Origin of the sequence: Paraburkholderia sp. CNPSo 3076, assembly GCF_026343935.1 — a bacterium.
Taxonomy (GTDB): Bacteria; Pseudomonadota; Gammaproteobacteria; order Burkholderiales; family Burkholderiaceae; genus Paraburkholderia; species Paraburkholderia nodosa.
Genome location: NZ_JAPMAL010000001.1, coordinates 342,314 through 455,280, shown reverse-complemented (window position 1 = coordinate 455,280; position 112,967 = coordinate 342,314). Strand labels below are relative to the sequence as shown.

The 112,967-nt window shown below is 65.5% G+C and carries 99 protein-coding genes and 1 pseudogene (2 of these 100 running past the window's edge); 51 read left to right on the top strand and 49 right to left on the bottom strand.

Translation table 11 applies throughout. The features are described from left to right. The 3 genes from M3A49_RS02015 to M3A49_RS02005 all read right to left on the bottom strand — a co-directional run. A protein-coding gene (locus M3A49_RS02015; protein ID WP_323182925.1) for an FAD-dependent oxidoreductase crosses the window boundary here: on the bottom strand, window positions 1-33 show its 5' portion. 1,128 nt of this gene lie to the left of the window's left edge; only the first 33 of its 1,161 coding nucleotides appear in the window; its start codon is at window positions 31-33; its stop codon lies off the left edge, out of view. Then, entirely contained in the window at window positions 30-989 is a 960-nt protein-coding gene (locus M3A49_RS02010) for a 4-hydroxyproline epimerase (RefSeq protein WP_323182932.1), read from the bottom strand. Before M3A49_RS02010 ends, M3A49_RS02015 begins: the two co-directional genes overlap by 4 nt. A gap of 118 nt (window positions 990-1,107) precedes the next feature. Then, entirely contained in the window at window positions 1,108-1,824 is a 717-nt protein-coding gene (locus M3A49_RS02005; RefSeq protein WP_266227282.1) for a TetR/AcrR family transcriptional regulator, read from the bottom strand. 64 nt (window positions 1,825-1,888) lie between these two features. Here M3A49_RS02005 and shc point away from each other — a divergent pair, with 64 nt between their 5' ends. Further along, the gene (shc, locus tag M3A49_RS02000) at window positions 1,889-3,925 is read left to right on the top strand and encodes a squalene--hopene cyclase (RefSeq protein ID WP_266227281.1); all 2,037 of its coding nucleotides are present in this window, start codon (window positions 1,889-1,891) and stop codon (window positions 3,923-3,925) included. A gap of 36 nt (window positions 3,926-3,961) precedes the next feature. Here the strand turns inward: shc and M3A49_RS01995 are convergent, their stop codons facing one another. The 10 genes from M3A49_RS01995 to M3A49_RS01950 all read right to left on the bottom strand — a co-directional run bounded on the left by M3A49_RS01995 (window position 3,962) and on the right by M3A49_RS01950 (window position 13,359). Beyond that, a complete protein-coding gene (locus M3A49_RS01995; protein WP_266227280.1) occupies window positions 3,962-5,641 on the bottom strand; it encodes a purple acid phosphatase family protein in 1,680 nt (559 codons plus the stop codon). A gap of 225 nt (window positions 5,642-5,866) precedes the next feature. After that, window positions 5,867-7,039 (bottom strand): porin, encoded by a 1,173-nt coding sequence (locus M3A49_RS01990; protein ID WP_266227279.1) that lies wholly within the window; start codon window positions 7,037-7,039, stop codon window positions 5,867-5,869. A 257-nt stretch (window positions 7,040-7,296) separates the two neighbouring features. Then, window positions 7,297-7,473, bottom strand: coding sequence for a DUF1328 family protein (locus M3A49_RS01985; RefSeq protein ID WP_028203043.1), 177 nt, complete (start codon window positions 7,471-7,473; stop codon window positions 7,297-7,299). 238 nt (window positions 7,474-7,711) lie between these two features. Beyond that, entirely contained in the window at window positions 7,712-8,008 is a 297-nt protein-coding gene (locus M3A49_RS01980) for a YciI family protein (protein ID WP_266227278.1), read from the bottom strand. A gap of 12 nt (window positions 8,009-8,020) precedes the next feature. After that, complete coding sequence (gene catC, locus M3A49_RS01975; RefSeq protein WP_069266126.1) at window positions 8,021-8,305, bottom strand: muconolactone Delta-isomerase; 285 nt, start codon at window positions 8,303-8,305, stop codon at window positions 8,021-8,023. Window positions 8,306-8,357: 52 nt separating this feature from the next. After that, window positions 8,358-9,689, bottom strand: coding sequence for a short-chain fatty acid transporter (locus tag M3A49_RS01970; RefSeq protein ID WP_266227277.1), 1,332 nt, complete (start codon window positions 9,687-9,689; stop codon window positions 8,358-8,360). Window positions 9,690-9,759: 70 nt separating this feature from the next. Continuing rightward, on the bottom strand, window positions 9,760-10,740 hold the full coding sequence (locus M3A49_RS01965) for a 3-hydroxyacyl-CoA dehydrogenase (protein ID WP_266227276.1): 981 nt from the start codon (window positions 10,738-10,740) through the stop codon (window positions 9,760-9,762). A 2-nt stretch (window positions 10,741-10,742) separates the two neighbouring features. After that, window positions 10,743-11,444: an SDR family oxidoreductase gene (locus M3A49_RS01960; protein ID WP_266227275.1), complete on the bottom strand. Its 702-nt coding sequence runs from the start codon at window positions 11,442-11,444 to the stop codon at window positions 10,743-10,745. Between the two features lie 45 nt (window positions 11,445-11,489). Then, window positions 11,490-12,542, bottom strand: a complete 1,053-nt coding sequence (locus M3A49_RS01955) for a cyclase family protein (protein WP_266227274.1) — start codon at window positions 12,540-12,542, stop codon at window positions 11,490-11,492. 73 nt (window positions 12,543-12,615) lie between these two features. After that, complete coding sequence (locus M3A49_RS01950) at window positions 12,616-13,359, bottom strand: IclR family transcriptional regulator (protein ID WP_266227273.1); 744 nt, start codon at window positions 13,357-13,359, stop codon at window positions 12,616-12,618. Window positions 13,360-13,455: 96 nt separating this feature from the next. Between M3A49_RS01950 and M3A49_RS01945 the strand changes: the two are divergent. Continuing rightward, a pseudogene (locus tag M3A49_RS01945) lies at window positions 13,456-13,734 on the top strand (DinB family protein); the annotation flags it as partial. Here M3A49_RS01945 and M3A49_RS01940 read toward each other — a convergent pair. After that, the gene (locus M3A49_RS01940; protein ID WP_254354019.1) at window positions 13,731-14,696 is read right to left on the bottom strand and encodes a LysR family transcriptional regulator; all 966 of its coding nucleotides are present in this window, start codon (window positions 14,694-14,696) and stop codon (window positions 13,731-13,733) included. The pseudogene M3A49_RS01945 and the gene M3A49_RS01940 overlap by 4 nt on opposite strands. 140 nt (window positions 14,697-14,836) lie before the next feature. On the opposite strand from M3A49_RS01940, the gene M3A49_RS01935 reads away from it, so the two are divergent. After that, window positions 14,837-17,122: an NADP-dependent malic enzyme gene (locus M3A49_RS01935; RefSeq protein ID WP_266227272.1), complete on the top strand. Its 2,286-nt coding sequence runs from the start codon at window positions 14,837-14,839 to the stop codon at window positions 17,120-17,122. 81 nt (window positions 17,123-17,203) lie between these two features. Here the strand turns inward: M3A49_RS01935 and M3A49_RS01930 are convergent, their stop codons facing one another. Further along, window positions 17,204-17,473: a hypothetical protein gene (locus tag M3A49_RS01930; RefSeq protein ID WP_266227271.1), complete on the bottom strand. Its 270-nt coding sequence runs from the start codon at window positions 17,471-17,473 to the stop codon at window positions 17,204-17,206. 353 nt (window positions 17,474-17,826) lie between these two features. Here M3A49_RS01930 and M3A49_RS01925 point away from each other — a divergent pair, with 353 nt between their 5' ends. Further along, window positions 17,827-18,180: a hypothetical protein gene (locus M3A49_RS01925; protein WP_266227270.1), complete on the top strand. Its 354-nt coding sequence runs from the start codon at window positions 17,827-17,829 to the stop codon at window positions 18,178-18,180. A 19-nt stretch (window positions 18,181-18,199) separates the two neighbouring features. Here the strand turns inward: M3A49_RS01925 and M3A49_RS01920 are convergent, their stop codons facing one another. The 3 genes from M3A49_RS01920 to M3A49_RS01910 all read right to left on the bottom strand — a co-directional run bounded on the left by M3A49_RS01920 (window position 18,200) and on the right by M3A49_RS01910 (window position 20,883). Continuing rightward, entirely contained in the window at window positions 18,200-18,748 is a 549-nt protein-coding gene (locus M3A49_RS01920) for a GNAT family N-acetyltransferase (protein WP_266227269.1), read from the bottom strand. 51 nt (window positions 18,749-18,799) lie between these two features. After that, on the bottom strand, window positions 18,800-19,390 hold the full coding sequence (locus tag M3A49_RS01915) for a helix-turn-helix domain-containing protein (protein WP_266227268.1): 591 nt from the start codon (window positions 19,388-19,390) through the stop codon (window positions 18,800-18,802). Between the two features lie 101 nt (window positions 19,391-19,491). Further along, window positions 19,492-20,883: a uracil-xanthine permease family protein gene (locus M3A49_RS01910; protein WP_266227267.1), complete on the bottom strand. Its 1,392-nt coding sequence runs from the start codon at window positions 20,881-20,883 to the stop codon at window positions 19,492-19,494. Window positions 20,884-21,055: 172 nt separating this feature from the next. Between M3A49_RS01910 and M3A49_RS01905 the strand changes: the two genes are divergently transcribed. The 9 genes from M3A49_RS01905 to M3A49_RS01865 all read left to right on the top strand — a co-directional run bounded on the left by M3A49_RS01905 (window position 21,056) and on the right by M3A49_RS01865 (window position 31,457). Beyond that, a complete protein-coding gene (locus M3A49_RS01905; RefSeq protein WP_254354014.1) occupies window positions 21,056-21,835 on the top strand; it encodes a DeoR/GlpR family DNA-binding transcription regulator in 780 nt (259 codons plus the stop codon). 298 nt (window positions 21,836-22,133) lie between these two features. Beyond that, complete coding sequence (gene glpD / locus M3A49_RS01900; protein WP_266227266.1) at window positions 22,134-23,684, top strand: glycerol-3-phosphate dehydrogenase; 1,551 nt, start codon at window positions 22,134-22,136, stop codon at window positions 23,682-23,684. Between the two features lie 92 nt (window positions 23,685-23,776). Further along, on the top strand, window positions 23,777-25,279 hold the full coding sequence (gene glpK / locus M3A49_RS01895) for a glycerol kinase GlpK (RefSeq protein ID WP_266227265.1): 1,503 nt from the start codon (window positions 23,777-23,779) through the stop codon (window positions 25,277-25,279). Between the two features lie 113 nt (window positions 25,280-25,392). After that, complete coding sequence (locus M3A49_RS01890; RefSeq protein WP_028203061.1) at window positions 25,393-26,109, top strand: MIP/aquaporin family protein; 717 nt, start codon at window positions 25,393-25,395, stop codon at window positions 26,107-26,109. Between the two features lie 228 nt (window positions 26,110-26,337). Further along, complete coding sequence (locus tag M3A49_RS01885) at window positions 26,338-27,201, top strand: fumarylacetoacetate hydrolase family protein (RefSeq protein WP_266227264.1); 864 nt, start codon at window positions 26,338-26,340, stop codon at window positions 27,199-27,201. After that, a complete protein-coding gene (locus M3A49_RS01880) occupies window positions 27,198-27,950 on the top strand; it encodes an SDR family NAD(P)-dependent oxidoreductase (RefSeq protein ID WP_266227263.1) in 753 nt (250 codons plus the stop codon). Before M3A49_RS01885 ends, M3A49_RS01880 begins: the two co-directional genes overlap by 4 nt. Before the next feature lie 96 nt (window positions 27,951-28,046). Next, window positions 28,047-29,417 (top strand): MFS transporter, encoded by a 1,371-nt coding sequence (locus M3A49_RS01875; RefSeq protein ID WP_416338899.1) that lies wholly within the window; start codon window positions 28,047-28,049, stop codon window positions 29,415-29,417. A 24-nt stretch (window positions 29,418-29,441) separates the two neighbouring features. Further along, window positions 29,442-30,620 carry an L-rhamnonate dehydratase gene (gene rhmD, locus M3A49_RS01870; RefSeq protein ID WP_266227262.1) on the top strand — a complete coding sequence of 393 codons (1,179 nt, stop codon included), beginning with the start codon at window positions 29,442-29,444 and terminating at the stop codon, window positions 30,618-30,620. A 54-nt stretch (window positions 30,621-30,674) separates the two neighbouring features. Next, window positions 30,675-31,457: an SDR family NAD(P)-dependent oxidoreductase gene (locus M3A49_RS01865; protein ID WP_266227261.1), complete on the top strand. Its 783-nt coding sequence runs from the start codon at window positions 30,675-30,677 to the stop codon at window positions 31,455-31,457. A 17-nt stretch (window positions 31,458-31,474) separates the two neighbouring features. Here the strand turns inward: M3A49_RS01865 and M3A49_RS01860 are convergent, their stop codons facing one another. Continuing rightward, window positions 31,475-32,467 (bottom strand): LysR family transcriptional regulator, encoded by a 993-nt coding sequence (locus M3A49_RS01860; RefSeq protein ID WP_266227260.1) that lies wholly within the window; start codon window positions 32,465-32,467, stop codon window positions 31,475-31,477. Between the two features lie 220 nt (window positions 32,468-32,687). Here M3A49_RS01860 and rhaM point away from each other — a divergent pair, with 220 nt between their 5' ends. From rhaM to rhaS, 6 genes are all read left to right on the top strand, one after another. Then, the gene (gene rhaM / locus M3A49_RS01855) at window positions 32,688-33,002 is read left to right on the top strand and encodes an L-rhamnose mutarotase (protein WP_266227259.1); all 315 of its coding nucleotides are present in this window, start codon (window positions 32,688-32,690) and stop codon (window positions 33,000-33,002) included. 20 nt (window positions 33,003-33,022) lie between these two features. Then, entirely contained in the window at window positions 33,023-33,928 is a 906-nt protein-coding gene (locus M3A49_RS01850; protein ID WP_266227258.1) for an amidohydrolase family protein, read from the top strand. A gap of 28 nt (window positions 33,929-33,956) precedes the next feature. Beyond that, window positions 33,957-35,498, top strand: coding sequence for a sugar ABC transporter ATP-binding protein (locus tag M3A49_RS01845; RefSeq protein WP_416338898.1), 1,542 nt, complete (start codon window positions 33,957-33,959; stop codon window positions 35,496-35,498). Continuing rightward, window positions 35,495-36,550, top strand: a complete 1,056-nt coding sequence (locus M3A49_RS01840; RefSeq protein ID WP_266227256.1) for an ABC transporter permease — start codon at window positions 35,495-35,497, stop codon at window positions 36,548-36,550. The genes M3A49_RS01845 and M3A49_RS01840 overlap by 4 nt, the downstream gene beginning before the upstream one ends. Next, window positions 36,543-37,562, top strand: coding sequence for an ABC transporter permease (locus tag M3A49_RS01835; RefSeq protein ID WP_266227255.1), 1,020 nt, complete (start codon window positions 36,543-36,545; stop codon window positions 37,560-37,562). The genes M3A49_RS01840 and M3A49_RS01835 overlap by 8 nt, the downstream gene beginning before the upstream one ends. 80 nt (window positions 37,563-37,642) lie before the next feature. Next, the gene (gene rhaS, locus M3A49_RS01830) at window positions 37,643-38,650 is read left to right on the top strand and encodes a rhamnose ABC transporter substrate-binding protein (protein WP_254353994.1); all 1,008 of its coding nucleotides are present in this window, start codon (window positions 37,643-37,645) and stop codon (window positions 38,648-38,650) included. A 61-nt stretch (window positions 38,651-38,711) separates the two neighbouring features. On the opposite strand, the gene M3A49_RS01825 is transcribed toward rhaS, so the two are convergent. Further along, on the bottom strand, window positions 38,712-39,407 hold the full coding sequence (locus tag M3A49_RS01825; RefSeq protein WP_266227254.1) for an SOS response-associated peptidase: 696 nt from the start codon (window positions 39,405-39,407) through the stop codon (window positions 38,712-38,714). Window positions 39,408-39,487: 80 nt separating this feature from the next. Here M3A49_RS01825 and M3A49_RS01820 point away from each other — a divergent pair, with 80 nt between their 5' ends. The 3 genes from M3A49_RS01820 to M3A49_RS01810 all read left to right on the top strand — a co-directional run bounded on the left by M3A49_RS01820 (window position 39,488) and on the right by M3A49_RS01810 (window position 41,285). Continuing rightward, window positions 39,488-39,814 carry a hypothetical protein gene (locus M3A49_RS01820; RefSeq protein ID WP_254353990.1) on the top strand — a complete coding sequence of 109 codons (327 nt, stop codon included), beginning with the start codon at window positions 39,488-39,490 and terminating at the stop codon, window positions 39,812-39,814. 215 nt (window positions 39,815-40,029) lie between these two features. Continuing rightward, window positions 40,030-40,875 (top strand): alpha/beta hydrolase, encoded by an 846-nt coding sequence (locus tag M3A49_RS01815; RefSeq protein WP_254353988.1) that lies wholly within the window; start codon window positions 40,030-40,032, stop codon window positions 40,873-40,875. A gap of 245 nt (window positions 40,876-41,120) precedes the next feature. Next, window positions 41,121-41,285 carry a DUF1328 family protein gene (locus M3A49_RS01810; protein ID WP_028203076.1) on the top strand — a complete coding sequence of 55 codons (165 nt, stop codon included), beginning with the start codon at window positions 41,121-41,123 and terminating at the stop codon, window positions 41,283-41,285. 125 nt (window positions 41,286-41,410) lie between these two features. Here the strand turns inward: M3A49_RS01810 and M3A49_RS01805 are convergent, their stop codons facing one another. From M3A49_RS01805 to M3A49_RS01775, 7 genes are all read right to left on the bottom strand, one after another. Further along, window positions 41,411-42,205 (bottom strand): SDR family NAD(P)-dependent oxidoreductase, encoded by a 795-nt coding sequence (locus tag M3A49_RS01805; RefSeq protein ID WP_266227253.1) that lies wholly within the window; start codon window positions 42,203-42,205, stop codon window positions 41,411-41,413. A 145-nt stretch (window positions 42,206-42,350) separates the two neighbouring features. Further along, complete coding sequence (locus tag M3A49_RS01800) at window positions 42,351-44,483, bottom strand: phosphocholine-specific phospholipase C (protein ID WP_266227252.1); 2,133 nt, start codon at window positions 44,481-44,483, stop codon at window positions 42,351-42,353. Window positions 44,484-44,585: 102 nt separating this feature from the next. After that, window positions 44,586-45,107: a PRC-barrel domain-containing protein gene (locus M3A49_RS01795; RefSeq protein WP_266227251.1), complete on the bottom strand. Its 522-nt coding sequence runs from the start codon at window positions 45,105-45,107 to the stop codon at window positions 44,586-44,588. 135 nt (window positions 45,108-45,242) lie between these two features. Beyond that, window positions 45,243-45,449, bottom strand: a complete 207-nt coding sequence (locus M3A49_RS01790; protein WP_028203080.1) for a hypothetical protein — start codon at window positions 45,447-45,449, stop codon at window positions 45,243-45,245. A 268-nt stretch (window positions 45,450-45,717) separates the two neighbouring features. Continuing rightward, window positions 45,718-46,068 carry a response regulator gene (locus M3A49_RS01785; RefSeq protein ID WP_254353980.1) on the bottom strand — a complete coding sequence of 117 codons (351 nt, stop codon included), beginning with the start codon at window positions 46,066-46,068 and terminating at the stop codon, window positions 45,718-45,720. Window positions 46,069-46,235: 167 nt separating this feature from the next. Beyond that, window positions 46,236-46,538 (bottom strand): DUF2795 domain-containing protein, encoded by a 303-nt coding sequence (locus tag M3A49_RS01780; protein WP_266227250.1) that lies wholly within the window; start codon window positions 46,536-46,538, stop codon window positions 46,236-46,238. Between the two features lie 132 nt (window positions 46,539-46,670). Continuing rightward, entirely contained in the window at window positions 46,671-46,973 is a 303-nt protein-coding gene (locus M3A49_RS01775) for a putative quinol monooxygenase (protein ID WP_028203082.1), read from the bottom strand. Window positions 46,974-47,263: 290 nt separating this feature from the next. Here M3A49_RS01775 and M3A49_RS01770 point away from each other — a divergent pair, with 290 nt between their 5' ends. Together M3A49_RS01770 and cqsA are read left to right on the top strand one after the other, a co-directional pair. Next, entirely contained in the window at window positions 47,264-48,433 is a 1,170-nt protein-coding gene (locus tag M3A49_RS01770; RefSeq protein WP_254356657.1) for a GGDEF domain-containing protein, read from the top strand. A 602-nt stretch (window positions 48,434-49,035) separates the two neighbouring features. Then, complete coding sequence (gene cqsA / locus M3A49_RS01765; protein WP_254356658.1) at window positions 49,036-50,337, top strand: alpha-hydroxyketone-type quorum-sensing autoinducer synthase; 1,302 nt, start codon at window positions 49,036-49,038, stop codon at window positions 50,335-50,337. Window positions 50,338-50,393: 56 nt separating this feature from the next. Here the strand turns inward: cqsA and M3A49_RS01760 are convergent, their stop codons facing one another. The 4 genes from M3A49_RS01760 to M3A49_RS01745 all read right to left on the bottom strand — a co-directional run bounded on the left by M3A49_RS01760 (window position 50,394) and on the right by M3A49_RS01745 (window position 55,511). Then, a complete protein-coding gene (locus M3A49_RS01760; RefSeq protein ID WP_028203084.1) occupies window positions 50,394-51,419 on the bottom strand; it encodes a response regulator in 1,026 nt (341 codons plus the stop codon). Next, window positions 51,416-52,777: a sensor histidine kinase gene (locus tag M3A49_RS01755; RefSeq protein ID WP_266227249.1), complete on the bottom strand. Its 1,362-nt coding sequence runs from the start codon at window positions 52,775-52,777 to the stop codon at window positions 51,416-51,418. The genes M3A49_RS01760 and M3A49_RS01755 overlap by 4 nt, the downstream gene beginning before the upstream one ends. 296 nt (window positions 52,778-53,073) lie before the next feature. Beyond that, window positions 53,074-53,895, bottom strand: coding sequence for an alpha/beta fold hydrolase (locus M3A49_RS01750; protein WP_266227248.1), 822 nt, complete (start codon window positions 53,893-53,895; stop codon window positions 53,074-53,076). A gap of 14 nt (window positions 53,896-53,909) precedes the next feature. After that, window positions 53,910-55,511: a benzoate-CoA ligase family protein gene (locus M3A49_RS01745; protein ID WP_266227247.1), complete on the bottom strand. Its 1,602-nt coding sequence runs from the start codon at window positions 55,509-55,511 to the stop codon at window positions 53,910-53,912. 129 nt (window positions 55,512-55,640) lie between these two features. Between M3A49_RS01745 and M3A49_RS01740 the strand changes: the two genes are divergently transcribed. From M3A49_RS01740 to M3A49_RS01720, 5 genes are all read left to right on the top strand, one after another. Further along, a complete protein-coding gene (locus M3A49_RS01740) occupies window positions 55,641-56,597 on the top strand; it encodes a helix-turn-helix transcriptional regulator (protein ID WP_266227246.1) in 957 nt (318 codons plus the stop codon). Window positions 56,598-56,723: 126 nt separating this feature from the next. After that, entirely contained in the window at window positions 56,724-58,400 is a 1,677-nt protein-coding gene (gene boxC, locus M3A49_RS01735) for a 2,3-epoxybenzoyl-CoA dihydrolase (protein ID WP_266227245.1), read from the top strand. 38 nt (window positions 58,401-58,438) lie between these two features. After that, window positions 58,439-59,878: a benzoyl-CoA 2,3-epoxidase subunit BoxB gene (boxB, locus tag M3A49_RS01730; RefSeq protein ID WP_266227244.1), complete on the top strand. Its 1,440-nt coding sequence runs from the start codon at window positions 58,439-58,441 to the stop codon at window positions 59,876-59,878. A gap of 52 nt (window positions 59,879-59,930) precedes the next feature. After that, window positions 59,931-61,190 carry a benzoyl-CoA 2,3-epoxidase subunit BoxA gene (gene boxA, locus M3A49_RS01725; RefSeq protein ID WP_266227243.1) on the top strand — a complete coding sequence of 420 codons (1,260 nt, stop codon included), beginning with the start codon at window positions 59,931-59,933 and terminating at the stop codon, window positions 61,188-61,190. 161 nt (window positions 61,191-61,351) lie between these two features. Then, window positions 61,352-61,801, top strand: coding sequence for a PaaI family thioesterase (locus tag M3A49_RS01720; protein WP_266227242.1), 450 nt, complete (start codon window positions 61,352-61,354; stop codon window positions 61,799-61,801). 20 nt (window positions 61,802-61,821) lie between these two features. Here M3A49_RS01720 and M3A49_RS01715 read toward each other — a convergent pair whose 3' ends face one another. Together M3A49_RS01715 and M3A49_RS01710 are read right to left on the bottom strand one after the other, a co-directional pair. Beyond that, window positions 61,822-62,733 carry a ketopantoate reductase family protein gene (locus tag M3A49_RS01715; protein WP_266227241.1) on the bottom strand — a complete coding sequence of 304 codons (912 nt, stop codon included), beginning with the start codon at window positions 62,731-62,733 and terminating at the stop codon, window positions 61,822-61,824. Window positions 62,734-62,798: 65 nt separating this feature from the next. Beyond that, entirely contained in the window at window positions 62,799-63,656 is an 858-nt protein-coding gene (locus M3A49_RS01710) for an NADPH-dependent oxidoreductase (protein ID WP_266227240.1), read from the bottom strand. Between the two features lie 281 nt (window positions 63,657-63,937). On the opposite strand from M3A49_RS01710, the gene M3A49_RS01705 reads away from it, so the two are divergent. Further along, window positions 63,938-64,798, top strand: a complete 861-nt coding sequence (locus M3A49_RS01705) for an oxidoreductase (RefSeq protein WP_266227239.1) — start codon at window positions 63,938-63,940, stop codon at window positions 64,796-64,798. 9 nt (window positions 64,799-64,807) lie between these two features. On the opposite strand, the gene M3A49_RS01700 is transcribed toward M3A49_RS01705, so the two are convergent. After that, window positions 64,808-65,449, bottom strand: a complete 642-nt coding sequence (locus M3A49_RS01700) for a hypothetical protein (RefSeq protein WP_266227238.1) — start codon at window positions 65,447-65,449, stop codon at window positions 64,808-64,810. A 14-nt stretch (window positions 65,450-65,463) separates the two neighbouring features. Then, window positions 65,464-66,858: a selenium-binding family protein gene (locus M3A49_RS01695; RefSeq protein WP_266227237.1), complete on the bottom strand. Its 1,395-nt coding sequence runs from the start codon at window positions 66,856-66,858 to the stop codon at window positions 65,464-65,466. Window positions 66,859-67,111: 253 nt separating this feature from the next. Between M3A49_RS01695 and M3A49_RS01690 the strand changes: the two genes are divergently transcribed. The 3 genes from M3A49_RS01690 to pbpC all read left to right on the top strand — a co-directional run bounded on the left by M3A49_RS01690 (window position 67,112) and on the right by pbpC (window position 76,311). Continuing rightward, a complete protein-coding gene (locus M3A49_RS01690) occupies window positions 67,112-67,447 on the top strand; it encodes a DUF4148 domain-containing protein (protein WP_266227236.1) in 336 nt (111 codons plus the stop codon). Window positions 67,448-67,999: 552 nt separating this feature from the next. Then, complete coding sequence (locus tag M3A49_RS01685) at window positions 68,000-74,038, top strand: alpha-2-macroglobulin family protein (protein ID WP_266227235.1); 6,039 nt, start codon at window positions 68,000-68,002, stop codon at window positions 74,036-74,038. Next, entirely contained in the window at window positions 74,035-76,311 is a 2,277-nt protein-coding gene (pbpC, locus tag M3A49_RS01680) for a penicillin-binding protein 1C (protein WP_266227234.1), read from the top strand. The genes M3A49_RS01685 and pbpC overlap by 4 nt, the downstream gene beginning before the upstream one ends. Window positions 76,312-76,328: 17 nt before the next feature. Here the strand turns inward: pbpC and M3A49_RS01675 are convergent, their stop codons facing one another. From M3A49_RS01675 to M3A49_RS01650, 6 genes are all read right to left on the bottom strand, one after another. Beyond that, on the bottom strand, window positions 76,329-77,870 hold the full coding sequence (locus M3A49_RS01675) for an efflux transporter outer membrane subunit (protein WP_266227233.1): 1,542 nt from the start codon (window positions 77,868-77,870) through the stop codon (window positions 76,329-76,331). Then, complete coding sequence (locus tag M3A49_RS01670) at window positions 77,867-78,847, bottom strand: HlyD family secretion protein (RefSeq protein ID WP_266227339.1); 981 nt, start codon at window positions 78,845-78,847, stop codon at window positions 77,867-77,869. The genes M3A49_RS01675 and M3A49_RS01670 overlap by 4 nt, the downstream gene beginning before the upstream one ends. A gap of 7 nt (window positions 78,848-78,854) precedes the next feature. Continuing rightward, entirely contained in the window at window positions 78,855-79,064 is a 210-nt protein-coding gene (locus M3A49_RS01665) for a DUF1656 domain-containing protein (protein WP_027818583.1), read from the bottom strand. Between the two features lie 37 nt (window positions 79,065-79,101). Next, window positions 79,102-81,240: an FUSC family protein gene (locus M3A49_RS01660; RefSeq protein ID WP_266227232.1), complete on the bottom strand. Its 2,139-nt coding sequence runs from the start codon at window positions 81,238-81,240 to the stop codon at window positions 79,102-79,104. A gap of 17 nt (window positions 81,241-81,257) precedes the next feature. After that, window positions 81,258-81,722, bottom strand: a complete 465-nt coding sequence (locus tag M3A49_RS01655) for a MarR family winged helix-turn-helix transcriptional regulator (protein WP_028203102.1) — start codon at window positions 81,720-81,722, stop codon at window positions 81,258-81,260. Window positions 81,723-81,887: 165 nt separating this feature from the next. Further along, window positions 81,888-82,574, bottom strand: a complete 687-nt coding sequence (locus M3A49_RS01650) for an HAD family hydrolase (protein WP_266227231.1) — start codon at window positions 82,572-82,574, stop codon at window positions 81,888-81,890. 209 nt (window positions 82,575-82,783) lie between these two features. On the opposite strand from M3A49_RS01650, the gene M3A49_RS01645 reads away from it, so the two are divergent. Beyond that, entirely contained in the window at window positions 82,784-83,542 is a 759-nt protein-coding gene (locus M3A49_RS01645; protein WP_266227230.1) for a class I SAM-dependent methyltransferase, read from the top strand. 32 nt (window positions 83,543-83,574) lie between these two features. On the opposite strand, the gene M3A49_RS01640 is transcribed toward M3A49_RS01645, so the two are convergent. Continuing rightward, window positions 83,575-84,720, bottom strand: a complete 1,146-nt coding sequence (locus M3A49_RS01640; RefSeq protein ID WP_266227338.1) for a pyridoxal-phosphate-dependent aminotransferase family protein — start codon at window positions 84,718-84,720, stop codon at window positions 83,575-83,577. A 344-nt stretch (window positions 84,721-85,064) separates the two neighbouring features. Between M3A49_RS01640 and M3A49_RS01635 the strand changes: the two genes are divergently transcribed. Beyond that, window positions 85,065-85,466 (top strand): PaaI family thioesterase, encoded by a 402-nt coding sequence (locus tag M3A49_RS01635; RefSeq protein WP_069266065.1) that lies wholly within the window; start codon window positions 85,065-85,067, stop codon window positions 85,464-85,466. A gap of 105 nt (window positions 85,467-85,571) precedes the next feature. Here M3A49_RS01635 and M3A49_RS01630 read toward each other — a convergent pair whose 3' ends face one another. The 3 genes from M3A49_RS01630 to M3A49_RS01620 form a co-directional block, all read right to left on the bottom strand. After that, window positions 85,572-86,366 carry an ABC transporter ATP-binding protein gene (locus M3A49_RS01630; protein WP_266227229.1) on the bottom strand — a complete coding sequence of 265 codons (795 nt, stop codon included), beginning with the start codon at window positions 86,364-86,366 and terminating at the stop codon, window positions 85,572-85,574. A gap of 1 nt (window position 86,367) precedes the next feature. Continuing rightward, complete coding sequence (locus tag M3A49_RS01625) at window positions 86,368-87,264, bottom strand: ABC transporter permease (protein WP_266227228.1); 897 nt, start codon at window positions 87,262-87,264, stop codon at window positions 86,368-86,370. A 149-nt stretch (window positions 87,265-87,413) separates the two neighbouring features. Next, window positions 87,414-88,403, bottom strand: a complete 990-nt coding sequence (locus M3A49_RS01620) for an ABC transporter substrate-binding protein (RefSeq protein ID WP_266227227.1) — start codon at window positions 88,401-88,403, stop codon at window positions 87,414-87,416. A gap of 1,009 nt (window positions 88,404-89,412) precedes the next feature. Between M3A49_RS01620 and M3A49_RS01615 the strand changes: the two genes are divergently transcribed. From M3A49_RS01615 to M3A49_RS01595, 5 genes are all read left to right on the top strand, one after another. Continuing rightward, window positions 89,413-90,528 carry a branched-chain amino acid ABC transporter substrate-binding protein gene (locus M3A49_RS01615; RefSeq protein ID WP_266227226.1) on the top strand — a complete coding sequence of 372 codons (1,116 nt, stop codon included), beginning with the start codon at window positions 89,413-89,415 and terminating at the stop codon, window positions 90,526-90,528. A gap of 135 nt (window positions 90,529-90,663) precedes the next feature. Then, window positions 90,664-91,590: a high-affinity branched-chain amino acid ABC transporter permease LivH gene (gene livH / locus M3A49_RS01610; RefSeq protein WP_266227225.1), complete on the top strand. Its 927-nt coding sequence runs from the start codon at window positions 90,664-90,666 to the stop codon at window positions 91,588-91,590. A 7-nt stretch (window positions 91,591-91,597) separates the two neighbouring features. Continuing rightward, window positions 91,598-92,869 (top strand): high-affinity branched-chain amino acid ABC transporter permease LivM, encoded by a 1,272-nt coding sequence (locus M3A49_RS01605; protein WP_266227224.1) that lies wholly within the window; start codon window positions 91,598-91,600, stop codon window positions 92,867-92,869. Next, a complete protein-coding gene (livG, locus tag M3A49_RS01600) occupies window positions 92,866-93,636 on the top strand; it encodes a high-affinity branched-chain amino acid ABC transporter ATP-binding protein LivG (RefSeq protein WP_266227223.1) in 771 nt (256 codons plus the stop codon). The genes M3A49_RS01605 and livG overlap by 4 nt, the downstream gene beginning before the upstream one ends. Then, window positions 93,636-94,337, top strand: coding sequence for an ABC transporter ATP-binding protein (locus M3A49_RS01595; protein ID WP_266227222.1), 702 nt, complete (start codon window positions 93,636-93,638; stop codon window positions 94,335-94,337). The genes livG and M3A49_RS01595 overlap by 1 nt, the downstream gene beginning before the upstream one ends. A 95-nt stretch (window positions 94,338-94,432) precedes the next feature. Here the strand turns inward: M3A49_RS01595 and M3A49_RS01590 are convergent, their stop codons facing one another. Then, window positions 94,433-95,644 carry a helix-turn-helix transcriptional regulator gene (locus M3A49_RS01590; protein ID WP_266227221.1) on the bottom strand — a complete coding sequence of 404 codons (1,212 nt, stop codon included), beginning with the start codon at window positions 95,642-95,644 and terminating at the stop codon, window positions 94,433-94,435. A gap of 366 nt (window positions 95,645-96,010) precedes the next feature. Between M3A49_RS01590 and M3A49_RS01585 the strand changes: the two genes are divergently transcribed. Continuing rightward, the gene (locus M3A49_RS01585) at window positions 96,011-96,613 is read left to right on the top strand and encodes a DUF4337 domain-containing protein (protein WP_266227220.1); all 603 of its coding nucleotides are present in this window, start codon (window positions 96,011-96,013) and stop codon (window positions 96,611-96,613) included. Between the two features lie 4 nt (window positions 96,614-96,617). On the opposite strand, the gene M3A49_RS01580 is transcribed toward M3A49_RS01585, so the two are convergent. Continuing rightward, window positions 96,618-97,103, bottom strand: a complete 486-nt coding sequence (locus M3A49_RS01580) for a hypothetical protein (RefSeq protein WP_266227219.1) — start codon at window positions 97,101-97,103, stop codon at window positions 96,618-96,620. A 135-nt stretch (window positions 97,104-97,238) separates the two neighbouring features. Continuing rightward, entirely contained in the window at window positions 97,239-97,736 is a 498-nt protein-coding gene (locus tag M3A49_RS01575) for a DUF2501 domain-containing protein (protein ID WP_051481309.1), read from the bottom strand. 657 nt (window positions 97,737-98,393) lie between these two features. Between M3A49_RS01575 and M3A49_RS01570 the strand changes: the two genes are divergently transcribed. Further along, window positions 98,394-99,617, top strand: coding sequence for a transposase (locus M3A49_RS01570; protein ID WP_266227218.1), 1,224 nt, complete (start codon window positions 98,394-98,396; stop codon window positions 99,615-99,617). 59 nt (window positions 99,618-99,676) lie between these two features. Here the strand turns inward: M3A49_RS01570 and M3A49_RS01565 are convergent, their stop codons facing one another. After that, window positions 99,677-101,197, bottom strand: coding sequence for a mannose-1-phosphate guanylyltransferase/mannose-6-phosphate isomerase (locus M3A49_RS01565; RefSeq protein WP_416338897.1), 1,521 nt, complete (start codon window positions 101,195-101,197; stop codon window positions 99,677-99,679). A 499-nt stretch (window positions 101,198-101,696) separates the two neighbouring features. Here M3A49_RS01565 and M3A49_RS01560 point away from each other — a divergent pair, with 499 nt between their 5' ends. The 9 genes from M3A49_RS01560 to M3A49_RS01520 all read left to right on the top strand — a co-directional run. Beyond that, on the top strand, window positions 101,697-103,076 hold the full coding sequence (locus tag M3A49_RS01560) for an undecaprenyl-phosphate glucose phosphotransferase (protein ID WP_254356700.1): 1,380 nt from the start codon (window positions 101,697-101,699) through the stop codon (window positions 103,074-103,076). A 77-nt stretch (window positions 103,077-103,153) separates the two neighbouring features. Then, complete coding sequence (locus M3A49_RS01555; protein ID WP_266227216.1) at window positions 103,154-104,569, top strand: UDP-glucose dehydrogenase family protein; 1,416 nt, start codon at window positions 103,154-103,156, stop codon at window positions 104,567-104,569. Window positions 104,570-104,622: 53 nt separating this feature from the next. After that, a complete protein-coding gene (locus M3A49_RS01550; protein ID WP_028203124.1) occupies window positions 104,623-105,072 on the top strand; it encodes an exopolysaccharide biosynthesis protein in 450 nt (149 codons plus the stop codon). After that, complete coding sequence (locus tag M3A49_RS01545; protein ID WP_266227215.1) at window positions 105,069-106,244, top strand: polysaccharide biosynthesis/export family protein; 1,176 nt, start codon at window positions 105,069-105,071, stop codon at window positions 106,242-106,244. The genes M3A49_RS01550 and M3A49_RS01545 overlap by 4 nt, the downstream gene beginning before the upstream one ends. 60 nt (window positions 106,245-106,304) lie before the next feature. Beyond that, complete coding sequence (locus M3A49_RS01540; RefSeq protein ID WP_266227337.1) at window positions 106,305-108,551, top strand: polysaccharide biosynthesis tyrosine autokinase; 2,247 nt, start codon at window positions 106,305-106,307, stop codon at window positions 108,549-108,551. Window positions 108,552-108,592: 41 nt separating this feature from the next. Beyond that, window positions 108,593-109,519, top strand: coding sequence for a glycosyltransferase family 2 protein (locus tag M3A49_RS01535; protein WP_266227214.1), 927 nt, complete (start codon window positions 108,593-108,595; stop codon window positions 109,517-109,519). Between the two features lie 34 nt (window positions 109,520-109,553). Further along, entirely contained in the window at window positions 109,554-110,699 is a 1,146-nt protein-coding gene (locus M3A49_RS01530) for a glycosyltransferase (RefSeq protein WP_254356704.1), read from the top strand. A 2-nt stretch (window positions 110,700-110,701) separates the two neighbouring features. Then, complete coding sequence (locus M3A49_RS01525) at window positions 110,702-112,183, top strand: glucose-6-phosphate isomerase (protein ID WP_266227213.1); 1,482 nt, start codon at window positions 110,702-110,704, stop codon at window positions 112,181-112,183. Then, on the top strand, window positions 112,180-112,967 hold the 5' portion of the coding sequence (locus M3A49_RS01520) for a glycosyltransferase family 4 protein (protein WP_266227212.1). Its footprint extends 469 nt past the window's final position; the window shows 788 of its 1,257 coding nt (coding positions 1-788); it begins with the start codon at window positions 112,180-112,182; the stop codon falls past the right edge of the window. The genes M3A49_RS01525 and M3A49_RS01520 overlap by 4 nt, the downstream gene beginning before the upstream one ends.

Below are 112,967 nucleotides of genomic sequence, written 5' to 3'. Positions count from 1 at the left end.
GACATCGTGTTGACCGCTCGAACTTTGGATCACGCGGGAATGCCCCACGCGAACGGATCGTCGTCGGCGAAAATCAATTTGGACTCCGCGCTAATATGCGCGCTGCCGCGTATGCTCGGTCGCACGTGGCCCGCGGGGAGTTCGGGCGTGGTTTCATAGCAGGCTTCGAACACGCTGCCGATGATGCTTTCCTGGCGCCACTGCGCGCCGGGTGCGAGCGTGCCGTCCGCGGCGAGGCACGCGACCTTCGCACTCGTGCCGGTGCCGCACGGCGAACGGTCGTAGGCCTTGCCGGGACACAGCACGAAATTGCGGCTGTCGATGCCCGCGACGTCCGAATGCGCGAACAATTCAATATGGTCGATCAGCGCCCCGTCCGCGCCGGTGATGCCGTTCGCCTCGAGCGCCTGGCGCATGGCCCACGTGGCTTCGGTGAGCGCTTCGACGTTGCTCGCTTCGAGCGTCAGGTTGTGATCGGCGACGAGGAAGAACCAGTTGCCGCCCCAGGCGATGTCACCGTGCACGCGGCCGTAACCGGGCACGTCGAGCGGCACGGCCTGACGGTAGCGATACGCGGGCACGTTGCGCACGGTGACGCTGCGGTCGGCGTGCAGTTCGGCTTCGACATTGCCCACCGGCGTTTCAATGCGATGCACACCTGGCGCGATGCGCCCGAGATGCGCGAGCGATCCGATGAGGCCGATGGTGCCGTGCCCGCACATGCCGAGAAAGCCGACGTTGTTGAAGAAGATCACGCCGGCGGAGCAGGACGGATCATGCGGCTCGCAAAGCAGCGCGCCGACCATCACGTCCGAGCCGCGCGGCTCGTTGACGACGCCCGCGCGCACGCGGTCGAAGTCGCGACGGAAAACGGCGAGGCGTTCGGCGAGCGGGCCGTGGCCCAACTCGGGGCCGCCGGCGATCACGAGGCGCGTGGGTTCGCCACCCGTGTGGGAGTCGATAACGGTCAGGGTTTTCATGCCGACAATCGTAGGTCGCGCCATTTTGGCCGTCTTGCTCGAACGGCCCATGCGCGGTGACGATTTCGGCATAGTGCGCCGGGCGTGAAAGCGCGGCGGCCAGGGGGAACCCTGGCGCGTGCTTTCTTTAGTCTTTCACGAGCGCCAGTTGCTCCAGCTGGCGGACCACTTCGGCGCGCAGGCGCGGCGGCATGTTCTGGTAGCCGAGCAGGTCGGAGATCCACAGGCCGTCCGCCGCGAGCCGGCAGATCATGAGGCGGGCGGCGGCTTCGAGCGCAAGCGGGTCGGGGCGCGTCCACTTGCGCATGGGCGCGGCGTAGCGCTCGCGAATCGCGGGATCGGTCATCATCGCCGCCACCAGTACGCGCAGCACGTTGGTGCTGGCGGCGGGGCTCGTTTCGTCGACCGTCGTGTGCAGGTAGGCGCGTGCGGCCGCGCTGTGTTTCGGCGCGCCTTGCGCCACGCCTTCGTCGATGCGCGTGTGCATCTGCTGCTCGAAGCGCGTCAGCGTCTGCTCGAAGAGGGCATCGAGCAAGCCCTGCTTGTTGGCAAAGTGATATTGCAGTGCGCCCTTGGTCACGCCCGCGCGTTCGGCCACGGCGTCGAGCGTCACGGCGGGCACGCCTTGATCGGTGGCGATGTCGGAAGCCGCTTGCAGCAACTGCGCGCGCACCTGGGCCGGGGCTTTCTTGCGTCGCGTGCCGGCGGCAGGCGCAGCGTCCTTGCGTGGGGAAGGGGGCTTCGGGGCCGAGGAGGCCGGTGGAGCCGAGGGGGCCGCTGCGTCAGCCGCCTTCGCGCTGCGCCTTGTCGCGCGCGCGGGCGCCTTGACGGAGGAGTCTTTCATGGCGGCGATCATACCATTGCAGGCGTCGCTGCCAAACATTCCGTACGGATGGTATGATCCGCCGATGCAAAATTCCAACCCGCCTTTTACCGCCTCTGCAGCCGCCATGGCGACGCTCGACGCCTCGATCGTTCGCGGCCGCGAGGCGCTCGTGCGACAGCAGGAAGCCGATGGAAGCTGGTGCTTCGAACTCGAATCGGACGCCACGATCACCGCCGAATACATCCTCATGATGCATTTCATGGGCAAGATCGACGCGGTGCGTCAGGAGAAGATGGCGCGCTATCTGCGCGCCATTCAGCGTTTGCAAACGCACGGCGCATGGGACCTGTACGTGGATGGCGCGCCCGATGTCTCGTGCAGCGTGAAGGCGTACTTCGCGCTGAAGGCGGCGGGCGACTCCGGGCAGGCGCCGCATATGGTGCGTGCGCGGGAGACCATTCTGAAGCTCGGCGGGGCCGCGAAGTCCAACGTGTTCACGCGCATTCTGCTCGCCACCTTCGGTCAGGTGCCGTGGCGCGCCACGCCGTTCATGCCGGTTGAATTCGTGCTGTTCCCGAAGTGGGTGCCGATTTCGATGTACAAGGTCGCCTACTGGGCGCGCACGACCATGGTGCCGCTGCTCGCGCTCTGTTCGCTGAAGGCACGCGCGGCCAATCCACATGACGTATCGATTGCCGAACTGTTCGTGACGCCCCCCGAAGAGGAGCGCGAATACTTTGCGCGCGGCAAGGGCGTCCGCCGGCTCTTTCTCGCGGCTGACCGGGCGCTGCGCCGTATCGAGCCGCTGCTGCCGCGCGCGCTGCGCCAACGCGCCATGAAATACGCGGAGGCCTGGTGCGCCGAGCGCATGAACGGCGAGGACGGCATGGGCGGCATTTTTCCGCCTATCGTGTACAGCTACCAGATGATGCAGGTGCTTGGGTATCCTGAGGATCATCCGTTGCGCCGCGATTGCGAGAATGCACTGGAAAAGCTGCTGGTCGAGCGCCCGGACGGCAGCGTGTATTGCCAGCCATGTCTCTCGCCGGTGTGGGACACGGCGTGGAGCACGATGGCGCTCGAGCAGGCGCGCACGGTCGTGCCCGCCGATCCGGCGTCGGCCGCGATCAGCGACCAGGAACTGCAGCAGCGCATTGCGCGTGCGTACGACTGGCTCGCCGAGCGTCAAGTGGACGACGTGCGCGGCGACTGGATCGAGAACGCGCAGCCCGATACGCCGGTTGGCGGCTGGGCCTTTCAATATGAGAACCCGTACTATCCCGACATCGACGACACGGCCGTGGTCGCCGCCATGCTCCATCGGCGGGGCCGCGGGGAGGCGCGCAAGACGGGCGTGGACCCGTATGCGGCGCGTGTCGCGCGCTCGCTCGACTGGATGCGCGGCCTGCAATCGCGCAACGGCGGCTTCGGGGCCTTCGACGCCGATTGCGACCGCCTCTATCTGAACGCGATCCCGTTCGCGGATCACGGCGCCTTGCTCGACCCGCCAACCGAAGACGTATCGGGCCGCGTACTCCTGTGCTTCGGCGTAACGGGCCGCGCCGAGGACAAGGCGGCGCTTGCGCGCGCCATCGCGTACGTGAAGGCCACGCAGCGAGCCGACGGCAGCTGGTGGGGCCGCTGGGGCACCAACTATATCTACGGCACGTGGAGCGTGCTGGCAGGTCTCGCGCTCGCGGGCGAGGACCCGAGGCAGCCGTACATCGCGCGCGCGCTCACGTGGCTGCGTGCACGCCAGCACGCCGATGGCGGCTGGGGCGAGACCAACGACAGCTATATCGACCCGCGCCTTGCCGGCACCAACGGCGGCGAAAGCGCGTCGAACTTCACCGCGTGGGCGCTGCTCGCGCAAATGGCGTTCGGTGACTGGGAATCCGAATCGGTACGGCGCGGTGTGGCGTATCTGCTATCCGTGCAGCAGGAAGACGGATTCTGGTGGCATCGCTCGCATAATGCGCCGGGGTTCCCGCGTATTTACTACCTCAAGTATCACGGATACACGGCCTATTTTCCGCTGTGGGCGCTGTCGCGCTACCGGCGGCTGGCGGGCGGTGCGGTCGTGGTGCGGGAAGTGGAAGAAGCCGCGCTCGCGGACTGAATTCGAAGCGGGGCGCAAGCGCCCCGCGTGGTTCGCTTAGCGTGACTTCGCCAGCGTAATCGTTTCGAACAACTCATAATTGCCGGTCGGCGTTTGATCCGCACCGGGCGCGTGATAGTAGTTCATCGTGATCGTCGTCTTGCCGCCGTGCGTGCCCGGATCGACGTCGAACACCGCAATGCCATAGCCCGTACCCGTATCGCGCTGTGCCGACCAGATCGCGTCTTCGAGCGCATCCGCCGTGGGGCGCGCGAAGGTGCCCGCGGTCGTGCCCGCGACCGGGTGATTGGGCTTCGTGAACACCTGGGCCTGCGGATTGCCATTGCCGGCGTCCACGCCATACACGTCGAGCGGCGCGCTCGTGCCGCCGCCGCCAAGGATCAGATGGATCGTGCCGTGGCTCGTGTCGAAGGTGTTGCCCGCGCCCTCGGCGTGCGTGACGGGGCGCGGCTGAAGCGTGTCGACGCTCGCGCCGGTCTTCGCATCGACGCCCGCGTGATGATTGCAGCCGCGCACCGGGTAGCTGCGCTCGTAGTCGTGATCGTGGCCGCACACCACGAGGTCCACGCCATAGCGGTCGAAGAGGGGCAGCCACGCTTCGCGAATGCCCTTGTCCGAGCCGTTGCCCGTTTTCGACGAGCTGAGCGCGTCCTGGTGCATCTGCACCACGATCCAGTCGATATCGTCGTCATCCTTCGCCTGCTTCAGGGTTTGCTCGAGCCAGCGCGTCTGCACGCCGTTGCTGTAGCCGCGCACATAGAATGACGTGCCCGGCTGAACCGGCGCGTTGCCCGTGCTCGCGGCAGGCACGAGCGGCGAGGGGCCGGCCACGAACGCGGCGGCGTCCTGGTAGACCACGTCGTCGGCGTCGAGCGAGACGAACAGCACGTTGCTCACGCGGAAGCTGTACCAGCGGCCCGAAAACTGCGTGCCGTTATGCGGCAGCGTATAGCGCGTGAGATACGAATTCAGACCCTGCGGGCCGTTGTAGAACTCGATCTCGTGATTGCCGGGGCACGGCATCCACGGACGATTCGCCGACGACGTCTGATTGTTGTTGCCGAAGTCGCGCCACACATCGGTCTGGTGCGCGGGATTCAGGTTCGCGTAGCAGAGGTCGCCATTGAGCAGATGAAAGAGCGGCTGGAAGCGCTCTACGGCCTCGACGGCGAAGCGGCTTTGCGGCGACGACAGCACCCAGCCCGTGTTCGGCGTGGCGAGGTCGCCGTAGCTCGTGAAGCGGAACTTTGCACGCCCGCGCGGCGCCGTGGCGAAGCTCGACGAAAACGGGCTGCTCGCGTGGCTGTCGTTATCGGCGGTGACTTCGTAGCGGTAGGTCGTCGCCGGGTCCAGACCGCGCAGCCGCGCGTGATACGTGAACACGACGACGCCGGTGAGTCCGTCGGTATAGGTGCGTTGCACGGCGTGCACCGTTTCGCGTTTGCCGCGATCGGCGCTGTAGATCACGCGCGGATTCGTGGAGGAGGCGAGCGATGCCCACGAAACGACGACTTCGCGTGTCGGGTCTTCGCCCCAGGTGAGGTGGATCTGCTCGGGCGTGCCGTCCGATGTGGCGGCGTCGGCTTTCGCGCTGCCCGCGAAAGCGCTGGCCGCGCTCGCGAAGCCGGACGCGCCGGCGAGCTTGAGGAAGCCGCGGCGCGAGACACTGGCGCCGCTTTCGGTGGATGCATTCTCGGGGATGTCTTTTTTCGTCATGTCGTCTCGCCTCGGGAGCAGAGGGCGAAGCCTGCGCTGGCGGACTTGCATGACTGACGCGCGCGGGCGCAAGCATCGCAGGGTGAGTGTCTGCGCAACGATGGCGCGCTTGCATGACCCGGCGATGACATTGCCCTTATTTTACGCAGCACGACGGGCCGCGCTCATTTCGCGCGCCCCGCTGTTACGCCGCTGTTACTGCGCGCCTACCCCTTAAGCATCGGCTTAGAACTTCAGGCGCATGCCTGCCGCGACGACCGCCTGCGCATTGCTGGACGAAGCCGCGAGGTTGTGGATCGACGCATTGCCAAGCACCGGAATGCCCTGCGCGCCAGAAACGCGCTGATAGACGCCTTCCAGATACACGTCGGTGCGGCGGCTCAGCGCGTAGTCGGCCTGCAGCACGAACTGGTTCCAGTGCGGCGACGCGTTGCCTTGCGCGCGGCTCACCGAGCCGTCCGTATAGGTATAGGCGCCGCCCAGACTCAGTTGCGGCGTGAGCGCATAACGGCCGTTCACTTCGAAGTTATTGAACGTCAGGTAGTCGGCGTCGAACGTATTGAGCGAGCCGCCCTGGGCGATTTGCGTGGGCTCGGCGACCATCGTGCGCGTGAACACGAGGCCCACTTTCGCCGGCCCGATCGCATAGCTGCCGCCCGCGCCGAGCGTGCGTGTGCGTGCAGCCACGAACATCGGATCGTTGTCGGTGCCGCTGCCGGCGCTCAGTGCGCCGTTCGTGGTCGAGCCGGGCTCGTTGCCCTGGAAGTACGCCACAGCCAGGTTGACCGGGCCCCCGTTCCATGAAGCGCCCATCGTGTAGGCGTTATTGTTCGCGAAGCCACCGGCCTGGTTGCTGAACGCGTAGGCGCCTTCCACCTGGAAGCCCGCGTAGGTCGCGCTGCGCAACTTGACGGCGTTGTTCATGCGCACGTCGTTGTTGAGGTTGTCGTTGTCGAACGGGTGCATCGCGATGTTGCCGCCGAAGCCGGAGCCCGTGGCCGACATGGGCGCGATCATGTCCACGAGCGCGTCGTACTGGCGCCCGAGCGTGAGCGTGCCGTACTGGTCGCTGGAGAGGCCCAGCCATGCCTGCCGGCCGAATAGATAGCCGCCGTTGGAGCCCTTGCCGTTGACGACCGAGAAACCGTTCTCGAGGTCGAAGATCGCCTTGAGTCCGCCGCCCAGGTCTTCCGTGCCGCGCAGGCCCCAGCGGCTCGTGCTCACGTTGCCGGACTGCATGCCCCACGTCGTGCCATGACCCGTGGACGACTTCTGGTTGCTGACGTAGTCGAGGCCCGCATCGACCGTGCCGTAGAGCGTAACGCTGCTTTGTGCGTGAGCGCTCGTGCAAGCGGTGGCCGCCGCGAGCGCGAGGAGGTTCAACAACGCTTTTTTCATTTCGGTTCCGCAGAGAAGGAGGATTCTTCGTGTGTGGCGGAACCGGAAATTTAGGCGAGGCCGATTACGCAAACGTGTCGAAAATGGCCCGTAAAATGAAACTTCGTTTAGGTTCTCGATACGTTCGGTTCATGAGAAAAGCCGCTTGTGATATGTGGTTGAGAAGTCAACCATAGGCGTCGCGCCTTTCAGTACGCGGGCGCGGCCCGATGGGGCCCGGGGCGGCGCCGGCGCCCCGGGCGTCGTTCGCGCTTCGGTCAATCGACGATCTTCTTCGTGACCACGAGGGCGATCACGAGGAATACCACGCACAGCACCACAAAGATAAAGAACAGGATCTTCGCAATCGCGGCCGCGCCGGCCGCAATACCCGTGAAGCCAAACAGAGCCGCGATCACGGCGATCACGGCAAAGAACAGGGCCATTTTTAGCATGATCGGTTTCCTCCTCGCGTGAAGGCGCCGCCACATGGGCCGCGCTGCTTGATGGACTGACGGCGTACCTGCTCAGCAATCGATGTGCCCAGCACGGGGTGCGCAGCAGGGGCGCCTAACCGCGCGGGAATGAAAAACGGCCCGGCGTGCGCAGGCACACGCCGGGCCAACACGGCGCGCACAGGGGAGCGCGGCGCCGTCGAGGGTCGAAGGTCGCGGGACTGCAGGCGCGTTGCGCTTACAGGTAGGAGGTTCCGTCGATATAGGCCTTGCGCCAGCGAACGATCTTCACGCTCTCGAACAGCCCGACATGCGTGAACGGATCCTGCGCGATGAAGCGCTCGGCCTCCTCACGGGTTTCGAGGTCGACGATATAGATGCCGCCGCCTGCGCCGCTGCCGTCGTCGTTGAGCTTCGCGCCGCAGGCCAGCAACAGCGCCTTGTTGTGCGCGAGAAACTCGAGATGTGCATCGCGCTCGCGTGCCCGCACCCCGGCGTGACCGGGCTTGTCGAACGTCTCGATGAGAAAAGGCATGGCGCGTTCCTCTCAGTTGGGCACGATGGCCGACGGATGCTGGGCGAGCGGCGTCACGCTGATCTTCAGGAACGGGAAAAGCGGCAGCGCGGTAAGCAGCGTATGGAGTTCGTCGTTCGATTCGACATCGAACACGCTGTAGTTCGCGTATTCGCCGGCCACGCGCCACAGGTGGCGCCACTTGCCTTCTCGTTGCAGTTTCTGCGAAAACGCTTTCTCCTCGGCCTTCAGGGCGTCGGCGAAGGCGGCGTCGGTGCCGTGCGGAATCTGCACCTGCATGTGCACGAGAAACAGCATGAATAGTCTCCGGTGAGGGTGGGGTTCAGAAAGGGGCGCCGATAAGAGCCAATCAGCCCCAGGCGAGAATCGCAACCGAATAAACGATGCCGATCCAGAACATCATGATGACTGTGTAGCCCATGATGTCCTTGAGTTTGAGCTTCGAAAGCGCGAGGGCGGGCAAGATCCAGAAAGGCTGCACGAGGTCGTTCCAGGCGTTGCCGAGCATCACGGCCGTCGAGGTATGGCCCACGGAGGCGCCGATGGTCTTTGCCGCTTCGATCATGAACGGTCCCTGGATGACCCAGTGGCCGCCGCCCGAAGGCGCGAAGAAGTTGATGACGAACGAACTGATCAAGCCCCAGAACGGCAGTGTGGCCGGCGTCGCGATCTTCACGAACGCTTCGGAAAACGTATTGACGAGACCCGAAGACGCCATGATCGCCATGATGCCCGCGTAGAACGGGTACTGCAGAATGATGCCGCTGATCGTGCGAATGCCTTCGTTGAGCTTCTCGACATAGCGGATCGGCGTGCCGAGCAGCAGGATGCCGAGGAACAGAATGAAGAAGTTGATGAGGTTCAGGTCAATCGAGCCGCCCTGCACGAAGTGCAGCGCGACATAGCCCATGCCGATCAGGCCGATCACGTAGCTCAGAAGACGGCTGTTGTTCAGGCGGTTGGCGAGCGTGTTGCCTTCGTCGAGATCCACGCCGAGCGCGGCGGCCTTCTGCTGCTTTTCTTCCTGGGCGCGATCGATTTCCTTGATCGGCTGACCCGGCCTGGGGTGCAGCCATGCGTTCAGGAGCGGCAGCGTGATGATGGTCACGAGGCTCGTGATGAGCATGGTGGGCGAGAAAATCGTTTCGGAGAGCGGAATGACGCCCATCTGCGCTTCGAGCGGATGTCCCTTCGTGGAAATCAGCACGGGAATGCTGGCCGAAAGCCCGAGGCCGTAAAGCGTAAAGCCGCTATACGCCGAAGCGATGATGAGCGGGTAGTGCACGCCTTTCACGCGCAGCGCGAGCTTGCGCGCAACGATACCGCCCACCACGAGGCCGAAGCCCCAGTTCAGGTAGCTGCCGATGCCGCCCACCAGCGTCGCGACGATGATCGCCATGCGCGGATCGTTCACGCGCGCCACCACGCGGTTCAGAAAGCGGTCGGTCAGCGGCGCGGTCGCCAGCACGTAGCCCATCGCGAGAATCACCGCCATTTGCGTGGTGAACGCGAGCAGCGCCCAGAAGCCCTTGCCCCAGCTCGTGGTGAGGGCCGTGACGGCTTGCCCTTGCACAATCACGGCAAGGGCCATCGTCAGCAAAGTGAGGCCGATCGCGAACACGAACGGATCGGGCAAATACCGGCGCATCAGCTCGGTAAAGAAAGCGGTGACTTTCTGCATGGAAGTGTCTCTGATTGAATCGTAATAATTGTCGGGTCTCTTCGGCTCTCAGCGCGTGCGTTCGAAGCGCTTATGAGTCGTCGTGGCTTTGGGTCTTGCGATGGCGGGCGAGATGCATGAGCTGGCGGTCGCGCCAGCCCACACGCTCGTCCCATTGATCGAGCGGCAGCGCCGCGCGTCTCGCCGCTTCGACCTGGGCGACGAGTTCGGGTGTCCACGGGTCGTGCTGGCCGCGTTCGGCGCCCATGCGTGCGTACGAGGGACCCATCTTCTGCGCATGCGAGGCGATGCCGCCGCGCGTGTTCAGATCGACGGTCTCGAACGGGCCGATCACCGACCAGCGCGGACCGAGGCCTTCGCGCATCACGGTGTCGATGTCTTCCACCGACGCCACGCCGTCGCGCACGAGGCAATACGCTTCGCGCAGCACGGCGCCTTGCAGGCGGTTGAAGATGAAGCCTTCCACTTCGTGCTTCACGCGCACGGGCTTCATGCCCGCTTCGGTGTAGAGCGCGATCGCGCGCGTGGCCGCCACATCGGACGTGAAGGGTGCGGGCACGACTTCGATCACGGGCACGAGGTAGGGCGGGTTGCCGGGATGAGCGACGAGGCAGCGCGCGCGGCCGGGCAGCGTAGTGTCGACGAATTTCGAAGCGGCGAGAAACGACGAAGCGCTTGCGAGGATCGCTTCGCGCGGCGCGGCACGGTCGAGCTGCGCGAAGATCTCGCGCTTGAGTTCGGCGCGCTCGGGGGCGCATTCCTGCACGAGATCGGCTTGCGCCACCGCGGCTTCGAGCGTCTCGACGATCGCGACGCGCGCGGCGATTGCCTGCGCGCTTTCGTCGAGCAGGGCGAATTGCGTGAGCGCGTCGAGGCGCAACGCAATCTCGTCAGGCGCGGCGGCGCGACGTGCAGCGTCGGGATCGTAGAGGCGCACGCGCCAGCCGGCCCGCGCAAAGCAGATCGCGAACGCCACGCCGATGCTGCCCGCGCCGACGATGCCGGCGCGTCGCGGGTTGCAGGCTTGTGCAGGCGTTTCGGGGGCCGCCATCTTCAAACCCCCGCGACGCCAACGGTCATGCCGCCGCACACATAGAGCACCTGGCCGGTGACGAAGCCGCTGCGCGCGTCGAGCAGATACGAGGCCGCGTGCGCGACATCGTCGGGCGTGCCTACGCGCTTGACCGGCACGGCATTGATGATTGCTTCGGTGCGCGGCGCGCCAGGCGGATTGGCACGGTCGAACAGTTCGGTGCGGATCGGTCCCGGGCCAATGGCGTTCGCGGTCACGCCGAATGCGCCGAGTTCGAGCGCCCATACACGCGTCATGCCGATCAACGCGGCCTTGGTGGCCGAATAGGCCGTGCGCAGCTCTTTGCCGAGCGCGGCGCGCGACGACATGTTGACAATGCGCCCGAAGCCCGCGGCCTTCATGCCGGGCAACAGCGCCTGCATACACTGCTGCGCGCAGCGCACGTTGAGGGCCCACGCGCGTTCGAGTTCTTCGAGCGACTGGTGCTCGGCGTCGTTGGGCACGACCACGCCCACGTTGTTGATGAGGCGCGTGATGGGGCCACCTTCCAGCGCGCGGACGAGCGCCGCTGCCGTTGCCACGGTGTCGGAGAGATCGGCGATGATGCCGTCGCCCACGCGGTCGATCACGACGGCCTCGTAACCGTCGGCCTCGCAGCGCGCGGCGCACGCGGCGCCGATGCCGGCGGCGCCGCCGGTAATCAGGACTCTTTCTTTAGCCATGTTCATCAGGAATGCGGATAAAACAAAGGATTGCGAATTCGTTCGTCAAACCGTCGCGACGGGCGTGACAGGCGAGCCCATGGCGCCCGGCAGCCGCAGCGGCGGCGCGGTGAGCATGAAGCGCGAGCGCTGGTGCTCGCGCAGCCACTGGGCGAGATCGCGCAAATACCAGAGCTCGCCCAGCGGCAGGCCGAGCTTGAAGAGGCAGTGGTGATGCAGCGGCATGAGCGGGTGGTCGCCGGGTGTGGAGGCCGCACGCGCGGGGTAACGTTCAACGGCGTAGTTGTCGGCGGCGAGCGCCGCGATGCCCGAATCGGTGATCCATTGCAGCAGGCGCTCATCGCGCCCGTCGAGTGCGCTGCAGTGGCTCGACAACACGGCTTCGTCGGGCTGGCGGTTCATTTCGAGCACCATCTCCGCGAAGCCGGTGCGCAGCACGAGCATGTCGCCGCGCTCGACTTCCACGCCGTCGGCCTCGATCACGCGCATCAGGTCGTCGTAGCCCACGGTGCGAAACTCGCGGCCAAAATGCGCGGCGAAATCGATCAGCACGCCGCGGCCCTGCATGCCCTTGACGGCAAGGTGCTCGATGCCGAGCACGTCGGCATGGCTATGCTCGCCGCCGCACGCGTGAGGCGCGAAGTTGTCTTCCGCGCGATATTCCATCGGGCCGACCACGTCCACGTTCGCGCGATAGCCGTTGTAGTAGACGCTCTCGGCCACGCCGTCGCCGTTGGCGTCGAAGCGCGCGCCCACGTGCGCAAGCGAATCCCACTGCGTGGAGTATTGAAGCGAGAGCAGCACCTGATCGTCGCTCACCACGTCGGTCGCGCCCGCAACGTTCCGCGCGAACGGGAAGTTCACATAGGGCAAGCCGTCGCGGAAGGTGGGACGCAGCACCGGCGGATGGCGGCGCACGTTGAGCTTGCTGTCGCCGGGAAAGTCGAGCGGCAGCGAAAGCGTGAACGTGAGACCCGCGCGTATCTCCTGCGCGCCCTTGAGCACCTGCTCGGCGCCGATGAGGTTGGGGCGGCCCAATTGATCGTCGGGACCGAAGTCGCCCCAGTTCGAGCCTTCCGGCCGGTTCTTCCAACGCATGCTTAACCCTCCACTTCAGGAATTCCGCGTTTCGCGCCTCGCTGCATTCAGCGCCCGGGGCGCTTGATGTGCCTTACGCGGCAAGCAGCGTTGGCGGGATTTGCGCGTACACCTCGAGCAGCGCCTTCACGGCGTTCTGCTCGTTCTTGAGAAGACGCGCCTTGGGCGCGCCGATGACGAGCGCAAACGCCTCGCCATGAATCAGGAAACCGCGCGCGAGGCCGGCTACGTCCTCCACGCTCTCGCCCGTCGAGCGATGCCAGCCGTCCGACACGCCCTGCTCGACGTCGCGCTCGAACGTGCCGCGGTCGATCTCCGCGCCGTTGGCCGAGTGCAGCTGCGGCTCGCAGCTGTCGAGCAGTTTGCGGCGCGCGGCCGGAGCGAGCGCGCCGAGCAGCGCCTTGCCCGCGGCGCTCGCAATGGTCATGAAGCCGCCCGGTTCGTCGCTGTAGCGGATCTTCTGGCGCGACTCCATCACGTCGAGATAGACCACGCGGTTGCCCGCAAGCGTGGCGAGCGCGGCGGTTTCGCCGGTCGCGTCGCGCAACGCGGAAAGCAGCGGCTGGAACATCAGCGTGAGCGGGTCCTCGCTGCAAATGTCGCGCGCCACGTGCAGCAGACGCTGCGTGGGGTAATAGCCCGCTTTCACGCCCGGCGCGTACAGATAGCCTTTGGCCACCATCGTGTGCAACAGCGCGTGGCAGCTCGACAGCGGGATCTCGGTTCGACGCGCAATCTCGCTGTAGATCATCGGTTGCCGGACTTCGGCAAAGAGGTTGATCACGTCGAAGACGCGCACTGCAGTTTTCACATCCATGAGAGTATTATCAGCATACCGATAACCAGCTGACAATACGATTACGGGTAAACACCTAAATCGTCGCAGTGATTGAGTTTGCCCCCGTCTGCATTTCTCGCGGCGCTCGTCAAGCGCGTGCCCATGAACCTATGGGCGCGCCGGCCCTGCGGCACGGGCTTCTCGTTGCTCGAACACGCATGCCATTTGCGCGATCTCGACGCCGTTTTCGCCTCGCTCAAACGCCTCACGCCCGAGCAGCGTTTGCGCTGCGGGCTGCGCGACGGTGTACGCCGCATGACGCTGGAAGAACTCGTGCGCGAACTGCTCGACCACGACCGTACGCACGGCCTGGAGCTGGAGGAGCTGGAAAGCGAGCTGCAGGAAACGGCTTAGCCCCGCGCCTTCTCCGCCTCCTGATAGAACTCGCGCAGCGACTGCCCGAAGGTGGCGTCGACATCGCGCAGCACGCCCGCGCGCGTGAACATCGCAACGGGAGGCAGCGTCCAGTCGAGCGTGTACGGCACGATCGCCACGCCCGCGAAGTGCACGAGTTCCTCGGCAATATCGGCGGGCACGATCGACACGGCGTTCTCGTTCGTGCTGATCATCTCGCCGATCAGCCGCGACGTATAGCTCTCCACGATCGGCACGGGCGGCGCCACGCCCGCATGCAGGAAGAGGTCGGAAATCTGCTCGCGGATGGGCGTATGCGGCGCGCCGAGGATCCAGTCCAGTTCGACCAGCTTTTCCCAGTCGAGCTTGCCGCGCGCGAGGCGCGCCGCGAGCCGGCGGCTGGCGATGAGCCGCGGCTTTTGCTGATGCAGCACCTCGAAGCGCAGCTGCGAGACATCGACCGCCGAAGACGCGCGCCCGATCACGATATCGAGCGTATGGTCGCGCAGCTGCGGCAGGAGCGCGTCGCTCGTGCCTTCGTGAATCGTCATGGTGACGCGTTGCGGCAGCCGCGACTGCGTGAGGCGAATGGCGGCGGCGAGCGTGCGCCCCGAGATGAACGGAATCACGCCCACGTGCACGCGCGTGGCGTGGCCGGCCACCACGGCTTCGATGTCGCGCGCGAGGTGGTCGAGGTCGTGCAGCATGGCCTGGGCGCGCGCGAGCACCACGTTGCCGAGCGCCGTGGGCGTCATGCCGCGCGGCGTACGGTCGAAGAGCGGCGCGCCGAACATGCTCTCCATTTCAGCCAGCGCGTTGGTGATGGCCGGCTGGCTCGTCGCCATGTGTTCCGCCACGCGCGTGAGCGAGCCGTGCTGGCGGATCTGCAGGAGCAGGACCAGATGGCGCATTTTCAGGCGCGTATTCAACCGCCTCGTCACGTCGTCAATGCTGAAAGACACGATTCCCCAGGGTATTACCAAAAAATGATGGCCCCATACTAAATCAAAATGAGCAGGTTATGAGGGCTCTCTAGAATCGCTTCATTCGAACATGACCGCCGCGCCTTCCGTGCGTGGGGCACACCATCAGAGTGAGGAACATGAACAAGACCGATCGTCAGGCCGCCCTCGAATATCACGAATTTCCCACGCCGGGCAAGATTTCGGTGACGGCCAGCAAGCCGCTCGTCACCCAGCGCGACCTCGCGCTCGCCTATACGCCGGGCGTGGCCGTGGCCTGCGAGGAGATCGTCGACAATCCGCAGAACTCGTTCCGCTACACGGCGCGCGGCAATCTGGTGGGCGTGATCACGAACGGCACGGCCGTGCTGGGGCTCGGCAACATCGGCGCGCTGGCCTCCAAGCCGGTCATGGAAGGCAAGGCAGTGCTCTTCAAGAAGTTCGCCGGCATCGACGTGTTCGACATCGAAATCACCGAAAGCGACCCGGACAAGCTCGTGGACATCATCGCGAGCCTCGAAGCCACCTTCGGCGGCATCAATCTGGAAGACATCAAGGCCCCCGACTGCTTCACGGTCGAGCGCAAGCTGCGCGAGCGCATGAAGATTCCGGTCTTCCACGACGATCAGCACGGCACCGCCATCACCGTTTCGGCCGCGTTCATGAACGGCCTGAAAGTGATCGGCAAGGACATTTCGAAGGTCAAGGTCGTGACCTCGGGCGCGGGCGCGGCGGCGCTGGCCTGTCTGGACCTCATGGTGGATCTGGGCCTGCCGCTCAAGAACATCTGGGTGACCGACATCGACGGCGTGGTCTACCAGGGCCGCACGACGCTCATGGACCCGGACAAGGAGCGCTTCGCGCAGGACACCTCGGCGCGCTCGCTTTCCGACGTGATCGAAGGCGCTGATGTGTTCCTCGGCCTGTCGGCTGGCGGCGTGCTCAAGGCCGAGATGGTCAAGAAGATGGCGGACCAGCCGCTGATTCTCGCGCTCGCCAACCCCACGCCGGAAATCTTCCCCGAGGTCGCGCTCGAAGCGCGCCCGGACGCGGTGATCGCCACGGGCCGTTCGGACTTCCCGAACCAGGTCAACAACGTGCTGTGCTTCCCGTACATCTTCCGCGGCGCACTCGATGTGGGTGCAACGACCATCACGCGCAACATGGAAATCGCAGCGGTGCACGCGATCGCCACGCTCGCGGAAGAAGAGCTGAACGATTCGGTGGCGGCCGCATACGGTGCCTATGATCTGCGCTTCGGCCCGAAGTACCTGATTCCGAAGCCGTTCGACTCGCGTCTGATCGTGCGTATCGCGCCGGCCGTTGCGAAGGCGGCGATGGAAGACGGCGTGGCCACGCGCCCCATCGACGACTTCGGCGCCTACACGAACGAGCTTCAGCAGTTCGTGTATCACTCGGGCGCGTTCATGAAGCCGATTTTCGCGGCCGCGAAGCAGTTCGTGCGTGACGGCAGCAAGTCGCGCATCGTGTTCGCCGAAGGCGAGGAAGAGCGCGTGCTGCGCGCGGTGCAGGTGATCGTCGACGAGAAGCTCGCGCGTCCGATCCTGATCGGCCGCCCCGAAGTGCTGCTCGCCCGCATCGAGAAGTTCGGCCTGCGCCTGAAGCTCGGCGAAGACGTGGAAGTCACGAACCCCGAGTACGACGAGCGCTTCCACCAGTACTGGACGACCTATTGGGAACTGCGTTGCCGCGACGGCATTTCGAAGGAAATGGCGCGCGTGGAAATGCGCCGCCGCCTCACGCTGATCGGCGCGATGATGGTGCGCCTGGGCGATGCGGACGGCATGGTGTGCGGCACGGTGGGCGCGTATCACGACCACCTGCGCTTCGTCGACGAGGTGATCGGCAAGCAGCGCAACGCGAATACGTATGCGGCGATGAACATTCTGCTGCTCGACAAGCGTACGGTCGCGATCGTCGACACGCACGTGAACGACAACCCGAACGCCGAGCAGATCGCCGAATTCACGCTGGCTGCAGCAGGCCAGATGGAATGGCTGAATCTGCAGCCGAAGGTCGCGCTGCTCTCGCGTGCGAACTTCGGCTCGGGCAGTTCGGCTTCGGGCACGAAGATGCGCGAAGTGCTCAAGCTCGTGACGGAAAAGAATCCCGATCTGGAAATCGACGGGGAAATGCACGGCGACTGCGCGCTGGACGAAGCCCTGCGCCTGCGTATCCTGCCGCATTCGAAGCTCAAGGGCGCGGCGAACCTGCTCGTGTGTCCGAACGTGGACTCGGGCAACATCGCCTACAACCTGCTCAAGACGGGGGCGGGCAGCAATGTGGCGGTCGGGCCGTTCCTGCTGGGCGTGAATGCGCCGGTGAACGTGCTGACGTCGAGCTCGACGGTGCGACGCATTATCAACATGGCCGCCTTGACCGTGTTGCAGGCGAACCGCGACTGAGTGCAGGCACCGGACGCACGCAGTGCGTCCCGATGAAAAACGCGCGATGGCTTCTGGCCGTCGCGCGTTTTTTCTTTTGGATCAGGCCGGCGTATCGGCGAGCTGTTCGTCGATCAGGCGGCAGGCCGCGCTGTAGCCGCCCATCAAGGCGTCGATATCGGAGTGGAAGGGCAGCCCGGCGGCGTTGTCGATTTTCAGGGGCGAGGGCGAGGCGCGCTCGTCGATCGCCGCGATGCTCACCACCGCTGCATAGCGAGGCCGTTCGATTTCCAGGCGCTCGAGCGGGATCGTGCCATTCGCTTCGACGCCAACGCGGATTGCGTAGCCGCGATATTCATAAGTGCGATTCATGACTGCATTGCCGTACGGATTACAACCTGCAAGCGTACGGCGCGCGAGCTTAAGTCAACCTTACGTAAGCACGGTATGAACTGGAAGAGACCTTGTCATATTGCGCACGAATCGAGGCAAGACGAAAGGTGCTGAAAGGCGTTGGTTGGTAAGGTGCGCAAAGGATTATCGTCCGACGAAAATAGCGTGTTCGCAGGCGCCTTCCCTTAAGGTTCTCTTCAGCTTGGAGCAGGCACGATCTCATACCTCTGCCCAGCGTCGCGCATTGCCATGCGCTTGACATTCTCGAGGCGTAGGGTGGACCCAGCCAGACTGGATATCGTTGTCCGCGCAACTTTCTGGAGTGCAGCCCCATGAAGCCGCCGACCGATCGCCTGCACGCCTACCTGTTCGTCGCTTCGCTTTCGGCGATCCTCATTCAGGTCGCCGTGTTCATTTCGATTCTCCTGCTGCACGTGCCGGAACGCGCCTTCGAGTCGTCGCCGTTTCGCGTGGCCGTGGTCGCGGCAATAGGCTGCGTGCTGCTCGTCGTGCGCAGGCAGGCGCGGCGCGCCTCGCGCGAGGCCGCGTCCCGCAACCGCAGTCAGGCGAAGCTGCGCGCGACGCGCGCGGCGTGCACCTCGAAGCGTGCGGCCCGCGCGCCGCTGCGGGCGCGCCATATCCGCAGTGCCATGACGGCGGCTGCGGCCCGTTCGAGCGCACGTTGAGGCGCCGGGCGCGTGCGCCTCAGCCGTCCACCGGCGGGGCGGGCATCGCCAGATTGAGCTGGTAAAACGCGGCGTCGAGCCAGCGTCCGAACTTGAATCCCGCTTCCTTGATCGTGCCCGAGTGCGTGAAGCCCAGCTTGGCGTGCAGCGCGATGCTGCCGGCATTGGTGGCGTCGATGCAGCCCACGAGCACGTGAATCTGTTCCGCATGGGCGCGCCGGATCAACTCGAGCAGCAGGCGCTCGCCGAGGCCACGGCCGCGCTGGTCGCGGTGCACGTAGACGCTGTGCTCGACCGTGTACTTGTTGGCGGGAAACGCGCGAAACGTGCCCCAGCTCGCGAAGCCGAGCAGCGTGCCGGCCTCGTCTACGGCGCCCACGACCGGAAAACCGTTCGTGCGCTTGGTGCCGAACCACGTGACCATGGCCTCGGGCGGACGCGGCTTGTAGTCGTAGAGCGCCGTTGAATTGACGATCGCGTCGTTGAGGATCTCGAGAATCGCCAACGCATGGTCCGCTTCGTTGCAATCGATGAAGCGCACGCCATCGCTCTGTGAGTTCGAATTCATAGGGAATCCTCTTTAAATGAATAAGGTGGAAGATCGGCGAATGACGCGGGTTCAGATACCGCTGACGTCGCAAATGGCGACGACGTAGTGCGCGGGCTGCGAGCCTGGATTGCTGAAGATCAGCGGCTGATCGAGCCGCATGGCGAGGCAATCGCCTGCATGAAGCGAATGTCGTTGATTGCCCAGCTCCACGTCGATCCGTCCTTCCATCACCCAGACCTGCTGGTGAATCACAGTCTCGCGGCTGCCCGTTTCGTAGGCTACGCGCGCGCCGGCCGGGAAATCCACTTCGACCAGCTGGATCGACGAAGGCCAGTTGGGCGGCGACACGCTCCGGCGCGTATAGCCCGACTGCGGGTCGCGCCACTGTGCCTGCTGCGCGCGGCGCACCAGCGGCTCGGCGGGCGCGCTCTCGCCGCTTGCGCCGAACAGGCTCGCCATCGAAACCGACAGCCCCGCCGCGAGCTTTTCGAGCACCACGGCCGTGGGGCTGGCGGCGCCGCGCTCGATCATCGAGATCATCGAACGGCTCACGCCGCTGCGCGTGGCCAGCGCGTCGAGCGTCAGGCCGCGCGTGGCGCGCAGGTCGCGCACACAGCGGGCAATGCGCTCGTTGATGCCGGCGTCGGTCGGGGTATCCATTGGGTTTGTTTCCAAGATGATGGAGTCATTATCCAGTAAATTGGAAATTACGGTCAACAAAAAGCGTGCGGTCCGGTATCGGGGCCACACGCTCGGCAGGGTTACGGCTTTTCCGGCAGGAACCAGTTCATCACGAGCGCGCAGATGCCGCCCGTTGCAACGCCCGACTCCAGCACGTTCTTGAGCGCATGGGGCAGGCTGGTCAGAATCTCCGGCACCTGCGAGACGCCCAGGCCCAGCGCCAGCGATACCGCGATGATGAGCAACGCGCGGCGGTCGAGACGCGTGCCCGCGAGGATGTTGATGCCGGATGCGGCCACCGCGCCGAACATCACCATGGCCGCGCCGCCCAGCACGGGTTCGGGCACGGCCTGCAGCACGCCGGCCACGGGCGGGAAGAGGCCCAGCACGACGAGCATACCCGCGATCCAGAGGCCCACGTGGCGGCTGGCTATGCCGGTGAGCTGGATGACGCCGTTGTTCTGCGCGAACACGGAGCTGGGAAACGTGTTGAAAAAGCCCGCAATCAGCGAGTTGAAGCCGTTCACAAGCACGCCGCCCTTGATGCGCCGCATCCACACGGGACCTTCCACCGGCTCTTTCGACACCTTGCTGGTGGCGGTGACGTCGCCGATCGCTTCGAGCGAGGTCACGAGGTAGATGATCAGCATGGGCACGAAGAGCGACCACGAGAAGCCCAGACCGAAATGCAGCGGCGTCGGAATCTGGAACAGCGCGGCTTCGCGCGCGCCGGTGAAGTCGAGCCGACCCATTGCGCCCGCAACGATGTAGCCGATGGCGAGCGCAATGACGAGCGCCGTGCTGCGCACCCAGACGACGGGCACGCGGTTGAGCACGATGATGGTGCCGAGCACGAGGCCCGAAAGCGTGAGGTTCTGGACGCTCGCGAAGTTGCCTTTGGCGATGGCGCCATAGCCGCCGCCCATGCTGATGAGGCCGACCTTGATGAGCGTGAGGCCGATCAGCAGCACGACGATGCCGGTGACGAGCGGGGTGATGAGGCGCTTGATGAAGGGCAGGATGCGCGACACCGCCATTTCGACGAACGAGCCCGCAATGACCACGCCGAAGATGGCGGCCATCACGGTTTCGACGGGCGTGCCCTGCTTGACCATCAGGCTGCCGCCCGCGATCAGCGGGCCGACGAAGTTGAAGCTCGTGCCCTGCACGATGAGCAGCCCCGCGCCGAGCGGCCCGACGCGCTTGCATTGCAGGAACGTGGCGATGCCGGAAATCACCAGCGACATCGAGACGATCAGCGTGGTGTCGCGGCTGGAGACGCCCAGCGCCTGGCAGATCAGGAGCCCCGGCGTGACGATCGGCACGAGGATCGCGAGCAGATGCTGAAGCGCGGCCACGAAGGCGATGGTGGGCGCGGGGCGGTCGTTGGGGCCGTAGACGAGGTCGTGGGTGGGTTCGGTGTCGTGCGCGCCGCGGGTGGCGGCGGGCGAAGTCGATGAGGCGGGTTGCATCGGGCGCGGCGGGTGAAAAGGGAAAGCGCAGCATTTTAACGGAAGCTCAGGGGGAACCCTGGGCGCGCCCGCGTCCCCCATTACTTGCGTACGGCTTGCATCGGCTTTCTCCTGAATCGGGTGGGCAAGCCCTTACAATAGGCCGGTCCTCACTTGCGTGCCAAACGAGCCAATGACACGAGATCCTCGCCTCACCCTGAACGCGCGCCAGCAGGCAATGCTCGAATGGGTGCAACGCGACGGCTTCGTCACGGTCGACGATCTCGCCTCGCATTTCGACGTCACGCCGCAAACCATTCGCCGCGACGTGAATTGGCTCGCCGACATGAATCTGCTGCGCCGCTATCACGGCGGCGCGAGTCTGCCCACGAGTTCGGAGAACGTCTCGTACAGTGCGCGGCAGCACATGTTCCATGATGAGAAGCGCCGCATCGCGGCCCTTGCGGCCCAGCACATTCCCGATCAGGCATCGCTCTTCATTAACCTCGGCACGACGACCGAGGAAGTCGCGCGCGCACTCAATCATCATCAGGGCCTGCGCGTCGTCACGAACAACCTCAACGTAGCGAGCGTGATGAGCGGCTACCCCGACTGCGAAGTGATGATCACGGGCGGCGTCGTGCGGCCCTGGGACAAAGGCATCGTCGGCGAGCACACCATCGACTTCATCCGCCAGTTCAAGGTGGATTACGCGATCATCGGCACCTCGGCCATCGAGACCGACGGCACGCTGCGCGACTTCGACACGCGCGAAGTCCGCGTGGCGCAGGCCATCATCGAGCATGCGCGCACGGTCTACCTCGTGGCCGACCATTCGAAGGTCGGCCGCCCGGCGCTCGTGCGCCAGGGGCATCTGAGCCAGATTCACGCGCTCTTCACCGACCAGCCGCTGCCCGAGGAAATGAACGAGGCGGTGCTCGCTGCCGGCACGCAGGTTCACGTCGCCGCGTAAGGCGCGGGATTGTCGTCCGCGCTTGTTCTGAGCGCGTCGTCCGCGCGTTTTCTCTATTTCCGATCTGAAGTCCAGCGCGTTTCGCGCGTGGGCGGGACGCGTTGTCTGGCCCGGAACGCGCTCGCGCCCCGTTTTCATTCGCGCCTGACGAACGTTCGTAACCTGTTCGATGAATGTTCGTTTACGCACTGCTTTCGGTCAATTCCCCGGAAATCCAACCTTTACTTTTTCGTTCTTGTTCGATAAATTTCGAATTCGAACATTTAGAGGTTCGTTTTTCTTTCAGGGACACAGCAGGGTGACTCAACAGAACCGGTACGATCTGCTCGTCGTGGGCGGCGGGATCAACGGCGCGGGCATCGCGCGCGACGCGGCCGGCCGCGGGTTGTCGGTGCTCCTTTGCGAGCAGGACGATCTCGCCTCGCATACCTCGTCGTGCAGCACCAAGCTGATTCACGGCGGGCTGCGCTATCTCGAGTACAAGGAATTCGGGCTCGTGCGCAAGGCGCTGCAGGAGCGCGAAACGCTGCTGCGCGCAGCCCCCCACATCATGTGGCCGCTGCGTTTCGTCATGCCGCACATGCCGAATCTGCGTCCCGCCTGGCTCATTCGCATGGGCCTGTTTCTCTACGACCATCTTGCGAAGCGTGAATTGCTGCCGGGCTCGCGCGGCATCGACATGCGCCGCCATGCGGCGGGTGAGCCGCTCATCGACTCGATCCAGCGCGGCTTCGTGTATTCGGACGGCTGGGTCGACGACGCGCGCCTCGTCGTGCTCAACGCGCTCGACGCGCAAGAGCGCGGCGCGCAAATCCTCACCCGCACGAAGCTCGTTTCCGCCGTGCGCACGAATGCCACGAACGGCGCGGATGGCGAATGGCAGGCGCTCCTGCGCCGCCCGGACGGCAGCACCTTCGACGTGCGCGCTCGCGCCATCGCCAACGCGGCCGGCCCGTGGGTGGGCGAGGTGTTGCATGGTGCGCTCGGGCGCGGTGCGCAGCACAGCGTGCGGCTCGTGAAGGGCAGCCATATCGTCACGAAGCGCCTGTTCGATCACGACCACGCGTACATCTTCCAGAACCCGGACAAGCGCATCATTTTCGCGATTCCGTACGAGCACGACTTCACGCTCGTTGGCACGACCGACGTGGAGTATCACCACGACCCCGCGAAGGTCTCGATCGACGGCGACGAAACGCGCTATCTGTGCGAGTCGATCAACCGTTATTTCAAGCGCAAGATCTCTCCCGCCGACGTGCAATGGACCTACTCGGGCGTGCGTCCGCTGCTCGAGGAAGAGGGCGCGGCGAATGCGTCCGCCGTCACGCGCGACTACAAACTCGAACTCGACGAAACCGCTGGCGTGCCGCTGCTTTCGGTGTTCGGCGGCAAGATCACGACCTTTCGCAAGCTCGCGGAAGAAGCTTCGGACATGCTGTGCGGCGTGCTCGGCCACGCCGCGCCTTCGTGGACGGCAGGCGCGCCGCTGCCCGGCGGCGATATTGCGAACGCCCGTTTCGAGCCCTTTGCACAGGATTTCGCCAGACGCCACGCGTGGCTGCCTGCCGCGCTTGCGCGCCGCTACGCCCGCGCATACGGCACGCGCGCCGAGCGACTTCTCGGTAATGCGCAATCGCTCGCGGACCTCGGCGCCGAAGTCGCGCCGGGCATTTTTGAGGCCGAATTGCGCTACCTGCGCAACGCCGAGTGGGCCACGCGCGCCGAAGACGTGCTGTGGCGCCGCTCGAAGCTGGGCCTCCATGTCGCGCCGGGCACGCTCAACGGCGTGGCCGCCGCAATTGATCACTGGTTTGCCGCAACAAGCGCGATGGCGACCGCGCAGCACTGAAGTTCGCCGGCATCACGCAAGGTAAGGTACGTACCCCCACGCGCCGTCCCCGCGGCGCGTTATCACAACTAGTACAGACGGAGATGAGAGACATGCAGGAACAGTACATTCTTGCGCTCGACCAGGGCACCACGAGTTCGCGCGCCATGCTATTCGATCGCCAGGGCAACATCGTTTCGGTTGCCCAGAAGGAGTTCGAGCAGATTTATCCACAGCCTGGCTGGGTCGAGCACGATCCGCAGGAAATCTGGTCGACCCAGGCGGGCGTCGCCGCCGAGGCCGTGACGCGGGCCGGCATGAACGGCACCAACATCGCCGCGATCGGCATTACGAACCAGCGCGAGACGACGATCGTCTGGGACCGCGAGACGGGCCATCCCGTCTATAACGCCATCGTGTGGCAGGACCGCCGCACAGCCGACTTCTGCGACTCGCTCAAGGCGCGCGGCCTCGAAGAGAAAGTGCGTGCGAAGACGGGGTTGCCGATCGATTCGTACTTCTCGGCAACCAAGATTCGGTGGATTCTGGACAACGTGCCCGGCGCACGCGAAAAAGCGCGTCAAGGCAAGCTCGCGTTCGGCACCGTCGACAGCTGGCTCGTGTGGAACTTCACGAAGCACGAACTGCACGTGACCGACGTGACGAATGCGTCGCGCACCATGCTCTTCAATATTCACACGCGCCAATGGGACGACGAGCTGCTCGACGCCCTCGAAATTCCGCGCAGCATGCTGCCCGAAGTCCGTTCGTCATCCGAAATTTACGGTCCGACCAAGACCACGGTGTTCGCCTCGAAGATTCCGCTGGCCGGCATCGCGGGCGACCAGCAGGCCGCGATGTTCGGCCAGATGTGCACAAGCACGGGCATGGTGAAGAACACCTACGGCACGGGCTGCTTCCTGATGATGAACACGGGCACGCAGCCTATTGAGTCGAAGAACAACCTCGTCACGACGATCGCGTGGCAGATCGGCGACGAGGTCAACTACGCGCTCGAAGGCAGCATCTTCATTGCGGGCGCAGTAGTGCAGTGGCTGCGCGACGGCATGGGCATCATCAAGAGCGCGCCGGAAATCGAAGCGCTCGCCGCGAGCGTGCCGCACACGGACGGCGTGTACCTCGTGCCGGCGTTTGCGGGCCTCGGCGCGCCGCACTGGAACGCGCACGCACGCGGCACGCTGTTCGGCGTGACGCGCGGCACGACCTCGGCGCATCTCGCGCGCGCGGCGCTCGACTCGATCGCGTACCAGTCGCTCGACGTGCTGGCGGCCATGGAGGCGGATTCGGGCATCAGCGTGGGCGAGCTGCGCGTGGACGGCGGCGCGAGCGCGAACAATCTGCTCATGCAGTTCCAGGCGGATCTGCTCGGCGTGGATGCGGTGCGCCCGCAGATCACCGAAACCACGGCGCTCGGTGCGGCCTACCTCGCAGGCCTCGCAACCGGCTACTGGCAGAACGTGGGCGAACTGCAGAGCCAGTGGAAGCTCGACCGCCGTTTCGCGCCGTCGATGCAGGCCGCGCAGGTCGACGCCTGTCGCGCGGGCTGGCAGCGTGCTGTGCGTGCGGCCAAGGCCTGGGCGGACGACTCGCACTGAGCAACGCAGTCAGCTTTTCGATAAACAAGCATAACTAATTAACATAACCCGCAGCGGGATGGCATGCGCTTCGTGCGCATGCACCGCGCGGGCAGAGAGAGACTACGACAATCATGTCACCCTATATTGCGGAATTCATCGGCACGGCCATTCTCGTGCTGCTCGGTAACGGTGCCGTTGCAAACGTGCTGCTGGCGAAAACGAAGGGCAAGGGCGCCGACCTCATCGTCATCGTGATGGGCTGGGCGATGGCCGTGTTCGTGGCGGTCTACGTGACCGCCTCGTTCAGCGGCGCGCACCTCAACCCGATCGTCACGATCAGCCTCGCGCTCGCGGGCAAGTTCGCGTGGTCGAAGGTCGGCGGCTATATCGCGGCGCAGATGCTCGGCGGCATGGCGGGCGCGCTGCTCGTGTGGCTTGCCTATCGACAGCACTTCGCGAACGAAGCCGACCCGGACATCAAGCTCGCGGTGTTCTGCACGGCGCCCGCTATTCGCAGCAAGCGCCACAACGTGTTGACGGAAGCGATCTGCACCTTCGTGCTGATCCTCGGCGTGCTCTATCTGGCGTCGCCGCAGGTGGGACTCGGCGCACTCGACGCGCTGCCCGTGGGCCTGCTCGTGCTCGGCATCGGCATTTCGCTCGGCGGCCCGACCGGCTACGCGATGAGCCCGGCGCGCGATCTCTCGCCGCGCATCATGCACGCGCTGCTGCCGATTCCGGGCAAGCGCGACAGCGACTGGCGCTATGCGTGGATTCCGGTGTTCGGTCCGCTTGCCGGCGGTGCCGCTGCGGCCGGTCTCTATCATTACCTGCACGCCATGCACTGACCGCGCTGACCCATACCGCGCCTGTGAGACAGGCGCGTTGCAGTGCACCAAGCCCGCGTACGCCATGGCGTTCGCGGGCTTTTGTTCGTCTGCATACCCACGGCGCATAAAAGTGCAAAGGGCGCGATCCGGTTTCGCTATCGCCTCATGCGGCTTTCGGATTGTTCGGGTATCGCGGCACACCTATATTGGCTGTCAACGATCCATTCCAATATCTGGAGACACCGCATGAAGCTGGTCCGTTGGGGCAGTAAGGGAGCTGAAAAGCCGGGTGTGATCGATAACGAGGGGCGCGTGCGCGATCTCTCCGGCGTCACGCCGGACGTGGCGGGCAAAGGTCTGGGCGCGGCCGCGCTGCGCCAACTCGCCGAATACGATCTCGCCGCCTTGCCGCTCGTTCCCGCCAACACCCGCCTCGGCCCCTGCGTGGGCAGCGTCGGCAAGATCGTCTGCGTGGGCCTCAATTATTCCGACCACGCCGCCGAATCGAACATGCCTGTGCCCACGGAGCCCGTGCTCTTCCTCAAGGCAACGAGTTCCCTCACCGGCCCCAACGACGACGTGCTGATTCCTCCGGGCGCGAAGAAGGTGGACTGGGAAGTCGAACTGGGCGTGGTGATCGGCGAAGCAGCGCGCAACGTGCCGCGCGAGCGCGCGCTCGACTACGTGGCCGGTTATTGCGTGGTCAACGATGTTTCCGAGCGCGCATGGCAGATCGAGCGCGGCGGCCAGTGGGACAAGGGCAAGGGCTACGACACCTTCGCGCCGCTCGGCCCCTGGCTCGTCACGCGCGACGAAGTCGCCGATCCGCAGGCGCTCGACATGTGGCTCGAAGTCGACGGCAAGCGCTACCAGAACGGCAACACGCGCACGATGATCTTCGACGTGGCCACGCTCGTTTCCTATATCAGCCAGTTCATGAGCCTGCAGCCCGGCGACGTGATCTCGACGGGCACGCCGCCGGGCGTCGGCATGGGGCAGAAGCCGGAGCCGATCTATTTGCGCGCGGGACAGACCATGCGGCTGGGCGTGAGCGGCCTGGGCGAACAACAGCAACGCCTCGTGGCGGAACAAGGAGGGCAGGCGCAATGAATCAACTGGATCTGAACAATCGCGTGATGGTCGTGACGGGCGGCGCGCGCGGTCTGGGTTATGCCGTGGCGCAGCGGGCACTGCGCTCGGGCGCGGCGGTCGCGCTCTGGGACATCGACACCGAACGGCTCGAACGCGCGCGTACCGAGTTGGCGGAGTTGGGCAGCGTCTCAGTGGTGAAGGTCGAATTGACCGACGAAGCCTCGGTCGAGGCAGCCGCACAGCAAACCGTGAAAACGCACGGCGCGATTCACGCACTCGTGAACAGCGCGGGCATTACGGGCGGCAATGGCCTCACGTGGGAGTTGCCCGTGGACGTGTGGCGCCGCGTGATCGAAGTGAATCTGATCGGCAGCTACCTGACCTGCCGCGCCGTGGTGCCGCACATGATCGAGCAAGGCTACGGGCGCATCGTCAATATCGCCTCCGTGGCCGGCAAGGAAGGCAATCCGAATGCTTCGCACTACAGCGCATCGAAGGCCGGGCTTATCGGCCTGACCAAGTCGCTCGGCAAGGAGCTTGCCACGAAGGGCGTGCTTGTCAATGCCGTGACGCCGGCGGCGGCCAAGACCGAGATTTTCGATTCGATGTCGCAGCAGCATATCGACTACATGCTCGCGAAGATCCCGATGAACCGCTTCCTGATGCCGGACGAGGCGGCTTCGATGATCGTGTGGCTCACGACTGAAGACTGCGCGTTCAGCACCGGTTCGGTGTTCGATCTTTCGGGCGGGCGCGCGACTTACTGAGGCGGGAAGCACGACCCGCGCGCTTCGGCCGGACAACGCGCGCGGGATCACGATAACGGCGCGGTGGTAATAGAAGAGCGCCGACAGGAGACATCGATGTCGATCGAGGCACCTACCCTGGTACCTAAGCTGGCACCTACGCTGGCAGAAACCGCGGGCCGCAAGGCCATGCGCCGCCTCTTGCCTTTCCTGCTCTTGATGTACGTGCTCGCGTTTCTCGACCGCGCGAACATCGGCTTCGCGCAAAAGGCGCTGTTGCACGATACGGGCCTTTCGGACGCGGCATTCGCTTTCGGCGCGGGCGTGTTCTTTGTCGGCTACGCGCTCTTCGAAGTGCCGAGTAATCTCGCGCTGCACCGCGTGGGCGCGCGGATCTGGATGTGCCGCATCATGGTCACGTGGGGCTTGATTTCCGCGGCGATGGCGTGGGTCCAGTCGCCCACTTCGTTCTATGTGTTGCGATTCCTGCTGGGCGTGGCCGAAGCGGGCTTCTTCCCCGGCATCATCTATTACCTCACGCAGTGGTTTCCGCAGTCTTCGCGGGCGCGCGCTATCGGCGTGTTTTATTTTGGCGCGCCGCTGGCGTTCATCTTCGGCGGACCGTTGTCAGGACTTCTGCTCGAGATGCACGGCACCTTCGGGCTGGCGGGCTGGAAGTGGCTCTTTCTCGTGGAAGGCGGCCTGGCCTCGGCAGTGGGCGTGTGGGCCTTCTGGTACCTCGTCGACAAGCCCGAGGACGCGCGCTGGCTCTCCCCCGACGAGCGCCGCGCGCTCACGAGCGCGATCCAGGTCGACGCGCGCGAGGCCGCCGCGCACGGCCCGCGCGATGCGCTCAGCGCGCTGTTCGACCGCCGCGTGCTTGCTTATGCCGGCATCTATGCACTGATCCAGATGAGCGTGTACGGCGTGATCTTCTTTCTGCCGCAACAGGTGGCCTCGCTCGTGGGCGCATCCGTGGGCTTGAAGGTGGGCCTGCTCGCAGCCGCGCCCTGGCTGTGCGCCGTGGCGCTCACGTGGATCGTGCCGCGCCGTGCAGACCGCCTCGGAGGCCATCGCGCATGGGCTGCGCGCCTGCTCGTGATGTCGGGTGTCGGCATCGCCGTCTCGGGCCTGGCGGGAGGCCTTGGCGGCACGGCGGGCGCGATCGTCGCGATGCTCGGCCTGTGCTGCGCGGCGAGCGGCTTCATTGCGGCGCAGCCGCTCTTCTGGACCTTCCCGGCGCGCGATCTCGCGGGCGCGGCCTCGGCCAGCGGCATTGCGCTCATCAATTCGCTCGGCGGTCTGGGCGGTTTCGTCGCCCCGCTGCTGCGCGCCGCCGCCGACCGACACTTTGCTTCCCACGCGGCGGGCCTCGAACTGCTCGGCCTCGCGAGCATTGCCGCCGCGCTGCTCATTCTTATCGTCGCGCCGCGTGCCGTTACGCCGGCGGCTCGCTCGTTCGAGCCGCCCGTGCGGCGCGCGCGTTAATCCACTACACAGGAGCTACGTCACATGGCCATGCCAACCATCAAACACGTGCGAGCCTTTACCGTGCGCGGCGGCGGCGCCGACTATCACGATCAACCCGACGGCCACTGGATCGACGACCATATTTCCACGCCCATGGCGCGCTATCCCGAGTATCGCCAGAGCCGCCGCTCGTTCGGCATCGACGTGCTCGGCACGCTCGTCGTGGAGGTGGAGGCGAGCGACGGCACCGTGGGTTTCGCCGTGACCACGGGCGGGGAGATCGGCGCATTCATCGTCGAGAAGCATCTCGCGCGTTTTCTCGAAGGGCAGCGCGTGACCGACATCGAGAAGATGTGGGATCAGATGTACTACGCCACGCTCTACTACGGCCGCAAGGGTGTCGTGCTCAACACCATCTCGGGCGTCGATCTCGCGCTGTGGGACCTGCTCGGGCAAATCCGCAAGGAACCCGTGTATCAACTGCTCGGCGGCCCCGTGCGCGACGAGCTGATGTTCTACGCCACCGGCGCGCGCCCCGATCTCGCGAAGGAAATGGGCTTCATCGGCGGCAAGCTGCCGCTGCTGCATGGTCCGGCCGAAGGTGAGGAGGGCCTCAGAAAGAACATCGAACTGCTCGCCACGATGCGCGAGCGCGTGGGCGACGACTTCTGGCTCATGTACGACTGCTGGATGAGTCTCGACGTGCGCTATGCCACGCGCCTCGCCGAGGCCGCGAAAGAGTACGACCTCAAGTGGATCGAGGAATGCCTGCCGCCCGACGACTACTGGGGCTATGCCGAACTGCGCCGCAACGTGCCGCGCGGCATGATGGTTTCTACCGGCGAGCACGAGGCCACGCGCTGGGGCTTTCGCATGCTGCTGGAAATGGGCTGCTGCGACCTGATCCAGCCCGACGTGAACTGGTGCGGCGGCATGACCGAACTCATCAAGATCTCGGCGCTCGCCGACGCGCACAACGTGCTGGTCGTGCCGCACGGCTCCTCGGTGTACAGCTATCACTTCGTCGTGACGCGCCATAACTCGCCGTTCGCGGAATTCCTCATGATGGCGCCGAAGGCCGACAAGGTGGTGCCGATGTTCACGCCGCTGTTGCTCGACGAACCGGTGCCGGTGAAAGGACGGCTCAAGGTGCCGGACGCGCCGGGCTTTGGCGTGCGGCTCAATCCGGACTGCAAACTTTCTCGGCCTTACACGCACTAGGCGCGCCGAACGCGCAGTAATCGAAGTTCATCAAAAAGCGACGAGGAGAAACACGTGCTGCTCAAGGACAAGGTGGTGATCGTCACCGGCGGTTCGCGCGGCATTGGCCGCGCCATTGCGATAGCGAGCGCCCGCGAGGGCGCCGATCTCGCGATCAACTACTGGGGCGACAACGACGCCTCGTACGGCCGCCGCTCGGCGATCGACGAGGTGCTGGGCGAGATCGAGCGGCTAGGGCGTCGCGCGATCGCGCTGGAAGGCAACGTGGCCGCGCCGCAAACGGGCGTGGATCTCGTGCGCCAGACCGTGGAGCGCTTCGGCAAGGTCGATGTGCTCGCCAGCAATGCCGGTATCTGCCCGTTCCACTCGTTTCTCGACATGCCGCCCGCCGTGCTCGAACGCACGATAGGCGTGAACCTGAACGGCGCGTTTTACGTGACCCAGGCCGTTGCGCGGCAAATGAAGGAGCAGGGCACGGGCGGCGCGATCGTGGCGACGAGTTCGATCAGCGCGCTCGTAGGCGGCGGCATGCAGACGCACTACACGCCCACCAAGGCCGGCGTGCATTCGCTCATGCAGTCGTGCGCGATTGCGCTGGGGCCCTATGGCATACGCTGCAATTCGGTGATGCCGGGCACCATCGCCACCGACCTGAACGCCGAAGACCTGAGCGATGAAGGCAAGCGCGCCTACTTCGAAAAGCGTATTCCGCTCGGGCGGCTGGGCGCGCCCGAGGACGTGGCCGAATGCGTGGTGTTTCTCGCCTCGGACCGCGCGCGCTACGTGACGGGTGCCGCGCTGCTCGTGGACGGCGGGCTATTCGTGAATCTGCAGTGAGCCCTGGGTCACGCGTTTCAATGAGGAGCGAGCACGGCCGCGTGCGAACCATCGTGAGCGATATCGTCCCTCTTGAAGGGCTGCGAAAAGCGCCGCAGCAAGCCGACGAAATGCTCGGCGGGCTCGGCGAGCGGCTCGTTCTTGCGCGTGAGCACGCCGTAGCCCGGCAGGCTCTTGCCGATTTCGAGCGGCAGCACGACGAGCAGCTTGCCGCGCACATGGTCGCGCACGACCGGCTCGGGCAGCATGGCCACGGCGTCGAAGCTTTCGAGCAGTTGCAGCGTGGCGAAGATCGAGGCCGACTCGGTGAGATTGGCGGGCGTGCCGAGACCGGCGCGCGCGAGTTCACCTTCGAACAACTCACGCGCGGGACTCGTAATGGGCTGCGCCACCCACGGCCAGTCCATCAGTTCCGCGAGCGTGATCTGTTCGCGCCGCGCAAGCGGATGGCGCGCACGCACCACCAGCACGAGGGTTTCTCGCGCGATCGGCTCGAAGCTGAAATCGTTGTGCTGCAGCGGCGTGGTGAGCCGCCCGAGGGCGAGGTCGACTTCGCGCCGATGCAGCAACTGCACGACCTGGTCGCTCGTTTCACCGAGGATGCGCACGTGCAGCAGCGGCCGTTCGGTCTTGAGCGTGGCGACGGCTTGCGCGAGCAAGTCGGGCGCGGCGCCCATGATCGCGCCGACGGTGAGCTGGCCGTGACCGCCGCGACGCTTCACGTCGAGGTCTTCGGCAAAGCGCGTGAGTTCGGCGAGCGCGCGGCGCGCGTAGGCGAGCGTGACGACGCCGAGCGCGGTGGGCTGCATGCCGCGCGCGTTGCGCTCGAAGAGCCGGAAGCCGAACGCTTCCTCGATGTCGCTCAGCATGCGGCTCGCGCTGGGCTGGGCCACGTTGATGGCGTCGGCGGCCTGATGAACGTTGCGCGCGTCGTCGAGCGCGACGAGCAGGGCAAGGTGCTTGAATCTGAGCCGGTTGACGAGTGCGACGACGGAAGTGTGATGGTTCATGGAGCGATCCGGTTTGTGCATCGCCCGATCCCAACATCGGATTGGTTGGCTATCGATGCGGGAATTATAGTCGGATCACCACGCAGCTAACGACGAAAAAACGCGTGCTGGGCGCGCTGCGAAGCCAGGGCAAATACCGAGGCAACGCGTGCCCCTGGTCACATAAGCGGCAAAAGCGGCATAAGCGCACGACATAACATGGCTGGACGGAGACACGATCATGGAGACAATGGCGTTTCGCATGCAGCTCGATCCCGGCAAGCGGGACGAATACGAGCGGCGTCACCGCGAAATCTGGCCCGAGCTGGCGAGCGCGCTGCGCGATGCGGGCGTGGGAAATTACCGCATCTTTCTCGACGAAGCGACGAACCATCTCTTTGCCGTGCTCGAACGCCGCGACGATCACACCATGGACGCGCTGCCCGAGCTGCCCGTCATGTGCAAATGGTGGGATTACATGGCCGACATCATGCAGACGGATGCACACAACGTGCCGCTGCAACAGCCGCTCGTGCAGGTCTTTCATTTGCCTTGAGCTCACGCGAGGAACATGCCATGCAGGTCGTCGATCCACACGTCCACTTCTGGAACCTCGATACGCATCACTACCCGTGGCTCGCGAATCCGGGCACGTCATTCGTGTGCGATGCGCGCGAACTCAAGCACAACTATCTGCCCGCCGACTTGTTGCGCGAGGCCGGCGACATCGACGTGCTCAAGGTCGTACACGTCGAAGCGAACCACGATCCGGACGATCCGGTGGAGGAAACGCGCTGGCTGGAAGGGCTCGCAGACATTGCCGCGAACGCGGGGGAGGCGCATGCGTGGCCCGACGCGATCGTCGCGGCCTGCGATCTCTGCTCGTCCAATGCGCCCGCGGTGCTGGAGGCGCATGCGGCGTTTGCGCATACGCGCGGCATTCGCCAGATTCTCAACGTTCACGAGAACAAGCTCTACGACTACGTGGGGCGGCATTACATGCGAGAGGCCACGTGGCGCGAGAACTTCGCGCTGCTGGAGAAGCACGGTCTTTCGTTCGACCTGCAGCTTTATCCCTCGCAGATGGAGGAGGCCGCCGCACTCGCGCGTACGCATCCCGGCATTCAGCTCGTGATCAACCACGCGGGCATGTTCGTCGACCGCAACAGCGTGGCGGGCTACCGCGCGTGGCGCGATGGCCTGCGCCTGCTTGCGGCATGCCCGAGCGTGGCCGTGAAGATCAGCGGGCTGGCGATGTTCGACCATGCGTGGAGCGTCGAAAGTCTGCGCCCTTATGTGCTGGAAACGATCGACGCATTCGGCGCGGACCGCGCGATGTTCGCCTCGAACTTTCCGGTCGACCGCCTGTTCGGCGGCTATTCGAAGCTTTGGCATGCGTACGCGTCGATCGTAAGCGGCGCGAGCGCGAGCGAACACATGGCGCTATTTCGCGGCAACGCCGAACGTATCTATCGCATTTGAGTGTGCGCGCAACGACATGGAGACAGGCGTGGAAGCAGAAGCAAAAATCAGGGCCGATGACACTCCGCGGCTCGAACTGCGTAACGCGAGCAAGTCGTTCGGGCGCGTGCGCGCGCTCATCGACGGCAGCTTGAGGCTCATGCCCGGCGAGGTGCACGCGCTGCTCGGCGAAAACGGCGCAGGCAAGTCGACGCTCGTGAAGATCCTCGCGGGCGTGTATCAGCCCGATGGCGGCGAAATGCGCATCGACGGCGTGGAGCGCGAGTTCGCGACGCCGGCCCAGGCGCGCGACGCCGGTATCGCGGTGATTTATCAGGAGCCCACACTTTTCTTCGATCTTTCGATTGCGGAGAACATCTACATGGGGCGTCAGCCCGTGGATCGCGTTGGCCGCATCGACTACGACACGATGCATCGCGAGGTCGCGGCGCTGCTTCTATCGCTCGGCGTCGAACTGAAGGCCGAGCGGCTCGTGCGCGGACTCTCGATTGCGGACCAGCAGGTGATCGAAATTGCGAAGGCGCTGTCGCTCAACGCGAACGTGCTCATCATGGACGAGCCCACGGCCGCACTCTCGCTGCCCGAGGTCGAGCGGCTCTTTACGATTGCGCGCACGCTGCGCGACCGGGGCGTGGCAATCCTCTTCATCACACACCGGCTCGAAGAAGTCTTCGCGCTCACGCAGCACGTGACGATCATGCGCGACGGCGCCAAGGTGTTCGACGCGCCCACGGCCACGCTCAAGACCCAGGACATTGTCGCGAAGATGGTGGGGCGCGATCTCGCCACGTTCTACCCGAAGGCGGACGTGCAACCGGGCGAAGTCATGCTGCGCGTGCGCGGCCTCACGCGCCGCGGCGTATTCAAGGACATTTCGTTCGACGTGCGCGCGGGTGAGATCGTCGCGCTCGCGGGACTCGTGGGCGCGGGGCGCAGCGAGGTGGCGCGCGCGATATTCGGCATCGATCCGTGCGACGCGGGGCAGGTTCAGATAGCGGGCAAGCCGCTGGCGTCCGGCATGCCCGCTGCCGCCGTAAAGGCCGGGCTCGCGCTCGTGCCCGAGGACCGGCGTCAGCAAGGTCTCGCGCTCGAACTGAGCATTGCGCGCAACGCCTCGCTCACGGTGCTCGGGCGACTCGTGCGCTTCGGCCTCATTTCCACGGGGCGCGAAGTGCAGCTGGCCGGACAGTGGGGCAAGCGTCTGCGCCTGAAGGCGAGCGATCTGAACGCACCGGTGGGCACGCTCTCGGGCGGCAACCAGCAGAAGGTGGTGCTCGGCAAGTGGCTCGCCACCGGGCCGAAGGTGCTCATCATCGACGAACCGACGCGCGGCATCGACGTGGGCGCGAAGGCCGAAGTCTACGGTGCGCTCGCGGAACTCGTGAAAGAGGGCATGGCCGTGCTGATGATTTCGAGCGAACTCCCCGAGGTGATCGGCATGGCTGACCGCGTGCTCGTCATGCACGAAGGCCGCATCACCGCCGACATCGCCCGTGCCGACGCCAACGAAGAGCGCATCATGAGCGCCGCGCTCGGCGAAACCAACATTCATCTGGGACACGCCGCATGATGCGCCATTCCACTTCTCCTCATCCTCTGCACGGCGGCGAGCCGCGCCCGCAGCGGCGCAACGCGGGTGCGTTGGCCGAAGCGCTGGCGCGCAGCCGCGAGACCACGCTTTTCGTGGTGCTGCTGCTGATCGTGGGCGGCACGGCGCTCGCGCGGCCGCAATTCCTCAACCTGCAGAATCTGCGCGACGTGCTGCTCAACGTCTCCATCGTGAGCTTGCTCACGGCGGGCATGACGATCGTGATCCTGATGCGCCATATCGATCTCTCGATCGGTTCGACGGTCGGCATCAGCGCCTATGGCGTGGGCAGTCTCTACGTGGCGTTCCCGCACATGCCCGTGCTCGTGGCGCTGGTCGCGGGACTCGCCATCGGACTCGTGGCGGGCGCGATCAACGCGCTGCTCGTGGCCGTGGGGCGCGTGCCGTCGCTCGTCGCGACGCTCTCGACGCTCTACATCTTCCGCGGCGCCGACTACGCGTGGGTGCATGGCGGCCAGATCAACGCCACGAGCCTGCCCGACGCGTTTTCACGACTTGCCACAGGCTCGGTGCTCGGCATTCCGGTGCTGGCGCTTATCGCGATCGTGCTGCTTGCCGCGCTCTCCGTGTATCTCAAGCAGTTCCGGCCGGGCCGCGAGTACTACGCGATCGGCTCGAACCCGGAAGCGGCGCGCCTTGCCGGCATCAACGTGGAGCGCCGCGTCGCGACGGGCTTTTTGATCAGCGGCGCGATTGCGGGCCTGGCGGGCGCGCTGTGGCTCGCCCGCTTCGGCACCGTGGATGCGAGCACCGCGAAGGGCATCGAGCTACAGGTGGTCGCGGCCGCCGTGGTCGGCAGCGTGGCGATCACGGGCGGCGTGGGCACGATACTCGGCGCGACGCTCGGTGCGCTCGTGCTGGGCGTGATCAGCATCGCGCTCGTGGTGCTGCACGTCTCGCCGTTCTGGGAGCAGGCGATCCAGGGCGCGCTGATCGTGGCCGCCATTGCCGCCGATACGTTGCTCGCCCGCTCTGTGGCAAAACGCATGATGAGGAAACGCGACCATGGCTAAGAACGCCCCGAAACCCGACGCCGCGCTGCTCACGCGCAAGCCCGGCTTGCCGCTCAGCTGGGAAGCGCTGCTCGTCGTCATTCTCATTGCATCGCTGGTGGTAGGGCGTGTGCTCTCGCCTGTGTTCCTCACGGGCACGAACATCAGCAACGTGCTCGCGGACCTCACCGAAGTCGCGCTCATGGCCTTGCCGATGACGCTCATCATCGTCGCTGCCGAAATCGATCTCTCGGTGGCCTCGGTGCTCGGCGCTTCGAGCGCGTTGCTGGGCGTGCTCTGGCACATGGGCTTGCCGATGCCGGTCGCCATGGCGCTCGTGCTCGTGGCGGGCGGCCTTGCGGGCCTCTTTAACGGGCTCGTGATCGTGAAGCTCAATCTGCCTTCGCTCGCGGTAACGATCGGCACGCTCGCGCTCTTTCGCGGGCTGGCTTACGTGTTGCTCGGCGACCAGGCGATTGCCGACTTCCCGCCGGGTTATACGCTCTTTGGCATGAGCAACCTCGGCAGCACGTTTATCCCGTTGCCGTTCCTGATCGTCGCGGCGTGCGCCATCGTGTTCACGATATGGCTGCAGGCCACGGCTTTCGGCCGCAGCCTCTTCGCGATCGGTGCGAACAGCACGGCCGCTTCGTTCTCGGGCATCGACGTGCCGAAGATCAAGCTGCGCCTCTTCGTGCTCTCGGGCGTCATGAGCGCGCTCGCGGGCATCGTCTATACGCTGCGCTTCACGAGCGCGCGCGGCGACAACGGCGAGGGCTTCGAGCTTTCGGTGATCGCGGCGGTGCTGTTTGGCGGTGTGAGCATTTTCGGCGGGCGCGGGTCGATGTATGGCGTGCTGCTCTCGCTCCTGATCGTCGGTGTGCTGAAGAACGCGCTCACGCTCGTCGATGTGTCGAGCGAAACGCTCACGATCGTGACCGGGGCGCTGCTGCTGGCTTCGGTGCTGATCCCGAATCTCGCCGCGCGCTGGCGCTCGATGCGCGACCGGCGTGCGCTGGCACGGACGGCGTGAACGTGGTGTGAAGAAAGGCAAAGATGTAAAGAGGCAGTCAATCAGCCGGACGCGTCCGGTACCCATCGAGGAGACGATTCATGAGAAAGCCAGTACGTCACGTGTGCACGGCCTTGCTGTGCGCGATGCTAGTGGGAGGCGGTGTCGCGGCGCAAGCGGCCGGCATCAAGGAGGGGTTGAAGATCGCGTTCGTGCCCAAGCAGATCAACAACCCCTACGAGGTGATTGCCGATAACGGCGGTCTGGACGCGATCAAGGAGTTCAAGGGTGAGGGCAAGGCGGTCGGTCCTTCGGACGCGGGCGCGTCCTCGCAGGTCTCGTACATCAATACGCTCACCACGCAGCATCAGGACGCGATCGTCATCGCGGCCAACGATGCGAATGCGCTCGTGCCGTATTTGAAGCGCGCGATGGATCAAGGCATCAAGGTCGTCACGTTCGACTCGGACACCGCGCCCGAAGGACGGCAGATCTTCGTGAACCAGGCGAACGCGGAGAGCATTGGCCGCGGCCAGATCCAGCTCGTTTCGAAGCTGATGGGCGGCGAGGGCGAGTTCGCGATTCTTTCGGCCACGCCCAACGCGACGAACCAGAATACCTGGATCAAGTGGATGCAGGAAGAGCTGAAGAAGCCCGAGTATTCGAAGATGAAGCTCGTGAAGATCGCCTACGGCAACGACGACGACCAGAAGTCCTTCGTCGAGACGCAAGGCTTGCTGCAGGCGTATCCGAACCTGAAGGCAATCGTTGCGCCCACATCGGTCGGCATCGCGGCGGCGGCGCGTTATATCTCTTCGTCGCCGAGCAAGGGCAAGGTGGCGGTGACGGGCCTCGGCACGCCTAACCAGATGCGCGCGTTCGTGAAGAACGGCACCGTGAAGGCGTTCCAGCTTTGGGATCCGGGTGCACTCGGCTATCTCGCCGCGTATGCGGCGGCCAATCTTGCGTCGGGCACGATCACGGGCAAGGAAGGCGAGTCGTTTGACGCGGGCAAGCTGGGCAAGCGCACGATCGGCAAGAGCGGTGAGGTGATTCTCGGGCCGCCCACGACGTTCGATGCTTCGAATATCGATAACTTCAACTTCTGATTCACGCTGCTGGTTTGATTGACGAGGAATGCCAAACGACCCGGCTTTGCCGGGTCGTTTGCTATTGGCCGTTCGAATCTGCCTTGGGGCTCGCGCGCGGGGGCAGGGGCTGAGGCTCGGCCGCCATCCCGTCCACCGGATAAAGATTGAGAAACGACCTCGCCTCATCCATCGAACGGCTCGCCAACCAGTTCTCATACTCCGAAGGCGGCACGATCACCACGGAACGTTTCTCGTCCCCGGGCTTGTGGAAACGCTTCATGAGCGGATGATCGTTCGCATTGACGGTGAGCATCGTGAACGAGTACGCCCTGCCGGCCTCGCCTTCGTCCCACTCGCGCCATAAGCCGGCAATGGCAAACGGCGCGCCATCGGCAAGACCAATGCGCCAGCGCACCGCCTTGCCGGTCTCGTAGCTCGGCTCAAAAAACGCCTCGCATGGAATCAGGCACAGCTGCAGCTTCTTCCAGGCGTCACTGAAGCTGCGCTTCTCACCCACCGATTCGGCACGTGCGTTCATCGTGTCGAACACTTTCACACCTGGCGGAATCTGTTTGCGCGGCACCATGCCGAACGTCGCGAGCAGGGCTTCGTGCGCATCGGGCGCCTCGGGCGCATTGTGCGTCGCGCTCGCACGGCGGATCACCGGCGCGGCATAGTCCTTGAAGATCTCGTCGCGCCACGGGTCGTCCGGCGGCAGGACGCCGTAGTGCCTGAAGAGGTAGTCACGGCGTGCGGCGGCGTAGTTCGTGCACATGGTCGTCTCTCCGTCCCGTCCTTCAGAATCATTCTGACATGTGATAGGCTGTATAAATATACAGTGTTTTGGGGCGGAAAATGGGACGGGATCATCGTCACTTCCCTCCGCTCACGGCGGCGGAGCTGGCTGAAATCTACGACCGGCATCCCTTGCCCGTCGTATTGCGGTTGCTATGGGAAATCCACCGGTTGCGCTCCACCATCAGCCGGGCGAACCAGATCCGGCTCACGATCGGCAGGCGCGTCGGTACGGCGAATACGCCTGCGGGCATGTGGGAGCGTTTCGAGCAGGAACTCGACGCGGAGCCGTGTTTGACCGACCCGCTAACGGCGCGTCAAAAGGGTTTGCTGCACGACGGCGAGCCGGAAGGACGGCTGCGGCGCAGGCGGCGCAACGGCGATTGATCGTTGGCCTGCGCAGCGGAGTCTGCGCAGCGGACTCAGTGAGATAGAGGGCTCTCTCGAAAATGCGGCGTGCGGGGTTTGATCTCCCATCATGTGGGCTCCCACACGCTCGCCAACCATTCGTATGGCACGCTGAAATTTGGCTGTAAGTGGCTCTTGTTAGAGTCCACGAAAGCAGTTGTCTTTCGTGGCAGTCAACACAAGAGCGACTTCTCATGGCTATTGTCCGCGCATGCTGGTTCGTTCTGGCGCTGCTTCTCAGTGCTCCCGTCTGGGCCTACCAGACGCGTATCGTTTCGATCCCCAGCGCCGCGATGCAGCGCTCGTTCGACGCGACCGTGGTCTTGCCCGACGACTACGCGCGCGGCAACCACGCCGCGCGCTTTCCGGTGATCTACGTGCTGCACGGCTCGGGCGGCAGCTATGCCGACTGGACCTCCAACACCCGCATCGGCAAACTCGCCGACCGTTATCACGTGGTGCTCGTGATGCCGGACGGCGGTCACGAGAGCTGGTATATCGACAGCCCGTTCGATCGGAGCAGTCGCTATGAGACGTATGTGGGCAGCGAGGTCGTGTCGTATATCGACACGCATTTCCGCACGATCGCCACGCGCGAGGCGCGCGCGATCACGGGTTTGAGCATGGGCGGTTTCGGCGCGCTGCGCATCGCGCTGGACCGGCAGGAGACGTTCGGTGCGGCCGGCAGCATTAGCGGCGCGGTCGATCCGCGCAACTGCGAAGACGAGCCGGGCATCGATCACGTATTCGGCGATCCCGCGAGGCACGCGTCGTTCTGGAACAGCAATGCGATCGTGGATAGCGCGCAGGACTTCGAGCGCGCCCATATCGCGCTCACCATCGACTGCGGCGTGAGCGACTTCTTCGTGCAGTCGAATCGGACGCTGCATGAAAAGCTCGTTGAATTAGGCGTGCCTCACGATTACGCGGAACGTCCAGGTGGCCATACGTGGTCCTATTGGTCGAACTCGATCCGCTACCAGGTGCTCTTCTTCGCCACGGCGTTCCAGCGCGCCGGCTGGCATCCGCAAGTGGCGTGACGCATCACGGCGCGCGCGTTACCAGCGGCGCGTGTTTGCCAACATCCTTCCGACGTCATTCCGTCACACGATTTCCGGGGACACCTGCCCGGTCTCGGGCACCGCGCTTGCTGTAATGATCCTGCAGGGGCGGGCACGTAGATCCGTCCTGCTCAACCCAGATGCCGGGCATCAGGCGACCGCACGCGGCGCCGGGGCGCGGCGACCACCCTTGAGCCGGTTTGCAACGGATGCAGGAGGACGTCATGCTTCAATACGCTGTCATTTTCTTTATCATCGCGATCATCGCGGCCGTGTTCGGTTTTGGCGGCATCGCGGCGGGTGCGGCATCGATCGCCAAGATCCTGTTCTTCATCTTCCTCGTGATTTTCCTCGTCACGTTGCTGCTTGGCGTCGTGAGAAGGGGCTAATTCGCGAGCCACGCTGGTTGCAGCCGAATCGCAGCCCGCCCACGCGGGCTGCATTTTTGTATTCGACGGCCGCCTTCCTGTCAGTCGTATTGCGAATTAAACAAGCAGGCTTGCAGCCGGGGGCATCACGCGATGGTATCCACCACGCCGCCGTCCACGCGCAAGGCCGCGCCCGTGGTTGCGGAAGCCTCTTTCGAGCACGCGTAGACGATCATGTTCGCCACTTCCTCCACGCTCGCCGCGCGCCGGATGATGGAAGAGGCGCGATGCGTCTGCACGAACTGCGCGGCGACTTCCTCGACGGTTTTGCCCGAAGCGGCCACTTCGTCCTTGAGCATGTGCGTCACGCCGTCGGAGAGTGTCGGGCCCGGCAGCACCGAATTGACCGTGACGCCCGTACCCGCAAGTCGCTTGGCGAGGCCGCGTGCGAGCGCGAGTTGCGCGGTTTTCGTCATGCCGTAGTGGATCATGTCGGCGGGAATGTTCAAGCCCGATTCCGACGAGATGAACACGATGCGCCCCCAGCCGCGCTTGGCCATGGCATTCGCATAGGCGCGCGAGAGACGTACGCCCGACATCACATTCGTTTCGAAGAAACGCAGCCACTCGGCGTCGGGAATCTCGAAGAAGTCCTGCTGCTGAAACACGCCGAGATTGTTCACGAGAATGTCCACCTGCGGATGCGCCTTCACGAGCGCGTCGCATCCCTGCGCACTGGAAAGATCGCCGACGAAGCCCTGCACCCGCGCGCCGGGCGCAGCGGTACGCAGTGCAGCCTCGGCTTCGTGCACGTTTTCGGTGTGACGGCTGCTGACGATCACGTCGGCGCCCGCGAGCGCGAGGCCTTTGGCCGCGGCAAGACCGATGCCCGCAGCCGAGCCGGTGACGAGCGCGAGTTTTCCAGTCAGATCGATTTTCATGCGGGCTCCTTGAGGGTAAGGCTGGCCAAGCTTCCGAACGCGCATTGAACGCGTGTTGAACGTTCCGGACGCAGCGTCGCGCGCGGCCATCGTGAAGGGAACGGGCAGTGTACTGCGCGGGCGCTCTTGATGTTTCTCAGGCGCCTCACTCACCCATTGCTGGATCGCTCACGCTGTCCTTGCCGGTTTCTACACGACCCGCGAAGCGCCGGATCACGCCGTTCTCCGCGCTCAGCGTGAAGTCGTACCAGCCGCCCGAATCCGCGAGCGCCAAGTTCGACTGCACCTGTTCGCCTGCGCGCAACGCGTAAGTCCGGGGCCCGTCGCTGCGGTAGGCATTGGCCGCCACGCTCACGTTCGAAGCCGCGCTCGCGCGATTCGCGATGCTCAACTCGAGTGCATTGCTAGCGGTGTCGTAGCGCACGCGCACTTCGGGATTGGGGCCATGCGCCGCCGCACGCACGTTGCCCTCGAAGGCACGATGAAAGCCGTTCGGGCCAAGCACCCACAGGCGGTACGCACCACCGTCGGCGGCGGTGGGCGTCCACGTGTCGCGCAGTGTCTTGCCGGCTTCGACGGTGTAGCGGCGCGGCGACCTGTCGAGATGAAGCGTGTCGTACACGTGAAAGACGGCGCCGGCTTTCCCTTCGTTGCCGAACTCCAGTTGAACCTTGTGATGATGCCCGTCGACGCTCGCATCCACGTTGAGGCGGTACGGCAGGGCGCGCGAGGGCCGCGCCCCGCGCGCCTGCTGCGGCATGGTCTGCGTGTCGGGCTGTGGCACGGGCACGGGCTTGAGCGCGTTCTGTTGCTTGTTCAACGCATCTGCCTCCCCCTTCGACGGCGTGGAAAACGCCTGCACGGGCTTTTCGTTCGGTGTGCTGAAGTTGAATGCCGAGGTGAGATCGCCGAATACCGCACGCCGCCACGGGCTGATATTCGGTTCGCGCACGCCGAAGCGCGTTTCGATGAAGCGCAGCACCGACGTGTGATCGAAGACTTCGGAGTTTACATAGCCGCCGGTGCTCCACGGCGAGACGACGATCATCGGCACGCGCGGCCCGGGCCCGAACGGCAAGCCGTCTGGCGCGACCGGCTTGCCGTCGCCGGGAGGGTTCCGCATGGTGAAGTATTCGTGGCGCGTAGTGGCCGTGGATTTGCCTGCGTACTTGCCGTCCTTGACGGGCGAGGGCGGGCAAGGCGGCGGCATGTGATCGAAGAAGCAATCGTTCTCGTCGAAATTCACGAAGAGCACGGTCTTGCTCCAGATGTCCGGGTTGCGCGTCAGCGCTTCGAGCAGCTTCTGCAGGTAGTACGCGCCCTGGCCTGGCGTCGAAACGGCGGGGTGTTCGGAATAGGCCTGCGGCGCAATGATCCAGCTCACCTGAGGCAACTGGTTCGCCGCAATGTCGTCATTGAGCGCCTGCAGGAAGCCGCCATCGGGCATCGTATTGCCGACGCCCTTATAGAGCGGCTCGCGTGCGTCGAGCGCCTGGCTCCACGGCACGTTGGGCGAGCCTTCGATCGCCTCGAGAACCTTGCGATAGCTCGCGAACCCGACGAGCGGATTGTCCGTGTAGTTATCGGGCTGGTTTTCGTACACCTTCCACGTCACGCCTGCGGCCTGCAGGCGTTCGGGATAGGTGGTCCATTTCAGACCCGTGGATGGCGCGCCGATGTTGTCCCAGCCATTGTTGTCGACCACGGCATAAGGCGAGGCCGTGGGGCCGTTCGTGCCGGTGAACAGAAAGAGCCGGTTCGAATTGGTGCCGCCGTGCAGCGAGCAATAGTAGGCGTCGCAGATCGTGAAGGCGTTGGCGAGCGCGAAATGAAACGGCAGGTCGGAGGCGTGAAAATAGCCCATCGACGCGTCGCCCTTGAACTTGGGCCAATGCGTCATGCGGCCATGGTCCCAGGCCTCGTGGGCGTCGGCCCAGTTGTGCGCGCCACCCGCGAGCAACGCGTTGCCCTTGCGGCTGTCGAGGTAGAACGGCAGCAGCGTGCGTGTGCCGTCGCTCTGTTGCCAGACGTCGGCGCCGTCGGGCAGAGGAATCGTGATGCGGTCCGAGAAGCCGCGCACCCCGGGCAGCGTGCCGAAGTAGTGGTCGAACGCGCGGTTTTCCTGCATGAAGACGACGATATGCTGCACGTCTTCAATCGTTCCGGTTGCGTTGTTTGCAGGAATGGCCAGTGCCCGCTGGATGGCGGGCGAAGCCAGGCTGAGCGCCGCGCCCGCGGCGGCGGCGCGAAGGAAATCACGGCGGTCCATCGAAGTCATGGTGTGTTCGCGTTGTTGTCGTTGTGCTCGCGACCATTAGCATGACACGTTGGCGCCGCCGCGGGCGCCCGATGAACGGTTGTGGATGCGCGTGCGCGCTCGTCAGAGCTTCACGCCGCCGGCCTCCGGCGGCTCGCGCCCCGGCTCGTCCAGCGGCAGGCTCGCGGCGTCGTCGCTCCAGTACGGTTCCCGGCCGTAGTACTGGTGCACGGAGCTAGCCCAGGTGCGATCGGCCATCGAAGGCCACTCGTGTCTATCGAAACCCGGCGCGTTCTTCACGCGCTCGGAATTGAGTGCGATGACGAAACATTTGCGTGCCGCGTCGAGCGTGAGGGCACTCCACGGCACCGCGAGCAGCTTGTCGCCAATGCCGAGAAAGCCGCCGCTCGACATCACCATGTAGGCAACGCAGCCGCTTTCCACGTCGAGCATGATCTCCTTGACCTTGCCGACTTCGTCGCCGTCCGAACTCAGCACGCGGTCGCCGTCCAGCGTACTGGCCGCCATCACGTCGGGGCCGGGGCCACGCTTGGCCGCCTGGTCGCGGCCGACGATACGTGCACCGTCGCGTGCGCCTTCGCCGCCGGGCGACGCTGAACCGATTGGGGTTTGCGAGTAGGCCATGATGTTCTCCTTGTTCATGATGAAACACGCACGCCGGGGGTCTCCCGCGCGCGGCGCGCGCCGGTTATCCAGAAAATTGCAGAAGTTGAGGGCGCAACCATGCGCCATGGCGGCCGAGGTGGCGTGAAGGAAGATTCAGTTGCTCTTTCCGCCGCCGTCCAGGCCCGCGCCTTTGCGCCACACTTCCTTGCCTTGCTCCGAGAGTTCGCCGCTGCTGTGGGTGGCGTCGGGCTCGGTGCCGTGCACGGCCATATCGCCGCCCGGCGGCTCCGTGGCCCCCTTCTTCTCGCGCTTGCGTTGCGCCACGCGCTCGTCGTGCGAGCGGCCTGCGTATTCGCTCATTTCGACCTCCCTTGGATATGCGCATCGCATCACGGCGCGGTGCGGCATGAGGGTTCGATCCCATGCCGGCCCGAAATGGACCGGCCACTCGGATTCCACAGCATCGGTCATGCCGCGGCGTGCCTCGGCTGTCGATCGGGAACCGGTCAGGATCCCGAATCAGGAAACGTCCACGAATGGTCGCGTTGCTCGCCCCGGAGTCGCGCCAGTCGCTACAACGATGATGTAAATCGTTCATGCGATGCAGGCGGCAGGAGGCTCGAGCTTGTCAGGGCGTGGCGACCCGGTGGAGGATGTCGAGCAGTTGCGAAACCGCGAAGGGCTTGCGCAGGAAGCCCACGACGTCGGCGTCGGGGGGCAGGGCGACGAGCGCGGAGACGAGCACGAGCGGCACGCCCGCGAGCTTGCTGCTGCGCCTCATTTCACGCATGAGGGAGAGACCGTCCATGCGCGGCATCATGCAGTCGGAGATCACGACATCGGGAGGGTCGGCGAGCGCGCTTTGCAGTGCATCCGAACCGTCTGCGGCGGTTCTGACCCGATAACCTTCCTGCCCGACCAGTTCCTTGAGCGCATCGAGCGCGTTGCTGTCGTCGTCGACTAGTAATACGGTTGCCATACGTTTCTTGCGTGAGCGGCCCGGCCGATCGTGGCGGCTGTGCCTTTGTTCTTCGCGATCGCGTCGCGACGGGCCGAGGATGTCCGACGGCCGTCCCGCAAAGCGCAATTTCTGTTCCCGTGCCGCGCAATCGAGCTCCGCGATCGGCATCGTTTCGGTTTCGGTCGTCATCCTGGCGTCGCCGTGCCCCGTTGGGCGGCGGAGTCGTGCGCGCCCAGTCGCGCCGCGACGATGAGCGCCGAGACTTCGGGAAAGCTGCCGAACGCCTCGTCGGGCAGGTGGCGCAGGGCGTCGATCACGTCGCGCGGCGCGCCGCTGCGCTCGGCGCTTTCGATCAGCGTGGTGGGGTGCGCGGGCCAGGTGACGCGTTCGAGGGCGTGCAGCACGCGCTCGCTCAGCGCCTGTGCGCTCGAACGCGCCTGGTCTGGGGTGTGAGCTCGTGTTGCCTCGCAAGCGGAAGCAGGCTTCATCGGCTTCTCCTTCGAAGATCACGACCCCTCCCGCAGATGCCATTCCTGGCGCCTTTTACCTGTGCGTGCGCGATTTACGGGCAGGCAAGGACGTGGACGCGCGCACGTTCGCCTGGGCAATCTGGCGGCCGTTCAGGCGGGAAGCTTGTCGGCGAGCACGTCGGCGCGGCGGATCTGGGGCGGCGCGGCCAGCAGGTCGCCCGCGCGCGCCATCAATGCCGCGGCCACCTGGCCGTTCAGATGCGCGTTGCGGCCGGCTTCGTCGTCGAATGCATCGAAGATCGCAAACGTCGTGGCGTCGAAGCGCACGCCGAACCAGGCCGGCGTGCCGGGCTCTGCATCGACCAGCGGCTTCGCGCTCGCGAGAAATGCCGCCAGTTCCTCTTCCTTGCCGGGCTGCGCGTGCAGCTCGACGTACAACGCATGTTGGGTCATGACATGGCTCCTGTTACGTCGTGGCGTCTCATGCATGGTCGCGGTGCTTTGGGGCGTTCGTCAAGCGCCGGGAGGGCGCGGCGGGTTTTTCCTGCTTGCCGCGAGAAAGTTACGATTCGTAGTCCAGATAGAGTCGGGAGGATTCAGGGTTTTGTCTGACTACGCCGGGTCACAGCCGCGCTTCGGCCGGCCAGCCATCCGGTTTTGAATAAACCCTCTACACGGGGGCAGGGCGAATGTTTTTCAAATTGATGCCGTAAACTCAGGCATATCTTCAGACCACGCCGTACATGCTAGATCCGGTCAATATCCTTCTCGTCACGGTGCTTTCGAGCATCATGAGCCTGGCCATTCTCGGCTCGCTGCGGCCTGCGGGTATTCCCGGCGCAGGGCGGTGGATCGGCGCCTATTTGATGGCGAGCGTCGCGCTCCTGCTTGCGGGCCTGCAACGGCTTGGCTTGCCCTTCCTCACCGTGTTCGTTTCGAATACCTTGCTGGCGCTCGCCGTGGTGCGCCTGCTCGAGGGCTGCCGCCAGTTCTTCGGGCTCAAGCCGCGTGTGCCGCTCGCCTACGCGGGAACCGTTGCGCTAGCAACGGGTATTGTGTGGTGGTATTGGGTGACGCCCAGTCTCGGCGCGCGCGTGGCCGTCGTCTCCGCATTTCATGCGGCCATCTACGCGTCGCTCGGCTGGCTCTCACTGCGTTGCCGCCCGCCTGAGCGCCCCGTGTACAGCTACCGGTTCGTGACCCTGGCCGCCTGGCTGGGCGCGTTCGCGCACGCGCTGCGCGGGGTGATGTACGGCAGCGGCTTCGTGAAGCAGTACGGGCTGCTCGACTTCACGCCGCTCAACGTCGCATGGCTCGCACTCGGCATTCTCGTGTTGCCTTCGCTTTCGATCGGCATGGTTCTGCTCGCGCACGATCGCATGGCCGAACGGCTCGAACGCCTCGCGAACCAGGACGAGCTGACCGGCGCGCTCACGCGTCGCGCCTTTCTCGCCCAGGCGAACGCGTCGCTCGAAGCTGCGCGCGAGAAGGGTCAGCGGGTCGCGTTCGCGATTGTCGATATCGATCACTTCAAGTCGATCAACGACCGCTACGGGCACGCCACAGGCGACCGCGTGCTCGCGCAGTTCTGCCGCGTCGTGAAGGGCGGCGTGCGTGCGGAGGACGTGTTTGGCCGCCTCGGCGGCGAGGAGTTCGCGTTGCTCTTTGTGGGCATGAGCCGCGACGATGTCGTGACGCGTCTCGATGAACTGCGCGTGCTGACGCTCTCCGTGCGCCGCAGCGCCGACGCTCACGCCCGCGAATCGGGCCAGGAGGCCCACGACGGCCTGACGTTCAGCGCCGGCTTGGATGAACTCCAGGCGCAAGACTCGCTCGCCACGTTGATGGCGCGCGCCGACGCCGCGCTCTATGTCGCCAAGTCACGCGGGCGCGACCGCGTTGTGGCCATCTGACGATCCTGTCGGTCTCCTTCGCGCAATCTATGCGTGGTGAATCAACGCTCGCGCTCATGCGCGGCGCGATGGGCAAACCTTATCGAAACTCCATGCGCTACGCATAGTTGCGCACTGCGAAGGCCTTAACAGCGCTGTTTTTAAACGATAATTATCAATGGCGCGACTGACGTTGCGTGCAGCGTGAAGGCGCTTTCGCTGCATGACGTGCATGGTCCAGGTGGCCTGCGTGGCGCGCCTCAAAAATTTTCGGGCGGGCGTTTCTTCCCTTGTAACCAGTGGCGATCACGCGAAGCGGGATTCGTGCGGATATGAAGGCGCCTGCTCCCGGCGCCCCGCGCCCGCATTGGTTTTCGAATTCGCTCCGCTCTCAAGCGCGCTCTGGCGCCGCCGGCCGTGACCGCTCCCCGCCGCGCGCCGCGACTCACGCGCTCGCCAGTCATTGCATCACCCACATTCAAAAGTCCGCTGCCGGAATGCGCACGTCAGGCCTCATCGCGCGTGTCGTTTCGCTGCGGGCACATTACGGGCCTGCCTTTCGGAATCCTTCCTGACCAGACAAGTCGCCTCCGGGGCCGGCCTTTAACCACAAGGAGCCTGAGATGAAAGTTGGCAGCAACTGGCGTAACGCATATAACAACGACGCGGCATTGCCCGCATTCCTCGCCGCACGTGTCGATCGCTACTACACCGAGCGCGTGCAGGAAAGCTGGGCCGGGGGCCACATCATGAAGGGCCGTGTTGCCGATGCGGATGCCTTGCACCTTTCGAGTAACGACTACCTTTCGATTGCGCGCCATCCCGAGATTCTCGATGCAATGTGCATGAGTATCCGCTCGGAGGGCAACGGGCTCCTGATGTCGGGTGTATTCCTGCACGGCGACGACTGCCCGCAACTCGCGCTCGAAGACCGCTTCGCGTCATACATGGGGGCCGAAGCGAGTGTGTTGTGCCAGTCGGGTTTTGCCGCGAATACGGGACTGATCCAGTCGATCGCCAATGCGCAGACGCCGGTGTACGTCGACATGATGGCGCATATGTCGCTGTGGGAAGGCATCCGCAGCGCCGGCGCGCGTGCGATCAGTTTCTTCCACAACGATGTCGATCACCTCGAGCAGCGCATCCAGCGCTACGGGGCCGGGATCGTGATCGTCGATTCGGTGTACAGCACCAACGGCAGCGTGGCGCCGCTCGCGGCGATCGCCGAGGTGTGCGCCGAGCACGACTGCGTGCTGGTCGTCGACGAATCGCACTCGCTCGGCACGCACGGCCCGCACGGTGCGGGCATGGTGGCCGAGCTCGGGCTCATCGACCGCGTGCATTTCCGCACCGCGAGTCTTGCGAAGGCGTTTGCCGGGCGCGCGGGCATCATCAGCTGTTCGCGCCGTTTCCAGGAGTACTTCAAGTGCGAGGCGCTGCCCGCCATTTTCAGCTCGACGCTGCTGCCGCACGAAACGGCGGGTCTCGCGGCCACGCTCGACGTGATCGAGCGCGAAGACTGGCGGCGCGCGCGCGTCGCGGCCAACGCGCGGTACGTGCGCTCACGGCTGGCCGAACTTGGCTACAACCTGAACGGCAGCGAAACGCAGATCATCGCGCTCGAAGCCGGGCCGGAGCCGCAGACGATCGTACTGCGCGACGCGCTCGAAGCGCGCGGCATTTTCGGTTCGGTGTTCTGTGCGCCCGCCACGGCGCAGAACCGCTCGCTCGTGCGGCTCTCGCTCAATGCGGCGCTGTGCGAGGAGGAACTGGAGCGCCTCGTCGAAGTGTGCGCGGAGATTCGCGACGAGGTGCAGATGTGGAACTGGCCGTCCACGCGCCGCAACGAACGCAACGCGGGCCGTGCGCGCGTACGTCTGCCGCAGGCCGTGGTGAACATGCCGATGGTGGCCGTGGCGGCCTGAACCGCGCGCGGTTGAGGTGGCGTCGAGGCAGAGATAGCGTGGGGCGCACCCGATTATCAGGGCGAGTCCCACGCCGCCTGGATCTCGCGGTCCAGCTGGTCGAGATGCCGGTCGTAGGGCAGCACGTTGTCGAGCGCGAGCCCCGCCGGCTTCTTCACGACTGCGTAGAGATAGCGGCGGTCGCCGTGAAATTCCGATGCGGGGTGCATATACGTCTGCCATTCCGCGCACTGTGACGGGTAATAGCCTTCCGTGCGCCAGAAATAAGGCAGGCTGCGACGGCTATCGAGCTCCGCGAGGAAGCTTGTGGGCGCACCTTGTTCGACGGCGATCTCGCGCACGCCGCGCAGCGATTCGTCGGTGTGAATGACGAGCAGATACGCGGTGCCGACACCGTCGAACATCAGGAGTCCGTGCGGTTGGTACGAGAGATAGTGCTCGACGATGCCCAATGAATCGGCAATGCCCTTCACGTGCGCGGCGAGCGCATGATCCTTGAGGAATGCATATTCGGAAACGGCGAGTGCGTCGAGCACCGTGCTGCAGCAGCGGTCGAAATACGCGCGCTGCATATCGTCGATCGCCTGGTTCAGCGTTTCCACCGCATCGACTTCGTGCTTGCGGATGAAGCGGTCGATCAGCCCTTCGTTGAAGCTCTTCACGGCCACGTGCTCGTCGGCTTTGCCGGTCAGCACGATTTTTCTGATCGACGGGTCGGTAATGCGGCGGCAAAACTCCATGCCGTTGAGTTCGGGCATGTCGTAATCGACCACCACGACCGAAACCGACTCGAAGCGCGAAGCGTTATGTACCAGACTACGTATCGCGTCGACGCGCATGGCGATGACCTGGTGCGCATCGTTTTCTTCAGTACGGTCCAGATAGGGGCTGAAGATAGGCTCCGCCGCGCGGTCGTGCGGCGTACGGCCATTGAGAAATTTCAGCGCCTCAGAGGGCGAACTGAACAGGCGGAAGGCCAGGTCGGGGTCGAGTTGCAGGCTCAGGTTCGAAAGGAACGCGGCGCTGTCGTCGACGAAGGCGACGGTGGTCGGATAGGAGAACGGCTGAATGGCTTTCGTCATGGCGCAGGGAATGTCAAAACGAACTCGGTGTATTCGCCTTTTACGGAAGAGCAGGTGATTGCTCCACCCATCGCTTGCATGACATCGCGGCAGAATGCCAGCCCGATTCCTGCTCCGAGCGTCACGTCATCGGTGGCGGTTGTCGAAGTATAAAAGCGCGTGAAGATGTGCGGCAATACCTCAGGGGAAATACCGGTGCCCGTATCGCTGAAAATCAACCGATTGGCCCGTTGCCCTGATTCAAGACGAATCGAAATCTGCGCACCTTCGATGCTGCCCATGTGCCGGAAGGCATTTTTGAGCAGATTGAAGAGCACGTGAACGGTAAGCATTTCAGATCCGTGGAATTCGAAATCGGGGCGCAGGTTGCAGATTACCCGACGCCGGTCGCCTTCGCGAAACGGAAAACGCGCGAGCGCGGTTTCCACGCAATGTACGATCGAACACAACGTTGCGTTTTGCATGTTGCCGCCCGTGAAGCGCGCGGTGGCGAGCAGCATGTCGATGATCGCATTCGAATGCAGTGCTTCCTGTTCAATGCGGCCTACCACGCCTTGCAGGGAATGCAGATGCGCCACGCGTATTTTGGGCACGGGCAGGCGGCTGCGCTGGGCGAGTTGATAGGTGTCGAGCAGCGCGGGCAAATAGCGCATGAGGCCGGCGGCGCCCACACGGATCGCCACGAGCGGCGTGCGCAGTTCGTGCGCCACGCTGCCCGCCGTGGCCAGCATGGCGCGCTCCTGTTCGATCTGAATGCGGTCCTGATCGTAATTGGCCACCGCGCCGATCGCCACCGCAAACGAAAAGATCGCCAGATGCGTGAAGTAGTTCGGCCCGAGCACGATGGGATAGGTGGTCAGGCAGTACGCGATCACCGCGAGGCTGATGCCCACGAGGAACTGCAGCACGAGCATGAGCCAGTCGAGCAGCAGCACCATCACGAACGCCGCGATCAGCGCGCTTTCCACCCATACTTCGTTGCCGTTATTCTTGAGCAGCATGAACGTAAAAAAGAACGGCAGTGCGTAGAGCGTGCAGAAGTACCAGTACCACGGCAGCAGCTTTTTCAGTGCGGCGGGCCAGCGCTCGAACGCCAGGATCGGCACGAACAGCAACGAGCCGATCAGGCGCAGCGTGAGATTTTCATACGGCTGAGGAAAGAGGTCTTTCCAGACGTAGTAGTAAAGCGGGAAGCCTACGCTCGCCACTACGGCGAGCGGCCGCATGCGGCGCTTCACGTATTGCAGGTTGCGCAGCGCGGGCGCGAAGGCGCGCACGAAGCGCGGACGCATCGACGCCCAGGCTCGCCTCAGTCGCACCGAGGTTCTTGAAACGTTCATCAGGATGGAATCGCTCATCGTTCTGGCCGGCGCGCGTGATCCGGCCGGTCTTCTTGCGTCTCGCTTTTTTTGGTGCCCCGTTGCGCCGTTGGGTTCGCGTGGTCGGACCCCGTCTCCACTCCGCAAAGAAAGACAATATCACCAAAGGATTGCAGCGATGAGGCGGGTTTGGTCCTTAGTTTGGCCTTCGATGGGCCTCGGTGTTGCGTCGGCGGGGGAATGTTATGCGCGGTGCATCGATCCGCCCCTGTCTGGAGGCATTCGATGGGCGCAGAAGGGGCTTGCGGGGGCGCTGAGGTCCGCCTGTGCGGCCTTCAGTTTGCGGGCTTCCGATGTGTGCAAACGAATTGCTCGACGGCGTCGTTCAGCGGCTGTGGCGCATCGCGATGCGGAGAATGGCCGCCGTGCGCGAGCGCGTGGACGCGCGCTCCCGGCACGGCCGCGCCAATCGCCTCGACTTGCGCCATGGTGCCGTAGTGGTCGTCGAGCGCCTGCACGGCGAGCAACGGCGCGCGAATCGACGCCAGTTCGCCGACGATGTTCCAGGACCGGAAGGCGGGATCGAGCCAGATATCGTTCCAGCCGTAGAACGCGGAATCGACATCGTCGTGATAGCGCGCGAGCTTTTCGCGCAGGCGGGTCGTTTCGTACGCAACCTTCGCCTCGCCGATGCTGTCGACCGAAATGTCTTCGACGAACACGTGCGGCGCAATCGCCACCGCGCCTGCGAGGGCTGCGGGGAAAGCGGCGGCGTAGAGCAGGGCGATGGAGGCGCCGTCGCTATGACCGATCAACCACATGCGCGCGCGTTCGGCCGCGCTCACGCCAAGCGTGTCGAGCAGAGCGGGCAGAACATCGCGCGCCTGCGCCGACATGAAATCGACCGGCCATTTCACGCCTTGCGCGCGCGGTGTGGAACGGCCGTAACCCGGGCGCGAATAAACGAGCCCGCGCATGCCGAGGCGTTCGCAAAGATCGGCGGGCCAGTCTCTCCACATCGCGATCGAGCCGAGACCTTCGTGCAGGAACACGGCGAGCGGCGCATCGCTGGCGGCCGCGGCGATCCAGCGATATTCGATGCGCAGTGCATCGCGCGTGGACGTGGCGGGCAGATCGGCGAATTCGCTTTCGTTCATGGCGTGTGTCGCTGTCACGACTGAAACTGCTGACGCAGGCGGAAACGCTGGATCTTACCGGTCGCCGTTTTTGGCAGATCGTCGACGAACAGAATGTCGCGCGGATACTTGTGCGGCGCGAGCCGCGTTTTCACGAACGCCTTCAATTGCTCGGCCAACGCGTCGTGCGAGGTTTCCGCTGCCGACTGCTTGAGGACGACGAACGCGCAAGTCTTCACGAGCCCGCCCTGATCGACGCCGATCACGGCCGCTTCGAGCACCGCGTCGTGCTGCATGAGCACCATTTCCACTTCGATGGGCGAAACATACTGGCCGCTCACCTTGAGCATGTCGTCGCTGCGGCCCGCATAGACATAGGCGCCGCCCGGCAGGCGCCGGTACTTGTCGCCGCTCCTCACCCAGTCGCCGAGGAAGGTCGCGCGCGACTTCTCGCGATTGCACCAGTACATCACGGCCGCGCTCGGCCCGCGGATGAAGAGGTCGCCGATTTCGCCATCGGGCACGAGCGCACCGGTCTCGTCGCGCAGTTCGATTTCGTAGCCGGGCACGGGGCGTCCGGTGGTGCCGTATTCGACCGCGTCTGGCCGGTTCGAGAGGAAGATGTGCAGCATTTCCGTGGAGCCGAGGCCGTCGAGAATGTCGCTGCCGAAGTGCTCCCTGAAGCGCTCGCCCAGTTCGCGCGGCAACGCTTCGCCCGCGGACGTGCACACGCGCAGCGCGACGTCGGCGCGTGCCGGGAGATTGGACGAGGCCATCATGCTCGCGTACAGCGTGGGCACGCCGTAGAACACCGTCGGCCGATGCTGCACGAGCCGTGCGAATACGGCACTGGCGGTGGGGCGTTCGGCCATCAGGATCGTGGTCGCGCCTACCGAGAGTGGAAACGAAAGGCCGTTGCCGAGGCCGTAGGCGAAGAACAGCTTGGCCGCCGAAAACACGATGTCGCTTTCGCGTATGCCGAGAATGGGCTTCGCGTAAGTCTCGACGGTCCAGTAGAGATTGGCGTGCGTATGCACCGTGCCTTTGGGTTTGCCCGTCGATCCCGACGAGTAGAGCCAGAACGCGATGTCGTCACAGCCCGTTTGCGCGGGGCGCGGGGCAGGCTCGGCGTGCGCGAGCAGATCGGCGAGGACGCTTTGCGGTTCATGCGGAACCGACTGTGAAGCAGGCTGCGAAACGATTAACTGGCAGTCCTCACATTGTGCTTCGGCCAGCGCTGCGCTCACGGTGGACAGCACCGCGCCCGACGCGATCACCACGCGCGCGCGGCTGTGCGTGAGCATATACACATAGTCGGCCGGCGTGAGCAGAGTATTGACGACTACCGGCACGATTCCGGCATAGAGCGCGCCGAGAAACGCAATGGGCAGCTCGACGGTGTCGAGCATCACGAGCAGAACGCGCTCTTCCGTATGGACGCCCAGCGCCCGCATGGCGGCCGCGAAGCGGCGGGCCTGCATTTCGAGTTCGCCGTAGCTCAGCGTGAGCGTGTCGTCGATATAAGCGGTCTTCGCGGCGCGCGCGGCGTTGAGCGAGAACAGGTGCGTGGAGAAGTTGAATAGCGCGGGCGGCGGCACGGCCGCGGCATGTTCCGGCGACGCTGCTGGGATTGGCACGGTGTTGTCTCCGCTCAGTCTGTCTCGATCGGATGTGTCGTCGATCAACCTTTTCGCGGAAAATTAGCCGTTAGCAAAGTGCGTGTCAAGCACTATAGTACATAAACACGGGTTCAGGGATTTCCTAAGATGAAGCAAACTTACATTGCCGAGCTTCCAGCGGAAGCCGCCGACGACGCCTCGCGCGGCGAGCGCACCGAACGCGATCCGTTCCTGACCGCCATGGGCGAGCGCGTACGCATGCTGCGCGCGCGACGCGGCATGACGCGCAAGGCGCTGGCGGCGGAAACCGGGCTCTCGGAGCGGCATCTGGCGAATCTGGAGTCCGGCGTGGGGAACGCCTCCGTGCTGGTGCTGCGGCAGATCGCGAGCACGCTGAACTGCCCGCTCGCCGAGGTGCTCGGCGACGTCACGACCTCGTCGGCGGAATGGCTCCTGATCCGCGAGTTGCTGCAGGGGCGCGAACCGGCGGCCTTGCAGCGTGCGCGCGTGGCGCTCGCCGAGATGTTCTCGCAAACGAGCGCCGACCCGCACCGCAACGAGCGCATTGCGCTCATCGGCCTGCGCGGCGCGGGCAAGTCCACGCTCGGGCGCATGCTCGCGCAGGAGCTGAAGGTGCCGTTCGTCGAGCTGACGCGGGTGATCGAGCAGCTGGCGGGCTGTCCACCTTCGGAAATCCATTCACTCTATGGCGCAAGCGCTTATCGCCGCTACGAGCACCGGGCGCTGGAGGCCGTGATCGCGGAACACCCGCGCGCCGTGATCGCCTCGCCGGGCGGCCTCGTTTCCGAGCCCGCCACGTTCAATGTGCTGCTCGCGCATTGCTTCACCGTCTGGCTGCAGGCCGCGCCCGAAGAGCACATGCGCCGCGTCGTGGCGCAGGGCGACCTTCGGCCCATGTCGGGCAATTCCGGTAACAGCGAGGCGATGGACGACCTCAAGCGCATCCTGGCTGGCCGCAACGAATTGTATGGCCGCGCCGACATGACCTTCGACACCAGCGAAAAGACGCTCGCCGACGCCTACCTGCAACTGCGTGACCGGCTCGCCGCCCGGCTGGCCGCGGAGGCGCCCCGCATCGAGTGAGCGGCGGGTGTGAGCTGCGGCATCGCGGGTTTACCCCTTTCATGCATTAAAATGCATTAGCATGCTTTACACAAGCAATCCATTGCACTATCGTTCATTGAAACGAAGTGTAGACAGGAGACGCTCATGGCCGCAGCCGAAACCGCCGTCGCCCCGCAGCGGGTCGATTACCGCACCGATCCCTCGCAATACCGGCACTGGAAGCTTTCGTTCGACGGCGCCGTAGCGACGCTCGGCATGGATATCGCCGAGGACGGCGGCATTCGCGACGGCTACAAGCTGAAGCTGAACTCGTACGACCTCGGCGTCGATATCGAACTGCACGATGCCCTCCAGCGCATCCGTTTCGAGCATCCGGAAGTGCGCACCGTTGTGCTGACCAGCCTGAAGGACCGTGTGTTCTGCTCGGGCGCCAACATCTTCATGCTCGGCCTTTCCACGCACGCCTGGAAGGTCAACTTCTGCAAGTTCACCAACGAAACGCGCAACGGCATGGAAGATTCGTCGCGCCATTCGGGCCTGAAGTTCGTTGCGGCCGTCAACGGCGCGTGTGCCGGCGGTGGCTACGAACTCGCGCTCGCCTGTGACGAGATCATGCTCGTGGACGACCGGTCGTCGTCGGTGGCGCTGCCGGAAGTGCCGCTGCTCGGCGTGCTGCCTGGCACGGGCGGCCTCACGCGCCTAACCGACAAGCGCAAGGTGCGCCACGACCGCGCCGATATCTTCTGCACCGTGGTGGAAGGCATTCGCGGCGAACGCGCGAAGGCCTGGCGTCTCGTGGACGAAGTCGTGAAGCCGAATCAGTTCGGTCAGGCCGTGCAGGCGCGCGCGCTCGAGCTGGCCGCCGCGAGCGATCGTCCCGCAGACGCCAAGGGCATTGCGCTCCCGCGCATCGAACGCGTGGAGCACGACGGCGGCCTGAGCTATGCCACTGTCGATGTCTCGATCGACCGCGCGAAGCGCACCGCGACGTTCACGGCGAAAGCGCCCGCCGTGGCACCTGTTTCGGATATCGAATCGATCGTCGCTGCCGGTGCGTCGTGGTGGCCGCTGCAGTTCGCGCGCGAGCTGGACGACGCGATTCTCTCCATGCGCACCAACGAGCTCGACATCGGCACGTGGATTCTCAAGACCGCAGGCGACGCGCGCACCGTGCTCGCGGCCGACGCCGCGCTGCTCGCGCACCGCGACCACTGGTTCGTGCGCGAGACCATCGGCATGCTGCGCCGCACGCTGGCGCGCATCGATGTCTCTTCGCGTTCGCTGTTCGCGCTGATCGAGCCGGGCTCATGCTTCGCCGGCACCTTCGCCGAACTCGCGTTCGCCGCGGACCGCACGTACATGGCCGCGCTACCCGCGAACGAAGACGAAGAACCGGCCATCACGCTCTCGGAAGCGAACTTCGGCCTCTACCCGATGGTTACGCATCAATCGCGCCTCGCGCGGCGCTTCTATGAGGAAACCGAACCCCTCGATGCCGCACGCGCGAAGATAGGCGAGGCAGTCAAGCCGGTCGAGGCGGAGCGCCTGGGCCTCGTGACGGCCTCGCCCGACGACATCGACTGGGCCGACGAAATCCGCCTCGCGCTGGAAGAGCGCGCGGTCATGTCGCCCGACGCGCTCACGGGTCTGGAAGCGAATCTGCGCTTCAACGGGCCGGAGACCATGGAAACGCGCATCTTCGGGCGGCTCTCCGCGTGGCAGAACTGGATCTTCAACCGGCCCAACGCCGTGGGCGAGAAAGGCGCGCTCAAGGTGTACGGCAAGGGCAGCAAGGCGCAGTTCGACGTCGCCCGCGTTTGATAACCGTCTCTGCCGCCGCGTTTGCACAAGGAACCGCAATGTCCACGATCAACTCTACGATTAACTACGGCGAAAAGATCCCGAACAACGTCAACCTCGCCGACGACCGCGCGCTGCAGCGCGCCCTCGAACAGTGGCAGCCGAACTTCCTCTCGTGGTGGGGCGACATGGGCCCGCACGGCTCGCACGGCTACGATGTGTATCTGCGCACGGCGGTGAGCGTCGACGCGGGCGGCTGGGCGCACTTCGACCACGTGAAGATGCCTGACTATCGCTGGGGCATCTTCCTCACGCCGGGCGAAGCGGATCGCAAGATCCATTTCGGCGCGCAAAAGGGCGAGGCGGCGTGGCAGGACGTGCCGGGCGAGCACCGCGCGAACCTGCGCCGCATCATCGTCACGCAGGGCGACACGGAGCCCGCCTCCGTTGAGCAGCAGCGCCATCTCGGCCTCACCGCGCCCTCCATGTACGACCTGCGCAACCTGTTCCAGGTGAATGTGGAGGAAGGCCGGCATCTGTGGGCGATGGTGTATCTGCTGCATCGCTATTTCGGCCGCGATGGTCGTGAGGAAGCCGAAGCATTGCTGGAACGCCGCTCGGGCGACGACGACAACCCGCGCATTCTCGGCGCGTTCAACGAGAAAACGCCAGACTGGCTGGCGTTCTTCATGTTCACGTACTTCACCGACCGCGACGGCAAGTTCCAGCTTTCGGCGCTATCCGAATCCGGCTTCGACCCGCTCGCGCGCACGACGAAATTCATGTTGACCGAAGAAGCGCATCACATGTTCGTCGGCGAATCGGGCATCTCGCGCGTCGTGCAACGCACCGCGCAGGTCATGAACGAGCTGAAGACCGGCGACGTGAACCGCTTGCGCGCCGCGGGCGTGATCGACCTCGAAACGATCCAGCGTTACCTGAATTTCCACTACTCGGTGACGATCGACCTGTTCGGCGCCGACCACTCGTCGAATGCCGCGACCTTCTACAGCTCGGGCCTGAAGGGCCGCTACGAAGAAATCAAACGCGACGACGACCACCAGCTCGAAGGCCAGCAATACCGCTTGCTCGACGTGCAGGACGGCAAGCTCGTGGAGCGCGAAGTGCCGATGCTCAATGCCATGAACGAAGTGCTGCGCGACGACTACATCAAGGACTCGATTGCGGGCGTGAACCGCTGGAACAAGGTGCTCGAAAAGGCTGGCATCGACGTTCGCCTCACCGTGCCGCACAAGGCCTTCAACCGCCAGATCGGCACGTTCGCGGGCGTGCGCGTGTCGCCGGACGGCCGCGTGATCGGCGAGACCGAGTGGGCCGCGAACGAAGCGAAATGGCTGCCCACCGCGGAAGACCGCGCCTACGTGGCGTCGCTCATGGGCCGCGTGATCGAGCCGGGCAAGTTCGCCAACTGGATCGCGCCGCCGGCCATGGGCATCAACCGGCAGCCCGTCGATTTCGAATACGTGCGCTTTAACTGAGGGGAGCGGCGGCGCGCAGCCACGCGTTCGCGCGCCGCGGCGGGAGACAATCATGAACGGTCCGCTACCCGTGGAAATTCTCAGGCAACACCTGATCGATCCCGAAATCTGCATACGCTGCAATACGTGCGAGGAAACGTGCCCTGTCGACGCGATCACGCACGACGGCACCAACTATGTGGTGAAGGCCGACGTCTGCAACGCCTGCATGGCGTGTGTGCCGCCGTGCCCGACCGGCGCGATCGACAACTGGCGCAACGTGCTCAAGGCCGAGACGTACACCATTGACGAGCAGTACACGTGGGATGAACTGCCTGCGCAGAATCCATCGGTGGGAACGCCGGTCGTTGCGCCGGAAGCGGGCGATGGGGCGAGCGTTGAGCAAGCGGCGCCGAATGCCGCCGATGCACCCGTCGGCGGCTCCGACATGGTGCGCGGCTCGACCGTGCCGCCGTGGTCGGCGGCGCGCCCCTATGTCCAGCTCTACACGCACAAGGCGCCCACTACGGCGACCGTGGTCGGCAACTATCGCCTCACCGGCGACGCCACCGAAAGCGACATCCATCACATCGTGCTCGACTTCGGCGCCATGCCGTTCCCGGTGCTGGAAGGCCAGTCTATCGGCATCCTGCCGCCCGGTGCGACCGCGGAAGGCCGGGCCAATCACGCGCGCCAGTATTCGATAGCGAGCCCACGCGACGGCGAGCGCCCCGGCTACAACAACGTTTCGCTCACGGTGAAGCGCGTGACGCGCGATCACAGCGGCAACGCAACCGACGGCGTGTGCTCGAACTATCTCTGCGATCTGAAGAAGGGCGACGTGGTGACCGTGATCGGGCCGTTCGGCAATACCTTCCTCATGCCGAACCATCCGAACTCGCATCTGCTGATGATCTGCACGGGCACCGGCTCCGCGCCCATGCGCGCGATGACCGAATATCGCCGCCGCCGCAGGCTCAAGGGCGCGACCGGCAAGCTCATGCTCTTTTTCGGCGCGCGCACTCAGCAGGAGTTGCCCTACTTCGGACCCCTGATGAATCTGCCAAAGGATTTCATCGACACGAACCTCGCCTTCTCACGCACGCCGGGCCAGCCCCGCCGCTATGTGCAGGACGCCATGCGCGAGCGCGCTGTGGACGTCGCGCAACTGCTCAAGGACGGTAACACGCATGTCTATGTCTGCGGGTTGAAGGGCATGGAAGACGGCGTGCTGCAGGCGCTTCAGGAGATTGCAGAAAAGCACGGCATGGGCTGGGAGGCGTTGTGGGAGCGCCTCAAGCGGGAAGGGCGGCTGCATCTCGAGACGTATTGAAACGTCCGCTCCAATGAATCGAGGCCTGAATCGAAACGCGTGAGTAGCTCGCGATAATATAAGCACGATCGTTCGAAAAGCGCTACGATGGCGAATCGCACAGGTGCGCACAGGTGCGCACAGTCGCGAACAGACGCGCGCCATAAACGGAGATCGCCTCGATGAACCTCGTTGCTGAAATGCCCGCCGGCCTGACCGGCGTCGAACAATTGCAGCGCATGCTGCACGGCAGCCGTGGCCCGGCCATTGGCGAAACACTCGGCTTCAGGCTGGTCGAAGTCGAGGAGGGCCGCGTCGTATTCGAGGGCACGCCCGGCCTGCATGTGTACAACCCCATCGGCACAGTGCACGGCGGTTATGCGGCCACGTTGCTCGATTCCGCGTGCGGGTGCGCCGCGCACTCGCGGCTCAGTGCAAATCAGGGCTATACCACGCTGGAGCTGAAGGTCGCGTACCACCGGCCCATGACGGCCGACACCGGCGTCGTGCGCGCAGAAGGGCGCGTGCTCAGCATCGGCCGCCGCGCGGCCTTCGCGGAGGGCAGCGTCACGGATGCGCAGGGCAAGCTCTACGCATCCGCCACCTCCACCTTGCTCGTGTTCGACCGCTGAGGCAGCGCGACCGGCGCGCGCTAGATCGCCGCGCGCGCCTTGTCCTCGATGAGCCGCACGAGCGTTTGCAGCATCCGGTTCGCAGGCGTGGGCACGCCAAGCGCCGCGCCGCGCTGCACGACATAGCCGTTGAGGTGATCGATCTCGCTGAGCTTGCCGCGCGCGAGATCCTGCGCCGTGGACGAGTATTGGCCCGGCATGGTCTGCGCGATGCGCGTCACCGCGCTGTCCATGTCCGGCGGCAGCGTCACGCCGTCGGCTTGTGCGACGGCCATGCATTCGCCGACGATGTCGCGCATCGTGTCGCTCACGCCCGCACCCTTCACGAGACGCCCATAAGGTAATTGCGTGATCGCCGAGAGCGCGTTGTACGCGCAGTTCACGATCAGCTTCGCCCAGAGGGCGCCGCGCACATTGGGTGAGATTTCCGTGGGCACGCCCGCTTCGATGAGCGTGCGCGCAACCGCGTCGCTCGCGCGCGAAGGCTCGATCACCAGCTCGCCGCGGCCGTGATGGCGTACGTGGCCGGGCCCCGCCATCTCCGTGGCGACATAGACCACGGCGGCCGCCACGTCTTGCGGGATCACGGTGCGCAGACGTTCCGCGTTATCCGCGCCGTTCTGCAGCGTGAGCACGAGCGTGTCGGCGCCCAGATGCGGTTTGATCGCGGCGCCCGCGCTTTCGGTGTCGGTCGACTTCACGCAGAACAGCACGAGGTCCGCGCCCGCCACGGCGGCGGCTTCGGTGCTGGCCGTGAGATGCGGCGCGCCGATGCGCGCGTCGAACTGCTGCGCTTCGAGGCGCAGCCCGTCGCGCGTAATGGCCTCGACATGCTGGGGCCGGCCGATCAAGACGACATCGTGTCCCGCGCGCGCGAGCATGCCGCCATAAAAGCAGCCTACTGCGCCTGCGCCCATGACGGCGACTTTCATTTGCGTCTCTCCTGTGTAGCGTGCGTGCTTCGTTGCCTGAAATGTCCCGCGGCGTGCCGGTGCGTTTAGCGCAGCTCGAAGCCGAGCGCGTCGAGTGCGTCGCGCAGGCGGTCGCGGCCGTGCAGCGACTCGCGGCTGCGCCAGCGCGCGAGCGAACGCACGGTCCAGCCCGCCGCGCTCAATCCCTGGGCGGTCTGGAAGCCGCCCATGACTTCGTCGTACTGGGCAATCGCGGCCGGCTGCGAAGGCGCGTCGTATTGCTCGCGATGGAGCACGACCGCCTGCGGCAAGCGCGGCTTCACATCCGCAGGGCGTGTTTCGTCGGGATAGCCCACGCACAGGCCGAACACGGGGAGCACGCGCGGCGGCAGACCGAGTTCTGCGGCCACCTGCTCAGGCTGATTGCGGATGCCGCCGATATACACGGCGCTCATGCCGAGCGATTCTAGTGCGATCACGGCGTTTTGCGCGGCGAGCGCCGCGTCGATCATGCCGACGACCAGCGTCTCCATGTAATGCAGACCTTCGACGCTCGCCCCGCTACGCGCGCCGGCCGCTTCGAGGCGCGAGAGGTCCGCGAGCCACACGAGAAAGAGCGGCGCTGCGCGAACGTGCGACTGGCCGCCGGCAAGCTCGGCGAGGCGCGCCCGGCGCTCGGGGTTTTCGATGGCAACCACGCTCCACGTTTGCAGGTTCGACGAGGTCGAGGCCGACTGCGCCGCGGCGATCAGCGTTTCGAGCGTGCCATTGGGCAGCGGACGGTCCGCGTAGTTGCGCACCGAGCGGTGCGCGAGCAGCGTGTCGAGCGTATCGTTCCAGGCCGGCAGCGGCGCGGACCACGGCGTGCCATAGCGCGCTTCGAGGGCGCGCACGGCATCGGCGAGATCGGCAGCGGGGCTTGCGGGCGTGGTGACGGTGGACATCGGGTTTTTTCTCCGGCAAATGACAGTTGATTCGTGGCGCTGAAATTCGGGGCACCAGGCGCCGTATGGTACATGGCTCGGGCAATCGGCGCCGGCGTTCAGCGGCGCGGGTTCAAGGGCGTGCCAGCAGAGTTCGCGCGTGACCGGTATCATCGAAGGCTGCGCATGCGATCGAACGGGCTCAGCGACCTCTTCGTGACCTGCTTCGTGCGGCGGCGCCATCTTCCGCTTGCCCCTGTCTTCGGCAGCCTCGTCTGCCCCTTCTTCCGGGAGGCCTTCCCATGTCCGTTGATTCCCCGAATGCGTCGCCGGTTTGGTTCGTGACCGGTTGTTCGACCGGCTTTGGCCGCGAGTTGGCCCGCGCGGTGCTCGCGCGCGGCTGGCGCTGTGTCGCGACCGCGCGCAACAAGGCGTCGCTCGACGATCTCGCGCCCGAGGCCGGCGATCGCCTGCTGCCCGTCTCGCTCGACGTGACCGACGCTGCGCAAATCGACGCCGCCGTCGCGGCCGCGCAAAAGCAGTTCGGCGCGATCGACGTGCTCGTCAACAACGCGGGCTACGGCTATCAGAGTTCGATCGAGGAGGGCGAGGAGCGCGAGATCCGTGCGCAGTTCGATGCCAACGCGTTCGGCCTGTTCACGCTCACGCGCGCGGTGCTGCCGGGCATGCGTGCGCGCCGCAAGGGTCACGTCATCAACATTACGTCGGTGGCGGGGCTCGCGGGATTTCCGGGTTCTGGCTACTATGCGGCCTCGAAACACGCCGTGGAGGGATTCTCCGATTCGCTGCTGGCGGAAGTCGCCCCGCTCGGCATCAAGGTGACCTGCGTGGAGCCGGGGCCGTTTCGCACGGACTGGGCGGGCCGCTCGCTCGTGCAAACGGCGAGCCGTGTCGATGACTACGCCGAAACGGCGGGCGCGCGTATGCAGCGCACGGCGCAAGGCAGCGGGCATCAGCCGGGCGATCCGGTGCGCGCGGCGCAGGCGATGATACGCATCACGGAAGCCGAAAAGCCGCCGCGGCATCTCGTGCTGGGCGCGTTCGGTGTCGATGCAGTGGCGAACCGCTTGCGCGCGGCGCTTGCCGATATCGAGGCGTGGCGCGAGTTGAGCCTCGGCACGGACTATCCGGCGGGGAGTTGAGCCGGGGGCTCACGCCGTCGCGATCATCAGCGTGCCAGTCGCCACGAGCGCGCCGCGCCAGAGCCAGTCGAAGTTGATCCAGCCTCGCCGCAGCACGCCAAGACCGAGATACTCGTAGGCGAGCAGCGCAATGACGGCCGTGGTGGCGAGCGTCGTGACGGTATGCAGCGCGGTGAACGCAAACGAAAGCGCAAGCGGGTTCGCAAGGCCCGCTGCGCCGCCCGCTCCACCGCACAGCGGCAGCATGGCGGGCATCAACATGAGTCCCGCGCCGTGCAGCGTGGCCATCAACGCGGACCACGCCGCAAGCCCGGCAAAGCCCACGGTCATCCCCACGCGCACGCGGTGCCGGTGCCCATACGCGTGCTGCCACGCGGCCCACGCGATCAGCAGGGCGCCCAGGCACCCATGCAGCGCGGCGCCCGGCAGGTGCGCGCCCAGCGCCGCGGTGGAACTCGTGAACAGCAGAATGGACGCGGCGTGACCGAGCGCGATGGGCGGCAAGGCGAGCAGCAGCGCCGTGCGGCTGCCGCGCTGCAGCCCGAGCGCGGTCGCGAAGAGCCAGCCCATCGCCGGATTCACGCCGTGAAAGACGCCGCTGCCCACCACGGCTGCCCAGGCGCCCCAGTGCGCGCCGAAGACTTCCTCCATATCATGCCCCGCACTTATGGGTAGCAGTACGAATCGGATGAGCAATCACCGCCTTCGAGCCGGATCTGGTGCGGCCGGTGCGACTTCGGCCAGTCGACGAAGAAGCGTTCGTCGAATTCGAGGCCGCCTTCGGGCGCGGCGTCGAGCTTCACCATCCAGCCGTCGATGCCTTCGGGATAGAACTGCGCGTCGATCGCACCATACAGCGAGTTGCTGAAATAGACGCGCCGGCCGTCGCGGCTCACTTCCACCATTTGCGGGCCGCCGTTGAGCGCGCGCCCGGGCGCAAACGGATGCGCCGCGCGCGCCGCGATGCCGCCGATGCGCACGCAACCCGTCAGGCGCGCATGTTCGGGGTCCGACACATCGTACTGGCGCAAATCGCCCGTTCCCCAGCAAGCCGCGTAGAGGAAGCGGTCGTCGAGCGAGAGCGCGATATCGGTGACGAGCGGCGGCACGGCCGCAAATCCCTTGAGCATGGGCGGCAGATGCTCGGGATCGGCCGGCTCGGCCGGAATTTCGATGATCTTGCGTGCGGCCCACTGGTCGCCGTCGAGATACCACTGCCAGATCGAGGCCGAGAGGTCCTTCAGGCTGATCACGGAGTTCACGAAACCGTAGGGGCGCGTGGGATTGTGCGCGGGGCGTAGCTCGAACACGAGCTGGTTTTCCGCGCCGAAGTCGAGCACCTGCTTGTGCTGGCGCGTGTGCAGATCCCAGAAGTGCAGGCGATGGCCATACTGGCCGCCCAGCAGGACCTCGGGCACGAGGCCGTTCTCGAAGGTCGCGGGCAGGCCCCACTCGCTCGTCACGAGCGTGTCATAGCCGAGGTGCCACCAGCCGTCGTAGGCGAGCTGTTGCGGGCCGCGGTCGATCTCCCACTGGCCGAGAATATCGAAACTCTCGTGGTCCATCAGAAAGACGCCGCCGGGCGCCTCGCCCTGCGCATTCGCAAGCGACGTCACATAAATGCCATCCGGCCCGCAATGCACGGTGTGCGGACGCGTGTAGCCCGCGCGCTGTGCGACGCTCTCGGGCTCGTGCACGCGTGCGATATGCGGGCGGCGCGCGTCGGGCCTCGTGTCGACAATATGGATGCGCGAGGAGCGCAGCCCGGGCACGACGAGATAGCGGCGCTCGGTATGCGCGTGGGGGGCATTGGGGCACAGACACGAACTGCAGGCATTCCAGCCGAAATGGTGGAGTTCGTCGCCGACGTTGGGCATAGCGAGCCGATGCACGATGCGCCCGAATTCCGGCGAACGGGGGTCCAGATCGACCACGTCGAGCGAATCGGGCACGCTGCGCGTGGGGTCGAAGCTGGCGACGTATGCCAGTGTCTCGGGCGGGGCTTCGCCTGCCATGCGCGCAGACGGGTAGAAGGTCGGGTCCGGTTGCCACGTCGCCATTGCTGCCCCCTCATCGAAGATTCGGAAGAGCCCCTATCATGCATCAGAGTGGCACAGTGCGTTGCACACATGTTCCATATTCCATCCAGAAAGAAGCTTATGCATTGGAGCAATGAAAGCCGATTAGGTGCGCTGCGGGAATAGTAAATTCGCTTTTGCAGCATTTATTCGCGAGGCCAACGTTCCTAGACTTGTACTCAACGGATGCAGACAAGCCGCTGCACCGATTCGATCAAGTTACTGGAGGTTAGTCATGAGAACGCTCATCAAGGCCGTTGCGATCGCTGCCGTGCTTGCAGTGCCGGCCATTTCGTTTGCACAGTCGCAAGGTACCAATGGTCCTGTGACGCGTGCCCAGGTGCGTAGTGAGCTGAGGCAGCTCGAAGCCGCGGGTTATCGTCCCTCGGTGAACGACCTGTATTACCCCGATGATCTGCAACGAGCGCAGGCGCGCGTGAACGCGCAAAGCGGTGGGGCCGTTGCGCAGGCAACCGGCTATGGCCCGGCCACGAGCGGCTCGTCGCAAAGCGGTGCGCGTACCGATGGCGCGGTGAGCAGCTATTCGCCGCCGGTGTACAACGCACAATGAGTTTTGCGGCGGTAGGAAGCCGATTCATGTCGCATGATGAATGTCAGCCCGCGATGGCGCCAAGGCGCATCGCGGGCTGATTCATTTTCCCCCTGCGCAGGCGGCACATCGAAGCCGCCCGATCTGGAATGTTCGCGAACTTCTGCCAGTCGCAGCCGGCGACGCGGTGTCGCGAAGCCATGTAGTCCGATGTCGTGCGGGCGGCCGGTGGCCGCTCGCGGTCCATGGCGAGCCGCGAAGTGCGGCAGCCGTCACTAGCGCACCTTCACTACGCCTTCATCTGATCTCTCATCGGCTCGCGTCCGCGAGTCCGGCTAGCCTCTTCCCCGCGGTCATTCCTTCGCCTTAGCGCGTTCGCAAATTCAGCGTTTTCCGATGTCGCGAGTTCCCGATTCGCGGCAAGCTGCGCGCCGGCGCTCGCGTTCTTCGCGAGCCGCCCGCATGTGCGCGTGGCCGGCCATTCCCGGCGCGCGAGCGCGCGGCGCCCTGTACCATTCACCGCACGCCGCCCGGCAATGGCCACGCGGCGCGCGCGCAAACGAGGACCGGTCGATGCAGCGAATAACACGAACAACTCGCGGGTGGGGGACGTTGGCGCTCGCCCTGGTTCTGGGCTTGAGCATGGCGTGGGCGTGGCGCGCCTATGCCGCGCGCGCGGTGAGCGTGTCGCCGCAGGGGACCGTGGCGCAGGTGCGCCAGGTGGTGGTGAAGTTCGACGAGGCGATGGTGGCGTTCGGCGCGCCCGATGCGAAGGACCCCGCGCGCCTGCAATGCAGCAACGCGGCTGCCGGCGCGGGCCAGGGTCGCTGGATCGACGGGAAAACGTGGGCGTATGATTTCGCCGCCGATCTGCCGCCCGACGTGCAATGCAGCGTCACGCTCGTCGACGCTCTCAAATCGCAGGCGGGCAACGCCGTGACCGGCGTACGCCGCTTCACGTTCTCCACCGGCGGCCCGTTCCCGCTGAGCGTGCGTCCCTACGGTGGCGAAATAGAGGAAAACCAGGCATTCGTGCTGAAACTCAATGGCCCCGCCACGCCGGCTTCCGTGCGCGAACACGTGTGGTGCGAGTCGAGTGGACTCGGCAACCGCATTCCGGTGCAGCCTGTCGATGCGTCCACGCGCGCGGCGCTGCTCAAACATTTCCGGCTCGAAAAGGACAGCGCGAGCGTGCTGACGCTCACCTGCCAGCAAACGCTGCCTTCCAGCGCGAAGATGCAGCTCGTGTACGGCAAGGGCGTGCTTGGACCGAACGGCACGCCCAACGACGTGGAGCGCCGCTTCGATTTCACGGTGCGCGAGCCGTTCACCGCGAGCATGAGTTGCGAGCGCGAGAATGCGAAGGCGCCATGCACGCCGCTGCGGCCCGTGCGCATCGATCTGAGCGCGCCGATTGCGCGCGCCGACGCGCAGAAGTTCCGTCTGCAAGGGCCGAAGGGGGAAGTCGCGCCGACTTTTCGCCCAGATGACAAGAGCGACGAAGTCAGCTCGATCTCATTCTCGGCGCCCTTGCCCGAGCGCGCGACGCTCACGATCACCGCACCCGCCGGCCTCAAGGACGTAAGCGGGCGAGCGCTCGCGAACGCCGATCTGTTCCCGCTACATACGGCGACCGCACTGATGCCGCCGCTCGCGAAATTCCCGTCCTCGACCTTCGGCATCATCGAGCGCTATGCGGAGCCGGGCACGCCGCCGCTCGTGCCGGTCACGCTGCGCAACGTCGAAGCCGACCTGCACGTGCAGGGGCTCAACGCGGGCGAGGCGAAGTTCGCGAAGGTCGCTGTGCAGTCCGACACCGACATGCGCCGCTGGATGCGCCTCGTCGACCAGTTCGACAATTTCGGCATGAGCGAAACGTCGATCGACAAGCTGATGCCGGGGCTGCTCGCGCGCGCGAAGTCGCCCGTGGTGATTCCGCGCACGACGGGCGAGGGGGACGACGACGCGAAGGCGCGCATCATCGACGTGCGCTCGCTCTCGCTGCTCGAGGGCCGGCCCGGCGTAGAGACGCTCACGCTGCCCAAGGCCGACCCAAAGGCGTTGCGGCCGTTCGAAGTGGTGGGCATTCCCGTGCCGAAGCCGGGCTTCTACGTGATCGAACTCGCTTCACCTTCACTCGGGGCCTCCCTGCTCGGCAAGCCGGCGCCCATGTACGTGCGCACGGCCGTGCTCGTCACCAATCTGGGGGTGCACTTCAAGCAGGGACGCGAGAATAGCGTGGTGTGGGTCACGTCGCTCGACAAGGGCGAGCCGGTGGCAGGTGCCGACGTGCACGTATCGGATTGCAATGGCGAGACGCTCGCCACGGGAAAGACGGATTCCCATGGACTCCTGATGATAGACGGACCGCTGTCGAATCGTCGCGACTGTGGCGAAAACAGCTATAGCGGGCTGTTCGTTTCCGCGCGCATCGACGACCCGAAAACGGGCCCCGACATGGCCTTCGTGCAATCGGACTGGAATCGCGGCATCGAGTCGTGGCGCTTCAATGTGCCGACCGACACGAGCGTGCAGCCCACGGTGCGCGCGCATACCGTGTTCGACCGCACGCTGCTGCGCGCGGGCGAGACGGTGTCGATGAAACACTTCATCCGCGCCCAGACGATGCATGGCTTCGCACTCCCGCAGCAGTACCCCACGCGCGTGACGATACGCCATGCCGGCAGCGGGCAGACGTGGCATCTGCCGCTCAAGTGGGCAGCCGACCATACGGCGGACTCGACCTTCGTGCTGCCGCCCGAAGCGAAGCTCGGCGAATACGACGTCTCGCTCGACGACGGCGCCGCGAACGCGAGCACGGCAAGCGACGGCAACGACGAAGCCGACAACAGCGCGGACGCCATTCATATGAGCTACGACAGCGGCGGCTTCCGCGTGGAAGCCTTCCGCTTGCCGGTGCTCAAGGGCACGATCGCCGTGCAGAACGAGAAGACTTCGCCGCTCATCGCCGCCACGCAGGCGAGCGTGGCGGTGCAGATCGATTACGTGTCGGGCGGCGCGGCGTCGAATCTGCCCGTGCAGGTTTCGGCGCTCGTGAAGGACACGACGCCGTCGTTCGCCAGCACGTACGGCGATTTCAGTTTCGCGCCGTATGTGAGCGCGAGCCAGGCCGACAACACGTCCGAAGACGAGGATAGCGGCCCACGGGAGGACCACGAGGTCGCGAAGCTCGTGGCCGACAAGGAGCCGCTCACGCTCGACCGCAACGGTGCGGGCACGCTCGTGATGAAGAACCTGCCGGCCGTAGACGCGCCGAAGCGCCTCGCGCTCGAAGCGACCTTCGCTGACCCGAACGGCGAAGTGCAGACCATCAGCGGCGCGGCCACGCTTTGGCCCGCTGCCGTGGTGGCGGGCATCAAGTCGGGGCATTGGGTCTCTGTCGGCAGGACGGTGCCGGTCACCGCGCTCGCGCTCGACCTGCAGGGCAAGCCGCACGCGGGCGTGAAGCTCGAAGTGCGCGGCGTGGCGAAGATCACGACGACTTCGCGCAAACGCATGGTGGGCGGTTTCTACGCCTACGACAACCACACGGAAACGCGCGATCTCGGCACGCTGTGCAGCGGCACGAGCGACGATCACGGCTTGCTCACATGCGACGCGAAGCTCAAGGAAGCGGGCAACATCCAGCTCGTGGCCACGGCGCGCGACGGCGATGGTCATGCCTCCACGGCCACGACCTCGGTATGGGTCACGCGCGAAGACGAACTCTGGTTCGGCAGCGAGAACACGGACCGCATCGACGTGCTGCCCGAAAAGACGAGCTACGAACCCGGCGAGACCGCGCGCTTCCAGGTGCGTATGCCGTTCCGCTTCGCGACGGCGCTCGTCGCCGTGGAGCGCGAGGGCATCATCGAAACGCACGTGGTGCAACTCGACGGGCGCGACCCGACCATCGAGTTGAAAGTGAGCGACACGTGGGGGCCCAACGTCTACGTTTCGGTGCTCGCGCTGCGTGGACGCATTCACGAAGTGCCGTGGTATTCGTTCTTCACCTGGGGGTGGAAAGCGCCGCTCGAATGGGCGCGCGCGTTCTGGTACGAGGGCCGCCAGTACGAGGCGCCCACGCCGCTCGTCGATCTGTCGAAGCCGGCTTTCCGTTACGGGCTCGCGCAAATCCGCGTGGGCGACGCGGCGCACCGCCTCGCGGTGAGCGTGACGCCCGACGCGAAACGCTACGCGGTCCGCGCGACGTCGCACGTCCAGTTGCGCGTGCAGCTTCCTGGCGGCCAGCCGGTGCCCGCGGGTACGCAGATCGCCGTGGCGGCCGTGGATGAAGCACTGCTCGAACTCATGCCCAACCGCAGTTGGGATCTGCTCGACGCCATGCTGCAGCAACGCGCCTATGGCGTCGAGACGGCGACGGCGCAAATGGAGATCGTCGGGCGGCGGCACTTCGGGCGCAAGGCGGTGCCGGCGGGCGGCGGCGGCGGGCATGGCGCGACGCGCGAACTCTTCGACACGCTGCTCTACTGGAACCCGCGCGTCACGCTCGATGCGAAGGGCGAGGCGCAAGTGAGTGTGCCGCTGAACGACTCGATCACGCGTTTTCGCATTGTCGCGATTGCGGCGAGCGGGGTGGCGCGCTTCGGCACGGGCAGCGCGACCATCGAGAGCACGCAGGACCTGCAGCTGATCTCCGGCTTGCCGCCGCAGGTGCGCGAGGGCGACACCTTCCGCGCGCAGTTCACGCTGCGCAATACGACCCCGCGCGCGATGAAAGTGCTGGTCACGCCAAACGTGCCGCCGCTCGCGCTTGCGGCGCAGACCGTGGACCTCGCGCCCAATTCGTCGCGTGAGATTGCGTGGACGGTCGCGGTTCCCGACGATCTCGCCGAAGCGGAACGGCCCGCGCTCGCGTGGAACGTGAGCGCGGCGGAGCAGGGCGGCGCGCATGCGGCCGACGCGGTGAAGCTCGCGCAGCAGGTGAGCGCGGCGATCCCTGTGACGGTGCAGCAGGCCACGCTCGCGCAGGTGGACGGCACGCTCTCGATTCCCGTTGCGCCGCCGGCCAACGCGAGCATGACGCGTGCAGGCGTGGTGCGCGGCGGCATTGCGGTGTCGCTGCAGCCGAAGCTCGCGGACGGCCTGCCCGGCGTGCGCCGCTGGTTCACGCGCTACCCGTACTCCTGCCTCGAGCAGCAGACGTCGATAGCGATCGGCCTGCGGGACGCGGCGCGCTGGCAGACGGAGCTAGCGCGCCTGCCGGTCTATCTGGACCGCGACGGCCTCGCGAACTACTTCCCGCCTGCCGACGACAGCGCGAGCCGCGGCAGCACCGCGCTCACCGCGTATCTGCTCACGGTGAGCGACGAGGCGTCGAAGCTCGACCCGCGCTTCGCGCTTCCCGACGCCCTGCGCAGCAAGATGGTGGAGGGCCTCACGCGCTTCGTGGAAGGCCGCATCGAGCGCAATGCGTGGGCGCCGCGCCGCGATCTCGATCTGCGCAAGCTCGCCGCCATCGATGCGCTGTCGCGCTACGGCGCGGCGAACGCACGCCAGTTCGGCTCGATCGAGATCGCGCCGAACCAGTGGCCTACGTCGGCGGTGATCGACTATGCGGAGAGTCTCGCGCGCATGCGCGATGTGCCGGATCGCGCGGAAAGACTGGCGCAGCTCGAGCAGATCCTGCGCTCGCGTCTCACGTGGCAGGGCACGCAGCTGACGTTCTCCACGGCCGCCGAAGACGACTTGTGGTGGCTCATGACGGGCGCGGAGGTCAACGCGGCGCGCCTCGCGCTGGCCTTTGTCGATAACCCCGCGTGGAAGGAAGAAATGCCGCGGCTCGTGGCGGGCCTGCTCGCGCTGCAACGCAACGGCGCGTGGAGCACGACGACGGCGAACGCATACGGCTCGCTCGCGGTCGAGCGCTTCTCGCGCGTGTTCGAGCACGATCCGGTGACGGGCGCGACGAAGCTCCAGCTCGGCGATACGTCTCGCATCGTTGGCTGGAACGCGGCGGCGCAAGCGGCGGCTCAAGCGCCATCGGGCGCCAGCGGAGCCACGGCGGCGACGCGCAACGCGCCCGCGCGCAGCACGCTGCTCGCATGGCCAAAGCAGAACGCGGCGGCGACGCTCACGCTGACGCAGGAAGGAAGCGGCAAGCCGTGGGCCACGGTGGAAAGCCTCGCGGCGGTCGCGTTGCGCGCGCCGTTCGCGGCGGGCTATCGCATCACGAAGACCATCACGCCGGTGGACGCCGCGGTGAAGGGCGTGTACACGCGCGGCGACGTCGTACGCGTGCGCCTCGACATCGACGCCCAAACCGACATGACGTGGGTCGTCGTCAACGATCCGATTCCCGCGGGCGCGACGATCCTGGGCTCCGGGCTCGGGCGCGATTCGGCCGTGGCGACGCAGGGCGAGAAGCAGCACGAGAACGGTCCGTGGCCCGCGTTCATCGAGCGCGGCTTCGACGGGTATCGTGCCTACTACGAGTTTCTGCCGAAGGGCAAGATCTCGGTGGAGTACACGGCGCGGCTCAACAACGTCGGCACCTTCGGGTTGCCGCCCACGCGCGTGGAGGCGCTCTACGCGCCGGCCACGTTCGGCGTCGCGCCGAACGCACCGGTGGTCGTGAAGGCGGCGCCATGAGCGGCCCGTTGGCGCTACGGCATCGCGCTGCGGGGGCGCTCGGCGTTGCCGCGCTGTGCCTCGTGCTGCTGCCGCGGCCCGCGTTCGCACTGCCGACGTTCGATGACGTGCGCGGCCAGTGGAAAAGCTCCGACTGGGTTCTGCTGGCGCGCGACGGCACGCCGTTGCAGCGCACGCGGGTGGAACACACCGCGAGGCGCGGCGACTGGGTCGCGCTCGCCGACGTGTCGCCGGCGCTGCGCGAGGCCATCATCGTTTCGGAGGACAAACGATTCTACGAGCACAGCGGCGTGGACTGGCGCGGCGCGACGGCCGCCGCCTGGGCGAACCTGTGGAGTACACGCACGCGCGGGGCATCCACGGTCACGATGCAGCTCACGGGCCTGTTCGACGACGACCCGAAGCACTCGGGCCAGCGCTCGCTCGCGCAAAAGGCCGTGCAAGCCGTGGACGCGTTGCGGCTCGAACGCACCTGGCGCAAGGACCAGATCCTCGAGGCGTATTTGAACCTCGTGCCGTTCCGAGGCGAGACGGTGGGTCTTGCCGCGCTTTCGCAAACGCTGTTCGGCAAGGCGCCGTCGGGGCTCGACGAACGCGAATCGGCTGTCGCCGCCGCGCTGATCCGCGCGCCCAACGCGCCTTATACGAAGGTCGCCACGCGCGCGTGCCGCATTCTGCGCGACATGCGCGCAGCGAACGTCGACGGCGGCTGCCCGAATCTCGATGCCTTCGTGCAGATGGCCTTCGCGCGCCCGGCTATCGCCGCCGACGATCTCTCGTTTGACGGGCGAAGCGAAAACTCGCCGCAGCTGGCCCCCCACTTTGCGCGCCAGATCGCGAACGCCGTGCATCCCGCGCCCGGCATGCGCGTGCGCTCGACGCTCGATGCGAACCTGCAACGCTACGCGCGCGACACGCTCACACGCACGCTCATCGAACTCAATGCGCGCGCGCATCCGCGCAACGTGCAGGACGGCGCGGTCGTCGTGCTGGACAACGCAACGGGCGAAGTGCTCGCGTGGGTCGGGTCGTCAGGCGGCCTGTCGAAGGCGCGCGAGGTCGACGCGGCGCTCGCGCTGCGCCAGGCGGGCTCGACGCTCAAGCCCTTTCTTTACGCCGAGGCCATCGACGAGCGCCGCGTGACGACCGCGTCGCTGCTCGACGACGCCCCGCTCGATCTCGCGGCGGGCGGCGGCCTCTACATGCCGCAGAACTACGACAAGGGCTTCAAGGGCTGGGTGAGCGTGCGCACCGCGCTCGGCTCGTCGCTTAACGTGCCGGCCGTGCGCACGCTCGTGATGGTGACGCCGCATCGATTCGCGAAGACGCTCTCGGCGCTCGGCCTGCCGCTCACGCAGGCAGGCGACTACTACGGCTTCAGTCTCGCGCTGGGCAGCGCGGATGTGAGCCTCGTCACGCTCACGAACGCGTATCGCGCGCTGGCCAATGGCGGCGTCGTGAGCCCGATCGCCGAATTGCCTGCGTCTGGGCAGGCCGCATCAAGTAGCAAGTCAAAGCGGGTATTCAGCCGCGAGTCCGCGTTCATCGTCACCGACGTCCTCGCCGACAACAATGCGCGCACGCGTACCTTCGATTTCGACAGTCCGCTGGATACCCGCATGTTTTCCGCGGTCAAGACGGGCACGAGCAAGGACATGCGCGACAACTGGACCGTGGGCTTCACGTCGCGCTATACGGTGGGCGTGTGGGTCGGCAACGCCGATGGTTCGCCCATGTGGGACGTCTCGGGCGTGACCGGCGCGGCGCCGGTGTGGGCCGCCATCGTCGGCTATCTGCATCGGCGCGTGCCAAGTGTCGCGCCTGCCGCGCCGCCTGGCGTCGAGCGCGTGCGCGTGCAGTTCGCCAATACCGTGGAGCCTTCCCGCAACGAGTGGTTCATCGCGGGCACGTCCACGCCGCTAGTGGGCCTGGCATCGAATGCAGCCGATCTCGCGCGTGGGCCCGCGCAAATCGGCAGCCCCGTGGACGGCACCATTTTCGCGCTCGATCCCGACATTCCCGCGCAGCGTCAGCGCGTCTGGTTCGAGCGTGCCACGGGCTCGAACGCGCGCGTGAGCTGGCGCCTGGACGGCAAGGCGTTGGGTGGCGCCGTGCGCGTCGCGTGGCTGCCCTGGCCGGGCAAGCACACGCTGGAACTCGTCGATGCGAAAGGGCGTGTGACCGATACCGTGCGCTTCGAGGTGCGCGGCGCGCTTGCGAAGCCGCAGAAGTCGATGCGCGCCGACGCCGCGCAAGGCGGCGTGGCGCGCTGAAGGAGAGGCTGGCGCCTTTAATTCGCGGGCGTGGGCGCAGTCGCGGCGGTGGCCGCCGGTGCCGCCGGTGCCGGCTGGGTGCCTTGCGCCCCCTGCGGCTGCAGCGTTTGCTGATTGCCTTCCCAGCCGCCGCCAAGCGCGAGGAACAACCGCACCTGGTCGAGCGCGACCTGGCCTTCGGCTGCGGCGACCTGCGCGTGCACAGTGGTGAGCGTGCGCGTGGCGTCGAGGTCGGAGAGGAACGCTTCGCGGCCTGCCGCATAGAGACGATGCGTTTCGTCCGCCGACTGCTGCGCGGACGTGTAGGCCGTGCGCAGCGCGTCGGCGCGCTGGTCGTCGGCGGCATAGGTCGCGAGGCTCGACTGCGTTTCGCGCAGCGCGTTGAGCACCACGCCGTCGAAGTGCGCGAGCGCGCCGCCCGTCGCGGCCTCTGCGGCGCGCACGCGGTCGCGCTGGCCGTTGACCGGGAAGGTCCAGCTGATCAGGGGTCCGAACGACCAGGCATTGGTCGCAGGGGTGAACAGGTCGCTGGTCAGGCCCACCGTGCCCACGCCCGCGCCGAACGTGACATCGGGGTACATCTCGGCGATCGCCACGCCAATGCGCGCCGTCGACGCCGCGAGCTGGCGTTCGGCCTCGCGCACGTCGGGGCGGCGCTTGAGGAGCCCGGCGCCGTCGCCGACGGGAATCGGCTGCTTGAGCCTGGGCAGTCGGCTGCACGCGAGCGCGGCGGGCGGCAGGTCCTTGGGCGCGCGCGCGAGCAGCATGGCGAGCTGATACTGGGCCACGCGGCGGCGTCCCTCGAAGCGCGGGATATCGGCGGCGATCGTATTGGCCTGGGTCTGGCCGCGCGTCACGTCGGGCTGGTTGCCGCGGCCCGCGTCGCGCAGGCGCTTCGTGAGCGCGACGCGCTCATTTTGCAGCTTGAGCGATTCCTGCGCGATCTCCAGTTCCTCGGCGGCCGAGCACGATTCCACGTAAGCCTGCGCCACGTTGGCGACCACGGTGATGCGCGCGAGATCGGCCGCGGCTTCCACGGCCGCGTCGTCGGCGCGCGCGGCTTCCACGCCGCGCCGGAGCTTGCCGAACAGGTCGAATTCGTACGAGATGTTGACGCCGAGGTCGCCCAGCGTCGCGACAGGCACCTTCTCGAACAGGAGGTACTGCTCGCCCGACACCTGCGCGCGCTCGGCGGCGGCATGCGCGTTGCCCGAGAAGCCGCCCTGTGCGTTGGCCACGTCGACCGCGGCCCGCGAGCGCGCGAGGTTCGCAGCCGCCACGCGCAGGTCCGTGTTCGACTTCAGCGCTTCCTGCACGAGTTCGTTGAGCGTGGGGTCGTCGTAGAGCTGCCACCAGTTGGCGGGCACGCCCAGTTGCGAGACGGGCGCATGGTCCGCGCCGTCGATCGGGCCCTGTGCGAGCGGCGCGTTGACCACGGCTTCCTGCGGCACGTGGTAGTTGGGACCGAGCGTGATGCACGCGCCCAGCGCGAGCGTGAGCGGCGCGAGCGCGAGGTTGGGCCAAAAGCGGTGGCGGCGCCAGAGACTGCGGCGTGTCATTGCGAAGCTCCGGCAGCCTGGGAAGCGGCGGGGGCGCTCGCGCCCATAGCGGGCTGCGAAGCGACGGCGCCGCTTGCGTGGTTCGCGTGGGCGGCCTGACGGTCGTTGTTCGCTTCGGTGCGCACGGCCACGGTTGCCGTGCGGCCCGCGATCATGCGGAAATCGTCGGGCACTTCGTCGAGCGCCACGCGCACCGGAATGCGCTGCGCGAGACGCACCCAGCTGAACGCCGGATTCACGTTGGGCAGCAGGTTCGGCGCCGCCTGGCGGTCACGGTCCTCGATCGCGGCGACGATGCTCTGCACATGACCACGCAGCGGTCGCGTCTCGCCCATCACCGTGATCTCCACGGGTTGGCCGATCTGAATGCCGTGCAGGCGCGTTTCCTCGAAGTAGCCGTCCACGCGGAACGAATGCATGTCCACGACGGCGACCACCGCGCGGCCTGCCGTGACGTACTCGCCGACACGCGGCGCGCGGTCGTTCAAATAGCCGTCCACGGGGCTCACGATCGTCGTGCGCTGAAGATTGAGCTTGGCGGTGTCGACCTGGACCTGGGCGTCGGCCGCCGCGGCTTCGCCCTGATCGACGCGCGTGCGGCTTTCCTCCAGCGTTTCCGCCGCCACGAGATTGCCGAGCGCGATATTGCGCGCGTATTCGCGCTTTGCCTGGGCGAGCGTGGCCTTGCGCTGCTCGAGCGTGGCCTCGGCGAGGCGCAGCGCGAGCGAGTAGCGCGCCTGGTCGATCACGAACAGCACCTGGCCTTGCTTGACCTGCTGGTTGTCGGCGACGTCGACACGGGTGATGAGGCCGCCCACGTCGGGCGCGACCTGGATCACGTCGGCGCGCACGCGGCCGTCGCGCGTCCAAGGCGAGAACATGTAGTAGTTGACGATGCGCCACAGCACGAGGGCGGCGACCACGACGACGATGAGCGTCAGCAGGATCTGTCCTGCGGAGAACCAGGTTTTTTTCACGTTCACGTTAATTCACGAAGCGATGCGACACGATGATGACGGCAGCCAGCACGAAGACATAGATGCCGAGATCGAAAATGGAACGATGCCACACGAGCCGGTAAAAGCCGACGCGCGTGAGCACCTTGCCGATTACGACATTGATGAGGTACGCGATCAGCATCAGCACGAGCACGGCGGGCACGAACACGCCAAAGATATCGATTTCGCCGATCATGATGCGGGTTTCGAAAAAGGAAAAGAGGAATGCGCGCTCATGCCGTGGCCTCCGGGTTCGATGGCGATTGCGCCGCAAGCGCCGGATAGAGCGCGATGCGCAGGCCCACCAGCGCGTGCAGCGTGTCGCGCAGCCAGCGCTGCGAGACGAGCGCGCGCGGCGCGGGCTGGGCATCGGCGTCGGCAAGGGTGGCGGGCGGCAATTGCGCGCGCGCGCGGGCCGCGACACGGCGCATGGCGTCGTCGATGCTGGAGAGCAGCGCGGACGGGGCGTCCTGGCGCTCGCTCGCACGCGCGCAGCGCGCATAGTGGTCGCTGACGCCCGCGAGCACACGGTCGATCGCGTCGGGCACGTCGCCGTCGAGCTTGTGGCGCGAGCGCCGCAAATCGAGCGAATTGAGCGCGATACGCAGGTCGCGGAAGCTCTCGATCGACGGATGGCGATGCTCGTCGGAAGCCGCGAGACGCGGAATGAGCTGCATGAGGCGATCGACCATGCGCGAGGTGAGATTGCGCTGGTCCGCGATAGGCGTGGGCGATGCCGAGAGCGCGACGTCGCTCCAGCTCGAGCGCAGGAGGCGCCGCGCCGCGAGTTCGGCGCCGAACGGGCGCGTGACGCGGGTCCACAGATAGGCGAACAGGAGGCCCGCCACGCCGGCGATATTGCTGTTCAGGAAGACGAAGAAGTCTGACTCGTAGGCACTCTGCACGCTGATGAAGGTGGCCGTGTTCACGGCCACGAGCATCGTCACCATGTTGAAGGCCGGACGCGGAATGAGCGTGCCGATCAGGATGAACGGGCCCGCGAACAGCAGCACGAGCATCGCGAAGTCGTGCACCTTGGGCAGCGCGACGAATAGATAAAGGCCCGCGAATACCACGCTCGCCGCGGTGGCGAGGAAGAAGCGGAACACCAGCGGCGCGGGCTCGTCGGACGCCGCAAAAAAGCAGCAGGCCACGGCCGCAAGCGTCACCGCGCCCGCGCCGTCGTGCCAGCCCGAGCTGACCCATAGCCAGCAGGCCACGAGAATCGCGCTCACCGGCACGAGGCACGAGAACAACATGAGGCCGCGATCGTAGAAGCGTTCGGTGCCCCCAAGGCGCCAGTGACGATAGCGCGGCCGCCACGAGCCGATTTTCGCTTCGTGCGCGATGAGCGCGCGCAGTGCGCGGCAGTCCTGCCACACGTCGATCACCTGGCCGAGCCGCCAGAGCGCGTTCGAGAGCAGCGCGCCTTCCCAGCTCGAGAGCGCATCGCGCGCGGGCTGCAGCGTCGCGATGCGCTTGCGCAGAATGTCCGCGGCCGGGTCGCCCGCGTCGTCATGCATGTCGGCGGCGCGCGTGGGCAGCGGTTCGTCGAACCAGCGCGCCGCATCGGCGAGGAGGCTGTCCAGGCCCTCCGGCCACACGTGCAGATCGCGGCGCAGCGCGACGAGCGGGTCGGCGAGCGCGGAGATCATCGGCAGAAACAGCTGCATGCGCCCGCGTAGCGACTCGGCGCGCTCGAGGATCTCGGGGTGCGTGTGGTCGTAGCTCAGCTGGCTCAGCAGGAATTCGAGCTGGTTGACCGTGGCGGCGAGACGTTGACGGCAGGCCGAAAGCGCCTTGCCCGCAATATGGCCCGAGAGCGTTTCGCTGCCGTACCAGGCGGCGTCGCGGAACCATGCGTCGGCGCGCTCGATGAGCGTGGGCGCGAGGCGGCTAGGCAGGAAGTTGCTGCCCACCACACTCGCGCAAATGATGCCGACCGTAATTTCCTGCGTGCGCGCGATCGCCACATCGAACACGGTGGTGGGATCGGTCACGGTGGGCAGCGCGATGAGGGGCATCGTATAGCCCGCGAGCATGAACACATAACTGCGCGCGGTGCGGTCGGAGATCGCCAGATAGAGCAGCGTGCCCGTCCAGGTCGCGACGATTGCGCTGAAGAGCAGCGGCGTTTCGACGAAGGGCGGCACGAGCACGATGGCGGCGGCCGCGCCGAGCGCGGTGCCGAGCGCGCGGTAGAGCGCCTTCGAGCGCGTGGCGCCCACGAACGGGTTCGAGACGATGTACACGCTGGCCATCGCCCAATAGGGTCGCGGCAGCTGAAATTTGAGCGCGATATAGAGCGCTAGCATCGACGCGGCGAAGGTCTTGACCGAAAAGAGCCAGTCGCGGATGGAGGGGTAGGTCATGAGTCCGCTGTCCGCTTTCAGTCGTGTAAGGCCCGGTCAGCCTGGTCTGCGGGAGGGGCTGCATTGAACGCGTTGAGCACGCGCAGCGTCGCTTCGAGGTCGGCGCGGCTCACGCCCTTGAGCACGCGGGCGCGCAGCGAGCGCAGTTCGTCCTCCATGCGCTCGGTCACGGCGCGGCCTTCGCTCGTGAGCGAGATCGTTTTCGCGCGGCGGTCGTCGGGGTCTTCGTCGCGGCGCACGAGGCCTGCGGCGCAGAGTTGGTCGAGCAGACGCACGAGCGAAGGGCCTTCGATGCCCACGTGCTCCGCAAGCGTCACCTGGCGCACGGCTTCGCCAAGCCGACCGGCGGTGAGAAGCGGCGCGGCGCATGCTTCGGAGACGTTGTATGCGGTGAGGGCGCCGTGCGTCGTGCGCCGCCATTTGCGTGCCGCCACGACGAGCGTACTGCTAACCGCAAGACGTAAAGTATGAAGATTTGACATCGGCGGATGATAGCCCAAAGCGATTCGATAGCAAACTATCTTTTTCTTTCGCGGCGCCACGAATCGGATGGTATGCGACTCGTGGGCAGCCTGCTTTCTATCTGGTGCGCGGTGACGCGTACGGCCAACAGTGCGCGAGGCTTTTTCGGCTTGTTTTATACGCGCTTAACGATTTGACCAGCGAGAAAGCAGGGCGGGAAGCTGCATCATGTCGGTGAATACGTGCGCAACGCCCGCCTCGAGCAGCGCCTGCGCGCTGCTGTGGCCGGGCTCGGGCGGACTGTAGCCGAACACGGTGGCGCCCGCCGCGAGGCCCGCGCGCGCGCCCGTGACCGTGTCCTCGATCACGGCGCAGCGGGCAGGCTCCACGCCGAGGCCGGCCGCCGCCGCGAGGTAGACGTCGGGATGCGGCTTGCTGCGCGGCGTTTCGTGGCCGCTGTAGATCTGCCCTGCGAAGCAGTCGAGCAGGTTCACCTTGCGCAGTTGCAACTCGACCTTGCGCCGGTCCGCACCCGAGGCGACGGCGATGCGCCCATTCGTTGCCGCGTGCACCGCGCGCACGGCCGCGGGCGCGCCCGGGATCTCGACGAGATCGCGCTCCAGCGCTTCGTTGCGGCGCGCGCGAAAGCCTTCGAGCCAGGCGTCGGTAATCGCGAAACCCGTATGCGCCTCGATACGCGCGGCCTCGTCTTTCACTGCCTTACCGACGAAGATGCGCATGGCTTCGTCCACCTCGAGCGTCCAGCCGAGTTCGCCCAGCATCTGCGTGAGCACCACGTGCGTAATGCGTTCTGAGTCGACAAGCACGCCGTCACAGTCGAAGAGGATGGCGTCGAAAGGGATGGGGGACATCGTTTGCCTGCGGTTGCGGTTGCATCATGCGGCGCGCATCGGGATCGCGTACGCGAGAGCGCGATGATAACCGGGGTCGCGTTTGCGCGGGCTTTTCGCGGGCAAGTCGCAGAGGCGGGCCGGGGCGGGGCCGCCGTGCAGGTGCGGCGTTGGTCTGCCGCTGCGAAACGATGGACAATAACGTACCCAATTGCCACCCAAACGCTCTGATGTCTACCGACGACAAGAACCCTACCGCAGCGCCCACCGAACTCCCCGGCCGCGCCAGCTACACACAATTCGCCGAACGCTACGCGGAGCAAGCCCCCGTCAAGCCGCACAACGCGCTCTACGAGCGGCCCGCCACGCGTTCGCTGCTAGGGGCGGTCGCCGGGCTCGACGTGCTCGACGCAGGCTGCGGTCCAGGCATCGTGAGCGCGGAACTGGCGGGCGAGGGCGCCCGCGTGCAGGCCTTCGACGTCACGCCCGCGATGGTCGAACTGGCGAAGGCGCGTTGCGCAGGCCTCGCGGTCGACATTGCGCAGGGCGACCTCGCGCGGCCGCTCGACTGGCTCGCGAGCGCCTCGGTCGACCGCATCGTCTGCTCGCTGGCCCTCGACTACGTCGAGCATCTCACGTCGACGTTTCAGGAGTTTCACCGCGTGGCGCGCCCCGGCGCGCTGCTGGTGTTTTCGATGTCCCATCCCATGCGCGACTGGATCGACACGCGCACGCGCGGTTCGCGCAGCTACTTCGAGACGACGCGATTCGGCCTGCATTGGGGCGGCTTCGGCGAGCCGAAGCCGTGGGTGGAAGCGTTCAGGCGCTCGCTTGCCGATATCTTTAACGCGCTCATGGAAGCGGGCTGGGCCATCGACCGCGTGCTCGAGCCCATGCCACAACCGGAAATGAAGGCGGTGTCGCCGGCGCTGCACGCGGAACTGGTGCAGGCGCCGGCTTTCATCTGCGTGCGCGCACGGCGCGTTTGAGGGGTTGAGCGGCCGCCCGGCGCTGCAAGCGCTTAACGCCGCGCTTCGCGCGAGCCGGCCGACAGCGACTCTTCGAGCGCGGCAACCCCGGCGGGCAGATCGACCTTCACGCCGAGATCGCTCATCGTGCGGCCCAGCGCGTGCACGGTGCGAAAGAGGTTGTGCTCGCGGCACTGCTCGCCCATCTGCCCGATACGAACGATCGGGAGACCGAACGATCCGGCGATTTCCACCTGGTATTGCTGCGAGATGTGATTGCACACCTCGCGCGCGGTGACGCCCTCGGGCAGCCCGATGCCGACCACGGAATTCAGGCGGCAGGTTGTCGGCGTATAAAGCGCGAGGCCCAGCGCGCTCACGCCGCTTTGCAGCGCGAGCGAGCAGCGCAGGTGGCGTGCATAGCGTTTTTCGAGCGTTTCCGTGCACACGAGGCGCAGCGCTTCATGGAGCGCCAGCACGCCCGAGACGGGGGCGGTGTAGTGATAGCCGGCGTTGTGCCAGAAGTTTTCGGCGAGCATGGCGTCGAGACACCAGTGCGTGTTCGGCGCAGTGCGCGTGCGCACGCGCTCCCAGGCGGCGTCCGAAAAGGCGATGAGCGAAACACCAGGGATCGAAGAGAGGCCTTTCTGGCCGCCCGTGATGACGACGTCGATGCCCCAACCGTCCATTTCCAGTGGCATGGTGCTCAGCGTGCAGACGGCGTCCACCACCACGAGTGCGCCGGCGGCCTTCGCGAGCTGCACGATTTCCTTGAGCTCGCGGTTCCACACCGTATTGGAGGTTTCGCCGTGCACGATCGTGACGACGGCCGGGCGCGTGCGCTCGATGGCCTGCGCCACGGCTTCGAGCGATGCGATCTCGCGGTCGGCCACCTCGAGCGTGGTGACCTCGGCGCCCACGCGGCCCGCCATTTCGGCCATGCGCTGGCTGAAGAAGCCGTTGACGATGGAGAGCACGCGGGTGCCTGGCCACGCGAGGTTCGAGATTGCCATTTCCATGGCCGCCGAGCCCGGGCCGGCCACGCCGAGCACCCAGTTCGAACGCGTCTGGAACACGTAGCGCGCCATCGTCTTCACCTGGTTGATGACGCGCGCCATGGTGTCGCCTAGGTGATTGATGACGACGGTGTTGGCCTTGGCCACGGCGTCGGGAATCGGCACGGGGCCCGCACCCATCATGAGGAGCGGCTCCTCGGGCAGGATGCGGTCGAGCGTTTCGACGATGGGGCAAGGCACGGGCGCGGCCTCGGCCGCTGCCGCCGCTGCGCGCGAAGTGGCCAGCGGATCGGGGTGGAGCGCGTTGTCGTTCATCTTGAGTACCTGGTTTTACCTGGAAGGGGGGCGTGAGAGGCGCGCGAATGGCGCGCCTTCAGGCAGTGTTGTGCGGCGCGGCAGCCCTGGCCATGTACAGTTGCGCGGAATTTCGCTGAACAGTCGTATGGGCGGCGCTGCGGCCCGCTGCGGCATTGCGGCAGCCACCCTATAATCAGTCGCATCGCCAGATAATGCAAGGAAGACAGCGTATGTCGCAATTCGCCGTGGACAACCCGTTTCTCGAAACGCTCGGTGTGAGCGTCGCGCAGTGGCGCGAGGGCTACGCGGAGCTCGTGATGCCCATCGACGCCTCGAAGCTCAATCGCCAGGGCGTGCTGCAAGGCGGCGCGATTGCCACGCTGCTCGACGCCGCTGCTGGCTACGCGGGGCTCTTCGCACCGGTTGGCGACCCGCCGCGTCATGGCTTCACGCTCTCGCTCACGACCAACTACCTCGACAAGGGGCTTGGCCAGTTCGTGCGGGCGAAGGGGTTTCTGGAGCGCGGCGGCCGCTCGATCTTCTTTGCGCGCGCCGAGGCATGGGTGGACGACCGCCTGCTGATCGCGAGCGCGCAGGGGACGTTCAAGTACTCGTATCCGAAGAAGGCGTGATCGAAGCGTCTCCCGTTTGAATCGGTATCCGAAATAAATTCGCCGATAAGCAGAAGCCCGCCACTTCGACCGAAGGGCGGGCTTTTTTGCGCTACGCGCGCACGCTTATCCCAGCAGCAGCGCGTCGTCGTCGAGCGTCTCGTGGCGGTTCTGCTCGAACATGCGCAGCAGGTCCGGCACGTCGAGGCCGCGGCGCGCATCGTCCGATACGTCGAGCACCACCTGCCCCTGGTGCAGCATCACCGTGCGCTGGCCGTAGTCGAGCGCCTGGCGCATGCTGTGCGTGACCATCATGGTCGTGAGCTTCGCCTCTTCCACGATCCGTGCGGTCAGTTCCAGCACGAACGCAGCCGTTTTCGGATCGAGCGCGGCCGTGTGCTCGTCGAGCAACAGGATGCGCGAAGGCTGCAGCGACGCCATCAGCAGACTCACCGCCTGGCGCTGGCCGCCCGAAAGCAGGCCGATGCGATCGGTCAGGCGATTTTCGAGGCCCAGATTCAACAGACGCAGCTTCGCGCGAAACAGCTCGCGATCCTGCTTTTTCAGCGCGGGGCCGAAGCCGCGGCGCTTGCCGCGCGCCATCGCGAGCGCCATGTTCTCTTCGATGGTGAGCGCCTCGCAGGTGCCGGCCATCGGGTCCTGGAACACGCGTGCGACGAGATGCGCGCGGTCCCACGCGTGCTTCTTCGTGACGTCCTGGCCGTCGATGGTGATCGTGCCGCCATCCACCCTCTGGTCGCCGCTGATTGCGTTGAGGAACGTGGACTTGCCCGCGCCGTTCGAGCCGATCACGGCCACGAACTGGCCGCTCGGAATGTCGAGCGTGAGGCCGCGCAGCGCGCGTGTTTCGATCGGCGCGCCGGGGTTGAAAGTCAGTCTGAGGTCTTTGGCGCTGAGCATCTCATGCCCTCCCGTTCTTGCGGCCAAACAGCTTCTTGCGCGTGGCGGGCAGCACGAGCGCGATCGTCACGAGCACGGCGGTGACGAGATTCAGGTCCTGCGCCTTGAGGCCAATGAAGTCGCTGTTGAGCGCAAGCGCAATGAAGAAGCGATAGAGAATCGCGCCGAGCACGGCGGCGAGCGTGGTGAGCATGAGCCGGCGCGCGGGCAGGATGCTCTCGCCGATGATCACGGCCGCAAGCCCGATCACGATAGTGCCGATGCCCATCGAAATGTCCGAGCCGCCCTGGGTTTGCGCGAAGAGCGCGCCAGCCAACGCGACCAGCGCGTTGGAGAGCGCCATGCCGGCGAGTGTCGCGCGGCCCGTGGCGATGCCCTGTGCGCGCGCCATGCGCGGGTTCGCGCCGGTTGCGCGCAGCGCGAGGCCGTATTGCGAGGAGAAGAAACCGTCCACGCCGAACTTCGCGGCCAGCACGACGACGAAGAGCGCGAGCGGACGCAGCACGTAGTCGGGCAGCCAGGCGGGCTGGATCATCGTGAATACCGTGGACCCGGAAATGAGCGGCACGTTCGGCGCGCCCATCACGCGCAGGTTGATCGAATAGAGCGCGATCATCATCAGGATGCTCGCGAGCAGATCCATGATCTTCAGGCGCACGTTGAGCCAGCCGGTGATGAAGCCGGCGATGGCGCCCGCGACGATCGCACAGGCGGTGGCGAGAAACGGATCGTGACCGGCCGCGATCAGCGTGGCGGCGACGGCGCCGCCCAGCGGGAAGCTGCCGTCGACGGTGAGGTCGGGGAAGTTGAGGATGCGAAACGAGATCAGCACCCCGAGGGCCACGAGACTGAAGATCAAGCCGATCTCGAGCGCGCCCAGAAGCGAGTAGAGGGACATAGGGAAGAATCCTGTTGCGGTCTGCGGCGGCGGTGCGCCGGAGTCGACGCGCGGCGCACCGCCCGGATGGGGCGGCGCGCCGTTGCGCACGTAAGTGGCCGTTATCGGGCCTGGCAATGTGACTGCGTGCGATGCGCCGTGCGGGCGCCTTACTTCACGACCGTGGTCGCGTCCTTGAGCAGGTCGACGGAGAGCGTCACGCCCTGCTTTTGCGCGGCGGCCGGATTCACGAACAGTTGCAGCCGGCTGCTGGTTTCCGAGGCGATCGCGCCCGGCTTCTCGCCCTTGAGAATACGCACGACGACCTTGCCCGTCTGGTGGCCGAGGTCGCTGTAGTCGATGCCGAGCGCCGCGATGGCGCCGCGCTTCACGCTGTCCGTATCCGAGGCGACGAGCGGGATCTTCGCGTCGTTGGCGACCTTCACGAGCGCTTCGTAGGCCGAAACGACGTTGTTGTCGGTGTTCGTGTAGATCACGTCGACCTTGCCGATCAGGCTCTTCGCAGCGGGGCCGATGTCCACGGTGCGCGGTGCGGCGGCTTCCTTGAGCGTCATGCCCTGTTGCGCGAGCAGTTCCTTGAGCGCCTTCACGACGACGACCGAATTCGCTTCGCCGGGGTTGTAGACCATGCCGACGGTCTTCGCGTTGGGCACGACGCGCTTGATGAGCGCGACCTGCTTGTCGAGCGGCAGCTTGTCGGACACGCCGGTCACGTTCGTGCCGCCAGGCGTCCACGTCTTGACGAGCTGCGCGGCCACCGGATCGGTCACGCCCGAGTACACCACGGGCACGGACTTCGTTGCGGCCACAACGGCTTGTGCCGAAGGGGTCGCGATGGCCACGATCGCGCTCGGGTTGTCGCCCACGAACTTGCGTGCGATCTGCGCGGCGGTGCCTGTGTTGCCCTGCGCGCTCTGATATTCCCACTTGAGGTTCTTGCCGGCGTCGTAGCCAGCGGCTTTGAGTTCGTCGCGCACGCCGTCGCGGATCGCGTCGAGCGCGGGGTGCTCGACGATGGACAGCACTTCCACAGTCGCGGTTTCGGCGGCGCGCGCGGCGCCCGAAGTCAGCGCGAGCGCGGCGGCGCCGGCGATCAGGGAAAGGGCGGCGGCAGCGGCTGCCTGCTTGAAGGTCTTCATTCTGTTTGATCTCCCCCGAGTGCTGGGTTCTTGCGGTTTTTTCGGATCTGCAGGGTGCGGCGTCGCCGGCTTCACGCGTGGCGCGAGAGCACGCGGCATGCGCCGTAGTGGTGCATGCGGGCGCGGCGAGGGAGCGAGGATACCACCGTCTCTTGCGGGGCTGGAACGCCGTGGCGGGTCAGTGAGGCGGGCGCGCCACGGTGTCGCGCGGATTAATTCGAAATTGCACGATTCGATTATGGGAAAATCCGCACTTTCGTGCGAGTTTTTCTCCTTTCGGATTGGATGGCAGAAAGTGGATGTGATGCGAAATTTATAGTGCCAGTTCAATTAGCATAAAAACTGAATTTTAAGTCTTTCGTAATATTTGCGCTGTCAAATCAATGATTTGGCGCGTTTTGCATTTAGGGTATTCCCGGCATTTCGGTAATGCGGAGAGGGATTTAATTCTAATAAGAAGTTAATATGGAATTCTCTAATCAGATACGATTTGTCGATCAGATTCCGTTGAAATTAAAATAACGATCGCGAGCACGCAAAAATCAGGAAATCCAGTCATCCCATACACCCGCACCAGCCGGTCATCACAGCCCGATTACCGGTCCGCCACCCACCTGAAAGGTGATTTTCCGAGCCTTTTCAAGCGCTTTCCAGCATTCCCCTCTATTGACTGATGTCAAAACTCAACTCGATATCCGAAAAAACCCTTGGTTGCGATTAAGTGTGATTATTGATAGCATCCGCGGGTCGCTGATTCGGGCCGGTCCACCTTTCCGGTACGAATTGCAGCGAACGGGGCAGGCGGATCGCTTGCGCAACAGAGTCTGTAACTCAGCAGTCTCTCCGAACTCAGCCGCCTACCAGGGCGCTGATACACGCCGGGCCCCGTCACGTCTTTTTCTCTGGTGCTCGTCGTGGTTGTTCCCCATTGAAGGTCATTGGGGCGCTGTTCGTTTGCGCAGGTCATTCCGTCTGACCGGTTGACCCGAAAACAATCGAGGAGCTCCTGATGATGTTGTCCCGTCTTACCGCTGTTTCCGTGGCCGCCGCGCTGCTCGCATTTGGTGCAAGCGCGAACGCCGACACCGTGAAGATCGCCATTGCCGGCCCGTTCAGCGGCCCGGTCGCCCAATACGGCGACATGGTCAAGGCGGGCGCGCTGACTGCGATCGAGCAGATCAACGCTGCCGGCGGTGTGAACGGCAACAAGCTCGAAGCCGTCCTGATGGATGACTCGTGCGAGCCGAAGCAGGCTGTCGCCGTCGCCAACAAGATCGTTTCGCAGCACATCCAGTACGTAGTCGGCCACGTCTGCTCGGGCTCGACGATTCCCGCTTCGGACATCTACGAGAACGAAGGCGTCGTGATGGTCACGCCGTCGGCCACCGCGCCGCAGCTGACCGAAGGCAAGAAGCGCCAGTTCATCTTCCGCACCATCGGCCGCGACGACCAGCAAGGTCCGGCAGCCGCCGCCTACATCATCAACAAGGTCAAGCCGAAGAAGGTCGCGATCCTGCACGACAAGCAGTCGTACGGCCAGGGCATCGCCACCTCGGTCAAGGCCGCGCTCGACAAGGCGCACATTCCGGTCGTCGTGTTCGAAGGTATCAACGCCGGTGATTCGGATTACTCGGCAGTCGTCACGAAGCTCAAGTCGCAGGGCGTGGACTTCGTCTACTTCGGCGGCTATCACCCGGAAATGGGCCTGCTCATGCGCCAGTCGCGTGAACAGGGCGTGAAGGCCACGTTCATGGGTCCGGAAGGCGTGGGCAACAAGGACGTGACGGCCATCGCCGGCCCGGCTTCGGAAGGCATGCTCGTCACGCTGCCGGCTGACTTCGCTTCGGACCCCGCCAACGCGAAGCTCGTGAAGGCCTTCGCCGACGCCAAGCGCGACGCGAACGGCCCGTTCCAGATGCCGGCCTACGCGGCAGTCGAAGTGATCGCCGACGGCATCGCCGGCGCGAAGAGCACGGACCCGACCAAGGTCGCGGCCTACCTGCACAAGAACGCGTTCAACACGCCGATCGGCAAGGTCGAATACGACGCACAGGGCGACCTGAAGTCGTTCCGCTTCGTCGTCTACACGTGGCACAAGGACGCCACCAAGACCGCCGCGAACTGATCCCGGCGCTGCACGCTGCAAACGCCCCGCCTTGTGTTGTGGCGGGGTGTTTTATAGCGGTTGTGCGCGCAACTAAAAAAGGATTGGTACGGTTCCAAAGGTCTCTCATCGGCTTCACGGCCGCGGGGCTTACGCATGAATGATTTTCTTCCTCAGTTCACCCAGCAGCTCGTCAACGGGCTCACGCTGGGTGCGATCTATGCGCTGATCGCCATTGGCTACACGATGGTCTACGGCATCATCGGCATGATCAACTTCGCTCACGGCGAGATCTACATGATCGGCGCCTATGTGGGCCTCGTCACGCTCACGGCCATCGGCACCTCGGCGGGTTATCCGCTGCCGCTCGTGCTGGGCGCGGCGCTCATCGTCTCGGTGGTGGTCACCGGGCTCTACGGTTTCGCGGTCGAGCGCGTGGCGTACCGGCCGCTGCGCGGCGGGCCGCGCCTCGTGCCGCTCATCTCCGCCATCGGCATGTCCATCTTCCTGCAGAACTACGTGCAGATCGGGCAGGGCGCGCGCGACGTGTCCGTGCCGATGCTCATTGCCGGCGCGCTCGACTTCAACATGGGCGGCAACTTCGAAGTGACGATTCCGTACTCGCGCATGCTGATCGTCGGCGTGACGCTCGTGTTGATGATCGCGCTCACGCTCTTCATCTCGCGCTCGCGCATGGGCCGCGCGTGCCGCGCCTGCGCGGAAGACATGAAGATGGCGAACCTGCTCGGCATCGACACGAACCGCGTGATCTCGTTCACCTTCGTGCTCGGCGCGATGCTCGCGGCGGTGGGCGGCGTGCTGATCGGTCTCACGATCGGCAAGCTCAATCCGTATATCGGCTTCATCGCGGGCATCAAGGCGTTTACGGCCGCGGTGCTAGGCGGCATCGGCAGCATTCCGGGTGCGATGCTCGGCGGCGTGCTGCTCGGCCTCGCCGAGACCTTCGCTTCGGGCTACATGCCTGCGGAGTACAAGGACGTCGTGGCCTTCGGCCTGCTCGTTCTCGTGCTGCTCTTCCGTCCCACCGGCCTGCTCGGCAAGCCGGACGTCGAAAAGGTGTGAGGTCGAAATGAGTCAGACTGTTTCGGTTCGCGTGGCAGCTTTTGGTCCGTCCTCGTCGCAAACGGTGAAGGGCGCGCTTGCCGCCGCCGTGGCGACCATCATCCTCACGGCGCCCATTCTCGGCCTGCAGCTCACGCTGGATGGCTATCAGGTCGTGCTGCAGCAGCATTGGCGCCCGGTGTGGATCGCGGCCGCTGTGGTGTTCGTGTTCCAGCTCGTCAAGCCGATGTTCGCGCGCGCAACGAGTCACGTGCGCTTGCCCAGGGCCCCCGCGCTCGGCGCGCGCCAGCAGCGCGTGGCGATCTGGGTGCTGCTCGCGTTCGGCGCGGTGTTCCCGTTCCTCGGTTCGCGCGGCGCGATTGACGTGGCGACGCTCGCACTCATCTACGTGATTCTCGGCCTCGGCCTCAATATCGTGGTGGGCTTCGCGGGTCTGCTCGATCTCGGCTACGTGGGCTTCTACGCCGTGGGCGGCTATACGTATGCGCTGCTCAACCAGTACTTCGGCTTCACGTTCTGGGAATGCCTGCCGCTCGCCGCGCTCGCCGCGGCCACGTTCGGTTTCGTGCTCGGCTTCCCGGTGCTGCGCCTGCGCGGCGACTATCTCGCCATTGTCACGCTCGGCTTCGGCGAGATCATCCGCCTGCTGCTCAACAACCTCACGAGCATCACGGGCGGCCCGGACGGCATCTCCAGCATTCCCAAGCCCACCGTGTTCGGCTTCGAGATGGCCCGCCACGCGAGCGTGGATGGCGGGAAGACGTTCAACGAGCTGATCGGCATCGAGTACAGCGGCGAGCACATGGTGATCTTCCTGTACCTGCTCGCGCTCGTGCTGGTGGCGTTCACGCTGTTCGTCACGAGCCGCTTGCTGCGCATGCCGATGGGACGCGCCTGGGAAGCGCTGCGCGAAGACGAGATCGCGTGCCGCTCGCTGGGTCTGAACCCCACCCGCATCAAGCTCTCGGCGTTCACGCTCGGCGCGTCGTTCGCGGGGCTCGCCGGTGCGTTCTTCGCGGCGCGCCAGGGGCTCGTCACGCCCGAGTCGTTCACCTTCATCGAGTCGGCGCTCATTCTCGCCGTGGTGGTGCTGGGCGGCATGGGCTCGCAGCTGGGCGTGGTGCTCGCCGCGATCCTGCTCACGGCGCTGCCCGAAGTGGCGCGCGGCTTTGCCGAGTACCGCATGCTGATCTTCGGTCTGGTGATGGTGCTGATGATGATGTGGCGTCCGCAGGGCCTGTTGCCCGCGAGCCGTCCGCACGTGGAGTTGCCGCAATGAGCGCACAAGCGTTGTTGAAAGTAGCAGGCCTGCAGATGCGCTTCGGCGGTCTGCTGGCCGTGGACGGCATTGACTTCGACGTGCGTCCGGACGAGGTGTTCGCGATCATCGGGCCGAACGGCGCGGGCAAGACCACGGTGTTCAACTGCGTGGGTGGTTTCTACAAGCCCACCGCGGGCGACATCGTGCTCGAAGGCCATGCCATCACCGGCCAGCCGAGCCACCAGGTCGCGCGCCGCGGCCTCGTGCGCACGTTCCAGAACATCCGCCTCTTCAAGCAGCTGACGGTGCTGGAAAACCTCATGGTCGCCCAGCACCTGAAGGTGAACCGCAACATGCTGAGCGGCCTGTTCGCGACGCCCGCCTATCGCCGCGCCGAACGCGCCGCGCTCGAGCGCGCCGCGTACTGGCTCGAGCGCGTGGGCCTGAAGCCGGTCGCGAACCGCGAGGCGGGCACGCTGTCGTACGGCCATCAGCGCCGGCTTGAAATCGCGCGCTGCATGATCACCGATCCGCGTCTTCTGATGCTCGACGAACCCGCGGCAGGCTTGAACCCGCAGGAGAAGGTCGAGCTGCAGCAGATGATGGACGGCTTGCGCAACGAGTTCGGAATCTCCGTACTCCTGATCGAGCACGACATGAGCCTCGTGATGGGTGTGTCGGACCGCATCCTGGTGATGGAGCACGGCAAGCCGATCATGATCGGCAAACCCGACGAAGTGCGCAACGACCCGCGCGTGATCAAGGCCTATCTCGGAGAGGACTGATGCTGAAGCTGGAAAAGGTCCATACCCACTACGGCGCGGTGGAAGCGCTGGCGGGCGTGTCGATCGAAGTGAACAAGGGCGAGATCGTCACGCTGATCGGCAGCAACGGCGCCGGCAAGACCACGCTCATGATGACCGTGTGCGGCACGCCGCGCGCTTCTGCGGGGAAAGTGACGTTCGAAGGCGAGGACATCACGCGCATGCCTACGCATGAAATCATGCGCCTGGGCATGGCGATTTCGCCGGAAGGCCGCCGCGTGTTCCCGAGCCTCACGGTGCTCGAAAATCTGCAGATGGGCGGCTTCTTCGCCTCGCAGCACGAGATCGATGCGGGCATCGAGCATGTGTTCAAGCTGTTTCCGCGCCTGAATCAGCGCGCGAAACAGCGTGCGGGCACGATGTCGGGCGGCGAGCAGCAGATGCTCGCCATCGGCCGCGCGCTCATGAGCAAGCCGCGTTTGCTACTGCTCGACGAACCCACGCTCGGCCTCGCGCCGCTCGTGATCGCGCAGATCTTCGACATCATCCGCACGATTCGCGAGGAGGGCGTGACGGTGTTCCTCGTCGAGCAGAACGCGAACAAGGCGCTGCATGTCGCCGATCGCGGCTATGTGCTGGAAACCGGGCGCGTAGTGCTTGCCGACAGCGCCGACAATCTGCTCGCGAACGACAACATCAAGCGCGCCTATCTGGGCGGTTGATCGTCGCGGACAAGACCGCGCTGCGGCCCGCGCCATCGGCGTTCATGGAACGCGGGATGCGCGGGCCGCTTCTTTTTGCGTCGACGAATGTCGAATTAATCGCCGCGCGCAATCGCAAGCTGCGCGATCAAACGCATCAGCTCGGCCTGGCGGCGCGTGGTGGTTTTCGCGAACACGTGATGCAGATGCGTGCGCACGGTCGAGGGCAGCACCTGCAGCGCTTCGGCTACGTCTTTCGGATTGAGGCCCTTGCCGACCTCGCAGGCCACGCGCGCTTCCGCGGGCGTGAGGCCGAACAGCGCGGTGAGCCGCGTTTCCACGCCGCGCCGCGACGACTGCGGATCGATCACGATGAGCATGGCCGTGCCGGCGCGCGCGGCGTGGGCGAAGTCGCCGGCGTGACGGTGCTCGCCTAGCGGCGAAACCAGCGCCTGCAGCGGCTCGTCGGGCGGCTGGCGGGCGATCAGCATCGCGCCGCCGCTGCGGCCGCGCAGGTCGCGCCCGGCCGCGCGCGCGATCAGCGAGCGCAACTGCTGGGTGGCGGCAGCCGTGGCGGCGCTGAGCGCGGCGTGTTCGGTGCGCAGCCCGTTTGCGCGTGCGAGCTGTGCCGTGGCGGCGCGATTCGCGAACACAATGTGCGCATCGGCGTCGACGATCAGCACGCCATGCGCGAGCGCGTCGAGTGCGTCCGCGGGGGCATGGACGCTTGCGTCGCGCGAGGCGAGGGTGCGCGCCGTGTGCCGCTGCACGCGCAAGGCATTGCGCAGATGCGGCAGCAGCGTGCGCAGCGCGTCCAGTTCGTCCTCGCTATAGAAGCGCGTTTCGTGGCGCAGCGCGCCGAGCACAGCGGCCATGTCGCCTTCGCGCAGCACATTTGCGAAGGCCACCGTGTAGAAGCGCTGCGGGCGCACCCACTCCTGCACGAAGGCGCTGCGTTGCAGACTCCCCTGCGGGTGGATCATCGTGTCGGTGACGAGCGTGCCGGCGGCCCAGCGGCGTACCTGCGGCACGAGCGGATCGAAGCCGCCGTAGTGCTGCGCGTACGATTGGGCAAATGAAGCGTCGATGCCGTCCCATTCGGCGAGCGAGAACGTGCTTTCGGGCGGCAGCATGGTGAGATTGACGTGTTGCGCGCCGATGCGTTGCGCGATGCGCGCGCACACATCGGGCCAGCGTTGCGCGTCGAAGCCGGCATCGTAGATCGCGTCGATCAGGCCGCCGGTTTCATCCGGCTCGCCGTGCCGCACGCGCGCGTTGTATGCAACGGTATCGATGGCCGCAGCGTGCGCGGTCGTTGTGGGCCCCATGGTGGTCTCCAGGCTGGAATTTGTTAACGGCAGAAGGCCTAAGGGCATGCCGCGCGAGGTTGCATAGAGGGCCATGTGGCACTGCAACGACGCGAAGGGCGCTCCAGGCGCAAATCCACGTTTGCAAACGGCGGGCGGGAGGGGACGCACTGCAACATCCCGGGGTACCTATTCTGAATGAATAGACGATAAAACCTACGATTCGCTTTCGTCAGGAGAGATTTGGGGTTTCGTTACATCCGATGCATTTCGGGTACTGGACAAGCGCGCCGCGCTCACGATAATTGAGCGTCCCCACACAGGCGCGCCGTACGGGGAAAAGGCGCTGCGCGCCAGTGAAAGTCAGAGAAAGCGGAGAGTCTTTGGATGTCTGAAGAGTACGAAGTGCATGGGCCGCACGACCACGCGGTCGAACACGCCGCGGCGGGCCATGGCGGGCACGGCGAAAGCGATCCGTTCCCCGGCCGCATGGCGGTGATGACGGCCATCCTCGCTTCGATTGGAGCGATCTTTGCCTACCAGAGCGGCAACAGCGAGAACCAGGCGCTCTATTACAAGAACGAAGCGGCGATCCGCAAGACCGAAGCCGCGAATCAATGGGCCTACTATCAGGCGAAGGGCGAGAAACAGAATCTGGCGGAACTGGGCGCGCAACTCTCCGCGCTCGCGCCAAATGCGGAGGCCGCGCAGAAGCGTTTTGCCGCCGACGCCGACCGCTATCGCCAGCAGAAAGAGCCGATCCGCGCCAAGGCGGAGGCGCTCGAAAAAATCGTCGAGCAGGACGATGCGCTAAGCGAGCACGTGCTGCACGGCCATCATCGCTGGGCTCAGGCCACGACGCTCATCCAGATCTCGATCGCGCTCACGGCGATTACGCTGCTCACGCGGCGGCGCTGGCTGCTCAATACGTCGGTGGGCGTCGCCATCGTCGGGGTGGGGCTGGGCGCGCTGGCGTTCTTCGGCGGCTGAGCGTTCACCCGCCGCACACGATCGCCGTGAGCAGCAGCGGCACGACCGATTGCACGGTGGCGTCGCTGTTGGCTTCGCGCACGCGCGAGCGCACCTTCTCCGCGGGCGCAGACACGACCACGCCGTAGAGCGGCGAGGTGATCTCCTTGCCGGCGCCGCGCTTGAAGAGCGTGTCGTCGCGGTCGTAGCCGAGCACCACGTAAATGGGGAAGCCGAACGCGCTCAGGCGGGTGCCGCGCACCGGGCTGAACGCGTTGACCGAATTCGCTTCGACGCGGCTCGGCTCGGGCTCGATGGATTTTTCGTCGATGAGCGACGTAATGAACGTGTGGGGATCGGACTTGCAGTCGAACTGCTGGTCGCGCCCGGTGGATTGCGCATGCGCGGCCACCGGGACCAGCAGGGCGGCAAAAGCGGCAAGGCCGCTCAGCGCGTTCCGCAGTGTGGTGGCCGGGAACGCGAATATCACGGGAATGTGGCGCTTGGTCATGGCTACGAGCAGCAATGCCGAGGGAAGACCGGGTGATTCCGTTCGACAGCCGGGCTTCGTTCGTGTTCAAAGCTTACGGCACATAAATTGCGCGGGTCGTGCGCCCGCGCACATCCGCATGCTGGATCGGGGAGGCTACAGCATCGACTTCGCCTGGCTCAGGATCTTGTCGCAGACCTGCTTCGTGGCCTCCTCCTTGAGGCCGCCGCCCGTGAGGTCGAGCTTCTGTCCGTTGCCGGCCGTGAGGATGCCGCTCGTGCCCTGCGTATAGCCGCTATCCGTCGTGTTCGCGCCGCCGGGCAGCTTGCCGAGCAGCGAGTCTTTTACGTTGCTCGCGGCGTCGGCGTTCAGGTAGTTGTTCTTGATGCAGTACTGCAGCACGCCGGTGACATTGCCGAGACTGTTCGAGGTGAGCGAGGGCGCCGAAAGCGAGTTGCCGAGGCCGCCCAGATTGCCGAGCGCGCCCTGTGCCGAACCGCTGTTGCTGCCGCCCTGGTTGAGCAGGTTGCCGAGCTGCGCCTGTGCGGCGCCCCAGGGGGCGAGCAGCGCCAGGGTCAGGGTGGCCATCAACGCCGTGGCGATGCGCGGCGTGGCGACGCGCGGCGTGGCGACGCCCGGAACAGAGGTTTGCATACACGAATCTCCGTGGTGGTTCAGTGCGCCCTTACTATAGACGGATTCGTTTTCGCGGCTTCGCTACGTGACGCCGCACGAGCGTTCGGTCAGCGGCGGTGCAACCGGCGCGAAGTGCGACTGCCGGGTCTCGCGTGAACGTTTCATGATGCATCTGATGATTTCATCGGCATGTCATTTGTTGCGGGCACAACGATAACGCTGCAGAAGCAAATCTGACGTTCGCCGGGGCGGATGTGTCTTAAGTGGTATGCATGGGTTGGGAATTGCGTAGCGCACACAGCGTGTGCCGGCTACGTAACGAATGAACCTGTTACAAGTGTATCTACGCTGTAAAACACTGCGTTTTCAGGCCTTTTTCGGCGATCTCCACCGCGATTCAAGGTGGAGATTGTTTCTAACCGTAACACTTATTACGGCCCTCCTCATCGGCTGGTTTCAGGTGGTATGCTTCCTGCACATATTCTCCCTTGCACGAGTGAGACCACGTGTATTGCGTCAATACAGTGAAAGAACGCACTGCCAGAGTGCGCGTCGCGACGCAAATGAACACGTCATCCAAGCATATGGTGCAACCGAGCTAGCCAGCGCGGGCAACAAGATCCGCAAGCCAATGCTCCGTCACTGCAGCCCCGGTCCGGCTGCGTGGAGAACAGCATGAATTTCGAAGAACTGAGCGACGACGAGTGGGTGCAGGTGTCCGGGCTCGTGTCAGATGAACCTCCTATTAGACTCAACCGGCGCGGCCGCCCTCGCGCCGAGCCGCGCGTCGTGGCTAATGCCGTCCTCTGGATTCTCACCACGGGTGAGTCGTGGTCGCGCCTGCCCGCGCGCTATCCGTCCGGGCCCACCTGCCGTCGTCGTTTCGAGGAATGGCACGGCAGCGGCACGCTGATCGAACTGGTCGAGTTGCTCTCGCAGCGCGGCCGCAAGTTCGTTTATGTGCCGCAGCCGGCGCAGGCCGATGCGCAACCCGTTGCAGTCGCAGTCGAGGAAGTCGCCGAGGACGATGGCCAGCCGGCCGTGTTCTGGAAGAGCCCCGAAGCCTGGCAGGCGCCCGCCGCGCTCGCCGACGCGCCGCTTGCCGATCCCATGGAAAGCATGATGCGTCAGCTCGCGGGCGGCGAACCGGCATTGCCGGATTCGATCGGCGCGCCTGTCGTGGCTGCTGCAACGAGTGCAACGACCGTTGCGAGTGCGACGCGTTCGCAAAACAATGCACCGTTCGCACCGTTCTCGCCTTCGCGCGTGAGCAAGCCGGTTGCGACTCGCGCGATGCCGCGCGACGCGTCGCATCGCAGTGCGCACCCGGCGGGCGGCGTGGTGCAGGTCGCGGAATGGCGCGGCTATACGATGAGCCTCACCGTGCAGCCCGTGCGCAACCGCATGTTCCGCGGGGCCGTGGAGATTCTCAAGGATGGCAAGCGCATCGAGCGCTCGGGCCTGATCGGGCCGCCGTTCCAGGATCGCGAATCCGCGCGGAACTTCGCCTTCGACTGGGCGCGTGAGTGGCTCGATCGCGAAGGCTCGGCCGAGTCCGCGTCCGGCGTTTCGTGGCCGGGTTCGCATCCCGCCAGGCAAGCCGCATCGAAGGGCGCTGCACAGAGCGCTTCGCAAACGGCGTTGCCCGGCGCCGCACCGCACGCTCCAAGCGTGACGCGCGGCGATCCGTCCAATGCCGCCGCCGAGCGCGCGTTGCCTGCGGCCGTGCCGGGCAGTGTGCGGCTCGCGCCGCTGCAAGCGCCGGTACAGCGTTACACCGCCACGGGCGCACTGCTCACGGGCAGCGAAGCTCGCGAAGCCAATACGGCGTCGTCTGGCACCGCCGAGCGGCGCACTGGCGGCACCACCGGAACGCGCTACCGCACGCTCTCGCGCTGATCCTGCCAGGCCGCGCGCGCGGTGCGCGCGGCCTTCCTGCACGACCTCTCCTGCTTTCTTCACTGCCTGCCGTACTGATCGTCGAGACGCACGATATCGTCTTCACCGAGATACGAGCCCGACTGCACCTCGATGATCTCGAGCGGCATCTTGCCGGGATTTTCCAGTCGATGCGACACGCCAAGCGGGATGTACGCTGACTCGTTTTCCGAAACGATGAAGCGTTCTTCCCCACGCGTGACGAGCGCCGTGCCGCGTACGACGACCCAATGCTCGGCGCGATGGTGATGCATCTGCAGCGAGAGGCGGGCACCCGGTTCGACCACGATCCGCTTGACCTGGAAGCGCTCGCCGCTGTCCACGCTGTCGTAATGACCCCACGGGCGATGCACGAGGCGGTGCGCCACGGCTTCGGTGCGGCGTTCCTGCTTCAGGCGCTGCACGATCTTCTTGACGTCCTGGGCGCGCGAGCGGTCGGCGACGAGCAGGGCGTCCGGGGTCTCCACGACCACGAGGTCCTTCGTGCCGAGGCAGGCCACGAGCCGGCCGTCCGAATGCGCGAAGGTGTCGCTGGCGCCTTCGAACATCACGCGGCCGTGCGCGACGTTGCCTTCGTCGTCCTTGGGCGAAACCTGCCAGACGGTGTCCCATGAACCGAGGTCGGTCCAGCCGGCCGTGAGCGGCACGACCACACCGCTTGCGACCGTCGGGTCGCCGGAGAGCGGTTCCATCACGGCATAGTCGATCGAGTTGGAAGGCGAACGTGCGAACGCTTCGCTATCCACGCGGAAGAAGTCGCCGTCAGCCTTGCCGTGCTCGATCGATTCCGCGCATGCGGAGTAGATGGCCGGATGGAAATGGCGAATCGCCTTGAGCCAGGTCGATGCGCGCACGATGAAAATGCCGCTGTTCCACCAGTAGCGCTGTGAAGCGACGTACTGCTGCGCCAGCTCGAAGTAGGGCTTTTCTACGAAACCGTTCAGACGCCGCGCACCGTTGGGTTCGGCGTTCGCGAGCGGCTCGCCCACGTGAATGTAGCCATAGCCCACTTCGGGATGCGTGGGCACGATGCCCATCGTCACGATCTGGCCGTTCGCCGCATGACGCACGCCTTCGGCCACTGTGTTCTGGAATGCTTCGAGGTCGGCGAGCGCATGGTCGGCCGGCATCACCACGAGAATGCCGTCTTCCTGATTTGCCACCACCGACATCGCGGCGATCGTGAGCGCGGGTGCCGTGTCGCGGCCCACGGGCTCGAGAATCAGGCGCGCATGCTTGCCCGCCGCGCGAACCTGCTCGGCGGTGGTGAATCGATGTTCTTCATTGCAGACGATCAGCAACTCCTCTGCGAGCGTCACGCGCTCGGCGAGCGCATCGAGGCGGCCCGCGGTGTTGGCAAGCAGCGACTGCTCGCCAACGAGGTTGATCATCTGCTTCGGATATTGCTCGCGCGACAGTGGCCACAGCCGCGAGCCCGCGCCGCCCGCCAGCACCACAGGGCATACCTGCAATGCACTGCGCGATTCGGCACGCGTCTGGGACGCTTTTGCCGATGCCGTAGCGGAACCCGTATCCATCATCTCGCTCTCCTGTAAAAGGTATCGGTGATGCAATTTGTAGCATGCTTAAAATCGTCATAAATAGAGTCGTAAAGAAGAAAACGGAAAATATTCAAATTAAATTTAAATCCTCCTTCCGTCACACCGTAATTCGGATAAAAAATTCAATAAAAATTGCGTCGCCGGCCTCTGAAATTTCTTGTCAGAACCCAAAATCAGGCGTTCGAGCAGGAAAAATATGCCGGAATCATCGGGGTTGAGAGCCAATACAGGAGCGCATTCCGGCAATCTTTGCCGACAAAATTCGCAAAAAATTGAGTCGAAAGGGACGAAACAATTGGAGATACTTTTGAGGCTTGCAGCCGGAATTTTTATCGCGCCTTATTAGGGTTTATTCGGATCAGAATTCGCGACGCCAGGCGTTTTTTCGCGGCGACGCAGTCCCCGAAACTTTTGAAGCGACCGGCCATGATTTGCAGCGCGTGGCCACGATTCATTTTTTTAACCCGAGGTGCCGGACATGCTCAGCGTTCTAGCCAGAATTTTCGACGTTGCCGCCATTGCCGCTGGAGCGCTGCTCGCGGCCGCCTTGCACCGTGGCCAGTTTGTGCCGCTCACCGACGCGGAGAGCGTGGCGCTCGCGTTCAACTGCGTGCTTGCGATCTGGATGTTCCCGGCGTTCGGGATCTACAAGTCGTGGCGCGGCAAGTCGCTCTACGCGCTCTTTGCCCGCGTGTGCGCTGCCTGGCTCGCCGTGGAGGGCACGGGCATCCTGCTGAGCTTTAGCCTGCACCGCGCCGATTCGCTCTCGCGGCTGTGGCTCGCGTACTGGGTCGTCGCCTCGGTGGCGCTGCTGATCGTCTCGAAGGCGCTCGTGCACATGGTGCTGCGTGGCATTCGCCGCGAGGGCTACAACCAGAAGGCCGTGGCGGTGGTGGGCGGCCCGCGCTACGGGCGCTTCCTGATCGAGCACATGCGCTTTCACCCGGAAGCGGGCTTTCACCCGGCGCTCGTGTTCGACGAGGACAGCGATGCCGATGGCGCCGCCGCAATCGACGGCGTGCCCGTGGAGCGCAACCTCCAGGCCATGCTCGAGTTCGTGCGCGAGAACGAGGTGCGCGAGCTGTGGCTCGCCTTGCCGATCACCAAGGAACGCACGATCCATCGCATCGTCACGGCCTTGCGCAACGACTTCGTGAACATCCGCTTCATTCCCGACGTGCGCAGCCTGTCGTTCTTCAGCCAGCCCGTGGTCGATCTGCTCGGCGTGCCGGCCATCAACCTCGCGGCCTCGCCGGTCACGGATCTGCGCGTGCTGCCCAAGCGCGTGTTCGACATCGTGTTCGCGGGTGGCGTGCTGGTCGCGCTGGCGCCGCTGCTGGCGGTCATTTCGCTCGCCGTGAAGCTCACGTCGAAGGGCCCGGTGTTCTTCAAGCAGCGCCGCAAGGGGCTGGATGGCAACGAGTTCGAAATCTACAAGTTCCGCTCGATGAAGGTCCATGCGGAAGTCGCGGGGCAGATCACCCAGGCGCGCCGCAACGATCCGCGCGTGACGCGCGTCGGCGCGTTCCTGCGCCGCACGAGCCTCGATGAGCTGCCGCAATTCATCAACGTGCTCAAGGGCGAGATGTCGGTGGTGGGTCCGCGCCCGCACGCGCTTGCGCACGATGACATCTACAAGGACCTCGTGCGCGGCTACATGGCGCGCTATCGCATCAAGCCGGGCATTACAGGCTGGGCGCAGGTCAACGGCTTTCGCGGCGAAACCGATCGCGTGGAAAAGATGCGCGATCGCGTGCGCTTCGATCTGCACTACATGCAGCACTGGAGCTTCGCGCTCGACCTGCGCATCGTGGCGATGACGATGTGGAAGGGCTTCGCAGGCCAGAACGCATATTGAGGCGAGGCGAGTGCGCGCGATGCTGGTGTGCGCAACGTTTCGCGTGACATGAAGAACCAATCACTTTTGAGGTGGGCATGAATCTGACGATCATTGGCAGCGGCTATGTGGGTCTCGTGACGGGCGCCTGTCTTGCCGACATTGGCAACGACGTGTTTTGCCTCGACGTCGACGAACGCAAGATCGACCTGCTCAATCAGGGCATCGTGCCGATTCACGAGCCGGGCCTGAAGGAGATCATCGAGCGCAACGTGCGCGCGCGCCGGCTGAAGTTCTCGACCGACGCGGAAGCGGCGGTCGCGCACGGCGACGTGCAGTTCATCGCCGTGGGCACGCCGCCCGACGAAGACGGCTCCGCCGACCTGCAATACGTGCTGTCGGCCGCGCGCAACATCGGCCGCCACATGACCGGTTTCAAGGTGGTGGTGGACAAGTCCACGGTGCCGGTCGGCACGGCCGCGCTCGTGCACGACGCGATCGCCTCCGAACTGCGCAAGCGTGGCGAGAGCCACATGTTCTCGGTGGTCTCGAACCCCGAGTTCCTCAAGGAAGGCGCGGCAGTCGATGACTTCGCGCGGCCCGACCGCATCGTGCTCGGCTGCAACGACGACGTGCCCGGCGAGCGTGCGAAAGAGGTCATGAAGCGGCTCTATGCGCCGTTCAACCGCAATCACGAGCGCACGCTCTACATGGACGTGCATTCGGCCGAATTCACCAAGTACGCGGCCAACGCCATGCTCGCCACGCGCATTTCGTTCATGAACGAACTCGCGAATCTCGCCGATCGCGTGGGCGCCGATATCGAGGCCGTGCGCCGCGGCGTGGGCTCGGACCCGCGCATTGGCTACGACTTTCTCTATGCGGGCTGCGGCTACGGCGGCTCGTGCTTCCCGAAAGATGTGAAGGCGCTCATGCGCACAGCCGAGGATTTCGGCGAGCCGCTGCAGATCCTGCGCGCCGTGGAGTCCGTCAATGAAGCGCAGAAGCAGGTGCTCGCACAGAAGATCGTTACGCGCTTCGGCTCCGACCTCACGGGCCGCACGTTCGGCGTCTGGGGGCTCGCGTTCAAGCCGAACACCGACGACATGCGCGAGGCGCCGAGCCGCACGCTCATCGCCGAACTGCTCGCGCGCGGCGCCGCTGTCAAGGCTTACGACCCGGTCGCGACCGCCGAGGCGAAGCGTGTACTCGCGCTCGATCTCGCGCACGCGCCGGAACATCAGGCGCGGTTGTCGTTCGTGAACGACGCGATGGAAGCCGCGAGCGAAGCGGATGCCGTGGTCATCGCCACCGAATGGAAGGTTTTCAAGGCACCCGATTTTGAAACGCTCAAGTCGCAGCTGAAGATGCCGATCGTGTTCGACGGCCGCAATCTGTACGAGCCGTCCGCGCTGCAGGAACTCGGCATCGAGTACCACGCCGTGGGCCGCGCCAGCGCGACGCAGGCGAGCCGCGCGCGTGCCGAAACCGCCGCGACGCAGGCGCTGGCCTGAGCGTTGCCGGGCTTCGTGCGCAGCGTCATGTAAAGGAAGGGAGTCACGCGACCATGATCAAGAACGTGCTCATCGTTTGCCACGCCAACGTCTGCCGCTCGCCGGCGGCGGAGCAGCTCTTTCGCGAGCGTTTGAGCGAACAGCAAGGCTCACGGGTGGAATCGTTTCAATCGGCGGGCCTGCGTGCGCGCGATGGCGACGACATGGACCCCGTGATGCAGTGGCTGCTCGCCGAGCGCGGCGTGAAGGTGGGCGGGCACCAGTCGCGCCGCCTCACGAGCCGCCTCGTGCGCTCGGCGGACCTCGTGCTTGTGACCGAGCGCCGCCAGGTCGCCGCGGTCGAGCGCATTGAACCCACCGCGCGCGGCAAGGTGTACGCGCTCGGTAACTGGGAGAACTCTGATGTCAGCGATCCGCACGGGCTCCACGAGTCCGCGTATCGCCAGAGTCTTGAATTGATGGATCGCATGGTAAAGGGATGGTTGAGCCGGATATGCCAATGACAAAACTGAAACTGACGGCGGTAGTCGCGTTGAGCGTCTTCGTTTCCGCGTGCGCGACGGCGCCCGGCAACTATCTCGACACGTCGAGCCTGAAAGAACAGCCGAACAACCAGCCGCAGCAGCAATTCAACGTGCAGCTCATCACGCAGCAAGTCGTGCTGCAGCAGGCGCAGACGGCCGCGGCGCAGCCGAAGGCGCCCCTGCCGCCCTCGAAGTTCGCGAACACAGCCGACTACGTCTATCACATCGCGCCGCAGGACATTCTCGGGGTGACCGTGTTCGATCACCCCGAACTTTCGACGCCGCAGGGCTCGACGTTCTCCACGGGCGGCAACACCACGCAGACGGTGGGCCAGGCGCTCACGCAGCCCTATACCAACGCGCTGCCCGGCCAGGCCGACCCGTACGGACAGACCGTGGCCAAGGACGGCACGATCTTCTTCCCGTTCGTGGGCCGCATCATGGCCGCGGGCAAGACGCCCGGCCAGATCCGCGACCAGCTCGCGGCCGGCCTCGGCCCCTACGTGAAGAATCCGCAGGTGGACGTGCGCGTGCTCGCATACCGCAGCCAGAAGGTGCAGATCACGGGCGACGTGAAGACGCCGGGACCGCTCTCCATGAGCGACGTGCCCCTCACGCTGGTGGACGCCATCACGCGTTCGGGCGGCACGACCGACAGCGCCGACATCAACCGCGTGCGCCTCACGCGCAACGGCAAGCTGTACATCCTCGACGCGAACCGCTTGCTCGACGGCGGCGATTCGACCCAGGACGTGCTGCTGCAGAGCGGCGACGTCATCAATATTCCAGATCGTTCGGATAGCAGAATATTCGTGATGGGCGAAGTGAAGACGCCCCTGCAGACAAACCTGATTCGCGGCAACCTCACGATCGCCGACGCGCTCACCCAGGCGGGCGGCATTCTCGATACCGACGCGAACCCGCGCCAGATCTTCGTGATGCGCGGCATGAAGGACAACCCAACGCAGCCCGAGATCTACCGTCTCGACATGACCAAGCCCGACGCGATCATGCTTTCGTCGCAATTCCAGCTCAAGCCGCTGGATGTGGTGTACGTGGGCACGGCCGCTTCGACGACCTTCAACCGTGTGTTGCAGCAGGTGCTGCCGACCATCCAGACCGTCTTCTATCTGAAGCAGATCGCGAAGTAACAGCGTGATCGAAAAGCTTCGAAAGAGGACGCAGGAGCAACACCTAAACAACGGGATTGAATCGTGACCATACAAGCCAATAGCCAGGCGGCCCCGGCGGCCCGCACCGAGGAAGAGGACGTCGTCCTCGGCCAGTTGCTGCGCGTCATCATCGACGACATCGGCTGGCTCATCGCGATCGCGGCGGCGGTGATCGCCATGGCCGTGTTCTACTGCTTTATCGCCAAGCCGGTTTATACGGCCGACACCCAGGTTCGCGTGGAGCCTTCCGACTACACGTCGCAGGCCCTCACGCAAACGCAAACCGGCGCGAACATCAGCTCTGGATCGTCGACGGGCAGTCTGCCCACCGACGCCGAAATCCAGATGATCAAGAGCCGCAGCGTGGTCGAGCCGGTGGTGAAGCAGTTCAAGCTGAACACCACCGTCACGCCGGTCATGCTGCCGTTGATCGGCAGCCTGTCCGCGCGTCTCGCGACGCCAGGCACGCCCGCGCGTCCGTGGTTCGGGTTGAGCAACTGGCTCGGCAACTTCGCGTGGGGCGGCGAAGTCATCAACCTCGACTCGATCGAGGTCACGCCCGAGCTCGAAGGCAAGAAGCTCTCGCTGACCGCGCTCGACAACGATCGCTACGTGATTTCGACGCCGGACGGCGCGCGCCTGCTCGAAGGCACGGTGGGCCAGGTCGAGCAGGGCGGCGGCGTGAAGCTGCTCGTCAACAAGCTCGTTGCGCGTCCGGGCACCCGCTTCAATGTCGTGCGCCTGAACGACCTCGATGCGATCAGCGGCTTCCAGAACGCGATTCAGGTCCAGGAGCAGGGCAAGCAAACGGGCGTGATCGACATCTCGCTCGAAGACAACGACCCCGAGCACGCGGCGGCGATCGCGAACGCGGTGGCGCAGTCGTACCTGCGCGAGCACGTGGCGACCAAGCAGGCCGACGCGAGCAAGATGCTCGACTTCCTGCGCAGCGAACAGCCGCGCCTGAAGTCGGACCTCGAGAATGCCGAAGCGGCGCTCACGGCTTACCAGAGCAAGTCGGGTTCGATCAACGCGAGCGATGAAGCGAAGATCTATCTCGACGGCAGCGTGCAGTACGAGCAGCAGATCTCGGCGCTGCAACTGCAGATCGCCTCGCTCCAGCAGCGCTTCGGCGACCAGCACCCGGTGCTGATCGCGGCGCGCCAGCAGCTCGCGCAACTGCAGGGCGAGCGCGCGAAGTACGACACGAAGTTCCGCGACCTGCCGGCCACGGAAGTGAAGGCCGTGCAGCTGCAGCGTGACGCGAAGGTGGCCGAGGACATCTACGTGCTGCTGCTCAACCGCATCCAGGAGCTTTCGGTGCAGCGCGTGGGCACGGGCGGCAACGTGCATATCGTCGATCCGGCCCTGCGCCCCGGCAAGCCGTCGAAGCCCAAGAAGCTGCTGATCGTCTCGGCTGCGTCGCTGCTCGGCGTCATTCTCGGCACGGGCTTCGTGCTCATGCGCCGCAACATGTTCAAGGGTATCGTCGATCCGGATCAGATCGAGCGCTCGTTCCAGCTGCCGGTGTACGGTCTCGTGCCGCTTTCGCCGGAACAAATGGCGCTCGAAAAGCGCGCCCCGGTGCGCGGCGGCACGCGTCTGCGCGAAGTGCTCGCAAACTCGCGCCCGAAGGACCTCACGGTCGAAAGCCTGCGTAGCCTGCGCACGTCGCTGCAGTTCAGCGTGATGGACGCGCGCAATCGCGTAGTCATGCTGACGGGTTCGGTGCCGGGCGTGGGCAAGAGCTTCCTCACCGCGAACCTCGCCGTGCTGCTCGCACATTCGGGCAAGCGCGTGCTGATGATCGACGGCGACATGCGCCGTGGCGCGCTCGAACGCCATCTGGGCGGCCCGCAGGAAAACGGCTTCTCCGAGCTGCTCTCGGGGCAGATTTCGCTGGACGAGGCGATTCGCGCGACCGAAGTGGACAACCTGCACTTCATGTCGTGCGGCCGTCGTCCGCCCAATCCTTCCGAGCTGCTGATGTCGCCTCGTCTTGGCCAGTACCTCGAAGGCCTGTCGAACCGCTACGACGTGCTGCTCATCGACACGCCGCCGGTGCTCGCCGTGACCGACGCCGCCATCATCGGCAGCCATGCGGGCTCGACGTTCCTCGTGCTGCGTTCGGGCATGCACACGGAGGGCGAAATCGCCGACGCGCTCAAGCGACTGCGCAACGCCGGCGTGCGTGTGCAGGGCGGGGTGTTCAACGGCGTGCCGGCGCGTACGCGCGGCAACTACGGCTACGGCTACGCGAACGTGCGCGAGTACCTGAGCGCATGACGCCTTCGCCCCCATCAAGTACAGCCAGGGAGGAACCCGCGATGAAAGTGACCGTGCTCGTGCCGACCTATCGGCGTCCTGATGATCTGTCGCGCTGTCTTTCGGCGCTGCTGCGCCAGCAGCGCGCGCCCGACGAGATCGTGGTGGTGGCGCGCGCCGACGACGAGGCGACGCACGCATGCCTCGCCGAACACGTCACGCCCCGCGTGCTCAACGTGGCGGTGGCCATCGTCGAGGAGCCGGGGCAGGTGGCGGCGCTCAATCGCGGCATCGAGGCCGCGACGGGCGACGTGATCGCCATTACCGATGACGACGCCGCGCCGCGCGCCGATTGGGTCGCGCGCATCGCGGCGGCCTTCGAGTCCGACCCGAAGCTCGGCGCGCTGGGCGGCCGCGACTGGGTGCACGAAGGCGGCCGCATGATCGACGGCGAGCGCACGCTCGTGGGCAAGCTGCAGCGCTCGGGCCGCATCGTCGGCAACCATCATCTCGGCGCGGGCGGCGCGCGCGAAGTCGATCTGCTCAAGGGCGCGAACATGAGCTATCGGCGCGCGGCGATCGGCGACCTGCGCTTCGACCGACGCCTTCGCGGCACCGGCGCGCAAACACATAACGACATGGCCTTCAGCATGAGCGTGAAGCGCTCGGGCTGGAAGCTCGTCTACGACCCGCTCGTGGCCGTCGACCATTACCCCGCGCCGCGTCCGGGCGAAGACCCGCGCAACGCGCAGACGCTCGCCTCGATCCGCAACGCCGCCTACAACCTGCACATCATCCTGCTCGGCCATCTCACGCCGCTGCGGCGCGAAACCGCCTGGTGGTGGTACGCGCTCGTCGGCACGCGTGTGTACCCGGGCCTCGTGCACACCGGCCTGAGCGCCGTACGCGGCGATTCCGCGGGCGCGGCGTTCGCACGCTGGCGCGCAGTGCGCGGCGGCGCACGAGAGGCGCGCCGCGCGCTCGTTTGAGCGACGCGGCCAACGACTAAACGGAGGACCCCGAATGAGCGGTACGCAAGTCCACGTCCACCTTTTCTATGGCGCCGATCCGCGCCGCTATCGCAAAGGCGAGAACATCGGCAGCCTGTACGGCTACCATCACGCGGAATCTGCGGAATTCGCCCTCAATTACGCGCAGGACGCGAGCGAGAGCACGTCCATGCGCTTCATGCGGCGCGCACTGAAGGCCGCGTTCGGCTTCGACTTCATTCATGCGTGGCGCAATCGCCGCGCCATTCTGCAATCCGACGTCATCTGGACGCACACTGAGCAGGAGCATCTGGCCGTGGCGCTGGTGCTGCTGATGAACGCGAAGAAGGGCGGCGCGCGCCCGCTACTGCTGGCACAAAGCGTGTGGCTGCTCGACCGTTGGCCGGGCTATGGCGCGCTGCGCCGTGCGATTTACAAGCGGCTTCTCAAGCGTGCCGATCTGCTCACCACGCTCGCGAGCGAGAATGCCGCGCTGTGCGGCGAGTATTTCGGGCGCGAGGCGCGTCACGTGCTCTATGGGCTCAATACCAGCGATTTTCCGCTGCGTCCGCCTTCGGAGTGGACGCCGCATACGCCGGTGCGCGTGGCCGCGATCGGCAACGACCGCGACCGCGACTGGGCCACGCTCGTCAGCGCGCTCGGCAACGATTCGCGCTACCAGGTGCGGATCGCCACGCGCCGGCGCATGCCGGCATCGGCGCGCGCGGACAACGTCGAAATCGTGCGCGTTTCCGGCATCAAGCAACAGCACGCGCTGTATGACTGGGCGGACATCATCGTCGTGCCGCTGCGGCCCAACACGCACGCTTCGGGCATCACGGTGATGCTGGAAGCCGCGGCGCTCGGCAAGCCGATGATCGCGACGAAGGTCGGCGCGCTCGAGGACTACTTCGACGACAAGGCCGCCTCGTATGTCGAGCCGTTCAACGCACAGCAGCTGCGCGACGCGGCGAATGCGCTCGTGGCCGACCCGGCGCGGGCGCTCGCCCAGGCGCGTGAAGCCTGCGAGCAGCTGCGCACGCGCGATCTCACGACTGAGCACTTCGCACGGCAGCACGCGCAGCTCACGCGCGAGATGCTGCACGAGCGCGACGCGCTCAATGGCGAGTCGATTGCGAGCGAACCCCGTGGCCGGGGCGTCGCTGCGCGCGGGATGTGATCATGGACGTCACGACCGCTATCCCGGCACCCGCGCCGGCGCCTCAGCCGGGCCGCCGCCGCGGCGGCCTGCGCAGCCTGTTCGGCCGCGATACGCTGCCGCCGCTCGCCTTGTGGGTATTGACAGCGCTCCTGATCGGCGCGCACCAGGGCACCGTTCTTACGCTGGCGTTTCCCGTGCTCGCGATCGCGGTGGGATTCTGGCTCTACTTCGTGAACCCGGTGCGCTATATCGGCTTCATGTGGTGGCTATGGTTCCTGAGCCCCGAAGTGCGGCGCCTCGCCGACTACGGCAAGGGCGGCTTCACGCCGACCAGCCTCATTCAGGTCGCGCCGCTCGCCGTCACGATGATCAGCGGCATTTCGCTGCTGCGCTACTACCCGATCCTCGGGCAGCGGCGCGGTCTGCCGCTCCTGCTCGCGCTGCTCGGCATCGGCTATGGGTTCGTGGTGGGCGTGGTGGGGAGCGGCCCGGCCGCGGCAGTCTATGACCTTGCCAACTGGATCTATCCGTTTCTGATCGGCTTTCACATCATGGCGCTCACGCGCCAGTATCCCGAGTGCAGCAAGACCATCATCAACACCTTCATCTACGGCATGCTCGTGATGGGCGCGTATGGTCTCGTGCAGTTCTTCATCATGCCGCCGTGGGATGCGATGTGGATGATCGGCTCGGACATGAACTCGCAGGGCGACCCCGTGCCGCTCGGCGTGCGTGTGTTCAGCACGATGAACTCGTCGGGCCCGTTCGCGTTCGCGATGATGGGTGCGATGGTGTTCGTGATGGCCGCGAAGCATCGCGTGCGCTGGGTCGCAGCGGCGTTCGGGTTCTTCTCGTTCGCGCTCTCGCTCGTGCGCTCCACCTGGGGCGGCTGGGCGATCGCGATGGTGATCCAGCTGATGAAGTCGAGCAACAAGGTGCGTATTCGCATCATCATCAGCGCACTCGTGCTCGCGGGCGTGTGCGTGCCGCTGCTCACGTTCGGTCCCGTGGCGGACCGCATGCAGCAGCGTCTGAATACGCTCGTGAACCTGAAGGACGACCAGAGCTACGAGGCGCGTAACCAGTTCTACGCCGACTTCGCGAAGAAGGCCTTCACCGACGTGACGGGCGAGGGCCTCGGCGCCACCGGCGCATCGACCAAGCTCTCCAGCAATAACGGCCAGCTCGGCCAGTACGGCAGCTTCGACAGCGGTGTGATGAACATTCCGTTCGTGCTGGGCTGGCCCGGCACGCTGCTCTACATGTCGGGCGTGCTGTGGCTGCTCGTGCGCGCGGTGCGCGTGTCGTTTCGTTTTCCCGAGGACCGCTACGTGTGCGCGTGCCTGAGTCTCGCGATATCGATCTTCGCCATGCTCGTGTTTACCAACTCGCTCGTGGGCACCGGCGGCCTGCTGCTCTTTTCGAGCGTGTTTTCCATTCTCAGCGCGGGGCATTGGGCGAAGCTTCAACGCCAGGCCCCGACCACGGAGGTCTCCGATTGAGAGTCGCAATTGTCACGCATGTCGTGCGCCACAATGACGGCCAGGGCCGCGTCAATCATGAAATCGCGCGCGCCGCGCTCGACGAGGGGTTCGAGGTGACGCTGGTCGCCTCGCATGTCGCGCCCGAGCTGCTTGCCCACCCGAAGGTGAAATGGGTGAGCGTGCAGCCGTCTCGCGCATGGCCTACCAACCTGCTGCGCCAGCAGGTATTCGCGTTGAAGAGCGCGCTGTGGCTGCGTCGCAACCGGCGCGAATACGACGTGCTCCATGTGAACGGCTTCATCACCTGGGCACACGCCGACGTCAACACCGCGCACTTCGTGCACGGCGGCTGGGCGCGCAGCAAGTATTACCCGTTCGGTCTCACGCGCGGCCTGTGGTCCGCTTACCAGTTCGTCTACACGCGCGCCAATGCGGTGCTCGAGCGCTGGGCGTACCGGCGCTCGCGCGTGATCGCGGCCGTTTCGCGCAAGGTCGCCGACGAAATTCGCGCCTCGGGCGGCAACCCCGTGGAGCGGCTCGACGTGATCTACAACGGCGTGGACACGCGCGGCTTCTCGGCCGCGAGCGCGGATCGCGCAAAGTTCTCGCTGCCCGCCGACGCCTTCCTGCTGCTTTTCGTGGGCGATCTGCGCACGCCGCGCAAGAACCTCGGCACGGTGCTGCATGCCATGAAGCAGATGCCCGAGAACGTGCATCTGGCCGTGGCGGGCTACCTGCCTGGCAGCCCGTATCCCGAGCTCGCACGCGAGCTGGGCATCGAGTCGCGGGTCCATTTTCTCGG

What these genes read in the sequence shown, in the direction of transcription:
- shc (WP_266227281.1), top strand. Translation starts at nt 1,889, where the DNA reads ATGCAAAATTCCAACCCGCCTTTTACCGCCTCTGCAGCCGCCATGGCG.
- M3A49_RS01880 (WP_266227263.1), top strand. Translation starts at nt 27,198, where the DNA reads ATGAATCAACTGGATCTGAACAATCGCGTGATGGTCGTGACGGGCGGC.
- M3A49_RS01790 (WP_028203080.1), bottom strand. Translation starts at nt 45,449, where the DNA reads ATGAGCGAATACGCAGGCCGCTCGCACGACGAGCGCGTGGCGCAACGC.
- M3A49_RS01935 (WP_266227272.1), top strand. Translation starts at nt 14,837, where the DNA reads ATGAACAAGACCGATCGTCAGGCCGCCCTCGAATATCACGAATTTCCC.
- M3A49_RS01675 (WP_266227233.1), bottom strand. Translation starts at nt 77,870, where the DNA reads ATGACACGCCGCAGTCTCTGGCGCCGCCACCGCTTTTGGCCCAACCTC.
- M3A49_RS01930 (WP_266227271.1), bottom strand. Translation starts at nt 17,473, where the DNA reads ATGAATCGCACTTATGAATATCGCGGCTACGCAATCCGCGTTGGCGTC.
- M3A49_RS01565 (WP_416338897.1), bottom strand. Translation starts at nt 101,197, where the DNA reads ATGATGGATACGGGTTCCGCTACGGCATCGGCAAAAGCGTCCCAGACG.
- pbpC (WP_266227234.1), top strand. Translation starts at nt 74,035, where the DNA reads ATGAGCGGCCCGTTGGCGCTACGGCATCGCGCTGCGGGGGCGCTCGGC.
- M3A49_RS01625 (WP_266227228.1), bottom strand. Translation starts at nt 87,264, where the DNA reads ATGTCCCTCTACTCGCTTCTGGGCGCGCTCGAGATCGGCTTGATCTTC.
- cqsA (WP_254356658.1), top strand. Translation starts at nt 49,036, where the DNA reads ATGAAAGTTGGCAGCAACTGGCGTAACGCATATAACAACGACGCGGCA.
- M3A49_RS01655 (WP_028203102.1), bottom strand. Translation starts at nt 81,722, where the DNA reads ATGTCAAATCTTCATACTTTACGTCTTGCGGTTAGCAGTACGCTCGTC.
- M3A49_RS01860 (WP_266227260.1), bottom strand. Translation starts at nt 32,467, where the DNA reads ATGAACCATCACACTTCCGTCGTCGCACTCGTCAACCGGCTCAGATTC.
- M3A49_RS01810 (WP_028203076.1), top strand. Translation starts at nt 41,121, where the DNA reads ATGCTTCAATACGCTGTCATTTTCTTTATCATCGCGATCATCGCGGCC.
- M3A49_RS02005 (WP_266227282.1), bottom strand. Translation starts at nt 1,824, where the DNA reads ATGAAAGACTCCTCCGTCAAGGCGCCCGCGCGCGCGACAAGGCGCAGC.
- M3A49_RS01720 (WP_266227242.1), top strand. Translation starts at nt 61,352, where the DNA reads ATGAACCTCGTTGCTGAAATGCCCGCCGGCCTGACCGGCGTCGAACAA.
- M3A49_RS01755 (WP_266227249.1), bottom strand. Translation starts at nt 52,777, where the DNA reads ATGAGCGATTCCATCCTGATGAACGTTTCAAGAACCTCGGTGCGACTG.
- M3A49_RS01960 (WP_266227275.1), bottom strand. Translation starts at nt 11,444, where the DNA reads ATGGCTAAAGAAAGAGTCCTGATTACCGGCGGCGCCGCCGGCATCGGC.
- M3A49_RS01700 (WP_266227238.1), bottom strand. Translation starts at nt 65,449, where the DNA reads ATGGAGGAAGTCTTCGGCGCGCACTGGGGCGCCTGGGCAGCCGTGGTG.
- M3A49_RS01695 (WP_266227237.1), bottom strand. Translation starts at nt 66,858, where the DNA reads ATGGCGACGTGGCAACCGGACCCGACCTTCTACCCGTCTGCGCGCATG.
- M3A49_RS01995 (WP_266227280.1), bottom strand. Translation starts at nt 5,641, where the DNA reads ATGACGAAAAAAGACATCCCCGAGAATGCATCCACCGAAAGCGGCGCC.
- M3A49_RS01620 (WP_266227227.1), bottom strand. Translation starts at nt 88,403, where the DNA reads ATGAAGACCTTCAAGCAGGCAGCCGCTGCCGCCGCCCTTTCCCTGATC.
- boxA (WP_266227243.1), top strand. Translation starts at nt 59,931, where the DNA reads ATGAACGGTCCGCTACCCGTGGAAATTCTCAGGCAACACCTGATCGAT.
- M3A49_RS01915 (WP_266227268.1), bottom strand. Translation starts at nt 19,390, where the DNA reads ATGGATACCCCGACCGACGCCGGCATCAACGAGCGCATTGCCCGCTGT.
- M3A49_RS01990 (WP_266227279.1), bottom strand. Translation starts at nt 7,039, where the DNA reads ATGAAAAAAGCGTTGTTGAACCTCCTCGCGCTCGCGGCGGCCACCGCT.
- M3A49_RS01595 (WP_266227222.1), top strand. Translation starts at nt 93,636, where the DNA reads ATGCTGAAGCTGGAAAAGGTCCATACCCACTACGGCGCGGTGGAAGCG.
- M3A49_RS01825 (WP_266227254.1), bottom strand. Translation starts at nt 39,407, where the DNA reads ATGTGCACGAACTACGCCGCCGCACGCCGTGACTACCTCTTCAGGCAC.
- M3A49_RS01545 (WP_266227215.1), top strand. Translation starts at nt 105,069, where the DNA reads ATGACAAAACTGAAACTGACGGCGGTAGTCGCGTTGAGCGTCTTCGTT.
- rhmD (WP_266227262.1), top strand. Translation starts at nt 29,442, where the DNA reads ATGGCCATGCCAACCATCAAACACGTGCGAGCCTTTACCGTGCGCGGC.
- M3A49_RS01715 (WP_266227241.1), bottom strand. Translation starts at nt 62,733, where the DNA reads ATGAAAGTCGCCGTCATGGGCGCAGGCGCAGTAGGCTGCTTTTATGGC.
- M3A49_RS01585 (WP_266227220.1), top strand. Translation starts at nt 96,011, where the DNA reads ATGTCTGAAGAGTACGAAGTGCATGGGCCGCACGACCACGCGGTCGAA.
- M3A49_RS01950 (WP_266227273.1), bottom strand. Translation starts at nt 13,359, where the DNA reads ATGGATGTGAAAACTGCAGTGCGCGTCTTCGACGTGATCAACCTCTTT.
- M3A49_RS01850 (WP_266227258.1), top strand. Translation starts at nt 33,023, where the DNA reads ATGCAGGTCGTCGATCCACACGTCCACTTCTGGAACCTCGATACGCAT.
- M3A49_RS01760 (WP_028203084.1), bottom strand. Translation starts at nt 51,419, where the DNA reads ATGACGAAAGCCATTCAGCCGTTCTCCTATCCGACCACCGTCGCCTTC.
- M3A49_RS01780 (WP_266227250.1), bottom strand. Translation starts at nt 46,538, where the DNA reads ATGAAGCCTGCTTCCGCTTGCGAGGCAACACGAGCTCACACCCCAGAC.
- M3A49_RS01640 (WP_266227338.1), bottom strand. Translation starts at nt 84,720, where the DNA reads ATGATGGGTGCGGGCCCCGTGCCGATTCCCGACGCCGTGGCCAAGGCC.
- livH (WP_266227225.1), top strand. Translation starts at nt 90,664, where the DNA reads ATGAATGATTTTCTTCCTCAGTTCACCCAGCAGCTCGTCAACGGGCTC.
- glpK (WP_266227265.1), top strand. Translation starts at nt 23,777, where the DNA reads ATGCAGGAACAGTACATTCTTGCGCTCGACCAGGGCACCACGAGTTCG.
- M3A49_RS01530 (WP_254356704.1), top strand. Translation starts at nt 109,554, where the DNA reads ATGAGCGGTACGCAAGTCCACGTCCACCTTTTCTATGGCGCCGATCCG.
- M3A49_RS01740 (WP_266227246.1), top strand. Translation starts at nt 55,641, where the DNA reads ATGAAGCAAACTTACATTGCCGAGCTTCCAGCGGAAGCCGCCGACGAC.
- M3A49_RS01985 (WP_028203043.1), bottom strand. Translation starts at nt 7,473, where the DNA reads ATGCTAAAAATGGCCCTGTTCTTTGCCGTGATCGCCGTGATCGCGGCT.
- M3A49_RS01785 (WP_254353980.1), bottom strand. Translation starts at nt 46,068, where the DNA reads ATGGCAACCGTATTACTAGTCGACGACGACAGCAACGCGCTCGATGCG.
- M3A49_RS01875 (WP_416338899.1), top strand. Translation starts at nt 28,047, where the DNA reads ATGTCGATCGAGGCACCTACCCTGGTACCTAAGCTGGCACCTACGCTG.
- M3A49_RS01635 (WP_069266065.1), top strand. Translation starts at nt 85,065, where the DNA reads ATGTCGCAATTCGCCGTGGACAACCCGTTTCTCGAAACGCTCGGTGTG.
- M3A49_RS01705 (WP_266227239.1), top strand. Translation starts at nt 63,938, where the DNA reads ATGTCCGTTGATTCCCCGAATGCGTCGCCGGTTTGGTTCGTGACCGGT.
- M3A49_RS01925 (WP_266227270.1), top strand. Translation starts at nt 17,827, where the DNA reads ATGAAGCCGCCGACCGATCGCCTGCACGCCTACCTGTTCGTCGCTTCG.
- M3A49_RS01905 (WP_254354014.1), top strand. Translation starts at nt 21,056, where the DNA reads ATGACACGAGATCCTCGCCTCACCCTGAACGCGCGCCAGCAGGCAATG.
- M3A49_RS01970 (WP_266227277.1), bottom strand. Translation starts at nt 9,689, where the DNA reads ATGCAGAAAGTCACCGCTTTCTTTACCGAGCTGATGCGCCGGTATTTG.
- M3A49_RS01800 (WP_266227252.1), bottom strand. Translation starts at nt 44,483, where the DNA reads ATGACTTCGATGGACCGCCGTGATTTCCTTCGCGCCGCCGCCGCGGGC.
- M3A49_RS01685 (WP_266227235.1), top strand. Translation starts at nt 68,000, where the DNA reads ATGCAGCGAATAACACGAACAACTCGCGGGTGGGGGACGTTGGCGCTC.
- M3A49_RS01750 (WP_266227248.1), bottom strand. Translation starts at nt 53,895, where the DNA reads ATGAACGAAAGCGAATTCGCCGATCTGCCCGCCACGTCCACGCGCGAT.
- M3A49_RS01615 (WP_266227226.1), top strand. Translation starts at nt 89,413, where the DNA reads ATGATGTTGTCCCGTCTTACCGCTGTTTCCGTGGCCGCCGCGCTGCTC.
- M3A49_RS01885 (WP_266227264.1), top strand. Translation starts at nt 26,338, where the DNA reads ATGAAGCTGGTCCGTTGGGGCAGTAAGGGAGCTGAAAAGCCGGGTGTG.
- M3A49_RS01580 (WP_266227219.1), bottom strand. Translation starts at nt 97,103, where the DNA reads ATGACCAAGCGCCACATTCCCGTGATATTCGCGTTCCCGGCCACCACA.
- M3A49_RS01710 (WP_266227240.1), bottom strand. Translation starts at nt 63,656, where the DNA reads ATGTCCACCGTCACCACGCCCGCAAGCCCCGCTGCCGATCTCGCCGAT.
- M3A49_RS01645 (WP_266227230.1), top strand. Translation starts at nt 82,784, where the DNA reads ATGTCTACCGACGACAAGAACCCTACCGCAGCGCCCACCGAACTCCCC.
- catC (WP_069266126.1), bottom strand. Translation starts at nt 8,305, where the DNA reads ATGCTGTTTCTCGTGCACATGCAGGTGCAGATTCCGCACGGCACCGAC.
- M3A49_RS01605 (WP_266227224.1), top strand. Translation starts at nt 91,598, where the DNA reads ATGAGTCAGACTGTTTCGGTTCGCGTGGCAGCTTTTGGTCCGTCCTCG.
- M3A49_RS01980 (WP_266227278.1), bottom strand. Translation starts at nt 8,008, where the DNA reads ATGCCTTTTCTCATCGAGACGTTCGACAAGCCCGGTCACGCCGGGGTG.
- M3A49_RS01555 (WP_266227216.1), top strand. Translation starts at nt 103,154, where the DNA reads ATGAATCTGACGATCATTGGCAGCGGCTATGTGGGTCTCGTGACGGGC.
- M3A49_RS01550 (WP_028203124.1), top strand. Translation starts at nt 104,623, where the DNA reads ATGATCAAGAACGTGCTCATCGTTTGCCACGCCAACGTCTGCCGCTCG.
- M3A49_RS01775 (WP_028203082.1), bottom strand. Translation starts at nt 46,973, where the DNA reads ATGACCCAACATGCGTTGTACGTCGAGCTGCACGCGCAGCCCGGCAAG.
- M3A49_RS01590 (WP_266227221.1), bottom strand. Translation starts at nt 95,644, where the DNA reads ATGGGGCCCACAACGACCGCGCACGCTGCGGCCATCGATACCGTTGCA.
- M3A49_RS01560 (WP_254356700.1), top strand. Translation starts at nt 101,697, where the DNA reads ATGCTCAGCGTTCTAGCCAGAATTTTCGACGTTGCCGCCATTGCCGCT.
- M3A49_RS01890 (WP_028203061.1), top strand. Translation starts at nt 25,393, where the DNA reads ATGTCACCCTATATTGCGGAATTCATCGGCACGGCCATTCTCGTGCTG.
- M3A49_RS01795 (WP_266227251.1), bottom strand. Translation starts at nt 45,107, where the DNA reads ATGGCCTACTCGCAAACCCCAATCGGTTCAGCGTCGCCCGGCGGCGAA.
- rhaM (WP_266227259.1), top strand. Translation starts at nt 32,688, where the DNA reads ATGGAGACAATGGCGTTTCGCATGCAGCTCGATCCCGGCAAGCGGGAC.
- boxC (WP_266227245.1), top strand. Translation starts at nt 56,724, where the DNA reads ATGGCCGCAGCCGAAACCGCCGTCGCCCCGCAGCGGGTCGATTACCGC.
- M3A49_RS01835 (WP_266227255.1), top strand. Translation starts at nt 36,543, where the DNA reads ATGGCTAAGAACGCCCCGAAACCCGACGCCGCGCTGCTCACGCGCAAG.
- M3A49_RS01770 (WP_254356657.1), top strand. Translation starts at nt 47,264, where the DNA reads ATGCTAGATCCGGTCAATATCCTTCTCGTCACGGTGCTTTCGAGCATC.
- M3A49_RS01665 (WP_027818583.1), bottom strand. Translation starts at nt 79,064, where the DNA reads ATGATCGGCGAAATCGATATCTTTGGCGTGTTCGTGCCCGCCGTGCTC.
- M3A49_RS01575 (WP_051481309.1), bottom strand. Translation starts at nt 97,736, where the DNA reads ATGCAAACCTCTGTTCCGGGCGTCGCCACGCCGCGCGTCGCCACGCCG.
- M3A49_RS01525 (WP_266227213.1), top strand. Translation starts at nt 110,702, where the DNA reads ATGGACGTCACGACCGCTATCCCGGCACCCGCGCCGGCGCCTCAGCCG.
- M3A49_RS01535 (WP_266227214.1), top strand. Translation starts at nt 108,593, where the DNA reads ATGAAAGTGACCGTGCTCGTGCCGACCTATCGGCGTCCTGATGATCTG.
- boxB (WP_266227244.1), top strand. Translation starts at nt 58,439, where the DNA reads ATGTCCACGATCAACTCTACGATTAACTACGGCGAAAAGATCCCGAAC.
- M3A49_RS01820 (WP_254353990.1), top strand. Translation starts at nt 39,488, where the DNA reads ATGGGACGGGATCATCGTCACTTCCCTCCGCTCACGGCGGCGGAGCTG.
- M3A49_RS01910 (WP_266227267.1), bottom strand. Translation starts at nt 20,883, where the DNA reads ATGCAACCCGCCTCATCGACTTCGCCCGCCGCCACCCGCGGCGCGCAC.
- M3A49_RS01965 (WP_266227276.1), bottom strand. Translation starts at nt 10,740, where the DNA reads ATGGCGGCCCCCGAAACGCCTGCACAAGCCTGCAACCCGCGACGCGCC.
- M3A49_RS01840 (WP_266227256.1), top strand. Translation starts at nt 35,495, where the DNA reads ATGATGCGCCATTCCACTTCTCCTCATCCTCTGCACGGCGGCGAGCCG.
- M3A49_RS01805 (WP_266227253.1), bottom strand. Translation starts at nt 42,205, where the DNA reads ATGAAAATCGATCTGACTGGAAAACTCGCGCTCGTCACCGGCTCGGCT.
- M3A49_RS01570 (WP_266227218.1), top strand. Translation starts at nt 98,394, where the DNA reads ATGAATTTCGAAGAACTGAGCGACGACGAGTGGGTGCAGGTGTCCGGG.
- M3A49_RS01650 (WP_266227231.1), bottom strand. Translation starts at nt 82,574, where the DNA reads ATGTCCCCCATCCCTTTCGACGCCATCCTCTTCGACTGTGACGGCGTG.
- M3A49_RS01920 (WP_266227269.1), bottom strand. Translation starts at nt 18,748, where the DNA reads ATGAATTCGAACTCACAGAGCGATGGCGTGCGCTTCATCGATTGCAAC.
- rhaS (WP_254353994.1), top strand. Translation starts at nt 37,643, where the DNA reads ATGAGAAAGCCAGTACGTCACGTGTGCACGGCCTTGCTGTGCGCGATG.
- M3A49_RS01815 (WP_254353988.1), top strand. Translation starts at nt 40,030, where the DNA reads ATGGCTATTGTCCGCGCATGCTGGTTCGTTCTGGCGCTGCTTCTCAGT.
- M3A49_RS01690 (WP_266227236.1), top strand. Translation starts at nt 67,112, where the DNA reads ATGAGAACGCTCATCAAGGCCGTTGCGATCGCTGCCGTGCTTGCAGTG.
- M3A49_RS01660 (WP_266227232.1), bottom strand. Translation starts at nt 81,240, where the DNA reads ATGACCTACCCCTCCATCCGCGACTGGCTCTTTTCGGTCAAGACCTTC.
- M3A49_RS01955 (WP_266227274.1), bottom strand. Translation starts at nt 12,542, where the DNA reads ATGCGTTGGAAGAACCGGCCGGAAGGCTCGAACTGGGGCGACTTCGGT.
- livG (WP_266227223.1), top strand. Translation starts at nt 92,866, where the DNA reads ATGAGCGCACAAGCGTTGTTGAAAGTAGCAGGCCTGCAGATGCGCTTC.
- M3A49_RS01630 (WP_266227229.1), bottom strand. Translation starts at nt 86,366, where the DNA reads ATGCTCAGCGCCAAAGACCTCAGACTGACTTTCAACCCCGGCGCGCCG.